Source organism: Lysinibacillus sp. GJ-1 (genome assembly GCF_021166035.1).
GTDB classification, from domain to species: domain Bacteria; phylum Bacillota; class Bacilli; order Bacillales_A; family Planococcaceae; genus Lysinibacillus; species Lysinibacillus sphaericus.
Genome location: NZ_CP088912.1, coordinates 2,419,558 through 2,534,900, shown reverse-complemented (window position 1 = coordinate 2,534,900; position 115,343 = coordinate 2,419,558). Strand labels below are relative to the sequence as shown.

Here is a 115,343-nt window from a genome sequence, read left to right as displayed (position 1 = left end):
GCGAAAGAAGCGAATGATATCGCAGGAAATGGTGCAGAAATTTTGCATGTTGCGAAAAACCAGATGGAGTTTATTTCATCGTCAACAGATAAAACGAGTACCTTAATAAAACACTTATCAAATAAAATGACAGATATTAAAAAAATGACAGAAATGATTACAACGATTACAGATCAAACGAATTTACTTGCTCTAAATGCTGCGATTGAAGCGGCACGTGCTGGAGAACATGGGAAAGGTTTTGCGGTCGTTGCGGAAGAAGTTCGTCATTTAGCAGAGCAATCCAAGCATTCTGCTATTCAAATTGTGGACCTTGTAGTAGGTATTGAAAATGATACGAAACAAGTTGCTGTGGCTGTGGAAGAAGACTTGAAAAATGTTCAACAGGGGGTCTATGTCATTGATGAAGCAACAAAATCTTTTGGCAATATTTCGCAGCACGTGAGCCAAATGACTGACCAACTCGAAGGCATTTCGACAACTGTAAATTACTTGTCAAATCGTGCAAATGAGGTAGCTAATCTCGTGTCAACAATTGCAGGGGGTATGGATCAATTGTCCAGCTATACAGAAGCTGTGCTACAGTCAATGGATGAGCAAACGGCTTCCATGCAAGCAGTCAATCAAGTTTCACAGGAATTAACGATACAGGCTGATGATTTACAAAAGATTACAAATCAAATTCATGTATAAATTAACAACGGATAGTTATTTAGGTGATAGATAGTCATTTTAGCAAGTGCACATACATTTAGGCTGCTGTTTGACTTTAAAATACCACTACTTTACAATATAATGTAATAGTTTAGTAGGAATTTTCCAATAAATTCCTTAACAACTGAATAGCGTGTAGTAAGAGGTGTAAATTGCATGCAATTTACTTAAAAGGGAAGTCGGTGCAAATCCGACGCTGTCCCGCAACTGTGAATGTGAGCGTCTTTTCAAATTATGACCACTGTCAAACGACGGGAAGGTGAAAAGAAGCGATGACCATAAGTCAGGAGACCTGCCTGTTACGAGTACACACCATAAACCTACGAGGAATAGGAGGTGGCATGTTGACAAAACAGAATAATCTGTTCGTCACAGTACGTCAAACGACCAACACCAAAGGATGTAAAGGGATACGGCATCAAGCCAAATCGCTTCCATTGGTGCACTGTTTGATGTTATCGGATGAATGATATTTTTTAAGTACGATAGCCATAATCACGGATTTCCTCTACATTTGTAGGAAATCCGTATTTTTTATGTAATCGATACCTTTGTTTTGAAAATATGTACGAGAAGAGGTGCAAGTATGACAAAAATTCAGGTATGTTCAACACGAGAAAAGAAAAATGTTGATATGAAGATTTGTAAGCAACCGCGCATGGAAGTTGCCAAGCAACGAAAAACGAGAATGGTCATTGAGGCGCTAGTTGATCAGTTTTTAGCTACAGGGCTTATTCCGCACGATCGATTGTTTGACTGCATTTTTTATAATAAAGACATTATTTGGATTCAAAATGATGTCTATGAAGGATACCTATTTGCAAAAGCAAGTGTGGCTGATGAATTGAAAACAAAAAAGAATGGTTTTATGATGTATATGCCGACCAATCCGATTGTTTATGAAGTAAATGAGGAGGCCTATAATTTAATTACACGCATCGATTCAATTCGAGCTAAACCCAATCTGGATCGCCTGAATGTAGAGCCAAAACCTATTTTAAGTGCTGCAAGAGTCAATGATTTACTATGTTCGATGGTAATGCGTTTTTATCAGACGTATTTGCAAGACTTATCGATATTAATTCAAGAAAATCAAGATTATAGTAAAATACAACATTTAATAGACTATGTTGAGCGTGAATATGCTCAGTTTTTACAAAGTGTAAAAGAATTAAATGATTATCATTTAAATTGGCATCCGCGTGGTAATGGTCATCAATTGTTGCTGCAACGCATTGAGCAATTACAGATTTTAAAAAGTAAACCTGGGTCGGTTCTTGTGGATTTCTCAAATCATCATGGGTATGTGATTGTGGAGTCAGCGAATTCTTTGAAAAGGAAAACGAAAAAAGCGTTGTAAATTTTTATATCTGTATCGATATGCATACTATGCAATATTCGATTTTTTTCTGAAAGGCATCGAGAAATTTCGATGCCTTTTTATTTTATAGACAATGCATGGCTGCTTTTGCCTCATACCATGGAACTGCATAGCCTTTTCCTTTTGCACAAAAAATACTTGACGACGTATAGTCAGGATCAGCCTGTTTATTATAATTGATTTGTGCGATTATTGCCTCGCTATTATGACATATATCATAGCCATCGAATTGTAAAGATAAAGAGCCTTTGCCGTTTGTGTAAGTAGCAAAAGTAGTACTATAGTGCATAAATGTTGCAACTGGTACACGTCCTGTTAAAATGACTTGCTCCTCTGACAAGATCGGTGAGTCAAAAGTACCGTCTGCTTGTTGAATATCGTTCATCATTCAGTAGATAAAATCATTGGACGCTTTCATTTTGAAGCGGTAATAGGGCTCAAGTAAGATATTTTCGGCTTGTTCTAGCCCTTGTCTTAATGCACGGAAAGTAGCTTCCCGAAAATCTCCTCCTTCGGTATGCTTGATATGAGCTCGTCCTGTCAACAGTGTAAAGCGAATATCAGTAACAGGAGAACCAGTTAATAAACCGTGATGCTCGCGTTCAAATAAATGTTTTTCGATAAGGCGTTGGTGACCTACTGATAAATCATCAGCATGACAGGCATTAACAAACGTATTCCCAGTTCCGCGGATGTTCGGCTCCATGAATAAGTGTACCTCGGCATAATGCTTGAGCGGTTCGAAATGTCCGTAGCCTGTTACAGTCGTTGCAATAGTTTCCATATACAAAATTTGAGGTTTATCAAAGGTAATAACAAGTGAAAAGCGATTTTTTAATACTTCAGCAAGTACTTCAAGTTGTATGACACCCATAATATGTACATGAATTTCTTGGGATTTTTCTTGCCAAACGACTCGTAACGATGGCTCCTCGGCTTCTAGTAAACGAAAAATCTGTAAAATTTCCTTTATATGCTGTTGCCCTTCATACAGTACTTTTGCTTGTAATGTAGGCACAAGTTCATAAGGTTTTGGGAGTAGTGTACTTCCTAAAATGTCTCCTATCTTCGCCATGCTAAGCCCTTTCACTGCAAAAATGTCTCCTGCTTGTACGGCTTGGGCTGTCTGAAAACGACGCCCATTATACAGCCTAATTTCAGTTATTTTTTCGGTAACATCGCCAAATGCAAAGTCATCACGAGTATGCAATGATCCTTGTAAAGCTTTTATAAAAGTTAAGCGTTGTGTGCCATCATGGCGAATTTTAAATACTTCCCCTTGAAAGGGTGCTTGATGGTCGAAGTGTGTCTCTGTCAGGAGAGGAAGCTGTGATACAAATTCCTTGATCCCAATATCTTTTAAAGCAGCACCAACAAAGCAGGGAAATGCTCGCTCTTCGTTAATCATCTTTTGTAATTGTGACAGGCACGTTGAGGCATCGAGTGTATCTGTTAAAAAGGCCTAGAGTAGTTGTTCATCGCGCTCGGCTAGCCACTCTGCAATATAGCTTTGTATAAAATCTTTGCGTAATGGGGCATCGATTAATAGGATGTTGTCGGAACAGTCTTTTTGTAATTGGTTCATCACCGCATTGATATCTGCCCCTTCGCGGTCGATTTTATTTATAAAGAAAAAGGTTGGTATATGGTATTGACGGAGCAATTGCCAAACCGTTTCTGTATGACCTTGTACACCCTCTACTGCACTGACAATAATGATGGCATAATCCATTACACGTATAGCACGCTCCATCTCAGGTGAAAAGTCTACATGCCCGGGTGTGTCAATCAGCGTATATGTATCATTTTCTATTTGCATCCGTCCTTGTTCCGCAAAAATGGTAATTCCTCGGGCTTGTTCAATTGCATGATTATCTAAAAATGTATCTTGATGATCGACTCTTCCACGAGATTGGATACTATTTGTGTGGAATAATAATTGCTCACAAAAAGTTGTTTTTCCTGCATCGACATGTGCGAGCACACCAATCGTTTTATACATAAAAATCCTCATTTCTAATGTAGTCTCTTCTCATTGTACCAGAATGATCGCTCAAACATTTCGTGACAAATAGTTCGCATTCGTGTTTAAATAGTGATAGTTTATTAACAAGTATCATTTATGGATTTTTTTGTGTGATTGAAATCAAAAATACCTTCTGCTAGTCTATTTTTATAACTAAAAACTGCTATATATTGGTGCAAATGGCTTTAGTCATTTGCTTAAAAGGGAAATCGGTGAAATTCCGATGCTGTCCCGCAACTGTAAATGGGGAGTTTATACAATAGTCACTGTAGTTGAACTATGGGAAGACGTATAAGCGATGAACCTAAGCCAGGATACCTGCCAATATGTATTATTTACTTAACACCACGAGGATGGTGATAGTGATTGTTTAAATACCCAATGTATTTATCACTATGACACCCTCTTGGAAACAAGGGGTTTTTTTTATGTGCTAGTAGCAAGGAAATCATTGATTTCTTCCTATACAAATCCAAATACATAACTAAAGGAGAAATGGAACCATGAACAAATGGAAAGGCATGTGGCTAGTTGTTGCCATTGCGATTATAAGCATTTTAGGCGCTTGTAGTGCGAAAGACAATTCGCAAAGTGCTGCACAAAGTGAGCATATCGAGCCTGCTCAAAGCGAGACGACAGAAGTAACCATTGACAATAATGGTACTACACAAGTTTATACAGAAGCACCTAAAAAGGCGATTAGTTTAAATCAGCATGTAACGGAAATTATGTTAGCTTTAGGCTTAGAAGATTCAATGGTTGGTACAGCCTATTTGGATGATAAAATTTATGAACCTTTACAAGCTGCCTACGAAAAAGTACCAGTAATAGCAGAGCAGTATCCAACAAAAGAACAAGTGATAGATAGTGAAGCCGATTTTTTATACGCTGGATGGAAAAGTGGCTTTAGTGAAAAGGGTGTTGGTACACCAGAAGAATTAGAGACACTTGGTATCCACACATATTTACATCAATCTTCAAGTATAACGAAACCAACATTAGATGATATTTTTATGGATATTCGCAATATCGCAAAAATTTTCCGTGTTGAAGATCGAGGAGAAGCATTAGTCGATCAAATGACAAAAGAAGTTGATGCAGTACGTGCAAAATTACCGCAAGGAGAAAAGGAGCTACGTGTGCTTGTCTATGATAGTGGAGATAAGGAAGTCTTTACTGCTGCTCAAAATTTTATGAATGAGCTTGTCACTGTCGCTGGCGGTAAAAACATTTTTGGTGAAGTTGAATCTGGATGGACAACTGTCTCAAAAGAAGAAACAGTAGAACGCAATCCGGAAGTAATTGTCGTGATTGATTACGGTTCTCAAAGTGCTGAAGACAAAATACATTTCCTGAAAAATGATCCTGCATTAAAGGAAACAGATGCTGTGCACAATGAGCGTTTTGTCATATTACCACTTTCAGCTGCTTCAGAAGGGGTTCGTGCGGCAGAGGCTATCAACATTTTGGCTAGAGGATTCTATCCGGAAAATTTTTAATAACTTCAGAGAGCTAGCTAGATGTTATCTTTTTTAAGGAGAATAAAAAATGAATGCATTTCGTTCAAATATACCAGAATGTACATTTGAAAAATTAAATATAGATGGTCAATTTACTCGTCTAGCAGTAAGTCCTGGTATTATCAATAAACATTATACACCCGCGCAATTTCAAAAAATTGCAGAAGTCGTAGGGGACAGTGGGGCCTTTAAATATTCAGCATCCTATAATCTATTGTTGTCTATCCCTACGCAAACAGTTCAAGACGTTATAAGTGAACTGCAAGAAGCGGGCTTATATATGACACCATCAGGCTCCATCGTTGCGTTCAAGGCTTGTGATTTTTGTGATGGAGAGAGGATGGAAGCGGCGGAGATAACAGAACAATTATACATTGAGTTGCAGGGACAAACGGTGCCTTCCAGACTGCGTCTAAATGTCAATGGCTGTGCGTCCGCTTGCTATAATGCCGTCTATGATGATATTGGACTTGTCTATCAAAAAGATAGCTTCGATGTTTATTTAGGTGCTATTCCAATGGGGGCAAAAGCACAGGCGGGTACACTATTTGCTAAAGGCGTTTCCGTGCAAGAAATAGCCAGCCTTTTACAGCATATAATTGGGGTATATCAACAACATGCACGTCCACATGAGCCATTCTATAAATTTTATCGCAGAACGAATACTGCTGAATATTGGCAAATAATGCATAATGTAAAATAAAGTAAAGTTATCCTTTTCGTTGTTTATGTACGATGACAGTATCGTTATCCAAAATGATAGATAGACCCTATGGAGCGAAGAACGGGAAGCAACTTGTACTCAAGTGTTAGATTGACTAATGTCAATTTAACACTTTTTCTTTTTCTTAAATTGGACATATATACCGGCAGTTTAGTTGAATAAATCATATATCATGTGCTCACGCTAAGTCGATTACATTTTAAGGGGATGTAGAAATGTTTAATCGTTTATCAGCACAAAATGGTGTGTTTCGATTACCGCCAATACAGCGCAAAAATAATAAAGAGTTAGATGTTGCTATTGCAGATCTTGAAGCAAGAGGATTTCGTTTAGTAAGACGTGGGATTCAAAATGAGAAAAAGCAACCCCATTCATCGTACAATAAAGTTTGGGCTATTATGGAAAAATTGATGACTTGAAATATAGGGAAAAATAACAAAAAGCTGCTTTGATTTCTCTCAGCAGCCCTATAAGTAGTGAAACACTACGAACTTATATTTTGTCTTTTTATTGTCATTCTATACTTTAAATAATGCATAGACATAATTGAAGATTTTGACAAACTATTTTTGACTGATAGTAACTGTTACTAGAAGTATTAGATAAGGTATATATGTATACAGTTTTGTCAATCTAGTGCTATATGGGAATCCGCATAAGAAAGAATTGTATTGCTTGATGGCATGCCAAAAGTTAGCAGCATTAAAGCCTAATGTAATGATCACTGGTCATGGTGTACTAATGGTTAGTGAAGAATTGAGTGCGGCACTGCGAAAATTTTGTGAATGATTTCGTTCACATTACCCACACTAAAAATTATAAGAATGAAGTGATAGGTCCCTAAAGATTGAAGATTTTAGGGGCTTTTATTAGTGCCAATTATTAACTTCATTTGCACTATTTAATTGAAGGTGTAATCGCTGTGACATTAGGGAATAATAACACAAACTTAGAGAAAGAAGGAATGATTATAAAAACCCATGAAGAGAATAATCGTTCAATGCTAAAAAATGGACATCCTTATGCAAAGCGAAATGTATGGTCAGGGTTTCTTTTTGGTATAGGATTAGTTGCATTTATAGATGAAACCTTTTTTCATCAACTATTACGCTGGCATCATTTTTACGATAAATCGACAACTGATATTGGTTTAATATCGGATGGTTTTTTTCACGCATTTAGTTGGTTTGCGACAATTGCAGGTTTATTTTTATTTGCAGATTTACGTCGCAAAAATGGACTAAGGTTAGCAAGATGGCTAGGTGGTGTATTTTTAGGAGCAGGAGGGTTTCAATTATATGATGGTATTATTCAACATAAGTTAATGCGGATACATCAGATAAGGTATGTAGAAAATGTAATAACATACGATTTAATTTGGAATATCTTTGCTGCAACACTACTTATTATAGGGATTTATCTTACTATGCGTACTAAAAACGCTTATCACATACAAGAGGCTACATCTTATGAGCGCTAAACATAGTAATCATATTGCTCAGATGAATCAGGACGGCTTTCTACACGATTATGCACAACTATTTTTTTTATTGTTATTTAGTATTTTATTAATCATGTATATTAGTGCTACTGTTATTTCAAATCGTCATTATAAAACGTGGCCACTTTATCGCATTGTATGTTTTGTTTTAGGGATAGTATTAGCGGTTATAGCGGTTGCTGGGCCTTTAGCAAATCGTGCAACGATGGATTTTACGGCACATATGGTGAGTCATTTACTTTTAGGCATGTTAGCGCCATTGCTTATTGTGATGGCAGCGCCTATGACACTTTTACTAAGAACTTTGAGTACTTCATTAGCACGTGCACTTACCAAAATACTAAAAAGCTGGCCTCTCCATATACTTACACATCCAATAGTTGCGACTTTACTGAATATCGGAGGGCTTTGGTTATTATACACGACTAACCTATATGCACTTATGCATGACAATAGTTTCTTACATGTAGTTGTCCATTTACATGTATTTCTAGCGGGGTATGTATTTACGATCTCTATTCTTTATGTAGACCCCGTTCCTTACAGAAAATCCTTTATTTACAGAGCAATCGTTTTAATTATTGCATTAGTAGGACATGGAATTTTATCAAAATATATTTATGCGCATCCGCCTGAAGGTGTGCCAATAGCACAAGCAGAAATCGGAAGTAAGGTTATGTATTATGGTGGAGATGTAATTGATGCGATGATCATTTTCATGCTTTGCTTACAATGGTACAAAGCAGTAAGACCGCGAATAGTAGAACCGATGCAAAAAAGCGATAGTTTAGAAAATCGACAAATTGATTCTGTCTAGCACCATTTTTACTGAATATGTTTTCAGCGCATTCGCGTAAAAATTGTTGATAACGAAATGGGGAATGATTATAAATTTGGCGTCTATACGCTCAAAAAAGTGTTAGGTTGACTGAAGGAAGGTGGTCTAACACTTTTATTTTTTTATGGATTGGTAGTCATAAAAAGGGAATAAAACTTTTACTTTCACTCTCGCTTTTAGATGTTGAGTCAAAGCTTTTGCTATGTCAGATAAAGAACTTAATGGAAGCTTGATTTAAGAAAAAATAGTAGACAAAGTTGAAAAACTCGACTTTGTCTACTAGCTTTGTGAGTGACTTTACTTAAGTCACTCTTTTTAGTTTAGCTTTTGAATAAAAACAACTTTTAAGTAGTTGAATTCAGGATGCTCACGTGGCACACGGAAATCCTTTGGTAAACCGTATTCCTCCACAATTTTATAACGAGTATGCGTGTCATTAAATGCTTGCTCGATAAATCCTTTAAATTTTTTCATACCAAAGCTTGCATTATTCGTAGAAGCCACAATAATACCATTTTTTTCAGTTATTGCGATTGCATCCTTTAATAGCTTAGGATAGTCTTTAGCAGTTGAAAACGTAATTTGTTTTGTTCGAGCAAAGCTAGGAGGATCTAATACAACGAGGTCAAATTTCAACTGATGGCGTTGTGCATATTTGAAATAATGGAATACATCCATTACTTTAATATCCTGTGCTTCATAGTCAATATCATTGACACTAAATTGCTCAATTGTTTTGGCTAAACTACGTTTGGCTACATCGACACTTGTCGTTTTTATAGCTCCACCTAGAGCTGCTGCTACAGAAAACGCACCTGTATACGAAAATGTATTTAACACAGTTTTAGCTTTTGAATAGCGTTCACGAATAGCAAGTCGTACTTCACGCTGGTCGAGGAAAATGCCTGTCATAGCACCATCATTTAAATGGACAGCGTAATTCATGCCATTTTCCTTCACGATTAGTGGAAACTCACCAGGCGTGCCCATTACAAAATCGTCTTGTTCGATATATTGCCCTTTACTATCAAAACGCTTTTTCTCATATATCGCTTTATAGTTTACGGTTTCTGAAAGTGCCTCATAAATGACCTCTTTAAATGAATAAATGCCGGCACTATACCAACTCACCATATAATAGCCATCAAAGAAGTCAATTGTTATACCTCCGATGCCATCACCTTCGCCATTAAAGACACGAAAAGCAGTCGTATTAGGATTGTTAAAGAATAATTCACGATTTTGAACGGCTTTTTTAATTTTTTTTGCAAAAAAAGTCTTGTCAATTTCTTCATCGGCATCGGTTGTTAACAGCCAGCCAATGCCTTTATTTTGGATACCATAATAGCCAGTCCCAATAAACCGGTTATGAATATCTAATAGACGAAGTAAGGCACCTTCTTCAGAAGGTAGTTTACGTGTATCAACGGCATCTTTTAAAATAAGCGGATAACCCTTTTTTAATGGTCCTGCAAATTGATTGTTAATTTGTAAAGCAATAGTTTGTGTCATGTTGTCATCCTTTAAAAAACATTTTGCTCTATTATCGCATTGTTTAGTAGCATTACACAAACTTATTTCACGAATGTCGCAATTTTTTCAACTGTTTCAATTGTGGCTGCTTCAAAAAACGCCATTTTACTGAAGTAACTATGAATCAAACCAGCCATAGGGATATGTTCTACATAAACACCCGCCCTAGCTAATTTTTGAGCATATGCAAGTCCTTCATCGTAGAGTACATCTGCTTCTGCCGCAATAATCATTGTTTTGGGAAGAACGCTCAAGTTTTCAATGTGCAAAGGGGAGACAAGTGGATTCGTAAAGTAGTTTGTCTCCGTATATTGCCCTGCAAACCATTGCATCCCTTGTTTATCTAAACCAAAGTGTTCGCCATAAGCATTATAAGAAGCCGTCGTAAAATCAAGATTTACAACAGGGTAAATCAATGCTTGCGCAGTGATTTTAGGGCCATTAAATGTAGCAGCTAAATAGCTAACAACAGTTGCTAAGTTTCCTCCTGCACTATCACCAGCTACTGATAATTGGCTATTATCACCACCAAAAGTTGCAATGTTATCAAAAACCCACAGTAAACCATCATAGGCATCGTGTAAAGGTATTGGGAATGGGTATTCTGGTGCTAAGCGATAATCAATGGATACGACAATGGCACGGGCTTTGTCTGCAAGTAGCCGACAACCTGCATCAGCGGATTCTAAATTGCCGAATACCCAGCCACCACCGTGATAATAAATAATTACGGGTAATTTTTCTGCCTGTTCCGGAATGTAAATACGAATATTTATTTCTTGGCCATCACGCACGCTAATTTTTTTATTTTCTATAGAAGCAAGTTGTGGTGAATGGCTAGATTGCCATGGTGGAACTGTACGTGAGTTTCTTGCTTCCTGTGGTGTCATTTCATAATAATGGGGTATTCTAGCTGTTTCTTGAATATAGCGAATAGCCTCTTTTGTTAAACGTGTCATGATCATCATCCTTTAATCGTTTAAGTAATAACTCTTATTATAAACTATTCTTATAATTTTACTAGGTTTTAGTATCAATTAAGAAAATTTTTTTAATAATGAGCAGAAATATTCCGATAGTAAAGTAAAAATATGTTTATAATAGAATGAAGGATATAACTTGGAGGGTAAGCATGATTTCATTAATAGTAGCACATGATCATAACCATGTTATTGGCTATGAAAACGGTATGCCGTGGCATTTACCGGGAGATTTACAATATTTTAAGGAAAAAACGATGGGCAAGCCTATGATTATGGGACGTAAAACATTTGAATCGATTGGACGACCGCTACCAGGACGACGAAATATTGTCGTTACACGTGATGCAAATTATCGTGCGGATGGAATAGAAACGGCGACAAGTATTGAGGAAGCTCTTGCGTTAGCAGGGGACGTGCCGGAAATCATGATTATTGGCGGTGAACAAATTTTTAGACTATCTATGGAGCTAACTGATCGCATATACATTACAAAAATTAATCATGCTTTTAAAGGGGATACTTTTTTTCCAGCATATGAAGAAGAGTTTGTTTTAGTTGCGTCACAAGAACCAGAAACAGCACCTGAAGGATACACATTTCAATATCAAATTTTTGAACGCAGACAATGACAGTTAGTAGGATTTAGCAGCAAATAATAGTTGTCCTACTTGCAAAAAACGCACGGTGTGAGCTTTTTTATTAGAAGTCAAGTTATAAGCTGAAACTATTATTAATAGTGAATTCTAATTTAATATCACACATTATATATAGAAATTAAAGGGATAGAAGAGCTTACATAAATTGGCTCTATCTATCCTCTTTTTTAACACAGATGCCCCAATTTACTACAACATTAAATCAATCTAATGTTGCAGGTTAGTTGAATAGTGTTGTTAACTCTCAACAAATTGTCTATATTTTTCCATTATTGGTATTATTGTTGGTTTCGCAAATACGATGAAGTACAATTAAATATGTGGGAAATTCAAACCGCATTTAAAGAAAATCATACGCAGGGAGGATATAATGATTAAGAATAAATTTCTAGAGATGATTGAACAGTCAAATATTGCAAATCATAAAGAGTATTTATCTCAAGTATTGAGGCCAGCAATTGATATACTTAGGCATACAGATGCCGAACCACAATTGGGCTGTAGTCGTTTTGGAGGAGCACCTGATTTACCAGTTGGTAGCGAATGGTCAACGTATGAGAAGAAGCCTTATCGCTTCCTTGGTAAGATCAATTTCGCAGAAATCGCTTCAACTGAAAGAGGTCTGCCATCGAAAGGACTCCTAAGTCTCTTTGTAGCAGATGATTATAATAATGAAGATGGTGGTTATCTAGAGGCGTTTGAGGACGGATATATTCATGGTATCTTTATTCCCGAAACAACGAATCTTGAGACGATGATGCCACCCAATTCAGATATTTGCAAGACCACAGTGATTGAGTTTCTCCCGACTATTGATATTCCTTATGACGAATACCAGTTGAATGACTGACCTTTCGATGATGCACAGAGCGACATATACACCGAAATCCGGGATTCTCTACATAAAAGTTCGGACTATCTTCTAGGTTACCCTTCGCATTCTACACTAGCATATGATCCAACGCCTGGAGCAGAATGGATCTCACTTTTAACCGTTGATTCGGATGAGAGTCTTGAGTGGTGTTGGCATGACGGCGATAAATTAATGATATTTATTGAAATAGAACGACTGAAAAACTTGGACTTTAGTAAGCTAAAGTCAGATGCAGGCTAAAGAGCAATTGGGAAAAAGGAATTTGTGAAACATTTCACTTAAAGTAACGGGGTGCTTTAGTTGAAGAAGAGACAGCAATCGCTGTCTCTTTTTACTCCTTAAATGATTCAAAATAAGCTTTAACCCATTTATTTTCGTTTTCTGAAATATACTGTTCAGCAAGAATTAGTCTTTGTGCAAGTTCTTGCTTTGATAGTTTCATGTGGATGCATTAATTTATAAATACAGATACACACAAGCATACATTGAACCACACCCTGCTAACACAAACAGATGCCAAATTGTATGATTATAAGGAAGTGAGCGCCACGCGTAAAAGATAGCACCAATTGTATAGAACAAACCACCAGCTAATAAATAAGCAAAGCCATCACTCCCTAAGAACAGATAGATTGGCTTTATGGCAAAAATAATTAGCCAACCCATAACAATGTAGAAAACAAGAGATAGGATATTAAAACGATGAATAAAAAAGCATTTAAATAACACCCCAAGTAAGGCTAGCGACCATATGATACATAATAGTGTTATGCCCAATGTATCTCCAAGTGCGATTAATAAAAATGGTGTGTAGGTCCCAGCAATTAAAATATAAATAGCGGAATGGTCGAGGATAGCAAAAAAATATTTATATTTTTCAGGCAGACTATGGAGTAAGGTTGACATCATAAACAAGATAATGACAGACGCACCGAAAATACTAAAAGTTGTAATATACAGTGATCGCCCGTTGTGAACAGCCGTTAATAGTAACATTACAAGTGCTGGAATACTTGCGAGCAACCCTACCCCGTGAGTAATGGCATTCCACAATTCTTCCTTCCGTGTTTTATAGTCAAATGAATTCATCATTGTACACCCTTCCTTCGTTCTATATTTACAATAGCCTATTCAGTGGACTATTCCTATGTATGTTTGTCATATATTTACTTATCTAAAATGTCATGTCGATTTATAGAGGAAAATGTTAGACAAATTTAATGAAAAAAGGCTATAGTATCCAAGGTAGCGTAAATGAAAAGACTTGAAATAGACAAGTCAGATGACAAATGTCATGTTTACATATGGAAACATTAGTCTATATAATAATTTCAATGAAGTAAAAGGATGTGTCGAAGTGGGACGAATTCATATTGTAACGGACTCAACTTGTGATTTAACAAAAGAAGAAGTAATGCAACACGGTATACATATTGTGCCGTTAACCATTCAAATTGATGGGAAAACGTATATAGATGGAGTGGATTTAGAGCCACAAACTTTTTTAGGTTTAATGAAAAATGCGAAAGATTTGCCGAAAAGTTCTCAACCTGCACCAGGGAAATTTAAAGAATTGTACGACGAGCTTGGAAAAGATGGAGATCAAATACTTTCCATTCATATGACAGGTGGCATGAGTGGAACAGTCGAATCAGCTCGACAGGCGGCACAAATGACAGATGCAAATGTAACTGTCATTGATTCTCGCTTTATTGCAATTGGGCTTGCGATACAATTACGAGAGGCCATTAAAATGCGCGATGCAGGAGCGACTGTGCAAGAAATCGTCGCACGTTTAGACAAAGTACGTGAAAATACACATTTATATGTGATTGTTGATACACTTGAAAATTTAATTAAGGGCGGTCGAATTGGTAAAGGAACAGGCTTTATCGGTTCTTTGCTCAACATAAAAGTAATTGCGAACTTAGAAGGTGGCGCATATAATCCTGTGTCAAAAGTTCGTAGTCACAAACAGGTTGTCAATTACTTATTTAAGCAATTCCAAGCTGATACTGCTGGTAAATCAGTAAAAGCTGTGGGAATTTCACATGCTGACGGTTTAACAACAATGGGTGGTCCCTTAAAAGAATTAGTAGAAGGAACAGGCTTTGATGAGGTAGAAATTGCCTTTACCTCTCCCATTATTTCTACACATACCGGTCCAGGTGCAATTGGTTTTATTTATTTTGCCGAATAATTGATAAGAGCTGCTACATAAGTAATTGTAGTAGCTTTTTACTGTTCTTAGTCAGCTTGGAAGATGGTTAACAAGTATTGAGATGAATATGCTTAGATTTTTCTTGATAAATTGGAGCATCGTCACTTTTCTTTGTCGTGACAACTATCTATAATAGAACTAACAGCAAATGATGGAAGGTGGTCAAATGGGCATCTGGCGAATTATTTTGTCATGTTTGACCGTCTTAATACTAAGTGGTTGTGCAATATCAATAGATGAACCGAGTCCGCAGGCTGACGATGAACATGAACAGTCAGGGACGGAGCAAGATATGAGACAGGATGAGCAACAAGCAGAGGAAGAGACAAAGCACTCTAGTAATGTATTGACGCAAATTTTTGAACATTTTTTTGAGCCTACACCAGAGGATTTACGGCAAATTGATGATGACAACGCAAAACAACTACATTACTTGGCACTTGGAGATTCATTAACAGACGGTGTCGGGGATGAGTATAGTCAAGACGGTTATGTTGGAAGATTAGCAGATTCAATGTTAGCTTGGACTTCGATATCAGAAGTTAAGGTTGAGAATCGGGGAAAAAGAGGAAGACGTAGCGATCAGCTATTAAAATTATTAAAAAAAGGGCATTATGATGAAGAGTTACAACAAGCACAGCTTATTTCATTAACAATGGGTGGCAATGATGTAATGAAAGTCGTCAAAAAGGACTTGTTTAACTTAAAAAGAGATGCCTTTGATAAGGAATTATTAACCTATGAGAATCGTTACAGTAAAATAATTGACAATATACGTGCAAAAAATCCAACTGTACCGTTATTACTTATCGGGTTTTATAATCCCTTTTCAATTGTCACCAATGATAATGAATTTGATACGATTATTACAGAATGGAATAGCGTTATCAAAGAAATAGCAAGTAAGGATTCAAACGCTTGTTATGTCTCTGTAGAAGACTTGTTTGATTCAAATGAAGAACTGGTCTATCACACGGATTTTTTCACCCCAATGCAAAGGGGTATGATAAAATGACGGAGCGAATTTTAGCAGCAATGGAGCAATGTAAAATGGAACAAAAAATTAATAAGGAAATAGGCTTCGGGGAGTGAAAAAATGAATAAATGGAAATTCGCATTTTTTGCGTTAGCAGGTATGGTTATTTTTTCAATTCTCCTCGTCGTTTATTTAGCAACGAAGCCAGTTGAAGGATTTGAATTAGCGAAGAGTGCAGACAGTGAAGAAAACGTAACAGGTAATGTTCTTGTAGTACAAACGACTACGAAAGAGTTGGAGTCAATTACCAAAAAATATTTAAAGGACACAGCTAAAGGCTCACCATTGCCATTGGATTTTACCATTGGAGATGATATTGAATTACGAAGTAAATTAACTGTTTTTTATACAGAAATTCCGATTTCAATGAATTTTGACCCGATCGTTGATGAAAAAGGCAATATTATTTTAAAGCAAACAGGGATGAATGTAGGGCTTTTAAACATTCCGCCGGAGACGACCATGAAAATTATGCGAGATTCGGTGGATTTCCCTTCATGGATTACGGTCAATCCAAATAAAGCTGAAATTTATATTGATTTATCGCGAGTAAATATTGCTTCAGGTTCGAGGGTTCGTGCGAAGGAATTAGACTTACCGAACGATAAGATTTTATTGGAAATTATCGTCCCAGGAAAATAAGGAGTGAAAATAAATGGCAATACAATATGCGACATTTGCAGGCGGCTGTTTTTGGTGTATGGTCAAGCCATTCGATGAAACACCGGGCATTAAAGCTGTCGTTTCTGGTTACACTGGTGGACATGTTGAAAATCCAAGCTATGAACAAGTCTGTTCGGAAACAACAGGTCATGTAGAAGCGGTTCAAATTACATTTGATGATGACATCTATTCATACGAGCAATTATTAGCTACATTTTGGACATTAATTGACCCAACGGATGCTGGTGGGCAATTTTTTGATCGTGGACAATCCTATACAACGGTCATTTTTTACCATGATGAAGAGCAGCGTGAATTAGCTGAACGTTCAAAGGCAGATTTAGAAGCTTCTCGTAAGTTTGATAAGCCGATTGCTGTAAAAATTTTACCTGCAAGCACATTTTATGCTGCGGAGGACTACCATCAATATTATTATAAAAAAATCCAATGCACTACGAACGTTATGCAGTAGGTTCTGGTCGCAAGGCATTTCAGGAACAACATTGGGGGCATAAAAAATGAATAAAGAGCAACGTTTAAAAGAACTGACAGATATGCAATACTATGTAACGCAGGAAAATGGGACTGAGCCACCGTTTCGTAATGAATATGATCAACATTTTGAAGAAGGAATTTATGTAGATATTGTTTCAGGAAAGCCACTCTTTAGCTCCCATGATAAATTCAATTCTGGTTGTGGATGGCCAGCATTCGCAAAACCAATTGCACAAGAGCATGTGACGGAGCATTTTGATACTTCTCACGGAATGCGTCGTGTAGAGGTAAGAAGTAAGGAAGCTGATTCTCATCTAGGACATGTCTTCCCAGACGGTCCTCAAGAGTTAGGTGGTTTGCGTTATTGTATCAATTCTGCATCACTTCGTTTTATTCCAAAAGCGGATTTAGAACAAGAAGGCTACGCTGAATATAGCGCCTTATTTAAGTAATAAGCAAAACGCCTAGTACGCTTCTCGTGCAGGCGTTTTTTTTGGGAAAACAAAAAGAGGGTGGGTATAACTAGAACGATATAGCAAAAAAGTGTTAGATTGAACTGCAATCAATCTAACACTTTTTCACTTTGCCTGCGCCTCTTGTTTTAAATTTTAAACGTACCTACAACACTACGTAAACTATCTGCTTGATGCGCCAGTTCAGTTGCCGCTGCATTAATTTCTTGCATGGACGCAGAACCTTGGGTAGCAGCAGCAGCAGACATCACCGTATTGGAAGCTGTTTGTTCAGCATAGGCATTTATATGCACAAAATCACTTGCTACAGCATTACTATAATCAAGCGTATGGGCTATTTTATCAACCATTGTAGTAATAATCGCAGTCGTTTCTTTCGTTTGCGTTAAAATATTGGACAATGACTGGTTAGTTTCATTTGTCACCTCAACGCCTCGAATAACCGTTGTAACACCTTCTTGATTTTGTGTAATAATTGATGCCACTTCCTCTTGTATGGAATTTACAATAACAGTGACTTCTTTAGCCGCAGTTTGTGATTGCTCAGCAAGCTTGCGTACTTCATCTGCTACAACAGCAAAGCCACGACCATGCTCTCCAGCACGGGCTGCTTCAATCGCCGCATTTAATGCAAGTAAATTTGTTTGCTCAGAGATTGCAGTAATCGTACTGATTATAGAGGTTATATCGGCAGATTTGCGGCCAAGTGCCTCAACGGTTGTAGAGGTAGAAGCAATTGTTTCTTCAATTGACTGCATGACTAAGGTAGATTGTAGGACAGAACGACTTCCTTCATCTGCTGCTTGTTGCATGGCGATTGAAGCTCGTTGTACAGCATTAGCTTGTTCATTCAACTGATGCATAGAATGGTCTAAATCACTCATTTTTTGTTGAGCACTATTCATGCTATTGATTGTATTCTCACTATCACTTGCGATATCTGCACTTGCATCTGCAATATTTTGAATTGTGCGTGCATTTTCATCAGCTAGCGTCATGAGCTCTCGGCTACTATTAGATACATGATCTGCAAGTTCACTGACGCGTTTAATAAGGTTTGAAATAGACAAAATAAGTGTATTCGTCGAGTTAGCAATTGTTGAAAATTCATCATGGTTACGTACACGGACACGCCTTGTTAAATCACCACCCGCTTGAGCAATATCTAAAATGGAATGGTTAATCGCACGCGTATTATTTTTTAATGAATTAAATAACATATAACCAAAAATGATAATGGCAATAAGACTGATAATCGAAAAAATAAAGAAATAAGTATTGGATACAGTTACCTGTTTGTTCAATTTATTAAGTTTTGTTTTGTTCGATTCATCCATTACTATATTGATGGCGTCAATATTATTATCAATATGTAATTTCATTGTTTCGCCAGTGCCTTCAATCATGAGCTTCCTTGCTTGTTCAAGACCAAGATCATCTCGCATTGTCATGACCTTTTTTGAGTATTCAAGGTAGTTTTTATAATACTGGCTAATTGCTTGTATATGCCCAAGTTCCACTTCGCGGTCTGCAAATTTTTCTTGTAAGGCAGCTATTTTTTTATTAATAGAATCAATTTTCATTTTGTAAGAAGTGGAATAACTACCATTACCGGTAATTAGGTAAGCTTGTTCGAGGTTGGTTAATCTAGCAATTTCATAGGCAAGCTGATTTACTGTAAGCTGTTCTTGTACATTCTTCTCAGTAAAATCCTCCATTTGTTGTTGAAGATTTGTAATATTGATATAAGATAATATACCCATTGTTGCATTAATGAAAATAAGCAAAGTAAAAATGATAAGTACTTTTCCTCGAATTAAATGATAAAAACGTTGTCGTTTTTCTGTAGTAGGAGGGAGATTGTGCCTACTAGCTTTAGAATCTATAACTTTCTTTTTTCTAAAAAAGTTAGAATCTAAGAGAGACGGGCGGTTTCTCATAGGTTTACTAGCCTGACTCTTGTTTTTCATCGCCATCACCTTCCTAATTTTTGCATTTATTGACTTCAATTCTATCGTATTATACTAAAAAATTCTATCCTAATTTCACAAAATTTTCATTTTTCAGATAAAAAGGCGTAATATTTTTGCATGACAAAAGTCTATAAGGTGAAAAGGCTATTCGGTTTTTCTTTACTAGTAAAAAATACTTAAAGAAAAAAATGATACATTTTATGACGAAATGTATTTTTTTTGATAAACTAGCGGAAAGTAAAAATGAAAAGGGGAGGCATTTTTCAATAATGAAAAAGAGCTTTTATTTATATGTATTAACATTCAGAGGGGGAGAGTGGTCAGATGCAAAAGTTCGATTTGCTGAAGAAGTTTTTCATGAACATAACTTTCCTAAACAAAGCATGGATTTTGATGAGTTATCTACATATATCGAAACGTTTGCAACAGAAAATTTAACAACTGAAGTGTTTGATGAGTTATGGGATTTATACAGTGAACAAGGACGATAATGATTCGCAATACTTTCATTATTCGTACTTTTATAGTTGCTAGACGTCTAGCATTGCGTAAATACGTGAAACAAAGTATTATTTATAGTGATAACTGACAGAAAAGAGGGATTGCAGTATGAGTATTCATATTAATGCAAAAAAAGGCGAAATCGCTGACACTATTTTACTTCCGGGAGACCCACTACGTGCAAAATACATTGCTGAAACGTTTTTAGAAGATGTTACATGCTATAACGAAGTCCGCAATATGTTTGGTTATACTGGTACGTATAAAGGTAAACGTATTTCTGTACAAGGTACTGGTATGGGCGTGCCTTCCATTTCCATTTATGTAACAGAATTAATGCAAGAATATGATGTACAAAAGTTAATTCGTGTAGGTACTTGTGGTGCAATTCAAAAAGATGTTAAAGTTCGTGATGTTATTTTAGCACAAGGAGCAACAACGGATTCACGTATGAATCAAATTATTTGGGGCAACAACATTGACTTTGCACCAATCGCTAATTTTGACTTATTATTAAAAGCATACAATGCAGGTAAAGATGCAGGCTTAAGTCTGCAAGTAGGTAATATTTTCACAGCAGATCTATTTTACTCAGACGAGCACCAAAATGAAAAGCTAGCTAAATACGGTGTACTAGCTGTAGAAATGGAATCAGCAGCACTTTACACATTAGCAGCGAAATTTGGCCGCCAAGCACTTTCTATTTTAACAGTAAGTGACCACATTATTACTGGTGAAGTCACAACATCAGAAGAGCGCCAAACTACATTCAACGACATGATCGTTGTTGCGTTAGAGGCTGCTATTCAAGAATAGTTGATATAGCAAGGTTTTAAAGGCTTTCATTTTTTATGAATAGTGAGCAAGTGACCAGAGGCGACGAAAAGGCGACCATTTACAGGATTTCGTCAAACAGGTCACTTGCTTTTATTTTTTCCTGTTCTGTTAAATGACTGTAGGTATTGAGGGTTTGTTTTATATCCGTATGCCCCAGTTGTTCTTGAATGATTTTGAAATTAACATTCTTACTAATCATATACGAAGCGTAAGTGTGACGTAATCCATGAAAAGTGAGAAGCGGTAAGTTAAATCGTTTCACAATTTCTTTCCATCTATTAGACATACTATCAGGGTGTGAAGGAAACCCATTACTTTTCACAAATAATAGGTTTATTGGACTGTTATCTTTATCGAGCATGGGTGTCCACAATTTACCTGATTTTAATTTTAATTTTTTTAAATCCTTTTCGTATTCTTTTATTTCTTTCATCAGAGATTTAGGGATAAATACGATTCTTGCTCTCTTGGTTTTGGTGTTACCAAGAAAAAAATGTTTAGTTTCTTTATCATATTGAAGTGTTTTATCGATTAATATTGAATTATTCGTGTAATCTAAGCATTCTAATCGTATACCTGCTATTTCAGTTATTCGTAATCCCCCGAAAACCGCAAGTTTGATTTGTAGTTTGTGTTTTGGATATACTTGATCGAGAATGGAGAGTAGTTGTTTTAACTGATTTGCATTATAAAATTGTATTTCACGATGTCTTTTTTCAACGTATGGACGTTTTACTCCTTTCATTGGATTTTCCTGAATGACTCCCCAATCAATAGCTTTGGAAAAAATACTTTTCAATACCATGTATTTTCCGTTTAAATTACGCTTACCTTGTTCTTTTTCTTCTTTGAAATAATTTACAATATGAAAAGTTTTTATTTTTGACAGTTTCATATTCTTAAAATATTTAAGAATGCCTCCTTGTAAACACGATTCATAACTATTCCGAGATTTAACCGTTAAATCTACACGTACATAAACATCCATCCACCGTCTTACAAATTGATCAAAATTAATATTTTCTATCTCTTTTTCAATCTCCATATTAGCTACTTCGATTTCGAATTCGGTAATAGCTTTTTTGATAGATCGTTCTGATAGACTATTAAGTGTAACATTTTTGTATTTTCTTATACGTTTACCTTTTTCTTCATCATATCCGAGTTCAACTGTGATTTTGATACGTGGTTTTCCGTTTTTCGTAGGTTTTAATACTTTATAACTTGCCATAATTATTCTCCTCTCTTATAAATGATGTAAAGCTGAAATTATTTCATCACCACCTTTAAGGGAAGGTATGTTCTGTTTTAAGGTAAAAAAATTTTAGGTTTTTGTATTTTTGAGTTTCAATTCAATCGAAGTATCATAATGATCCGAATCAAATTGTAAAGTGGATAGGGAAAAGAGCCTGTTTTCCATTTTAAAGTGCAATTCAAAAAACTCTAAATCTATATGCATAAAAATAGTTGACTTAATTAATGACATTATTTTAAACTATTCCCATAAAATCAGCCAATATTTTCAGCTTATTTAGCTTGAATTTTTCCGATTTCTTTATAAGTACTCATATCGAGCCTATGGCGGAATAATTTGATTTCTTTGTGATGCTTTTTTAAAAAGGCTAAGGGTTGCTTGGTATTAAGAGAGCTTATTTTCGGACATTATTCAAAGGCGTTAAGGTCATAATTGCGCAGAGACTCAGTAACATTCTGATTTAGAAGAACAATACTAAACGAAAAATAGTAAATATTTTATTAATATACAAGAGAAGGTAACATTCGAGATGTTAAAATGTCTTTTTAGTTTATTATTAAATCATTTACACTATATCAAATGGGTGATAATAAATTTTAGTAATTAATACAAATTTTAGTAACAAAGACACTATGAATAAATTGTCGGAAAATATAGAATAGAGTTATAAAAAAGGAGTAATTAGTATGAAAATGAAAAAAATGTTAGCTCCATTCTTGATTGCAGGTTTTGTTTTATCAGCGGGAGGTAATGCTACAGTTAAAGCAAGTGAAGTAGATAATGAAGTTGATTGGGAAAAGGCTTGGGAGTCATTGGAAACAGAAAATTATCCAAGTCATATTATTCTTGGTGAAGAGTACTCTTTATATAGCGATATTTGGAAATATACTGATGGAAATACAAGTCTTTCAAAAAGTAATGGAAAAGTTACGAGCACGGGGTATACAAAAGGCGGGGGCTTGGCTGATGTCATAACTGTACAAACATCAATCTCTATGAATGGATTGAGTTCTCTTCAAGGGAATTCTGACTCTTCTACTGTATTAAATACAACCAAAACAACAGTTACTTCTACAATTTCGAGCACTGATCCGGCAGGTAGTAATAATTGGACTGGTTTAACATACCATTCGATAAACAGAGCGGCTTCAAATATAACATTCTCAGGATATACTTCTGCTAATGGAGAATATTAAAATTAAAATAATTTAATACCGATTATTTTCTAAAAAAGATTTAATCACTTCATTGATTAAATCTTTTTCTTTATCAAGGAGTAAATAAAATGAAAAAAAAATATTTATCTTTTTCTATACCAATTTTAATACTTTTATTAGGTATAATAGTGTATTCGACAATAGAAAACTCAAATAAAATAGAGACAAAAGTTTATGAAGAGGCTTCTAGTGATTCTCCTGATGTGAAAATTTCAAATGAATATCAATTTTTAGATTCCGCTTCGGATATTCCTTCATCTTTAACACGTGTAACAGGATTTCTTCCAAATGAAGAATACTTAGAATATATAAAAGTTAAGGATACTCAATTTTCTTATATAAAACTAAATAAGAATCAACGCCATATAATAGGTACAATTGTATTTGAAAATAAATTAAAAGAAAACATGAAAGTTCAGAGTTTTTTTATGCAAGGTAATAAAGTAGCGAGAGTGAAAGTTAATAGCTCTAGTGAATGGTCTAATTCCATATTATATGATTTACAACCCGAGTCCTCAGTAGAAATATCCGTTAAGATTGAATGGGACAAAGAAGGAATGAATGAATTATTATTTTTCCCACTAGAACACACAGGATTTAGAGGCATGTATAGTGGTCATACATCATCCATTCATCGTAATTTTGTTATGGATAGTGAAACTAAAATAGATAAGAATAATTTAGATAATCAAGCTTTTGAATTGGCACCGCAAAACTATGAAAATTTAAATTTAAACCTCAAACCTACATGGATAGAAAAAAATAAACAAGATGTTGAACTTATGGTGAACAACGGAACATTGGTTACTAAAACTCCTATAGAAGGAATGAAACTTGATCCTGTTCCCTATAGTACTGAAGTTGATATAGTTCTATTAGACGAAAAGGGGGATTCTTCTATTTTAATGGAGAAAGTTAAAGTGGAAAAAAACAAACCTACATATATATATTTTGATTCTCCAATATTGAAAGAGTTGCGCACATCCACAGAAAGAAATTTTTTAATAATTCTTAATAATAGGGAAGAACAATTACTTTTAGATTTAAAAGCTTTTGATTTAGGATTAAAACCTTTTCCTACTTCAGTTAAATCAGTAATAGAGTTCTACAAAGAGAGTAATTAGTTTGTAAACAATTGATACAGTAATCATCTAAATTTACTAACAACTGTTTTATATTTCTAATTTAGGTATCATTTACTAGTTTCACTTGTTGTATAATAAGATAAATAATTTAAAGGGAGGAGAAAAAATGAAGCTAATGAAAGTATTTATGAAATTTTTGTTCTTTTTTATAATGATATTTTTATCTCTTATAATCTCTAGGCGTGTACTAATATATAGTATAATATCTTCATCGGAACCAGGACTGTTAAGACCAGCTAATCCCGACCCACTATCTACAGTTTCACCATTTGTTGTCTATGCTATAGAAGCTTTTTTTGTTATGGTATTTTTATGGATTGCAAATAAAATAATGCAAGGTTTCTCTTTCCTTAAATCGAAAATGATTCATAATTCTGCTCAATAGGTTAATAGGAATTATAATGAGAGTGTGGTTTTATCCTGTAAATAATTGCTACGTTTGCATACGATATTTAGATAAAATAATAACCGCGCGTTTTTGAAAAAAACAGAGCATCTGCTGAACTATTACAATTGGGGTAGTCCACAATGGATATTCTGTTTTTTAATGGAAAATAAAACAGCTTTGTCAATACAAACTATAAAAATGGAGGGAATATTACTCATTTATATAAATAATATAAGTGATCATGTATCTCTTTAAAAGCGCGTATTATCAATTTCATATATACGGTATTTTAATTTTATGATAGTATGAAACTATAACTTGTTATTTTTCTTTTTATGTAGACATATTTATTAACAGCGTTTGCTGATAAAACAATATTGTTGTACGGTACTTTAACTACTCAAGTCTATGGACTTTTTAAACAGCATTTTTTAGTGCTACCATTAAATAGTTCATGGGCTTTTTTTATGCCTATGACAGCATGTGTACATCATTTAAAGAAATTTACTAGAATAAATATAAGAATATAGATTAAACCGGCTTTTGAAGGCTATAAACGACTAATTTAGCAGAACAACTTTAATAGTTTTGCATAGTTAATCGATATGTCTACATACGCTTTTTTGTCGTAATAGGAGGATGTTTTTTATGAAGAGAACAGGTAGAGGGTTGTTTTTAGACCTTTTGCTGGAGGTTGCGGTTTTTCAACGGGAAACAGCGGAAGCTATTCATAGTTAGGGAAGGCATGGAGGTAGTCGTAAACCACGATGAAAGTGCAATTGTATTATATCAAGCTAACCATCCAAAAATGCAACCTCCCACAAGCGAAAAATAAAAACGTCTCCTACCAGTTCAGGTTCATGATAATGAAAAGTTAAAGGTATTTCACAATTAGTTGATTTAGCTTGTTTACATGCCTTTAAAATGCTTGTCGAATTCGATTTAGCTGATCCAACGAAAATGAGCTTCTGTTTGAATTTGAGGTAATAAAGGTAAAATTGAATCCGTTTCGTTCTTACGAGTATCTTGTGCTTGTTTTATTGCTGATTGTTTAAATGAAAAATCTTTTGAATCGTAACTTGGATGAAGAAGTAGATATTGTTTAAAATAAGATTTTTGCTCATTGTTTATTTTGATGTAATCCATTTCAGTATTTGATAAAAAGCATTACACCATCTTAAAAGTTTATCTCTCATATTATCCGAGTGACTTTGATAGATAGAGCCTTTTAAATATTTATATGTGTTTCTACATTAAATTCTGTTATGTTTAGTAAATAAAAATAAAAACTTTTAAATATATCATTTAATCTTGGTTGATTTGTAACTTAGCGTTCCAACATCTACATTTTTATCAGAAAAACTTAAAAACTAAGAAACAAGTGCTTATTCCATGGTCTTCTGCTAAATTACGAATATAGTAATTAAAATTCTGTTAATGAATTTTATCTAAGTAAAATATTCCTCTTGCATCTTGCAAATGAAGTAATCGCTCATCTACTTTACCCAATAATTGCTCATAAAATGGAGATTAAGGCTTATTTATTAATATAGTCAGTGTAATTACTTCCAACCATCTAATCTCAGTAAAATTATATCCTACATCTGTTTATTTAGATTTATTTTTCGTTTGTTTTTCTTTTGTTCCAATTACTCCATTTCCCTTTCAGCCATATTCTCCAACGTACTATCATCTTTAATGGCTTTCTTCTTCAAAGTAATGCTCATAAATCTTAATGGTTTTTTCATCTTTCCACTTGATATATTTTAATTAGCTCATTCTTTTTTTGTTTGAGTCCTGCTTCTATTTTGAAGATGCCTTAAATCACAGCGATACAGAGATCAGCAAAACGTTCACCCACTGTAAATGTTCTAGCAATTAGTTTAATTGTCTGTTGTTCATCAGCGGAAAATGTTAATTTCTTTAACATAAAGTCCGGAATGCAAAAATTATATGCAAATGGACTAATTTCTCTTATTACTTCTACAGGAGTTTCTAATTTAATTTTGTCTAACTTTTCAATTGATTGAAAGTAAATACCTAATAATACCCCGAAATCCTCCCAAATTCGGAGTTTGCCGTGGTTCTCATTTAAGAAAATTCTCCAATTACCATCTAAGTTATTTATTTCAGAAGAAAATGGAATATAATATGTTTTTAAATTAAAATGATTCGAGATATTATCAATTTTATTAAAAATATTTTCCTCATTCTCTAAGTTTAAATTAGTATAAATTTGTTGAATAAAATTTTTCATTGATAAAAACTCCCTTCTTACATTTTGAAAACGATATAACTATCTCCCTAAAAACTTCTTCTTTTTTTCATAAAATATTCAATTTATTGTAAAATTCGCTAATATAATAACACTAATAATGTATTTTTGACAACGGAATATACAAACTTTTCAAAAAATTGAATTAAGAACTGATGTTCGATTCTGGTTTAAAAAAATTCCTAGCTTCATTATTCATTATCAAAAATCGATTATTGATATGAGAAGATAGGGAATTTTGTTTAACATATTTATTTATAGTTAATTTCTATTTTTCGTCTTTGATAATTTTCCACATTAATCGTAGTTTTTCTAAATCTTCCTCGGGAGATTTAGGTAAATCTAAAATCCATCTTTTTAATTCTAAATTTTCAATGGCTTATAAAAATCCTTTTTCTTCTTCGTTTCTTTCCACTGTATTAGGATTATCGGTTCTGCCTAATTGAAACGCAGAATGGGCAAACAGTGAAGAATAAGGCGAACGACTTCTCTATAGAGATTGAAAAAGCTACTAGTTCTTCACAACAAAACATCACAATTACTGATGAAACGAGTAAAATCGATTTTGGTCTAGTTTCAGCCCACCATAAGAAATCAAATAAAACCGAACCAGTTCAAAATACTGAAGGTCTTGTGCAAAATAATACAATAAAATACCCGAACATTTTAGAGGATGCTGATGTTATTTACACAGTAGGTTCTGATCGAGTAAAAGAAGATATTGTTTATCGTGAAAAGCCTACAGGTGGTTTTCCACAAAAACTTACTTATAAAGTAAATGTGACAGGATTAACAGTCGAACAAGTTAACCAAACCATCTATTTAAAGGATGCCACTACCAATGCTCCTTTATATTTAATTGAAGCACCGTACATGTATGATAGCTATAAACCTGAAGGATACCAAAGTGTTGATGAAATACAATCAGTTCCTGAAGAAGCAAAATCATATTTATTAAAATTAAGTTATGAAGTAATTGGTCAAGATTTATTTGTTTACTTAGCACCAGATGTTACCTGGTTAAATAGTGAGGATCGTGTATACCCAATTACGATTGATCCAACAATTGTTCGCCTACAAACTTCAGCAAACATGGAAGATACGACAATACGTAGCGCTGCACCTACACAAACTGGGGGAAATGACTTTGAACTCGGCGTAGGGACTGCGGTAGGTGGTAATACGGTTAGGAGCTTATTAAAATTTGATTTAAGTGTTGTACCTTCGAGTACAACAATCGTATCTGCTGATTTAAATTTATGGTTTTCATCGACAAATAATAATTCTCCTATTTCCATTAATTTGCACAATGTAACTAGCCCGTGGGAGGAAAATCAAGCTTCTTGGACCTATGCCAAAACTATTCCTTATACAACATGGAAAACTGCAGGTGGGGATTTCTCAACAAATACTATTGGTTCGGTAAAAAATATCGGAACACCGCCAACAAATATAGCAGACGCAATGGTTAACTGGAAGGTTCCACTTAATGTTGTACAAGGATGGATTAATAACCCATCTACTAACTATGGTTTTCTATTAAAGGGTGATAATGAAGCTACACAAATTTATAAAAAGTTTGCTAGTAGTGAACAATCTACTTTAAATCAATACAAACCACAACTAGTTGTCACGTATAAAACAACTGCAAGACTAGGATTAGAGGATTATTGGGATTATGATTCACCATTGGTGAATGGTACAAATTATGTAAACCTCACAACAAATAATAATATTTTACAATATGAAGATATGTTTATTTTAGGTCGTGCTGATGCTAGCTTAACTTTTACTAGAACTTACAATAATAAGGACTATGAAAAATCAGCTTTTGGTTATGGCTGGAGCTTTACTGGTGATGAGAAGATTTTCATTAATACAGGAAGTCAAGGTAATCAACTACAGTATAAGGATGCCGATGGTACAATTCATGTTTTTACTTATGATACACTAACAAACCAGTATAAAGGTGAATACGGTAATTACGACAAAATAAAGAAAAATACAGAAGATACATTTACTCTTTACGATTTATATGGCAACCAAACAATTTTTAAAGTTCGTGAGTCTACAAATGATACAGATGTAAAGGTTGCTTATATTACAACTCAAATAGATCGTAATAATAATAAAATTAATTATTCTTATGATACTAGTAATAAATTGACAGAGATTGCAACGGATTTAGGTAAGGAAGTTTTAAATAAAAAACTTCAGTTTGGTTATGATAAAGATGGCTTAATTAGCACAATGACTTATGGTGATCAACAAATTACGTATCGATATACTACAGATGGCTATTTACAATATGTAGATGTGTTGAAAGACCGCAAGGATAACAAAGTAACAATAACTACAACACAATTTATGTACACGAATAAGTTTCTAACGACAATTGTAGATGCGAATGATAAACGAACAAAATTTGAATATAATGGTGCAGATTTAAAATATGTGTACGAACCATCTAAAGATACTGTAAATCAACCTAAAACAGAATACTCATTGGATCGAGCAACAGGCGTTGCAACAATTACGGACCCTGAACGAAGTGTTACAAAATATTTTGTTAACAATAATTATGTTATTGAAAAAATCATTTCTCCTGCTGGGGAGGAGAGAACGTACAAACTTGATGAAAACTATAATCTTCTACAAGAAATAGAAACTATAGATGGTGTATCGAAGGTTTTGCAAACCAACGAGTATGACGGTAACGGCAATCTATTAAAAACAAAGGATGCGGAAAATAATATACAATCGTATTCGTATACTACATTCCAAGATGTTGACACGTTTACAGATTCAAAAGGTAAAGTAAGTAGATTATGGTATGATAACGGTAATTTGATAAAATCCGAAATACCTTCATCAACCAGTCTAGCTACGACCACTTATGGATATGACAAATACGGTGATTTAGAATGGATGGAAACATCTGATGGTATTAAAGAATCTTATACAACAAATTACAATGATTCCCAAAAAGTCATTACCCATACTGATGCGTTTAATAACACGACAACTACTGTGCAGGATTTGTCTGGTAATGTTTTATCATCTAAAGACGGAAAGCAAAATGAAACAAAGTATCAATATAATTTAAAAAATGAACTAGAGACCGTCATCGACGCTAATCAGAAGAAAACTGCCTACGAATATGATGGGAATGGAAATTTAAATAAAATAATTAATGCAAAAGGTTTTACCACTGAATTTAAATATAATGAGAAAAATCAACTAGAAAAAGAAATAAATCCTAAAGGTGATATAACTTCTTATCAATATGATGAGAATGGGGAGTTAACATTACTTAATACACCTAAGGGTGATCGTATTGAGTATAAAATTAATCAAGAAGCGCCTAGTTCAACAGTAGTTGTTAATGGAAAAGTAGTATGGCGTTTTACAAAAGATGGGGACGATCAGCTAATTTATGGAGAAAATGAATCAACTCTAAAGCGGATTAGCTACTATGATAATGGATTATTAAAATCGATTGATAAAGGGGATATTGATGGTGATATTAACTATGAATATTTAGGTGATGAATATTTATCAGTACTGTCTTTCCCAGGATTTAAACAATATAATACTCTATCATATGAACCTGACAATGCTTATAATACAAAGGTAATAAAGTTAAACGGAAATCCACTCGCGTCCTTTACTTATGACAATGTGACCGGACAATTAAAAGATACTAATTTCACCAACGGTAGCAAATTATCGAAAGTTTATCAATCAGGCCGTTTACAAGAAGAAACAATATTGCTTGATAGTTCATCAGAATGGAATAAGTTCACTTATCAGTACGATGCGAATAACAATATTAAAAACATTATCCAAAATAACACTGATAAAGTAAATTACAGCTATGATGCTTTGAATCAATTAATACAAGAAGCATATATTGATGGTCCTCAAATGAACTATACGTATGACGAGGTAGGTAATCGTCTTACCAAAAGTGTGATAAATTCAGGGAAAACTGAATCTACTACTTATAAATATAATCAAGCGAATCAATTATCGTTTGTAAATAATCAGGAATACTTTTACGATGCAGATGGAAATTTAACAAATGATGGAACGTATACGTATGAATGGAATGCATTTGATCAGCTAACGAAAGTAAAGAGTAATTCTGGCACTATTATTGCCGAATATAGCTATGATGAAAAAGGTAGAAGAATCTAAAGTAAAGATAGTAATGGTCCTATCTACTACACTTATGATGGAGATAGCAACCGCGTTCTTTATGAAAAGGATAGTAGTACTTTCGCTGTAAAAAGTTATGTCTACGATGATAATGGATTCCCTCTCATGATGATTTACAAAGGTGTACCTTATCATTACCTAACAAATTATCGTGGTGATGTATTAGGAATGACCGATGAAAGTGGAAAGCTTGTAGCTTCATATACCTATGACGCATGGGGTAACATTTTAACGCAAAGTGGTACAGATGATATGGACTCTATTAATCCTTATCGCTATGCAGGTTATCGTTATGATGAGGATACAAAACATTATTACTTGATGGCTCGTTATTATAATCCAGATACAGGTAGCTTCCTTTCATTAGATCCTGTAGGTGGAGATAGTGAGAATCCTTCATTAATGAATGGTTATAGTTATGCAAATAATAATCCAATGATGAATGTGGATCCTGATGGGGATATAGCTTTCCTATTACCATTGTTAGTGAGTGCACTTGAAACCGGATTAGTAGTACTTACTAGTTGGGTTGCCAAAAATGTTATAAAACAGGCAATAAAGAAATTAACACCCATTATTACTAATGCTGTTTTAAAATATGGAAAGAATCTTACATTTACTGGCCCGAAAAGAAGTAAAGACAATAAATACAATTATACATTGTTTAAACTTTCCTATAAGAAAAAGCAACTTTTACGTGTTGATTTGAGGATAGATGACTTAAGATTTAAGGGGCAGGGATACGTAGGGAATGTACATTATCATATTCCTCCTGATTTAGATAAACATTACCCATTATTTAATGTGAAATTCGGTAATAATTACCCGAAACTGCCGTGGAAATAATAGAAAGAAGGATAATAATATGGGCATAGAATTAGAATTTTGCGTAATTCTAGATAAAAAAGAAAATAACTACAGTGCTTTGAAAACTTATATTAAAGATTTTCTTAAGAAGCAAAAAATATTTGACTATCTCGAACAAAATGATAGAGAAGTGTTCTTTTTCAATTTTTTTACTACTAAAGAAAACTTCTCCATACTGGAAAATGAGATAAATGAATTATATAGCATTTTTCTTTCTGACATTACTAATATTATGTATCCACACTACCATCTTACAAGATATAGAGATATTTCTGATACAGAAGAATATGAAATAGTTCATGAATCTATTGCAGTTAATCTAGAGCAGGGATATTGGGAAATTTATTATCAAGATGGTAATCTCGAAGGATTTAGTGGTAAAAGCGGTAGTTTAAAAAACTATGGAATATTCCTTTTTGATATAACGATAAAAGAAGATGATGACTTCAAAACAGCCGTAGAAAATGCTTTTGATACATGGTTACAAAATAATAGTTAATTTAAGTATCTTTCTAACTGATAATTTTGTATTAAAATGAAAATGATATTTTGCAAAGCATAACTTCTTAAACTAAAAATAAGGATGCTAACTGTTTACTATTAATTTTTAAGGAGAGAGGAAAATTTCAGAACAAGATCAACAGGTAATTATTTTAAATATTGAGTTAAGTTCTTCGTTGCAAGAGGGGGCTTTAAATGCTGTAACAATTCCGTTTATACATCGGATTAATGATATAGATAAATTTAATGAAATATATAACTTACTAGATCAAACATGTAATAAACAAGAAAAAACTTTTTATACAATGCTTGAAGGAACATGTTGTTTTAACTTAGAAGGCTTATTTAATGAATTCGCTTTAAAGCTAAAATTTCCAGATTATTTTGGGGGAAATTGGGATGCATTTGATGAGTGTCTAAATGATTTAGATTGGTTAGACTGTCATCACTATATTTTGTTTATTAAAGATTTTGACCATATATTGGCTGATGAAAAAAATGAGTTTGGAACATTTATTGATATTCTAAAACTTACAGTGGATGAATGGACGTCTGGAAGAATGAATAATATAGTGTCTTCAGCCACATTTCATATTGTAATTCACAGTGAAAGAAATTTATTAAAGTAGATTATATCTTTTTTAAACAAAAAAATGACAAACTAGGTTTGGTTTGTCATTTTTTATAGTAAATAATTAGATTTCACTGCCGAGTTGACCATACTCTTTGAGCATATCTATTCTCCTTAAGCAGCTTGCAATGTCCAAGTAGCAAGCTTTTTTCAAGCTCATGGCAACAAAAGTAAGCATCGCCTGCATGGACAATTTTTTAAGACTTCTTAAGGTTGTCCATGGGACTGACCCCGATATATAAGACACTAAACAAAAAAGCATTACCCAACCAGTTGTCGGTATTGAACCGGCGACTGGTTGTTTAGTTTCGTTTGAATTCGGTTATTGTTATAATAGTTTATATAGTCTTTGACAGTTTGTTCTACGATGGCCGTCGTAGTACTGTTCAAATTGTCTAAGTAGAATGTTTCAGACTTTAACACTGAATGAAACGATTCGATTGGGGCATTATCAGCGGGCGTACCTTTACGGGACATGCTCATGGTAATGCCTTTTGCTTTACGGTATGTTGATAATCATACGATGTGTATACCGCCCCTTGGTCACTGTGCAACGTACACCCTTCGGGCAAATGATGAAGTTGAGCTAATGTATCCAGCACAAAATCAGTATCTTGGCAGTCTCCAATCGAATAGGCAATCATTTCACCATTATATAAATCTTGAATACTTGAAAGATACAACTGTTTTTGACCAAATGGCAAGTAAGTAATATCAGTTACGAGCTTCTGTAACGGTGCGGTGGCTTCAAAATCGCGATTTAATAAATTTGCTGCGATTGCATAAGGTTGTCCTGTTCGTTTCCGTTTTTTCACTTTCACGCGACATTGCCAACCATATTTTTGCATGATACGTTGAACCACTTTATGATTGACGCACATTTCTTGACGTAAAAGTGCTGTAATTTTTCTGTAGCCATAGCGAAATTTATTTGCACGACAGAGTTCACCGATACGTCTCTCTATTGCTTGACGAGACCTTGCATCGGTTGATGCCTGTTTCCAACGATAGTAGGTAGATCGTGCAATCCCAAAGTGTTTACAAATGTCCTTTACAGACATTATGCTTCTTAGTGACGCAACTAACTGTACAGCTACTTCTCCAACCACTTCCTCTCCAACTCTGCGTACTTTTTTAGCACCTCAATTTGTTGCTTTAAATAACGGTTTTCCAATGCTAATTTCGTTTGTTCATTGTCCGGTTCAGGACCCTTATTAAAGATATATTGTTTGCCTACAGGTTGTTTCAAACGATTGACTTCACCATTTCTATACCAACGCACCCATGTTTCGACCTGTGTTTTATGGCGTATATTTAATTCCAATAGAATCTGTTTGACAGGTACACCCGCTAATCGCATCTTAATCGCTTTCATTTTTACTTCATATGGATAACTCACTCTTGTTCCCATAGAAAAAACACCTCCAAATTGAAATTTAAGTACCTATACCCGAATTTCAATCGAAGATGCTTTTTTTATTTGTCTATACCTATTGGGGTCAGTTCCAGGTTCAAGTAAGTGCTTTTTTAGTGGTAGCTTTTGAAAAGAGCTACGAATTAATTTGTAATATAGTAGAATGAGAGTAAGTAAATATTCCACAATAAAGGAGAATGACAATGCCTGTTTACAATAAGTTGGTAAGAGATAAGATTTTAGAGATTATTGAATCAGATGGATTAAAGTATAATGCAAGAGTTTTAGAACCGCAGGAGCTTCTAATAGAAGTAAAAGCAAAAATGATTGAAGAAGCCAAAGAGTTTCATGGGGCAGCAAACGTTCAGGAGAGTGTTGAAGAATTAGCAGATATTTTAGAGCTAGTACATACAGCTATAAATGCTTTAGGTGTAAGTTATGAAGAACTAGAAGCGATTCGTGCGCAGAAGAAAGCCAAACGTGGTGGATTTGAAAAGGCAATTTATTTAATTGATGTAGAGGATAAGTAACCTATCTTCAATGGAGTGTTTAGATGAATAATTACTTAGAAAATGATAATACCTTAGAATCGAATTTTCGCTCGATTTACTTGTTTGGTAGGAATGTTGCAACTTATAAATTTGCTTTCGCTAAAACATTACTTGAATTAGGCGAGAGTAACAAAAGTTTTGTGAGCTTAGAAGAATTATCCCCTATATTTGCAAAGTATATGTTAGAGCATATTAGAAATGGGAAAAGACAAATAACAAGTCAGTCATCTAAGTTTATTAGTGCTTTGGATTTGTTTTATCAAAACCAAATTACGTGGGAACAGTTACTTGAAGTTACTGAAAAAGTAGGGTTTAACAATGTAATAGATGCCTTTCATAATATTCCTAATGGTGAGCTTGATAAAAGATTTTATGAGAAGTCCATCCAAGGAAAGACTTTAGGAATTACGTTGACCGATAGCATCTATTTGTTGAATGAAAGCTCCCAAAAAGAAAATATATTCAGTGAAATTGAAGGTAGATGGAATTTAGTTGAAAACGCATGGACTGAACGAAATCCAAAACTAGAAGTTCAGTTTGATACAGACCTTGAGCAGTTTTTCTTTATAAAGCCTATGACACCACAGCAGTTCATGTCGTCTCATGAAAGAATCAATCTAACTTCTGCTAGAAAGCCGTTAAACGGGTATCAAAAGGGAAAATGCTTCTATTGCTATAGACCGATTTCAATTGAAAGTAACCAATTGAATACTTGTGACATAGACCATTTCGTGCCACTCTCAACACAGTTCAACAGTACCCATGATTTAGATCTAAATGGTGTTTGGAATCTAGTTCTAAGCTGTCAGGATTGCAATAGAGGCGAAGCTAATGGGAAGTTTGCTAGACTACCTGAAGACCAACTTTTACAACGATTGTACAAGCGTAATGAGTATCTTATCGAAAGTAATCATCCGCTAAAAGAAACGATAATAATGCGAACAGGGAAAAATCCGCAGCAAAGAGCAAACTTTTTAAATACTATATATGGTTTTGCGAAGTCTCTAAGTAGAGCTAAGTGGCAACCTAAATTTGAATATGATGTTGGATTTTAAACATATAATTTTTTATGCGGTGATTGTATTAACGACAGGGGCATAGTTTCTGAGATTGAGATAAGGTATCTTATTATTAGGCTAATCAATCAGCAGAACCACATTATTTTTCAAATGCAAAGGATGCAAGGATTATAGAGAACTAAGGCATTGAGAAAGAGCTTGAGCAGATTAGCGTAGGTGGGCTAGGTGAGTAATTGAAAGAAATTGTTCAGTAAAGTTATTTATCTTTTAGAGGTTTTACAAAGAATGAAATGAACATAACAGAACCCCCTATAGCAATGAATAGTAGTGCTATAGATTTATTTGAAATAAATCTATTGTATTCTAGGGCACCAGTTAATCTCGCTAATCCGATTGAAAGCGATAAGATGCCTAAAACAAATATGATATGTCCAATTTTAGAATGTGTTTTCATTTCATAACAACTCCTGATATTTAGGTTAATAACTTACAAGATGATAACATTATTAAGTAATATTTGAAAATATGGTTCGGTTTGATTACTGCGAAAAATGAGGAACATGCCTGAAAGATATTTATTGGTAAAACTATTAACCTTTTTCTTTTTTGGGTTTAACAAAGTAAGAAATGAACATTACAAAAAAGCCCATCGAAATGTATATTAGTGCAACAGATTTATTTGGAATAACTGAATCATAATCAAAGAAACCAGATAATCTTCCCACTCCACTTATAAGCAAACTAATGCCAAAAATAAATATGATCCATCCAAGTGTAGAAATTGTTTTCATTGCATATCAACTCCTGATATATAGTTAATTACCTATATAAGGATAACATAATTGGTTAATATACTAAAATATAGAATTATACATTTACTGCACAATATGAGTATTAAATGAAAATAGAGCGACAAAAACTCGCTCTATAAATCTATTATGTATTAAAGAAATTACTTGTTATTTTCAAGCTCTTCTATACGTTTTTCTAACTTTTTAATCCTAGCATCAGCTGATGCAGCAAAAGCAAACGCAGCTGCCGCTAATGCAAGAGCTCCAAAAACAAAAGTATTCATTGGAAACCTCCTAACTTAATGATAAAGGAAAACTGTTGAAATTAATTTACAAATGGAAATGGAAAAAGTTTCGAATAGGATATACCTTTGAAAGTGAAAAAGCCGCAGCGTTGTCACACGCTACAGCTTCAGTACGAAACTATTTGAACTTTTGAGGCTTTGCAGCCTTAATTGAAGCTACTTCTCCGCAATCACTCGCCCTCTTATTTCATATTCGTATCAGCATGATAACACATAGTAGGGCGGAACTATGTTAAAAGAACGAACACAACTAAATCGCTACCAGCTAGACAAGGCAATTAAAAATTATCACGTCAATATGCGTAGATATATGAGAATGAAGGACGAGCTTGAATCATTAAAGGCAACTGCATCTACAAGAAAGTATAGTATTGAGGCAACTATGCCAAAAGCAATTGGGAAGACACGTGATCCTGTTTATGCACATGTTCAAATCAGAGCATCAAGAGAGGTCCGTATTAACAAAATCAAAAATGAACTACTATTGGTTCAAAATTTATCGGACAAGGTAACTGGCGACATTGAACAAGAAGTACTTTTCTGGTTGCTTGAGGGCATGCCTTTCCGTTGGATTAATGCAAAGCTTAATATGAGCCATACAAGCGTACAACGAGAGCGAGTTATTGATTTGATGATGAAGTGACCTTTGGGTCGCTTCTTTTTTACGCTTAAAGATATAAGACTTACATTTTTGGAAGATTTATTTAGTAAAATTATGTATCGTTTAGAAAACTGTGAAAATTTTGAGGTGTCAAATGGATTTAAAATTAATATAGCAGTATAGTTAAATTACAATATGGGTTTTTGTGGTAAAGTAGTAGACGGTAGGTGCATCTTAATCTTTACAGGAAAGTGGGATGTGCTATCGTTTAGTTAGGAGGTAGAGGCTTTGATTTATTGGATGTTTTGGGGTACTTGTCTTATTTTGATTTTGTTAGTTGCAGGATTTTCATTTTGGTCGACTGGATTACCGAAGATTAAAAGTAAAAAATTATCATTTGTTATGTTTAGTCTGGGATTCAATATAATCTCAATCCCAATGTCCTTTTGGGTAGGTGGAATGGGAACAGATTCTCCGACCAGTACTATGAACGATTTTTGGATAGGGTTTCTCATAGCCCAGGCAACACCACTTTTAGTACTAATAATTGCAATCTTAAAATGGTTTATCATTGACATAAGAAAAATAAAGAAGCGTGTGAACAGTAATAATTAATTTTAAAAATACAAGTTTGTGAAGAAATCTATTTAAACTCTAGGGCGCTTTAGTTGAAAGAGATAGTCAAACTAGAAGTAACATTCTTTGAGAAAACAGCCCTAAACTAGGAGGTCCGATGCAGTTGAATTTATGAAATGTTACAAATGTGCCAAACGTATCATTTTAGGTAGGTTGCAATGTAAACTAAAGGGGAGGTCGGACAGGTAAATGTTTCTTCACTTGGTATTATATTAGGCAAAGACAGACCGACGACCGACCCATGCTCCAAAATATGTTCGGACCATGTTTTTTAGAGTTAAAGGTTATAGCAAATAGTAGGCATGCACCTATGTTAAATATCCTGTCACAATACCTGATACTATTACTCCCGAAGTCGTAATTAGTAGAAGTTGTGGTTTTACTGACCCCTATTTCAACAGGGGTGATTGCTTTTGTACCAGGATCAAATATTGCTGCAAATCCAAACTGTTGTGGTTCAGCAACAGCTAATTATGCTGTGAGGATTGTAACAGGTGATGGGGCATGTCAACATGCTCACAGAAAAGCGTACAAAACTTTCTTATAATAAGTGTGTTTCCTTGTCTATTAATATCTTAATTACTTTTATGGTACAGTATAATTTAATATTCAAAAGAGGGAGACTGAACGATGACAGAAAAAATAATTGTTCGAAAAGTTAAAGAAGCACTATCAGGAATAGCTATTGGATATTTTGACATCGCCATAAATCGTAGTTTTGATGAATATTATAAATATTTTAATGTTGATGATAAAGAGACTCGAAAATATGCGATATTACTTTTTACATCTATGTTAGGTAACTGGTATAGTAAATCGTCTTTTGCTTTTAAACCACAGAAGGAGCGCTTAAAATATGATAATAGAATAGATACTGATTTTTACAATTTAGAGTCTTATTTATCTTCACTATTAGATTGTTATCAACATATTGAAAAAGACTTTCCTTATATGTATGAATATATTGTAGTATATTTAATCTTAATTGAAAAAGATAAAGGTATAAGCTATGAAGAATGGTTTCCTGAAATCAATTCAGATATTTTTAAAAAACTTCGGGAGAAGATTTTAATTCCTAACAGCAATTTGGCTCATGGTGGACATCCAATAAAATTTTTATTTAGAGAAGTTGGAATTGAACCATTTTTTTTAACAGATTTTTTTGAAGAATAATTTTTTTAGTAAGTCATATTTAATTGTGGACAAGGAGCCGGTGAACATTTGGATTTAACAAACGATGCCGGTGGGGAAAGAACTCCATAAGATGGAGCTAAATCTGAAACAATCTATGAAATGGGAAGCTTTTTCGCTCGACAAACGATGCCTATACCTTTTCAAGATTTCGATTCTATAAGTAAACAAGAGCTATTAGAACTTTAAAAAGAACTTGCATTAACCTATCCTTTAAGAACAGGTTTTCTTTATTTTAGAATATCTCTGATGTTTTAGTTATTTTTTCATTATGAAGGTTTATAAATAAAAAAATAACAATCAAAAATCAGACGCATAACTATTCAGACTCAATGAAATAAATGGTCCCAAATGTAAGCTTGGTAACACTTAAAACAGTACTAGACACTGTGAGAAATTATTTTAAAGAAGGACTGTTCGCTTCACTTGTTCTGAATGGCTGTAACATATAAATAGACTTTCAATGAGATGTACCTAAAGAATGTTTATGGAACCATATAATTACAATTTATGTCTGTATTAATAAACAGAAGTATAATGGAGGCATCGTTATGTGGCTAATATTAGGTCTTATAGCTATAGTAACAACTTTTATAAATCTTTATATGCATACAACAGGTAAAGATTACAAACTTGCGATGGCAATGGGGTTATCGTTTACAGCATTGACACTCTATGCAGAATACAGTGTTGTAACGAAGTGGGTAAAAGTAGAAAACTAGCCAGCTTTATGGGAAGTACCTAATTTTGAAAGAGTATTTTGGTTTATGACGATTGTTTCTATCTTACTAAATATAGCACCTCTACTTTTAGAATTGAAAATAAAAAATAAGTTCTTATTGTATTCATACAGCTTTACAATACTAAGTGCATTACTATAGTTTTCTATTTTTTTATATATAATATATAATTTGGAATTAAAGTGTTTAAATCTGATTATTTCTAAAGAATTATTTTAGGAGGGGGAAATTTGTTATATTCAGCTTTATTTATTGGTGTCGTTTTAATTGTAATTACGAATAAGATTACTCAAGCTTTTAAATTATCAAGCACTTTGGGGTTGCTTGGTCAAATCAGTGCGTCACTAGTAATCATAATGATCGGAATCCTCGAAGTTAGTCATATTAGTCTAGGTAATCACTTTGAATTGGGATATTTGACGGTTCCATTTACTTTATTACTTCTTGTGAGTTTTACGAATGTAATGAATATAGAAAAAGGTCAAAATTCTTCAATATTGCTGCTGCCATTCGTTTCTTTAGTTTTTTCTCAATAGCAGCTTTATTCATAGGTCATCCATTTGTTTTAATAACGGGGATTTGTTCCAGTTTAACGCTTATGTTTATTCTGCTATACGGCTATTTTACTGGGAAAGTATTTGTGGGGAGAACACTTACTACGTCAATAGGTTTCATAGTAGCCGTGCTTTCAATATCTCTCATTGAAACATCTATTGTAACAATTTATATTCCATTATTTACTTTTGCATTACCATTCACTTTATATAATTTAATTCAAGATAAAATTACGAATGTACAATCAATTACAGTTAGCTTTTTAACAGCAATTTTATTTGGTGTATTAATGTATATAGTTCCTTTTAATACAATATGGTATTTCATTGCTGGGTTAACGAGTATTTTGGTTATCACGCAATTTTCAAGTAAATATCGCTTTATTTAGAAATTAAATTTCTATTCAAGTAACGGGGCTTTAGTAAAAAAGTAGTTATAAAGTATACAAAATAAATTTATAATCGTTCACAAATTAAAGTTTGGAGTGAGGCCGAATTTGAGAAATGCTGTCAAACCAACATTTATTGGGCTTTCTTTTGATATTGTTTATACAGCTTTGATATGTAAATATTTAAACAGGGCTACGATAGTACAAGATTATGCAGAATGTGTTACCTGATAAAAACCAGTATATTGATGTTTTGAAACTGTAATTTTTATCGTTCCTATACTTCAATTATTGGGATTTTAATTAGAAAATGACAATTAGGCGCGATTCTGTAATAAAGATTAGCGCTCGTTTTCATTAAAGGCCATTTAATAGAGTAACACCATTAAAGAAAACGGATATTTATGTTATGGTAAATATGAGATTGTGAAAAAGTGAATTTCAGCTAATTAGCAGTTGAGTAACACGAATTTACCTTTAATGAAATAGGGATGTGATTGGACGTTTCAAGATGGATTTCCAAAATACTTGAGGGATGATGTGACTAATGTGATTGGAATGATTCCTAAGCAGACTTATAATAATGTCACTCATGATGAATCTAAAGAGACTATTGAATATCTTCAAGATGAAACCGTGATTAAATTTCCTTATCGTATATATAACATTGATAGCTCAGATAAATTTATAGATAATTTAAGTGTACAACAAAAAATGATTTTGCATTGCTTGTATTCAAGAAGTTGTGATGGGTTTGTTCGTCAAAAACATCTGAATTCATTGCTTTTAATGGATTATGAAGATTGGTCTATTCCTTATATCGTAAAAATATGTGATGAATATGTCGTAGAAATACTAGAAATGACTTATGATATCTTAAAAAAACAAGATACAGAACAAATTAAGAGATTTTGCTTAGAAAATATGGATTTGTTTTGTAAAAGTTATAGCAGAATGATTAGCTATTGGAATGAATATTACAGAAATAAATACAATAATTTTCATCAATATATTGGTAGAAAGTTATTTAGAGAATGTTTTGGTTACTCTAGACCAATGGAAAGTGGGAATAATAGGAATCTATGAAACAAAACATATCAATGCATAGGTGCAAGAATTTAATAACTATATTTCATAATCGGGCGCAACTCTAGAGTAGGGAAGTAGTGATCAATTAAAGTTAGAGTTTTTATTATGCAGCTAATTGGCTGGCGTGTTTTCGGTAATTTACCGGACTCATGCTCGCCAGTTTTTTTTTAATACGAACATTATTATAATAATAGATATACTCTTTTATTCTCTTTTGTAATGCTTCATAAGAGATTAATTGTTCCCTATGATACATTTCCTGTTTTAGTAAGCTAAATAAGTTCTCCATGCCCGCATTGTCTGCGCAGTTGCTTTTTCTGTATCTTTCATGGTTAAGTAGATATAGGTATTAACAGTTTCTTGAATATTTACATGTCCAAAATGTGCTTGGATAAATTTAAAAGTGATTTTAAAGAATTGCATTATCATTGCTAACAGAATTCATTAACTTAGTAATTGAACTAGTTAACTTGCAGACTATGAAAGTAAACAGTAAGAAAAGTCAATAAAATGGAAAATAAACTATAGGAAAGGGGTTTTCGCCCAAAAAAGAAGGTTAAGGCTCACACCCTTTGCCTTAATGGCAACTGATATACAATATGTAACTACACCGAATGCTATAGAAAGCTCGTTAGAAGTTCGGTGTTAATTCATGCGTTGAATATGCCGTGTTAATTCGGTAAAAAGATTAGCATTCCTTCGGGCGTGTTTTTTTTTTTTTTTGCAAAAAAATCCAGCAATACACTGAGAGCAGTGCTATTTTTATTTGTAAGTGTTGATATGGAACAGCGAATTGAAACAATAGAAACCAATATAAACGAAGTGAAAACGCGTCTAGCTATTGTTGAATCGAATATTAGGGAAATTCACGAGGAAATTGTAGTAATCAAGAATTACATAACTTAGAAATTTTGATTAGTTGTTGGTTGACTAGAGGGAGCAATTTTGACCTTTATTATAAAAGGAGGATTAGTATGGTAACTAACTGGAAAGCACGTCTGCAACAACAAAAAATTGTGGGTGCTATTAATCGTATTACTACTTGTGCTTGCTAATCAAATTACAGTCATTTTTTATGTCAATATTAAGAATTACAATGCACAAATTACAGCACTTTCTAAAACAGTTCTAAGCATCTTAGGATTGCTTGGTATTATTACAAACAAGGCGTTTCTGACAGTATGAGAGCAATAAAATCTAAAAACCAAAGGATGATGCAAATGACAAGTGTCACAACTACATGCCGAGACTTAGCCGAGCTAATACCTGCCGCACAAACAGCTTGCAGATTACTCTTTCAACAGTGCTATAAAGCAGGCATTAAGAACATCTTCATCACTGAAACATATCGCTCACAAGCACGGCAACATTACCTGTATGCACAGGGTAGGTCGCGCCCAGGGAAAGTTGTTACATGGACACTAAACAGTAATCATAAATCACGTCTAGCATGGGACATCGCAGTTGGTCCTCCACAATCATTGTATGATGTCACTACATTAAGTCGAGTAGGAGCCATTGCGAAAAAGCTAGGTATTGAATGGGGCGGAACATGGACAAAAGCAATTGACCGCCCACACTTTGAAGTGAAAGCAAATTGGAAGATGCCTAAAGGCTATAAATTAGAAGGACAAGTAATTGTACCAAGTAACAGCAAATTGAAAGTTCATTTAATCGTGAAAGACAAAAAGGAGGAAATTACAGTGGCTAATGCAAATTGGAATCCAGGTTCACCAGCTATGAGAACGGAAACGGAGGACTTTATTGCACAAGCAGTTAAGGATGGTATTATTCAAGCTTCGCACTTGAAGGATTTACAGAATGGTACAATGACAACTGATCGCTTGATTGGTTTATGCATTACAATTCAACAACGGAGAAAGGATAAAAAGTAATCTAAATCATTCCGGTGTTTGTTAGATTAAATCATAAAAATACTAATGACCAAGATGCAATTAATTTCCGTCTTGGTCATTTTCTAGTTCATGATTAAAATGTTACATAACATTTATCGGAGTCAAAATATTGGAACTCTCTTATTCCGTGTTTTTCTTGAAAATATTTCTTTACATTTTCTAAATCTTTTCCAAAGATGGTAAAAGGGCAAAAGAAAAAAGAAATTTGATTGTTTGAATCATCATATATTCTAGCATTTAATAATTCTTCTTTTTCACAATGAAGTTCAATATATTTACCTCTGTAAATAACGTCATAGGTTCCGTCTTCATTTAGCCCACATTTGTCTTCAAATGGAATGAAATTAATTTTATAAGTTCGCTTATTCGCTATTAGTGTTTCCATGTTGCTATCCCCTTTTATAAAATTGTATACATATTTCATTTTAATGGAAAAATTTATTAAGTATATATTAATTTAAATACTTACCAAAAAAAGAACGATTGTTCTAGTCCTAAGACGAACAAACATTCCTGTTGAAAGAGTGCACTGTGATGAAAGAACAACTAGTAAAAGCTATGAAACGCAATCAAATATTAAGCATGATTTTATATGTCAAAGGGCGGCGGATTACAAAGAGGAGGGTAAAGCTTGTAAAGATTATGTGTGATTGATTGGAAGTGTATTGTTTTCAAAGATATGTATTTTACGATATGACAGTACTGACATTAGACCGTGATTATTAGGTGATTGAAAAACTTAAAATGTATATTTACCAACACTCGATAATCTATTAGATGACATTTTATAAGAGTGTTACAACTTTAAAAGACTGTTGACTGAAGTTAGAAAAATTTGTAAAGTGGGAAATGACAAATGAATACTTTAATAATTTAACTATTTCTATAGCCGGAGGAACTTAGTGTTAGGAAGATACTCTTTATAAAGAGCGCCCAGTACTTTTCTATAATTGCTTAGATGAAAAGGGCAAATAACCACAATCTGTGGGTAGTAGACCTAATTTGGCTTGAATGATTATGGATAAAATAAGTTAGGTAAAAACACGCAACTTTTGTTGGGCTATTAACATCCGTTGGTAGATATTAGATTACTGGTATACAATAATGAGATATTATATTTGTTTGAAATAAAATAGTTAGGGGAGAATGATGAAAAAAATATTTATTTTGTTACTAGTAGCATTTGTATTTGTGATAGTAAATCCTACAAAATCAGAAGCAAAAGTGATGTATGATGGAGCAGAAGTTGTAAAAGGGCAAACAGGAAAAATGACCTTTAAAAAAGACATAAAAGTATATAAGAAAAATCCAAATGGTACGTTTGATTCTTTATTGGTTAAGCGAAATAACTTTTTTAAAACGTATGATATTGAAAAATATGATGGCAAAACATTTTATCAAATGGGGCAATATCGGGTACAAGCAACGGATTTGGTAGTTTTCAAAGAAGTACCGATCGATATACGTTCATCATTCTATAATAATCCAGCTTATGTAATGATTAATCATCAGGGTGTGAAAACGAATGGTATGGATACTTTCATTGAATATGGCACACTTTTTAGAGTTGGAAATCGAGAAGAGGTTTGTAGACCACAAGTATCATTAGTATCTATTGAGAATGGTAAATTCAATTACCATTATTGTATTGGAGACATTGAAGGTGGAGATGTAAGCAGTACAGGTATTCTCGATAGCACTGATATTCGAATTTTTGAAAAGAAAACAAGAAATAAAGGCTCGTATATATTAACAGAAGATACAGAACAATATAATGGTCCGATGATAACAAGATACTATGGTAAAGAGTTGAAGGGAACAGTCTTTTATTCACCAGGAATTGAGATCAATGGTTATTTGATGGTGGGAGATGTGAATTTTGGTTTTATTCCAGCCAATCTATTGAAGCCAGTTGAAGAATAGACTAGAAAAAAGACACTCAATGGGAATTTACTCGAAAATAGGGATAGACAAAAAAGCATTTTCAATTGAAATTTGGGTGTAACTATCTTAATTTCAATTTGGAGGTGTTTTTTTCTAGGGAAAAAGAGTAAATTTTCCTTGAGTTAAAATAAAAACCATCGGGGTGCACTACTTTCTTAAATTGAAATTGTATCTACTGTAATAAAATGAATATTGTAATATGCTATTATAAATAGGTTAACAATGTTAATAGAGTTCTAGAATGTTCAGAAAAAACAATTGTAAGGAGTCCCATAATGAAAAAGAGAATAAACTATTTAATCTTACTTGTAACTGCCATTTTTATTGTTGGTTGTACGAACGTAGAAGATGCATCCGTTACAGTGAAAGAAACAGATTCACAAGAATTAACAACAACTACGGTAACAGAAAAAACAGCATCAGAAAATACAGCAACTCAAACAAAAGATGAACTGTTCAAAGGGTACAAACTGATTGAAGTGGATGGTGGCGATTTGTCAGGACATCGCGAACCTAACGTCGTCGTTGACATTGGCTTTGGGGACCGCCATTACTATGCATTTACGAATGAGGCAGGGCAATTGGTTCGTGTCATTGCTGACGAAATCGTTCTACAAGATGACCGTACCGAACCCGTAACATCAGCTGGCAGATACTACGCGGATGAAGCAAAAGTTCCTGGTGTAGAAAGAGCAGATTTAGATGAAGGACATATTATTGCAGATTCCCTTGGTGGGGTATCAAACGCTTATAATATTACGCCACAAAATAGCACCCTTAATCGACATGGTGATCAAGCATATATGGAAGACGCTATTCGTAAAGCTGGTGGAGCTACTAATTTTGAAGCTATTATTACATATCCTAATAAGGAAACGCAGATTCCTTCTCATTACAAGTACACTTACACTTTAAAAGGGAATAAAATTGTAGATGAGTTTGCTAACGGTAACCCTGATGAAATAAATAAATCTCTCGGATTAACTGAAAGTAAATCAACTAAATCTACTAACTCAACAAGTTCGAATAAGTCCAATGCTTCGAGTGGCACTGAAGATATTTCGAGCGTTGATACAGATGGAAATGGACAAGTGACGATTAAAGAAGCAAAAGCAGCAGGTTATAGCATGCCAATAACTCGTGAACACTGGTTGTACAAATATATGCAAGACCGTGATAACGACGGTTTGGTAGGTGAATAAGCTTCTTGAACTTGAGGATAAAAAACATGCTTGTCCTTGGACGATTTATAAAAATAGTGCTCAATAATGAGCGCTAATCAGGCTATAGACAAACTCAATGATTTTTGAGTTTGTCTAGCTGCATGTTGAAGTTGTCAAAGCGACTATGTAGGTAGTGTATGAATAGATTGAAGATGTCTGGTTCTAAAATACCTCTGTATTTTTTTAGGAACCAGACATCTTGTATTTTATATTGATTTACTTCCAGTATTAGTGTTTTCCAAAAATTGAAATATAAAAGGGTTCACTGTAACCTATTTAAATGATGTTTTTAATATCATCTTTAACAAGGTTTCTATACGTTTTAATAGTAAATACGGTTAAGATTCTTCTCTTATTAGTAGAGCAGAGAAGGAAACCGGTAAATCGACATATACCTTTCCAACATCTGTGATTTCATAAGGTCTATAAACAAAACCACTTCTATCAACAAAAGGCAGATCAATCCCTTGACTATATACTTCGCCAGTACTAGAAGAAGAGCGACATGTGCATTTACGGTTACACGAACAGTTATTCGCACAACATCCAGGTGATTGAACTTGCAAATCTATAATGCTAATTTCAATCCCACCTCTAAGCAGCGTCCTTACTTGTAACTCAGGTTTGAACCTAACTCTATAAAAGCCTGGTTGACAATCATTTTTTTCTACTGTAAACGCATACTCTTGACTACATTCAAGTGTTGTTCCATCCAAAATAGCCCCTTCACTGCTGATTATTCCTGAAATAACATCTGTAACACCTTCTCCTGTCCCAAATCCAGGCCTACCTACTTGTACGTTTACTGGATCAGGTATTATTTCTAAAGTAGGTTCTTGATCAGGAGAGACGATGGAAAAAGGTTTAGTGAAAATAACTCTGTATGTCCCCGTATTTGGGGCGTGAGAGACAGTGAAACCGACTGATCCTGAGGGAATAGTTCCATCTCTTCTGACTATTCCAGAAATTGTACGAGGGTGCGGAAGTATCCCGTCAGAGTTGAAATCAATCCCAAAGACACTAAATGATACAGCACGTTCTATACTTTTTCCGCCTTGGCTAAGGACATAGGTAAAACCAGACGTATTAAATCCGAAAATATTTATTTCTATAGGACCTCCTCCGCCCACATTTCCGCAACATGAACATTGACAAGGCTGGCATTGGTGACAGCATTTTTTTGAACAACGGTTAGAGCAGTTAGAATGATTCTGACAATTGCAATGTTTAAGCGAGTTGTTAAAATTTTGATTGCCATTATCTTTGTTTAAATATCCCATTTTTTTACCTCCCTTCATATCAGATTCACCTGGTAAGTTAAGTTTATTTGCCAGGATACTATAGGATATGAAATAAGAAGAGTAACGTGTAGTTAGTAGTCTATTATTTGTTTAATTAGTTAGTAATGGTAGTTTTGTCTATATGCTAATCACCTGAAACAATTGAAAAATCAAAGCTAGTAAACGTTCAACTTAGTAGTTGGAGGATGTATAACTATAGAAAGACAGAAGATTGTAAAATAAGTCTAAGATGAAATTCAAAGCATTTGCGGCATTTGGTTGAAGAATGGTGGGGCGAGGAGCGATAAAAGCTCGTGGGCGACTTACTGGGCGCCCCGAGAAGGGGGGATTAGAAAATATTGAGATGATGAAGGCTTTAATTGAAAGAGGGATATCATTAAAAAACGGGCTTGTCTATAAATGTTTTTTACTATTTGTATACTAAGGTAGTGAACATCCCACCTGTTCCATCCGTAAAGTTATTAGAAACATGATGTGCGATATGGCAGTGAAATACCATATACCTGGATTATTGGCTTTAAATATCACATCCCAAGTTTCACCAGTAGCCACTAAAATAGTGTTTTTAAATATTCTATTATTAACTATAGAGTTACCATCAGATTTTTCGATTAAAAATTGATACTATGAATATGCATAGGATGATGATTAATCTGTATGGCTCCTAACCTTAAACGAACAATATCACCATATTCTATTGCCATAGGTGTGGTAGATGGAAAACTCTTTCCGTTAATCGTAAACATGTTAAATTCCATCGCAAATGGATTAAGATGATATTGACCAGTTTTGACTTTTTCCCCTTTTGCAATCCACTAAGACTCCACTCCTGCATAAGTAATAGATAGTCCTTATTCACATTTATTTCATGTGGATCCAGAATAACGAACCCCCCTAGTAATCCCAGCATATCTTGCTTTGCAACATTCACATGAGAATGATACATATGGGTTCCAGGAGGGTTATTTATGTGAAAGTGATAATCAAAATAATGCCCTGGTTCAATTCTAGGAGAAGGTTCTACCTCTGGGACACCATCCATGACGTTAGGAACGTTCAACCCGTGCCAATGAATACTGGTAGCTTCAGGGAGTTGGTTTATTACTCTTATACTGATATAGTCCCCTGGATAAACTTGAATGGTCGGTCCTGGAATACTACCGTTGTATCCCCAACCTTTAATAAAAACACCCGGCAGTATTTCTTGATTTACAGGTTCTGCCACTAATTCGAAATATTTAATACCATTTTTCATCGTATATTCTAGAGTAGAAATATCCGGTGTTATGACCATAAAAACACCTCTTTAAATTTTTGATTTGTAAACAATAAAGAACGCTACATTATATTCAAAAATATATTGATTTAATACAACCTGTTACTCCTAAAAATACGGTAGTCAAATTTAAAGAAAAATGAACCATTCTTTGATTCCAACAAATAAATATAATTTTCCGTCACATTACTTTGTTGTAATGAAATATAAATTTATTGATTTACGATATATTTTTGTTGCAATGTAATTTGTTTTATATTACGATAAAAAACATCAAAAGGAGTGGTTGACAGATGGGGAAAACCGTATTGAAATTAACCGACGTGCAAAAAAGCATCGGCGATAAAAAAATTGTCCATGGCTTAACTTTCGAGGTAAAAGAGGGCGAGATTTATGGCTTTTTAGGACCGAATGGCAGTGGAAAAACAACGACAATCAGAATGATTACAGGGCTAATTAGTATGACGCGAGGAGATATTCAAATTTGTGGCCATAGCATTGCTACAGAGCGAGAAAAAGCGCTCATGAATATTGGTGCAATTGTAGAGAACCCTGAATTATATGGATATATGACAGGTAGACAAAACCTAATGCACTTTGCCAATATGGCGAATCATAAAGTTTCGAAGGCGCGCATTGATGAAATAGTTCAGCTCGTAGATTTAGGAGAATCTATACACGCGCTTGTGAAAAACTACTCGCTTGGTATGAAGCAGCGCTTAGGGATTGCACAAGCCTTGTTACATCAACCAAAAGTTTTAATTTTAGATGAGCCAACAAATGGCTTAGATCCTGCCGGTATTCGCAAAATTCGGGAGTATTTACGCGAGCTTGCACAGAAGGAAAAAATAGCGGTCATTGTATCAAGCCACCTATTAAGTGAGATTGAGCTAATGTGTGACCGTGTGCTCATTATTAATAAGGGCACCTTTATTAAAGAGCACAATTTACATGAAAAACAGGCGGGCGAGCATCGTGTGCAGATTAAAACGACACAAACAGAGGGCATTGATGAGCTAATAGACTGCCGCATTATAAGTGACACATCATTTGAGGTAACAGCAGATGAAGTAGAGGTTGCCGCCATTATTGCAAAGCTCGTGTCACACAATATTGCGATTTATGAGGTTATTCCCAAGCAAAAAACACTCGAAGATGAATTTTTAGAAATTACCAAGGGGGCAACTTCATGATTAATTTAATCAAAAATGAGTTAATGAAAATTTTCGTAAAAAAGAATGTGAGCGTGTTTTTAACGGTACTTCTTACGTTGCAGGTAGCGACTGCCTTTATTATTAAAAATTGGCTACCACCAGCGGAGAGGTTTTCAAGCTATGTAACATTTTCTCATTTCAACTTTACGATTACAGCGATGCTTGTCACGATATTTAGCATTTCGTTAATGGTAAAGTCGATTGCTGATGAGTTTCAGCAAGGTACGATTAAGCAATTATTAATTCGTCCAAAGACGCGGGTAGCTATTTTGCTATCCAAGTATTTTGCAATCCTGATTACCGTTGTTCTGTTAATTGTCACGGCACTACTGGTTTCGATGCTTGTAGGAGGCTTACGTTTCGGTTGGATGGCAGATGATTTTACACTTGCCATACTGCTTAAAATTATCATGTACGAGTTAGTGCCCATCGTCTTCTATATTACGTTAGCACTTATGCTTGCGAGTTTGTTTACCACAACAATACTACCTGTAACAATTACAATGCTGATATTTTTATTACAGGGTAATATCGTTAACATTATGACAATTGTGTTGAAGAAATATTCGGATGTTGTTGTGTTTAAGCATTTAAGTTTAAGAGATTTGGATGCTAACCCGCTAATTGGAAACGGAACGAATATGCTATCAGAGCACTTTACGTTAACAACGTCCTTTCTTTATGTAGTTATACATCTGCTTGTCATGTTAGTCATAGCAAGTGTGGTGTTTAAAAAGCGCGACATACTGTAAAAGGAGTTGGCAATATGAAGAAGTTAGCAATGTGGTTAAAGTTTCTGATTATAATGGTTGCATTTTCGGGTATATTATTTTGTTTCTTAGTTGTGCCCCAAATGGCAATTAAAATTGAAGGTATGCCGATTATGCTATTTATGTGGGTAACTGCCATCCCTTTTTATCTAGCGTTATTGTTTGCTTGGAAAATTTGCTCAGGAATTACTAAAAAGCTCTTTAGTGAACAGTATGTTAAACATTTTACATACATGAGTTATTTAGCAATGAGTGAGATTGTGCTGTATGCAATTGGCATTGTTTACATCATTATTAGTGAGCAAGCTACGACAATTATCTTCTCATTTTGTTTGTTATTTTTTGGAATGGCAGTAACATTAACCGTATTTTTACGTGTATTAGCGAATGTATTTCAACAGGCGATACAGCTAGAGGAAGAAGCGAAATTAACGATTTGAGGTGGGAGTTATAGCAATCATCGTCAATCTCGATGTCATGTTAGCAAAACGAAAAATGTCGGTGACAGCATTATCAGAAGCACTTGACATTACGATGGCTAATGTGTCGATTTTAAAAACGGGAAAAGCAAAAGCAGTAAAATTTTCAACGTTAAATAAAATTTGTGAAGTGTTAGATTGTCAGCCTGGTGATCTTTTAGCTTATGAAAAAGGGGAGGAATGATGTCATATGAAAAAAATAATCGTCGCATCTGTTCCACTAATACTAGGCGTAATATTGATGATTGCGTCAGCGTTCGCACCTTCCAGTGTACAGGAAGATGGCATGCTGTATGAGCCGTACTTCTTCTTAGTGCCAGTAAGTGTGCTATTCATCTTTATCGGTGTCATTGCATTGATGATTATGGCTATTACAACGATTAAGAAAAACATAAAAAACCGATAAAAGTAGAGGAGAAAGTATTTATGAAAAAAATGATTTTTGCTGTTGTACCCCTTGTGTTAGGGATTATATTATTAATCGCATCAAAGTTTGCGCCTGTCACAGTACAAGAAAATGGCATGATAGACGAGCCATACTTCTTCTTAACGCCAGTAGGTGCGTTGCTGATTTTCGTGGGTGTCGTGGCATTAATTATTACGATTATTTCAAACGCTAAAAAAGCATCACAATAAAATAAATGCTAATAGACAAGCTGATATTTCATCATGCTTGTCTATTTTTTATTCACACAAAAGCTAAGTTTGTTTAACTATATAGTTTATTAGTAAAGTCACGAAGCGTTCATTTAAAAACATTCGTGACTTTTTGATATGTGCCCAAATTTAGTTTATTGACTGTTTAAATTCAAAAAATCATCAAAAGTTTATAAGAATTATATTTTTTTACTTTAACCTTGTATCTATAATTGAAAGGGGCAACTAGAAAATGAAAAAAATTATGAAGTGGTTTTCAGTAGGTTTCTGTATGTTATTGCTTGTGCTTAGCGTCTCTGTCTTTAGCTTCCATAAGTTCAAAGAAAATAAAGAAAGTTTGTTATTAGAGAATAATACGGGCAAACTAATCGATTTTAACGGAAAGAAGATGAATGTTTATTCTGAAGGTCAGGACAATGATACATTTGTATTTATGGCTGGCTCAGCAGTAGCAGCACCGATGTATGAATTAAAAAGCTTGTATCGTCATTTTTCAAAAGAAGATAAAATTGCCGTTGTGGAAAGAGCGGGATATGGGTATAGTGATGTATTTAACGACAATCGGGATATAGATGTAATACTAGAACAAACGAGGGAGGCACTAATGAAAAGTGGGAATAAGCCCCCTTATATTTTAGTACCACACTCTATTTCAGGAATCGAAGCCATCTATTGGGCGCAGAAATATCCGAAAGAAGTAAAAGCCATTGTGGCGTTAGATATTGGTTTACCATCTCAATATATAAAACATCCCGTAGGTTTCGCAGAAAAGACTTTTATGAAAATAGGGAATGCTTTAAGTGAATTAGGATTCCAAAGAGTGTTTCCGAATTTAGCATATAACGATGCCGTCTTAGAGAAAGATTTTCTGACTTCAAAAGAAAAAGAAATATTTAAGGCGATTTCAAATAAACAGGGCATCAACAACGATATGGAACAAGAAATGCTACATGTCGTAAATAATAGTAAAAAGTCTGCCGCATTACCTATTCCCAAAACAACCCCAATTTTATTTATTGATGCTTACCTTGATAAAAATTCTAAAGCTGCTAAAGCATCACTAAAAGACTATCAGGATTTTGCAAAGCAGTTAGACGTTTCAACTGTAATTCAAATAAAAAGCAAGCACAGTATTTACTTGTACCATTCTACTGAAATCTATGAAGAAACCCAAAAATTCTTGCAGGAGATGGTTGAACAATAGTGAGGAAAGGACGAAAATGTTGTTTACAATTTTACTGGTAGAAGATGATAAAATGATTGGAAGTTTATTAGAGAATATATTACAAAAAGAAGGGTATAACGTAATCTGGATAGAAAATGGAGCTTCATTATATACCGTTATTAAGCAAGTCGACATTGTCATTATGGATATTATGCTACCGGGGGAGGATGGGTATCAAATTTCCATGCGAATTAATCAGCTAGGGCATAATATCCCTATCATATTTTTAACTGCTAGAAGTGATATTGAGAGTAAATTAAGAGGGCTTGAAATTGGCGAAGATTATATGGTAAAGCCATTTGATCCGAGGGAATTATTAATACGAATAAAAAATAAATTAGTTGCTACTTACGGTATTCACAAACAAATACAACATTTATCAATTGATGTTACGCATATGCGTGTTGTTAATCATCAACATCATAAAGAAGTCGAATTGACAGCGATTGAAAAGAAAATATTCTTTTATCTCTACGAAAACGCAAATTTTATTTTATCTAAAGAACAATTCATGGAATACCTTTGGCCGCTAGAGGATCGCAATTTAAATTTAATTAACGTATATATCAAAAAGTTACGCAGCAAAATTGACGATCGAGATGGTGTTATTATTCAAAATGTATATGGAGAAGGGTATCGTATGAATACTCATATGAAACAATGAAACTAAAAAAGAAATATCAACTATTGCTATTGACGGTTATAGGCAGTGTTCCACTTTCTGTTGTCGTGATTAGTGTTATCGTAACGATCATTTACAATCATTTTTCAAATGATGCACAAACCCAGTTTTATGAGTCAAAAGCTTACCCAATTATGCTAGGATTATTTATCGTCAGTTTCTTTGCTTTGGCTATTCTATTCTCTAAATCCATTAATACATTGATTAAACGGATCAATGTATTAAACAAAACAATTATGGAGTTGGCAAGTGACGACAAGAAGAGGCTTCAAAAGATTCCTTACGCTAGAAATGATGAATTAGGGGATTTAACCAATGCAGTAAACCTTCTTATTGACCGGACGATATCAAAAGAAATTGAAATACAGCAACAGGAGCGAATGAAACAAGAACTTTTAACTCAGTTGCGCCATGATATTAATACGCCTTTAACAGCGATGCGCTTACAACTGTACACAATCGAACATGATTTTTCACAACATCAGGATATTTTCAATTCTTTAAACGAACAAATAAACTATATTTCAAAGTTATCCAATGAATATGACTTTGAACGCTTATCTCGTGTTGATAATTCGTATGTAATCATGGAAAAAGTAGATGTTCCAAAACTTCTAAATACAATTATTTTAAAGTGGAATTTTTTATTTAAAGTCAACCAAATCTCTATTGTGTTAAACAATTGCGCAACTAACTGCCAATGGCGCAGTAATGAAATTTGGTTGCACCGATTATTTGATAATATCTTCCAAAATATAGTGCGTCATGCAGCGTGTGATACATTTGAAATCACTTTGCAAAAAAACGCAATTAACTTTAAGGATAATGGGATTGGGTTTAATGTGGAGGAAAAGGGTACTGGTTTACGTATCATCGAAGATATTTGTCGAGTGCTTGAACTACAGAGTACAATCCAATCCAATGAAAACGGTACTCAAGTGACCATATGCTATGCGCAATATTAATACTTTCAGTAAAGGCAACGGTTCGAAATTAAAAGCTGGTCAAAATCGTATTAAAACAGCTTATTACGTTCAACATGTATAACTGCTGTCACCCATATACAACAATCGGAAGCTATTCATACAAGAATTGTGCCTTCTTTTGCTAAAGGTCATATTATAGAATAATAATTTATTAAGCTTCTTTTGACCTAAACGACGCTTTAAGAATTTTAGGTTGCAACAGTAACGCACTTGCATTAACACAAGGTTGCTTATTATCTTTGTTTACGCTACATTGCAGTGAAATCCATTTATATAAAGGGGTGTAAAGGTGGACCTATTACTCTGGATAACGATTGCTTTCATCATAATTGGAATTGTTGTTCTCACTTCTATGAAAAAAGAAATGGAAAGTAAGGTCGAGTATATAAAAGCAAATATGGACGACGCAGAAAATTCATCAAAAGCTAAATCTGTAATTTGGTGGATATGGAGCACTGCTGCTTGGGGGATAGTGAGTATATTTCTTATTGTTTGGTGTTTTCATAATCGCTTCGGATAATTGTTGGCTTCAAATGTGCTACAAAACAGGTACTTATGTAAACACGGAATAAGTATTACTGAAATGTCTATTTTTGAATAATATCGTACCTAATATTTATTATCTGCATCGAAATGAAGGTCAATCTGCCACGATTCTGTTTTTAAAAAAGGAATTATTCTTGTAGTTTTTCAACGCTATCTATTCAGGATAAATTAATAAGAGAGATATAAAGTTTAAGTCCTATAAAGCTAGTCTATTATAGTTATTCATAATTTTCGCTATACAATTAATTAAGGAGTGGAATGATGTTTTTCTTAACACGTGAACGACAGGAAGTATTCAACGCAGCACAGACATATCCATTTGAGGAAGAGATCGATGCTGAATTTGAAAATCATTTGTATGAGCATTTAAGCGAGTATGTAGGGATCTTACCAAAAAAGTTTCAGCAGGAAATTATTGAACAAACTTTATTTCGAAAGGATACGCTAATGGAAGAATTTGAAGAATGGTGCAATGTGACAATTGAGCAGTTCACAGCTAAGAGCCATGCTATTTATGAAAAGCGTGAAGCACTTGTTGAACATTTTAATCCGTCCGCACAAACCGTTTTTTCACAGTCATTTCATGATGGTAAAATTTTGAATGCTGAGCAACAAGGAACTAATTTTACACTTCTCCTAGATATGAGTGGCGGGTTTACAGTCGAATCAATTGTACAGTTAGAGTTTCAACATGCACAAACAGAAGGTCAACTTGAAGGATATTACGTATATGACGAATTAATAAAACAAGAGGATAGATTTGCATTACGAGTGTTATCTAGTTTTGGTAGCCCTTATGCTGAATGGACAATTTTCTTTAAAGATGTGACAGCAAACTACTTGTATCGTCCTGCAGTTTATATTGAACCAGGAGAAATCGCTACATGGGACGATTATGTGCTGGCGCTAAATGAAGATGACAAATACTATATTGTAAAAGATATGCACTTTGTAGAAATTGATTTAGCTAATCTTTCGCAAAAAGATAATGCGATTTATGCTGAAGGGGTATTACTAGGGCATACCTTTGAGGAAGCAAGAGAGCGAATTTATTGTGCTACTTACGAAAATCCTTATGCTCATTTTAGTGAGCCTATTCCGACTGATGAGTTGTCATTGGCTATGTTTGATTTAGACCAAAATATACGCGTTCGTGCTTTCAACACAATTTATGCACTAGGAGAGGATGCTGCATATATCGTTAATGATACGCTACGTAAAGTCGATGTAAATACAGATGAAAATATGTATTTTGGCATTATAGCAAGTCATTTCGATCAACTCGGTTGTTTAGAGGATGATGTAAAACTGAAATGGCTTAAGGAATAACAAGAGTAAAGTTTATGGAACGATGGCGTAATCATCTAATTTATAGGCTATATATAAACCTACCTTAAAGTTGTTTCAACATATTATCAATATGTATTATAGGGAAATACCCTAGGATGATTTAAGAGATTTGTTAAAAGCGGATTGTTTTATGAAGTTTATAAAAAGATATAAATCACAGTGTGCAAAATATATGAAGACATAATACCAGCGTAGCAACATCTAGTACGGTAAGAGGTTCGGGTCAAAATGATATTGATCGTAAAAGGAGATTTATAAATAAAAAACCGACTTATAGTCGGTAAGAGCATTGTCAATATTGGTTTATAAAGAATAAAAACCAAACTGCGTGATTTTGTTCGTCTGAAGCATTTGAACTAAATTGGTTGCTAATATAAGGTATTGTATATTGTCGAGCCACACGATGATAAAATTCGACCGCTTCTTGTTCGTCTTTAAATGCAGTTAAAATTCCGCTTTTAAAATTTAATGGCAATGGCTCTGTTATTTGTGGAGAAGGGTGTTGACCAGTAAGGGAGGTATACATATAAGCAAAACCTTGGTAATGTCGCATTTCATCTTTTCTTATCTCTAGAATACGTTTTTTAACATCCTCATTTGGAGCAAGCTGAGCCAAGTGCTCATAAAATCGTATAGCATTATATTCGCCATTAATGGCTTTAACAAGATCGACAAGAAATTGATTATTTGAAGTTGGTTGTACGCCGTATTGCAATCGTTCACACTCCTTTTTAATAAGCTTTAAAAGTAACTGGCAGTAACATGTAATTATTGCATCATTTTTTTTACTTGTTTTAGTTCAATGATTATTTGGTCTATCTGTTTTTGCAAATTATCTACTTCTTTCGATTTATCACTATTTTGGTTTTGAGGATCCTGATTATTTGATTTTTCTAAAGCATTTAGTGCTAGACCTGCTGCAACTGCAGAAAGACCGTCACCCAATGTTGCGATGGATGCTCCGATATATGCTAATCTTGCTATTTCAATTTCCGTCGTTTCTAGATTTTGTTGTGGATTTTTTTTATGTCTATTCATTACTATATCCCCCTTTACTTTTATAGTGGAAAATAATCTTAACCGTATCCTATGTATTAAGGAAAAGAAAGGTGACGACCTAAATTTTTTGCAGGAACATTGTTGTAAAGAATAAGTCAAATGAATGTACTTTGGAAACGGATTTAGAGCGTCCATACGACAATGGTTGCTAATTATGATAATTTAGGAATGCCAAGAGCTAGTGGCATAGTGACACAACTGGTAAACGGAGAAGCACGCTGCCCTGATGGCTAGTTAAGAATTGTGTACTCCCCTGAGGCCTATTTAATTCAGAAAATTCAATTAAATAGATAAAGATTTCATTCATCATAATAACAGTTCAATTTTTGTTTCATTATATTAATATTTTCAGTTAAATTTCATTGATAGTGGATAGACTATTTTATAACAAGTGAAATAAACGTTGAATAAATTTTCTTGATGTTTGTTTTGATCTATTGTGTAAATTTTTTTAAAGAAGGAGGCAATTACGTGCCACTACACCCGTCCATTGTGCATTTTCCAATTGCATTATTATTAACAGCAACAGTAATTGAAGTCATCAATTTGTTTTTAAAGAAAGAGTATTTATTTAAGACAAGTACAATTTTGTTTGTAACAGGTTTTGTAACCGGTTTGGTTTCTTTTATGACAGGTGATGCAGCAGAAGAATTTGCGGAACAAAAATGGGGAGAAGTTATCGAATCGACAGTTGAATTACATGAAAATATGGCTTTATTATCTTTAATATTGTTTGGTGCAATTTCAATATTAAAATTATTTGGGCAGAAACTGAAAATTAATACAAAATGGATTGTAATTTTAGTAGTGATTTTAGGTATCATAGGTTCTTCTACATTAGCATATACCGGTCATCTGGGAGGTAAGATGGTGTATGAAAGTGAAAAATTAAGTAATACAAACAATTACGAATTGCCAGATCATGATTAAAAAATTAGCGTGTATTCCCTATCTGTAAATGCTAGTTTTGCCAATTTCTTATAGCAAGTAATGTTATTTTGTGAATATTTGTTAGATCGTTAAAGTTGAGTAACATTTCTCAAATGATCATAATAAAAGCATTGATACTTGAATTTTCTACTTTTTTCACCTTCACCTACTTAGGGTATTGAAAGTTGTGCAAGTTCATAGCTCCTTGTGCCTTAAATGTTCATTACTACCTCTAAATAATACATGCTCTACAATGAAACACTTGAAAATAATCCCTCTCTTAGCGGAGAGAGGGATGCCCTTATTTTTCTATTTTAACGTGTTATTTTCAAGTGAATTCTGACGGTGGCGTGTGACATTAATCATTTTTATTTTCCCATTACATAGTAATATGTAGAACAAAAGATTAAAAGAAATGGTTTTACATCATTTCTCAACATACATTAAATGAAAAAACAATCATCCTCTTTTATTTTTTCTACAATACGATATATTAAAATAGAATAATTGAAAATATTCTAACCAAAGAGTAGGTGTTAATTAGATGGAGAATCACCCTTTAAATCAGGCAGAAATAGAGATGAAGCAATTAAAATATGCCCAGCAACATTTGGCAAATGAAAGAACATATTTAGCATGGATTCGAAAGGCCATTTCCATTTTAGGGGTTGCTTTCTTGGCAACGAGTTTGCACTTTGCTATAGGAACGGTTCGGAATTTTTGGGTAGATTTTTTATCAGCAATAATTGGCTTGTTAGCTTGTTTATTTGGGATTTTAATTATCTTTACAGCTACATTTAATTATTCTGCAAAAAGAAAACAGATAGTGAATGAAGAATTTGTTCCATCAAATAGACATATCATGTGGATTTCTTATTTTTTAATTATCTTAATATTATTGGTGATTATTTACTTTTTGATGATTAGTTTATCATAGACTAAAATGTGAATGTTTGAGGCAAAAACAACATGGATAGTAAAAAGTAATGACAATTTGAGGTGACACAAAAGCAGTTGATGGCTTGTATCATAGAAACTTATTTGGATTTTGCGTTAAAAGTCTGTAGTAGACGCATATGGCGGGAAAGAAAAAGGTACGATGTAGGTTGGCTGTTATGGTTTAGGTGGTACGACAGGCGTTTCTCTAGAAAAAAGCTGTGGTTCTAGCTTATTTACCAAATAGCCTTTTCTAATTTTACCGTTGATATAGCTCTCTGGGGCGAGCTGCTCATAAGCGGTTAATGTAGTATTTCTACTAACGTGTAAGCACTCCGCAAGCTGGCGAATAGATGGCAATTGTTCATTTACGCGCAGCTCGCCTTGCTCAATGAGGGATTTAAAACGTTCATAAATATTTAGTTTATTCAAGAAAAATGGTGCCATTATATTTAGGACACAACTAGCTTTCATTAGCTATTAGTTTATTGAATATGTAAAGTTGATGAAAGACAAGTGTCCAACAATACTTGCTATAAAAGAGTTTCAGTTTCTAGCTTGAAGCTAGTCAAGTACCTATTGTTTTTCAGAGCAGTTGAAAATCAAAAATCACGTAATGAATAGTATATACCATTAACACTTGTTGATTTTCTTTTTAATGGTGTTAATAATTTTCGAATCCGAAAAAATCAGAGAGATACCAATGATAAGTACACCAATCAGATGCTTTGTTGTTAAATCTTCATGCAGGATGAAGTATCCTAACATAATGCCGATTGCTGGAACAATATAATTCGTTAGCGATGTAAATATAGCGCCTTGCTGATGAATTAGTAGGTTCATTAAGAGATAAACAACACCTGCATGGAAAGTACCTAAAATCATTAAATAGATATATTGTGATAGATCAATATTTAATCTTAAAGGCTGCTCAAAAATAAATGCAATTGGAATAAGTATGATGCTTGCAATGAATAACACATTCCTCATATGTACAATTGATGAGCCAGTAGTTAGTTGCTCCATCAAGATTAGAGAGAAGGCGAAGCTCATTGCAGCTATTATTAATAGAAGGTTTCCTTGAATACTATAGAGAAAGTCACTGGCATTATTTGTAGGCCACGATAAGATTAAAATACCTAAAAAGCCCAAGAGAATACTGAACCCTTGAATCTTTTGGAATTTCTTTTTGAAAAGAACCATTAAAAAGATGAGTGTGAATAAAGGAACCATGCCAATCAACATCGAGGCAATACTACTTGGAACTGTTTTTTGCCCCTGGGCAATCAATATGAAGGGTAAAACTACCTCAAATAGTGCAATCAAAATATACCATTTACGATAGCCTTTCTGAATTTTTCTTGCCTCTTTTGATAAAAATAAGCTAATTATGAGTAAGCAAATTGCGCCTACGAACGCTTTAATAGCTGATAATGTGATTGCACCGACAGCTTCTATTAATAAAGCAACAAAGAAGAACTGAGAACCCCAAATTAAACTAATTAGTAATAACATTAAATACTTATTCACGATTAAACACGCCCCTTGTTACCAAAGTAATTAACCCCGATTACTCCAGCAAGTATGATGACAGCACCAATCAAATGATAAAACTGTAGCGTTTCATTGAGGAAAATAACACCCGCAATGATTGTTATTAATGTCGCTAAGTTACTAAATACACTCATTTTGGATGCCTCTATGACGGATAGGGCATAGTTAGATAAAAATGATGTGCACAATGAAGAAAGAGAGCCTAAATAGAGAATGGCTACTAGAAAGGATGGCGTAAACAATGGTGTAAAAAAGCTCGCTACGGATTGTTCCACTACGTGATGTGTGAGTGCAAGCCCATTGAATGTAACAAATCCAAATAGCGTCATGACATAGGTCAACGTAAATAAGGAATACTGTCGCGTTAATTTTCTAGCAAGTACGTTGTAGAAAGCAGCAGCCATGGCAGATAACAGGATTAGTCCAGCCCCCTTTAAGCTATATGCTTCTACATGGGTACTGTTCATGATGAATAAGAAAATGATCCCTGCTACAGATAGTAGAATAGAGGCCAGTTGCCAGTTATTTGACCGTTCTTTGATAAAAAATGTCGCAAATAGTAAGGTGAAAATCGGTATAGTCGCCTGAATGATTCCTGCTTCTGAGGAAGAACTATAAACAAGGCCTAACGCTTGGAATAGAAAGAAAAGCCCAGGATAAAGCAACGCTAGTGGCACGATTGTCCATAAATCTTTCAACGGCATTTTTATAGATGTTTTCTTGAATAAAATGATAACAGTCGCAATTAGTAAGGCGACTGTAAATCGGTGGGCAAGTATATCCATTACGCTTGCTTCTGTCAGCGCAATTTTTATAAAGATGAACGAAAATCCAATAATACACGCATACAAAATCGCAGCGCTATATGCTTTTTGATGGTTTGTCATGTGTTGTAAAACCTCCTATTGATATGCTGAATTACAAAATATAGCGTATAAAAATAGGTGTTCGTGTACAATGGAAATAAAATCAATCTGTACCGGTACAAAAGGTGGGAATGTATGTATAAATATTTAGCAATCATCAATTTTATTGAATCGCAAATTGAATCGGGAGCGCTTCAGGAGGGCGCAAAACTTCCTTCGATACGGGAATTAGCCAATCAGTTTATATGTAATAAGAGCACCATCATAAAGGCACTTCAGGAAGTAGAAAAAAAACATATAATTTATTCGGTTTCTAAGAGTGGTTATTATGTTATAAAGAAAAATTTCAAGCAAAAAAGTTCGATGACAGATGCGATTGATTTTGCTACATCTGCTCCAAACTGGACTCAATTTCCTTATATTGATTTTCAACATTGTATAAACAAAGCAATCGATACGTACCAACAGGATTTGTTTATTTATGGAACACCAAAGGGCTTGCCTTCATTAATTGATGTTGTTCAAAAGCAATTAACCATGTACCAAGTTTTCGCTAAAAACGAACAAATCTTTATTACATCGGGTGTTCAACAAGCATTATTCATTTTAACGATGCTTCCATTTCCAAACGGCAGAAATAAGATTGTGATAGAACAGCCGAGCTATCACTTATTTATTGAATATTTGAATGTAAAAGGAGTGCCTGTTGTTCCGATTAAAAGAACTGCACAGGGCATTGATTTAGCAGAATTGGAACAGATTTTTAGTGGCAAGGATGTGAAATTCTTTTATACTATGCCGAGGTTCCACAATCCTTTAGGAACTTCTTATACACAAAAGGAGAAGGCGGACATTGCCAAGCTTGCGGAGAAGTATGAGGTGTACATTGTGGAAGATGATTATTTAGCTGATTTCGAGCAAAATTTGAAGGCAGATCCGATTTTTTCATATGATGTATCGGATCGAGTTATTTATTTGAAAAGTTATTCTAAAATTATGTTTCCTGGATTACGAATAGGTGTCGCTGTTCTTCCTGAAAAACTCATTGAAGGCTTCCAGCAATATAAAAAAATAACGGATATCGATAGCTCTATGATTTCGCAGGCAGCTTTAGAAATATACATAAAAAGTGGCATGTTTGAACGGCACCAAACTAAAGTGAAACAATCCTATTTCACACGTGCTGAGCAGCTTTATCAATCCTTAGAAAAGCATCTCCAAGCAGACAGTGTATTTAAGCCGGTTGTTCGACCTTCGTCGATTAGTGTGAATGCACATATCGCATTGCCGAAAAATGTGAATGCGAACCAAGTAATAAAGCATCTTGCCGAACAAAATGTTTATTTGCAATCACTTAACTGCAATTACTTGCCCAATGTAAAGCAGGAAAGGTTATTGAAATTTAACGTATCAAATGTCGAGGAATCGAAAATTGACGAGGGTATTCAGTTAGTTGTAAAAGAGCTGATTCATAGGAGAAACTGGTTTGTGTAACTACGCATAAGTTGACTGTAAAGAAAATCCTAGAGGAAAGGTGATTTATTAGCTTTTCTCTAGGATTTTGTATTGAGATAGGAAGAATCAAAGTTGAGTTGTAAGTCAAAACACCTTCTCTAGATTTAATGGAAATGATGAATTTCATTTGAGCTTACAACTTACATTTAAAATAGGAAATTAAATGATACTTTACATATTATCGTTATTTATAATGGCTATCGCCAAAACGTAGGGTAGTTTCGGTGCTTTTATAATTTCAGGTCCAGTTAAAATCATATTTTCATTCCAATAATTTATTAGCATTTACCAATCTATCAGTACCTAATGCAGTTAAAATAAAAAGTAAAGTTAAAGCTCCCCATCCTAAAAGTCCTGCAGGTAAAGCTAGTGAAGTGAAAATTAGAGGGGATACTAATAAGCTAGCATCTTTTCCAGCGTTAACTACGAAGAGCTATCTCTCAATTATCTGGTACAAATGTACAATCCGAACCATTAAAAATTTAAAGAACAATATTGTATAGTAATAGAAAGATAAATTAATGAATATTACAAAAAAAGGGTGAAAAATAGTGCGACTGCTTCATGACGTTGCAACAAAATGAACAGCATCATCCGTGACTAAGAAAGCTTATTGCTGGTAGCTTAGTCTTTTTTATTTCCACTATTCTCTTTTTATGAAAATACATATGTTTGAATAAAAATACTGTCTTTTAATTGTCGAGGAACAAAGGGTGGTCGCTATTCGTGTTATAATAAAAACATCTTGTTTGACGAAGTATCCATTGAAAGTAAATGGGTTGTCGGTGTGTTTTTTCTTTGGTAACACCACAACCATCCATCATGAAGCTGTCACGTAATAATGCATGCGGTCTAATAAACGAAAATAAGGGAACTTTTTTTCTCGTCTGGAGTGATAATATGTTTATTACAATAAGTGATGTTTTGAACATGGAGGGATTTGAAGATGTAGAAGTCCTTGCAGGAGAGGCTGGATTGAGCCGCAGAGTTGAAAATGTCTATTTTATGGAAGTTCCGGATATTTACGCATATATCGATCAAAACGGATTGCTACTCACTACCTTGTATCCTGTTGCTGATAAACCAGAGCATATTGAAACACTAATTCCAAAATTAGCTGAATTGAATCTTGCAGGAATTGCCATTAAGCCAGGAAGATATGTCGCTGAAATTCCAACCATTATGGTGGAGCAAGCAAATGAACTTGGTATTCCGCTAATGAAGCTACCAGATGGTGCAAACTTATCTACACTGACTAACCAAGTACTGACAAAGTTTTTAGACGTAAAGACATCGCTGTTGGAATTTCGAAATAAGATGCATCAGCAATTACTGGAGTTATTATTGGAGGGCACAGATGTCAACAAGTTCGTTCATTCGATTGCTAGTCTTGTTCATGCCCCAGTCTTGCTTCTTAACAATGATTTTGAATATGTCGGGTCTTCACTTCACAACGAACATAAAATTTCAATCCAACACAAGGCGTACAATTCAGATGCGAGCAAAAGCACATTTTCTGTGCAAGTCGATGATACCGTTTTTGACAAAAATGATTTGTTTATTCAGTGCATTTTTGCAGGAGGCAATGACTATGGCTTTTTGGTCATATTGTTAGAAAAAGAAAAAAATCTAACAGAGGATTTAATTATTGCTATTGAACAAGCCTCCTTTATAATCGCTTTTTTATTTCAAACAGAGCAAACATTGCTTCAAAAAGAAAGAAATCATTTAAGCAGTTTTGTCCGAGACATTTTTCATAATCAATATACTTCCCAAACGGAAATGATTGAAAAAGCGAAAGTGTTTAGATGGAACTTGCAATTTCCGCTTGTTCTAGTAAGCATCAAAACAAATGAGAAAGATAGCGAAAAGAAATTGGCGATATTTCACAAAATGCTTGATTCAGGTCTAATTGAGGGCTCGGCTTCTAAAATGGTGGATGTTCCGATAGAAAATTGCAAAGTTCTTTATATTAATGACTCTTTAGTATGTTTTATTAGTCTGGTGTCTGAAAAGAATGTTCGGAAAAAACTCCAAAATCTAGGGGATACGATAGTCACGTTGTTTGAGAAAAATGGACATCTTGGGGTTAGTATATCCGATACAGTCCATCATTTTAACCAAATGAAAGAGTACTATGACAATTCAACATTAGTGTTTCAAGTTTATAAAGAACATTTACAAAAACAGTCCTACGTTCATTTTTATGGCGATATCGGCTTGTTCCGACTGTTTCATTATGTTGATAATCTTTACATGCTGGAAGATTTCGTAACCGAAAAATTAGGAAAAGTGTTCGAATATGATAAAAAGAAAAATACAAATCTTTTAGAAACGCTTAAGTACTACATTAAAAATAATACAAATGTGCAAAAAACGGCAGAGGATATGTTTGTTCATTATAATACGATGCGTTACCGAATCAATAAGCTGAAAGAACTTGGCATCGACGGTGAGGACGGCTTCGAATTAACAGAAATTTCATTAGCCTACCAATTGCATCAATACTTACAACTGAAAAAAGGGTGAGGGTGAAGAACCCTAGCGACGACTTTACGTTGGACATTGTCTTCTCGACAATGTCTTTTTTTTGTAAAAAAGGCGTTATGCTTTGTAGAAAGTTGCCAATTAAAAGAGAAATAAATATCAACTTCTTACAATGATTAAAACGCTTTCAAATGCTATCATGTAGGTATTGAAGGAGGGAGGTTTCAATAAACAGCAGTCATCATAGACGATTTAGGTATTTAGTTTCTGAATTACACTTTGGAATACAAGGAGTGTTGGAAATGCGTGACTATCTTTTGTCTTTAGCCGGTGGTTTGATTGTAGGGATATTATTTTCTTTAGTTAAGTTACCGTTACCTGCCCCTCCTTTGGTAGGTATATTTGGAATGGTAGGTATATTTTTAGGAGGTGTACTAATGGATTCTCTTTTCAATTCTCTCAAAGAAAAGAGAAATGTGAGTACGTAAACGAGCCACCAGAAAATGTTTGGTTATGCGGTTTTTAATGAATACATCCCACTAAAAAAGGAGAATGTAAGATGTTGCAGATTATCTTGTCATTCATAGGAGGTTTACTTGTAGGCATTTTATTCAAATTCATCAAGCTGCCAGTGCCGGCTCCCCCTCTTATTGGTATTGTTGGGGTAGTAGGAATCTTTCTAGGTGCTGAGCTAGTAAACGCTGTCCTGCGTCTTTTCTAAAAAGACATAAAATCTTCTTCCTTCATTAGGCTAACTTATAACGTCGGATTATAAACGTTTGAGTTTAGTTGCCTATCTCCATATAATGGACTCAAGTTTTTCCTGTATTATTTTCCGTTTCATCAAAAAAATCATTGCGGTCAGTTTTCTAAAGCTAGATGTTTTGAATACCATTCGAGAGGGAGATCTACATGAATCAAGTATATACAATAGAAGCGAAACCTTATAGTTTTGAATTTGAGTTAGAAACAACAGCGTTAATCATTATTGATATGCAGCGTGACTTTTGTGCACCGGGTGGCTTTGGTGAAAAGCTAGGGAATGATATTACGCTAACACGCTCTATTATTCCTACTATTAAGACGGTTTTGGAAGTTGCACGTGAAAAGGGCATGATGGTTATTTACACTCGTGAAGGGCATCGCCTAGATTTATCAGATTGCCCGCCAAGTAAATTAAAACGCGGCAGCAAGCAAGGAGCAGGCATTGGTGATGAAGGTCCAATGGGAAGAATTCTTATCCGCGGTGAGTATGGTCATGATATTGTGGACGAGCTAAAGCCTGTTGAAGGCGAAGTTATTATTGATAAACCTGGAAAAGGTTCTTTTTATCAAACAGATCTTGAAGTGATTTTAAACAATAAAGGTATTACACATTTGCTTGTTGCAGGGGTAACGACTCATGTCTGTGTTCAAACGACGATTCGTGAAGCGAATGACCGTGGATTTGACTGTTTACTACTTGAAGATTGCTCAGCAGCATTTGATCCAAAAGACCATGAAGACTCCATTCACATGATTAACCAGCAAGGTGGCATCTTTGGGTGGACAGCTCCATCGAAAAATTTGCTTGTTGCACTTGAAGATTAACGAAGAAAGCATTTGCACGAAGTATTTACTAAAGCGTTTTCATTTAAGAGAATAAACAGTTGAGGGCATGCTACATTCACATGTCCAATGCATGCCCGTATCCGTAATTCTACTAGCTATCATGAGAATATGGTGATATCTATGGTTCCAACATATACAGGTAAAATCAATCAGATGGACGGTCGTCTACTTGAATGGATGCGCCAACAATCAATTGGTGAACCAATTGGAGTAGTCCACAGTGTTTTCGATAATGTAGTAAATTTCACAACTGATGACGGTACAATGCTCTTTTCTTTGGCAAAGAATGGGGTGATTCAATCACCTAGCATGATGAAAACCTGTCAGAATGACTATTTTTCTAAGATGTGTTCGACCATAATGTTGACTAAATCTATTTGTTTAATTGATTATAATTTATTGAAAATCAACGATTGGCAATGGGATTTTTCCAATGCGGCCATTTGGAATAGGAATATTAAGCCGCACTGTCAAGCAAAGCTAAAGCCAACTGTATCCCGCTTGCGGCTATTAAACAATTTTATCCTACAACACGGAGCAACAGGAGGAATCTACGCGGCGTGGAAAAGCTTCACGTATCCAGACTGGGAAGTTCCTATGGCTACACGAAAAAATATCTATTTCTCTCCGTTTCTTGAAGGGTTAGAGCAGCTAAAAGATGATATGAAGGCAGATAAGTTTGACAGGTTTTTTGATAACTTTGCGGGACTTGGCATGGGGTTAACACCGTCTGGCGATGATTTTCTAACAGGGTTATTAGCTACCTGGCAGTATTTTGAATCCCCACTATATAAAAAAATGGAAAGCTGTAGCGCAAAATGGTTGCAGAGATTGAAAGGTAGAACGACTACGGTAAGCTATTTTATGCTAAAGCAATGCCTGGAGGGACAGGTCAACGAAGCTTTACTTAATGTATTGGACAACATAGATGGTAATCCAATCCCTCATTTACAGCGTATTTTAGAAATGGGATCGACCTCTGGGACAGATATGCTGACTGGTGTTAGCGTAGCATATCAACAGCTTATCGACCTAAAGGAGGAAAAATAATTATGACATCTAAAGTATTGATAGAAAGTAACGCCTATCATGACTCGGTAACATTAATGTCACTATCAAGCAAAATAAATCGTATGGATGGCGTCGAGCAGGCTGTTGTTTCGATGGCAACCGAAATGAACAAAGCGTTGCTAGAAAACATTGGTCTGCTAACGGATGAGGCGAAAGTAGCTACGGGAAATGATTTAATTATTGCCTTGATTACAGATACAGATGAGCGAGCAGAGGAAGTGATAACACTTATCCACACAGAATTAACTTCCAAAAAGGTAAAGAAAGGAAAAGACAATTATCATACAGCGAAAACGCTGACTTCTGCATTGCATCTCTTACCGGATGCTAATATGGCGATTATCTCCGTTCCAGGAAAATATGCAGCGCGCGAAGCGAGTCAAGCCTTAAAAAAAGGCATGCACGTTATGCTGTTCAGTGACAATGTAAGTATGGAAGATGAAAAAGTTTTGAAGGAAATAGGGAGAGACAACGGTTTATTCGTTATGGGGTCAGACTGCGGGACAGCAATTATCAATCGCAGTGGACTGTGCTTTGCCAATAAAGTAAGCGAAGGAGGCATTGGACTAGTGGCAGCCTCCGGAACAGGGCTACAGGAAGTGACGGTACAAATTGATCGACTTGGTTACGGTATTACACAGGCGATTGGAACGGGAGGTCGCGATCTCCATGAATCAATTGGTGGAATTATGATGCTTCAAGGGCTTCAAGCATTGGAGAACGATGACAATACGAAGGTCATCACATTAATTTCTAAACCTCCAGCGCGAAATGTTCAGGACAAAATTCTTGCAGAAGTGAAAAAATGCCGAAAACCCGTTGTAGTCTGCTTTTTAGATGGTGATGCAAAAGCAGTTGAGGCAGCAGGAGCCAACTTTTCTCCTACATTAATTGATGCTGCCCGCAAATCTGTTCAATTACTTGATACGCAAGCCGTAATCGAAACGGACATTGCAAAGAGCGTTCAACGATGGATTGCTGAAGAAAAAGCAAAATTAGCAGATGTTCAGCAAGACATTCGTGGATTATTCTGCGGTGGTACGCTGACAGCAGAAGCATTATCCATTCTCCGCTCTTCAGGAATAAGCGTCAAAAGTAATGTCGCTAAAAAAGAGGAAGAGAAACTTAACGACATTACCTATAGTGTAGGTCATACGTTGCTTGATATGGGCGATGATGAATTTACAAAAGGTAAACCACATCCGATGATAGAGCCTTCACTTAGAAATGAGCGGATTCTTCAAGAAGCACGAGACCCTCAAACTGCTGTTCTGTTATTAGACTTTGAATTGGGATATGGTGCCCATGAAGATCCGGTAGGTGTAACACTAGAGACGCTTCAATTAGCAAGAGACGAGGCTACACAGGCAGGAAGGCACTTGCCAATCGTTACTTATATTTGCGGCACTTCTAAAGATAAACAAGATTATCAGCAGCAACTAAAGAAACTTCAATCTATAGGCGCTTTTGTTGCCGATAGCAATGAAATGGCAACAAGAATTGCCGCGATGCTTGTACAAAAGGAGGTCAATTAAATTGAGTACAGCGAATGAGCTTTTTAATCAGCCATTACAAGTAATTAATATCGGCACATCCAAATTTAAAGAAGATTTGGAGCTGCAAGGCGTTGAAACCATCCAAGTGGACTGGCAACCGCCTGCAGGGGGCAATCTACAATTGCTCGAAGCATTAGATTTCTTTCAGGAAAATGAAAAAGTGGAAAAGGCGAATCAAGAATCGATACAACGCATAAAAGATGCACACCCTTTCTTAATTGATATTGGACTAGCTATTGATGTCATACCTGGAATGCACAGCAAAAAAATACTGCATGCTGGCTCTCCTATTGCATGGGAAAACATGGCGGGTCCGATGCAGGGGGCAGTGATTGGCGCACTTATTTTTGAAGGGATGGCAGCGGATGAGGAACAAGCAAGAGCATTGATTGAGGCTGGAGCAATTGAATTTGGCTCATGCAATGAGCATTCAACAGTGGGACCAATGGCGGGCATCGTCTCTCCTTCCATGCCAGTGCATATCATCGAAAATCGAACACATGGAAACCGTGCTTATTGTACGATTAATGAAGGTCTAGGCAAAGTGCTACGTTTTGGAGCTTTTTCTAGCGATGTAATTGATCGGCTAAAGTGGCTGCGCGATGTTTTTGCTCCGGCTTTGAAAAAGGCACTTGTCCTAACAGATGGCATAGATTTAAAAGCCATCATCGCGCAGGCTCTTCATATGGGAGATGAGTGCCACAACCGCAATAAGGCAGCAACAAGCCTTTTCTATAGGGAAATGACTGACTATTTTATGCAAACAGATTGCAAGACGGACACATTGCGAGAGGTCTTGCGCTTTATTCAAAACAATGAACACTATTTCTTGAACCTGTCCATGCCAGCATGTAAAGCTTCACTTGATGCAGGACACGGCGTTCCATATTCCACGGTTGTTACGACAATGGCGAGGAATGGGGTTGAATTTGGTATTCGCATTAGCGGGCTAGGTGACAAGGAATGGTTTACCGCACCTGCAAACTTTATTAAAGGCTTATATTTCCCAGGCTATTCAGAGCAGGATGCAACTAGGGATTTAGGGGATAGTGCCATTACGGAAACAATGGGAATTGGTGGGTTTGCGATGGGCGGTTCGCCTGCAATTGTTCAATTTGTTGGAGGAGAGGTAGAAGATGCTATTCAATATAGCGAACAAATGTATGACATTACAGTAAGTGAAAATAGCAATTATGCTATACCAACGCTAAATTTCCGCGGAGCTGCCTTTGGAATTGATGTTCGAAAAGTGATTGAAACAAGCATTCTTCCTGTTATTAATACCGGCATGGCACATAAAGTAGCAGGAATCGGGCAGATTGGCGCAGGCATTGTCCATCCTCCAAAGGAATGCTTCGAAAAAGGATTGCTTCGTTTCTATAAACTATATGGAGAGGAAGAGGCAAATGAGTAGAATATTAATAGCGCTTGGAGGAAATGCACTCGGTTCTACTCCTGAAGAGCAACTACAATTAGTACACGATTCAGCCAAGCCAATTGTTGATTTAATTGAACAAGGTCATGAAGTAGTGATTGCCCATGGTAACGGGCCGCAAGTCGGTTCTATCAATTTGGCATTCGAAAAGGGCTCAAAGGAACATGCAAATATTCCTAGTATGCCATTTGCTGAATGTGGGGCAATGAGCCAAGGGTATATTGGCTACCATTTGCAAAATGCACTCCATGAGGAACTGTTAAAACGTTCAATTAACAAATCAGTTGCAACAGTTGTCAGTCAGGTAGTAGTTGATAAGAACGATCACGCCTTTCAAAATCCAACAAAGCCAATTGGTTCTTTTTATTCAAAAGAAGAGGCTGAAAGATTAATGGCTGAAACGGGTGACCATTATATAGAAGATTCAGGACGTGGCTACCGTCGGGTTATTCCATCGCCTGCTCCGGTTAAAGTCGTTGAAAAAGATATTATCCAGGACTTAGTTAATGCAGGGCGTATTGTCATCGCTGTTGGTGGTGGGGGTATACCTGTAGTGGAGGAAAAGAATCATGCTTTAATCGGCGTAGAAGCGGTTATTGACAAAGATTTAGCAAGTAAATGTTTAGCGGATGAGTTGAATGTAGATTTTCTGTTCATATTGACAGCTGTCGAAAAAGTCGCAATTAACTTTGGGAAACCAAATCAGCAAAACCTGAATCAGTTATCGATCGAAGAGGCAGAAAGGTTGATGAAAGAAGGGCATTTTGCACCAGGCAGTATGCTTCCAAAAATTCAGGCAGCCATATCATTCGTCAAGGGGAAGCAAGGTCGCAAATCAATCATCACTTCGCTAGAGAAAGCAAAGGATGCCATTCTTGGTAAGACAGGCACCGTTATTTTCAACTGAATCAGCTATTACAAGTAAATGAAAATGTATAGTAAGGAGAATTGGAAATGAACGAAAACAAAACGAAAGTAAAAATTGGCGAAGCATTAAAGTGGAATGTATTTACAGAGCACCGTAAAGTCTATCACCGCGAACTTCTAAGTGCCAAAGAGGCAAATGAACTCGGCGTCAGTGTTAGTTCGGTCTTAAGAGAACGCATAGAAGTAGGTGGAGCCGTATTGCCCCATTATCACGACGTGGCAGAAGTAATTCATATTACAAAAGGAAAAGTAAAACTTCTGCAAAATGGGGAGTGGAAATCCTATCAAGAAGGGGACACTTTCCTTGTACCAAAAGGGGTCGTTCACTCGGTTGCCAATGACGATGTCGAACCTACCGAGCAGGTTAGTATCTTCATCCCTGTTCATGAAGAAATCCATAACGAAAACTTCGCATCACATATGGTGGACGCAGATTAGCATGTGAATAATTACGAAAGAGCAATCCGAAATATGAACGGATTGCTCTTTGCGTTTTATTTAGATTTTGTAATCTAGTTATTTCATTATGTTTATAGTTTTATGTGAATATAAATTCCAAGGTGTCCTTGAACCTTGATTATGAGTATAAATAGTCTTATATCCTGAACCATCACTTCTAAAAATACCTAGTGACGGAAATAATGTGTGGTACCCTCTGATTTTTGTAGTCCCATCTTTATAAATTTCTGTACGGAACTCGTATTCTACATTTGGTGCTAATGTGTAATAAGGGTGAGCTGCTTTGTGAATGAAATTAATATCAATCATTGAACTAGTTTTTTTAGTTGCTCCTAAATAAACATTATTACCAGATGCTTGTTTTCGGTCAACAAATGTATATATTTCATTGGAGTTTTTTGTGTAACGATTTGTCCAACCGATTGATTTTGTTTCCCTAACTGCCAATGTTGACCAATTGATTGATGCTTCTAGTGATGAGCGTGTACTTCCTTGGGAAGTTATTGTAGTACGATTATCTGTTCCGTAATAGTAGCTACCAATTGGTGCTGGTATATATCCAGGATATTTAGAAGTATTTAAAATCATAGTATTAATTTTTATCCATGTATTTGTTGATATAGCTAAAGGCATTATTTGTGGCTTTACTCTATAATTTTGCAGAGAAATTTTTTGGACATTTTCTTCTAAAGTTTTAACTGGAGTGGAAAATTCTATTAAGTCGAAAGGATTTTCTTCTAATTCTTTATATACTTGTGAGTATAAACTGTTAGCAGATTTAGTCTCATCATCTGTTAGCAAATAATTTAGGAAATCTAGTTTTACTTGTTTGATTATTTGCTCAAATCGGGTAGTAGTAAAAGGTACTTCACCAGTAATTGTATATTGATATTCGGTATTTGCAGATGGAGTATTATCTATGAAATGGCTTTCTTTTGTGACTCCAATGAATTGATTATCTCTATAAATAGAATATTCAATAATATTATCTACATCAGGCCAGTCTAAAATGATACTCGATGTTGTAGAGAATGTGTCTATTCCTATTTCTTCATTATTTGATAATGTAGTATATATTTTTATATGTGAGTTTGAGAGTACTTGGTCGTTATTATCAATAGCTGCTATTTCATATTCATTAAGGCTACCTTCAGAAAGATTTTTACTCTCGAATTGTGCTTCAGTTCCTTCGTACAATATTTCGTGGTTGTGTTTAACTATATATTTTTTTGCGACAGGTATGGAGTTCCATTTTACAATAATCTCATTTGTATTTTTATTTACTTGGAAATCTGAAAAATATTGATTGAAGGATTCATCTTCATAAGCAAAGACAGTAATAGATGGTATTAACAAAAATGATAAACAAATAGTAAATAGGTATCTAAAAAGTTTTTTGTTTTCCATATATATTCCTCCTTATTTTTTAGATTAATTAAATATTAACTAAATTCCGTATTAGAAATCAAGGAACCAAGAAATAAACAAATAAATTTTATAGATGAGTTAATTTCATAATTCCAATCGCTTTAGTATCAGGGGTTTCGATTAAATAAAAATGAGCACCTCCCCAAATTCGGTATAATGGTAGCGACTAAACCAACCTTATACGAACGGAGTGTATGCCTCATGACTATTGTAAAACAAATTAGCCTTTTTGACATCCAGCAATTATTCGAAATGGAAAGTTCGCGCCGTTTTGATGCGATTTACGGTAAAAATACGTTCTGGTCGCTTTAAGGGACATCTGGCTGTTTCAACGAAAAGTCAATATACTGTAGGTCGCCTCATGTCTTCAGGTAATTTATCTGACAGTAAAGCGGTCATCCCCCTACTCAAAAAAATAGTTTCTATTATGCCTAAACATTTTACGACAACGATATTTGATGCAGGTTATGATTATGAACCGATTTATAAACAAGCATTAGCCCAAACGATGCGTGTAGTCATTACGTACAATATTCGAAATGAAAGTGAATATCTAGGATTCGATGAATATTTTAGACCAATTTGTGTAAGCGAACATAGTTACTGTTACGATAGCTTTGATGATAAATACAATAGGTTAAAATACACACGACCGAAAGAATGTGCAAGCTGTCCGTTACGTGATGATTCACTTTGCCAAAAGGTGTTTAAAATCAAATTTGCGACGGATATTAGAAAGTATACGTACCCAGCACGTGGCTCAGAATTTTGGGAGAAATTTCATAAAGAACGTACAGCGGTAGAACGGGTCAATGCCTATTTAAAACAATAATTTTAATTAAACAACGTCCGTCACCGTACAGGTAAAAAAGCAAAACTCCACTTCAACCTGGTGACGTTTATTTATAATCCCTGTAAATTAGCAGTTGATCGAATGAATGTGTTATTACAAACACAACAATCAGTAGCATAATTTTAAAAAACGTAAGTTTTGATATAGGAGCAGTCTAAGAACTTATAACTTAAAATATTTGATTGAGCGTAGTGTATCAGTTAATCTTTATATAAGAAGAAACACTTTGCGTTCTTGTGTATTTTCAGTAGAGGACAACTGAATGAAAACATAAAACATTATCGCTTATTACGAGTTGTGAGTGAAGGAGTGAAAATATGTTTAACAGAAAATTGTTAGCAGCTTTTGTAACAGCGATCATATGTTACTTTATCGTACCTTTTTTCTTTAACGATTTTACGAACTCTTATTTCGCAATCGGGCTTGGTGTAAGTATAATTTCAGTTCCAATACTATTTACTATTGGAATTTTAGCATCCATCGTGATTGAATTACGAACTAAACATATTTTACTTTCTTATATGAAACATTTTGCCTGTGGATTAATTTGTGTTTGTGTGCTTTTACTGTTAACAGAATGGGATATAGAATTATTTTCCATTTACACAGGAGTGGCATTTGTTTATGTTACCGTTTTTTTTATTAGTGATCATATGATTAAAAGTAAGTTTGTCAACTGAACATAGTGTTTGTTGGTATGGTAGATGGTCGTAAACAGAAAGTCTCTGAAGATATTTATAAAGTATTAGAGGAATTAGCGATGCGACAGTCTATTGTTATTGATGGTGGTTATGGAGCGCAATAGTATCCCAAATAAAAATTATATTTTAATAAAGAATCCATTTTGATTAAACTCTAAATGGATTTTTTTGATACTTTTTGGGGTAGTTCTCCTAATTTAAATGGACTTAAACTAATGAGGAAGTTTAGTTAGAGAACGATGTTACGATATCGTCACAATTGTTACAAAAAATATAAATTACCAAAATTACAACACCCTGTAATTGCTATAGAAGCGCATTCAACATTTTTATTTCTGTGTAGTATATTGGTATTAAAAAGATGATTAACGTTCTAAATCAAGTAAAACATGCTATTTAAATGCTATTTAGCAGTTGGTATTCCCTATTAAATTCTACAATTTAAATGCAATTTAACGTGTTGTAACAAGATCTATGTAAGGTATTGGTAAAATATAGGTAGGGCTATTTAAGGAGGTAATCAGGGTGGAGAGGAGAATATTAGATTATGAAAATTTATTAGAAATGTTAGATGATTTATTAAGAGAACGAAAGGAATTTTGGGAAAATTTTTATAAAGATAGAAAAAAGATATTCCGCTTTTTAAGGTTAAAGGACTTGATGATAACTTGGAAGAATATTTTAGTAAAGGACTTTCTCCTAAAAGGGTTTTAGAATTAGGTTGTGGCCTAGGTAGAAATTCCATTTATATGGCTAAGCAAGGCTGTAGTGTAAGTGCATTAGATATATCTGAAAAAGCGATTATTAGGGTAAAAGAAAGGGAGAAGGACTAAATATAAATTTTCATTGTGTTTCTCTTTTTGATTTTGAAATAATGTAAATAAATCAGTCGCCAAATTTTTGGAGTGGCTTTCACTTTTAACACATAAAGTACAGCTCGATTCTATAGGGTAAGGATTTCAACGAACATCACGAGTCAAATATATGATTAATGAAGCGGCAACAATAGAAAATGCAAAATATCATGCCGAACAAGCAGGGATCCAAAAAGGAATACAAGTAAGTATGGAAGCCATTGCGAAGAAGATGATTGGAGTTAACAAACTTAACGGTGGAAGAAATTCAATTGTTGCAACAAGATGTAAAGTGAATATAAAAAGCTCAAATAACTAGTAAGTTATTTGAGCTTTTTATATTCAGTGAAAACCTTCCTGAGAGAAGATGAACTTGCGCAATAATACTAGTGATCGTTCTTACTCACTTTATAGGATATAATTTTAGCAGTAAAACATGTTTTTATGCAGAATCATTATTTTTTATGAAAAAATAACTATAATTTTTTTCACTATTACTCTATTATTTGTAATAGTATTTCTCTTTTTAAAAAAACTTGACTAAACAAATAGGAATTAAGATAATAACTAAGTAGTTTTAATTATTATATAAATAAAATTAATCTGATAAAGTGAGGAACATAATGTTTGCAGCGATTAATGGAACGAAAATTTATTTTGATGTAGAAGGTTCAGGGTATATTCCACTAGGACCAAAAATGGTGAAAAAACCAATACTTTTTGCAGTACATGGTGGTCCAGGTAGTGATCACTCCGATTTTAAGCCGTGGTTAACGCCATTAGCCGAATACTACCAGATTGTTTATTTAGATCAACGATGCAACGGTCAATCAGAGCGTATCGATGTGACGACAGCAACATTTGAACAGTTAGCGGATGATATTGAAGCGTTACGTAATTATCTAGGCTTAGATAAAATTGCTGTACTAGGTCATTCTTTTGGTGGAATGATTGCCCAAGTATATGCTACGCGCTACCCACAATCGGTAAGTAAGTTATTACTAGTTAACACTGCACCAAGCTATGATTTCTATAAAGAAGCTAAAGCGTTTGCGCAACGTATTGGAACGGAACAACAAGTTCAAACTATTCCAGAGTTATTTGAAGGAAACATTCGTGATGACAATCATTTAATCCAATGGTGGGATATTTGCTGGGATTTATATTGGTACGATTATCAAGAGGAACTAGGTGGTGATACAGGAAGCCGTCCAATTGGATCTTTAGAAATTACAAATTATACATTCAAATATTTAATGCCACAATACGATGTGCGCGCACAAATTGCCAATCTTGAAATACCTACTTTGATTGTAGCAGGTCGTCACGATTGGATTACGCCATTAACACAGTCAGAAGTAATGCATTCATTAATTAAAAATTCACAGTTGGCTGTATTTGAAAAGAGTGGTCATATGCCATTTATCGAAGAGCATAAAGACTTCTTAAACGTTGTACGTGAATTTTTATTAAAGGACTGATGCAAATATGTATACCGAACAATTACAAGCCTGGCATAAGCAACGCCATATAGACGTGACGGGTGCACAAGGTGATTTAACTTTAATCGCAATGCATGAGTTAACGCGTGAAACAACAGTGAAACAAATTGCTGGAAGCTGGAAGCCGACAAATCCATCCGAACTAGGGCTTACATTAACGGCAACTGCTGAAGACCAATTATTCATTAACGGCGTGCTAGTGGAAGGTGAGGTGCATATAATTGCGGATGAAACAATCGTGCAAACGCGGAATGGCATCTCTGCAATGGCAACTAGTCAGCCTGGCTCTATGCATTTATTAGCCATTTGGGATGAAAACAGCCCTGCACTCCAAACGTTTAGCCATATTGGTGCATACGAAATGAACAAACAAGCAATTTATAACGGAAAGCTTATAAAAGATGATGCGATGATTGAATTTTCTCATACGGGTGATGCTCATCGTGCAGCGCGTAGCCATGCTTCAATAGGGGTCATTGAAGTGGAAATTGGCGGAGTACATTATAGGCTTCGACCATTTCAATCTGGGCGATATTCAATTATTATTTTCCGAGATGCAACAAGCGGTAACGAAACATATAGTATGGGTCGTATGTTAGTCATCGAACAATTAGACGATGAAACGGTACTTCTTGATTTTAATAAAGCCTTTTTACCGCCATGCGCATTTTCATCTTCTTTTAACTGTCCGATGCCTCCTTTAAGTAATCGTATACAAAGTAAGATTGAAGCGGGCGAAAAGCAAATCATTTCATTACATTCATAATGAAGCACCTAATTTAGAGAAATAGGAGAAATAACAATGTTCAAAAACTCGAAAAATTTTATGTTAGCGTTATTAACAATGGCAGTACTAGTGGTTTTAGCAGCATGTGGTAACGATGAACCTTCTTCTAAGGGAAAAAGCAGTGATAAAAATGTTGTCAATATCGGTGTTACGTACCCAGCTAGTAACATTAATCCATTACAACCAAGTGGATTAGTTTCTACTTATGTTTCAAATCTATTATTTTTACCATTAGTTGATTTAGATTCAAAATTAAACTATCAGCCAATGTTAGCTGATTCTATTACAACACAAGATAATCAAACATTTACAATTAACTTAAACAAAGAAGCAAAATGGACAGATGGTACAGATATTACAACAGATGACGTAATTTACACATTGCAATTAATGGCAAATCCTGTCGTAGCGTCAAATTATGCGTACATGTTTGCTATTGTGGAAGGTTTAGATGATAGCGGTTATTTACCACAAGGTTCTAGTTCTATTTCTGGCGTGACAAAAGTAGATGGAGATACAATTCAAATTAAAACAAAAAAACCAACAACGTTATCGATTTTCCAAGATACAGTAGGGCGTTATTTATTAACATTACCAAAGGCACAACTTGAAAAAATTGCAGTGGAAGAGCTAAATGCAAGTGATTTTATGCAAAATCCAACCGTTACATCTGGTCCATTCATCATTTCAAAAATGGATCGTTCACATTATGTAGAAATGGTACCCAATAAAAATTACTTCAAAGGTGCTTCTTCTTTAGATCAATTAAACTTTAAGGTATTACAAGGAAATCAAATTGCTGCTCAATTAAAAAGCGGTGAAATTGATATGAACATACCGTCTGCAGGTGTTATTCCGGTATCAGATTATGCAAATGTGCAAGGTTTAAATACATTAACAACGGCTTATGGTGAACCATTAGCTACACAATATATGTATATTAATGAAAATGTTGTAGCGGATGCCAAGCAACGTCAAGCCATTTCATATGCGATGAACCGTCAATTAATTATTGATAATCTATTAAAAGGTGCGGGTGAAGTAACAGATGGCTTCTTCCCAAGCAACAGCCCATACTTAAATGAAGAAGTTAAACCCGTTAAGTATGATTTAGAAAAAGCCAAACAATTATTAGCGGAGTCTGGATGGGATTCAAGCAAAAAGTTGAAATTAGCTGTGTTATCAGGTGATGCAACATTAGAGCAGGCTGCAAACATCATCGTAGAAAACTTACGTGAAGCAGGTATTACAGCTGAAATCCAAATGATGGATTTCGGAACGATTATTGATGAAATTGTAAGTCAGAAATATGATTTAGCGATTTTAACAGTATCTATTACACCGATTAATCCACTTCCTGATATTTCTTACTTCTTAGGGGAAGGCAATCCAAACGCTTATCACAATGCACGTGTGAATGAAATTTTAGCTGCATTAGCGACTGAAGTAGATGAAGTGAAAATAAAAGCGTTGTATGGTGAATTACAAGAAATAACACAACAAGAAGTACCAATGCCTTCCATTTATGCAACAACAGCATTAGGAGCAGTAAATAAACGTGTTCAAGGCGCTACACCAAGCGACTTCGGTATGTTTATTAACGTACATGAGTGGACTGTTAAATAGAGAGATAGGACGTGTTTATATGGAGAGTTTGCTGAGCGTAAAACAGCTGAAAACGGCTTTCGAAACTGAATATGGAAAAGTAGTCAGTGTCGACGATGTAAGCTTTGATGTGAAAAAAGGCGAAACATTGGCGATTGTAGGAGAGTCGGGAAGCGGGAAGAGCGTAACGGCACTTTCTATTATGCGTCTATTAGGGAAGCGCGGTTCAATTGTGCAAGGTGAGATTAATTTAGAAGGTAAAAACTTAACAGCACTTTCTGATAAAGAGTTTCAACCGTTACGTGGGAATGAAGTTTCAATGATTTTCCAAGAGCCAATGACCGCCTTAAATCCTGTTTTTACAATTGGTCATCAGCTAGTAGAGACCATTTTACTCCATACAGATGTCGATAAAAAGGAAGCAAAAGCAATTGCGCAAAATATGTTAGATAAAGTGGGTATTCCTAATGCTACACGTGTGATGAAGCAATTCCCATTTTCATTATCAGGTGGAATGCGTCAACGTGTCATGATTGCCATCGCCTTAGTATGTAAACCAAAACTATTAATTGCGGATGAACCAACAACAGCACTTGATGTCACGGTACAAGCGCAAATTATGCGCGTAATGAATGATTTATGTACGGAGTTACAAACAGCTGTCTTACTTATTACCCATGATTTAGGTGTTGTTGCAGAAATGGCAGATCGTGTCATCGTTATGTATGCAGGGCAAGTTGTCGAAGAAGCTGATGTTTTTACATTATTTGAGCGACCATTACACCCGTATACACTAGGCCTAATGGATTCTATTCCATCCATGGATTTTGACGGTAAACAATTGAAGGCAATACCAGGGACGATACCGGGACGGTACCAAAATATTGTAGGTTGTCGTTTTGCAAATCGTTGCACTTTTGCAACAGCGCAATGTAAAAAACAACAACCACCATTAATTGAAGTCGATAGTGGCCATAAAACGAGATGCTTCGAATGGCAAAAGGTATTGCACAAGGAGGAGAGTAGTCATGACAATCAAAGCTGAACGAAATAACTCTCCGTTACTTGTATTAGAAGATGTTAAAACTTACTATCCATATAAAACGGGGTTTATGAATTTAAAAACCGATTATGTAAAAGCAGTAGATGGTGTTTCATTCGAAATCTATGAAGGTGAAACAGTTGGGCTTGTAGGAGAATCAGGCTGTGGAAAATCAACATTAGGGCGAACAATTATCGGTCTAGAACCGAAAACAGGTGGCAGTATTTTATTTGATGGTCAACAAATGGATTATCGAACAGGTCGCGTAAGTCTAAGTCAACAAATTCAGATTGTTTTCCAAGATCCCTATTCTTCACTAAATCCAAGACAAACAATCGGATCATTACTTGCAGAACCACTACGCGTACATAAAATTGTCCCCACGCATGAAATACAACAGGAAGTAGAGCGATTACTTGCGTTAGTGGGGCTTCCAGCGACGGCCAAGGGACGGTACCCACATGAGTTTTCTGGTGGTCAACGCCAACGTGTAGGCATTGCTCGGGCATTAGCTGTAAGACCTAGATTATTAATTTGTGATGAACCTGTATCTGCATTAGATGTATCGATTCAAGCGCAAATTTTAAATTTGTTTAAACAGCTTCAAGATGAATTGGGCTTAACGTATTTATTTATTGCGCACGGTTTAGGTGCAATGAAATATATTAGTGATCGAATAGCTGTAATGTATGCAGGCAAAATTGTGGAGATGGGTACGACAGAGCAAATTTTCTTAAACCCTCAACATGACTATACAAAAAAATTATTAAGTGCTTATCCAAAGCCAGATCCGACGAAACGAAGTATTATTCAGCGTGAAAAGGGGATAGATGCATGATAGGCTATATTTTAAGACGATTATTAATCGCCATCCCCGTGCTATTTGGTGTATCGGTTATTAACTTCATTATTATGCGAATGGCACCAGGTAATCCTGTTGATATGCTTGTAAGCCCCAAGCTACCAGATGCGGCTAGAGAGGCTAAAATGATAGAATTAGGGCTTAATGACCCAGCCTACATTCAATATTGGCATTGGTTAAAAAACTTAGTGTTAAATGGCGATTTAGGCTATTCGATGATTACGTATGAGCCCGTAACAGAGTTAATTGCCAGCCGCATGGGTCCGACCGTTATTTTAATGGGAACAGCTTTAGTATTAGGGTTAATGATTGCGATTCCAATTGGCATTTATAGTGCGACGAAGCAATATTCAAAACTTGATTATACATTTGTAACGGGTTCATTTTTAGGGATTTCCATACCAAATTTCTTTTTCGCTTTATTATTAGTTTATATTTTCTCGATTCAATTAAACTGGTTGCCTTCAGGCGGTATGAAAGAATTAGGTTCTGAAGGAAGCCTTGGCTCACTTATATGGCATATGATTTTACCAGTGACGGTGCTTGTCGCAAACGTTGCTGGGCGGAACATTCGTTATGTGCGCTCGGGTATGCTTGAAATTATGGGACAAGACTTTTTGCGTACGGCTCGTGCAAAAGGTGTGAAGGAATTTTTTGTCGTGAATAAACATGCGTTGCGAAATGCTTTAATTCCAATTGTCACAATTGTCGGTTTAGAGGTTTCGATTTTATTTGGTGGGGCAGTTGTCATCGAACAAATTTTCTCTTGGCCGGGAATCGGTCAGCTTACACTTTCATCCATTATGAGTCGAGATTACTCAACGATTATGGGATTAAACCTCGTTGCAGCTTTCGTCGTAATAGCTGCCAATATTTTAACGGATATTGTATACGCATTTGTCGACCCACGTATTCGTAAAAGCTATGTTGGGGGTGGCAAACGATGAGTATATTTAAGCGATATTTTAATAAAAAACAATATGATACAGAGCAAACGGTCACTTGGCGTGAAGATTCTGCTATATGGAATACGAAGGGCATGTTTTGGAAACGATTCAAACGGCACAAATTAGCTGTAATGGGACTTTGGTTTTTAGCGATTGTAACGATGGTAGCCATTCTTGCGCCGATTTTTGCTCCATTTGACCCTGCTGAAATTACTGGTGAATTTAGTGCACCACCTTCTTTGCAGCACTTACTAGGAACTGATCAAGTGGGACGAGACGTGTTGAGTCGAGTTATTTATGCAGCACGTGTTTCGCTAGCTGTAGGTATCGGAGCTGTGGCAATTTCTGCGATTATCGGTACGGTGTTAGGTTTAATTTCTGGGTATTTTGGTGGCATGATAGATGGCATTGTAATGCGTATTACAGATATGTTTATGTCATTTCCATATATTTTGTTTATTTTAGTTGTAGCAAGTATTGTAGGGCATGGGTTAACGAATATCATTTTAATTTTAGGGGTATTAGGTTGGCATGGTATTGCTCGACTTGTGCGCGGAAATGTCTTAGCGATTAAGCAATCAGACTATGTGAAAGCGAGTATTGCATTAGGATATAGTACGCCACGTATTTTGTTTAAGCATATTTTACCGAATACAGTTGCACCAATTTTGATTTATGCAACATCTGGCGTTGCAGGGGCAATATTAGATGAAGCAGCATTAAGCTTTCTAGGCTTAGGTGTACAGCCACCAGATGCAAGCTGGGGAAATATGCTGTCTAATGCCCAGTCGATTTCGATTTTAACGGATCAACCGTGGCTTTGGATTCCACCAGGTATTTTCATATTATTGACAGTGTTAGCCATTAACTATATCGGGGATGCATTGCGAGATGCACTGGACCCACATAATTCAAAGTAGTAAAAGGACAAATCCGTAAAAGTCATTAGTTTTCGGATTTGTCCCTTTTTGCAATTTAGCATTTTCCGCTTACATTTTTCCCCTCTGCAAACGAAAAAACGGATTTGAAAATTTAATTCTTCAAATCCGTTTCATTTTTTATTCGACTTTACCGTAATAATCAACAATTTTTAAAAATATTGTCGCGATATTTAACAATGCCCGTTCATCAAAATCAAATTTCGGATGGTGGTGAGGGAATTGTGTAGTTGCCTGTTCATTCGCAGAGCCGACGTGAATAAAGTTTCCAGGTACATGTTGTAAGTAATAGGCGAAGTCTTCCGCGCCTAATACGGGCGTTTTCATATCAAACGCTTCTGCTGTAAAGTGCTCTTTTATTAATTGTTCCACTACTACAGATTCTTCTTCTGTATTAATTAACACTGGATAGCCTTTTAAATAATCGATTTCATAGTCTACATAATTTGAAACTTTTAAGCCTTCTAAAATAGCGAAAATCTCTTTTTCAATCTGGTCACGTACATTTTGATTTAATGTACGAACAGTACCTTCTAAGGTAGCAGTATCTGCAATAACATTAAATGCATTTCCTGCGTGTAAACTACCAACAGTGACAACTGCAGCCTCAGTTGGATTTACTCGGCGGCTAACAATTTGCTGGAAGTTTTGAATAAGCTGAGTCGCTGCGATGATTGAGTCCTTCGTTGTATGTGGATAGGCTCCATGTCCACCTTTCCCGAATAATTTAATCGTAAATGCGTCAACAGAGGCCATAATTGGACCAGCGGCAGTTGAAAGTTTTCCTAAAGGTAAGTCCGACGCTAAATGAGCGCCAAATACATAATCCACACCATCAAGTGCGCCATCTTCTATCATAAATTTTGCGCCACCTGGTGGTTTTTCTTCCGCAGGTTGGAAAATTAAACGAATAGAGCCCTTTAATTGCTCTTTATTTTGTTGCACGATTTTAGCGAATGCAAGTAGTGCAGCGGTGTGTCCATCATGTCCACATGCGTGCATAACGCCAGGTACAGTGGATTTATAGGGCACGTCCTTTTCATCATTGATTGGAAGAGCATCGAAATCGGCACGGAACGCGATTGTTTTTCCTGGTAATGCGCCATCAATGCTAGCGACGATTCCTTTTTTACCAACTCGTTCGCGGAATGAGATACCATATGCTTTTAAAGTCTCAGCAATAAAAATGGCTGTATTGTCTTCTTCAAATGATAATTCAGGATGCATATGCATATAACGACGATTTGCTACAATTTCATCGAAAAGTGTATGTAATTGTGCTACTTGATTTTGAAAATTCACCAGATCACCTCTAACTAATATATGAAGTTGATAATACGGTTATTAAACCAAGTTGTCAAGTATGATATAAAGGTTTAACCTGGGAAACTGGGAGTGACAGGCACAGAAAAAATTCTGAAAATTAAATGCATTTATCTGGTGTGTGTAAATGACCATTAGTGCAATCCTTTTGAGTTATTTATTGCTTTCCCATTTTTGCGAAGTTTTTGAGATATAAAATACCAACAATCATCATGAAAAAGCCAAAACCTTTATAAGTCATTGTTTTCATTGTTTCATTATAGACGGTTATATTTATGAAAATAGACCCAATAAATATTATCAATATTCCAATAATAAAGTTCAGCATTTTCAAAATCACTTATATACCTCCAATCACTATTCTACTGTTTTGATGCTTAAACAAAAGGACTTAGCCGATTACACTTAATGTAAATGGCATAAGTCCTAATTCATAGAATCATAATTAAAGTGTTTCGCTCTTTAAACTTGCATCCTGACTAATTTGCTTCTTCTGAATACATACAATAACAAAGGCTTGTACCGTCATTGCTATAATGATGAATAATAAATGGGTACTTTGATAAAACCATTGTGACATAAAATAAAATATAGGTGCCGATGCTAAATAGGAAATATATTTGTTTTTCGTGGTGAAGAAAATAATTGTGGAAATGCAAGTAGTAACTAAAATAAGTTCTAATAACAAACCAATAGAACTACTATTTATATAGTGACAATATCTTTTTATAAAAAACGGTTATCAAAGTAAAGTAAAACTTTGAATAGCTACAAAAAAAGAAAAAAGACATATGATGATTAATAACCAACCTGTAAATTTCTTTTGGTGTTGAAATTCTTGTATACCCATTATTAACATCATTAAGCCTAAAAATAGTATCATATATGCTTGAAACTTATAGTCTTTTGTAATGAAGCCATACAATGCCAAACATATGCCCACTATTGAAAATAATATACGTAATATTTTTAACAATGTCATTCCCTCCAAATCATTTCTTTTTCACTTTTTCAAACTTTAGCTAAATCTATTAGTGTGATTTTATGTGATAGTGTCCATATGATGGCATTGGACTTTACGTTTCCCCATGTCAGATAGACCAAGTCTCCACTTTGTCCTCCTCCAATCCATTTTGTTGTATATACGTTATGTAAATTGTTTTAAATATTTCACGCGTCTCCACTAAATACTAATATCAGTTTTTTGAATTGGATTGCCAATGTGGATGCTGTCCTTGTCCTTTGCATTCTTTGGCAACCGAAAATAAAATCCGCTATTTTAAGCTTTCTCCACAATCTACTAATATTCTTATTGAAGCACGTAATCACTACAATTAGCATAACGAAAGTCTTGTAGTTTTGTAAATGAGAGTATATAAAAACACAAACAAAATGAGTGCGAACACATACTATAAAAGAAAGCACGATAGTCTATACACTCTATTTAAGGAAAGTAACACTACAATAAATACGTCATTTTAGAAAGCGAAAACGAATCTACTTTTGGAAGGGGGGAATCGCGTGGTATCAATACGTCAAAAATTAGTCGCTGCGACTCAAGCTGCAAAAATTACAAATGGCAAAAACAATGCAAAAAAATATATTGTTGTTCATGAAACAGACAATACAAGCGTTGGTGCAGATGCAGATGCCCATGCTCGACTCCAAATAAACGGTAATAGTAGAAATGCTAGTTGGCATTGGCAAGTCGATGATCAAGTATACAATCTTTTGAACATTATTGGGAATGCTGGGGAGCTGGAACGTATATAGGCAATACACAAGGCATTCAAGTTGAAATATGTGTTAATAGCGATGGAGATTATAATAAGGCAGTAAAAAATGCGGCGAGTTTAATAGCAAAAATAATGAATGATGAAAATATAGCTATCGAAAATGTCGTGCAACACCATTATTTTAGTGGCAAAAACTGTCCTAGAAATATGCGTGCAGGGAAAATCTCATGGACTAATTTTTTGCAAATGGTAACAAGCAATGATACGCCAAAGCCCGAAAAACCACCTACCGAGTTATCGAAGTATCGAATTATTACAGGAACATATAGTACACGAAACGCAGCAATAAGTGTGTTAGATGTGATGAGAAAACGTTTTGGCTGGGTTGCTTATATTGAACAGGAGGGGTCTAAGTTTCGAGTGAAAACAGGGACTTTTACAGGCATTAGTGCTGCTAAAAGTGCAGAAAATAAAATAAAGGCTGCTAAATTAGCGCAACTGACATACATTATCGATGCATAATGGCTCATCAGCTAATTATATGAGTATTTTAGTTGACTGCTTTTAGGAAATGAGTAAAATAGAAAGGCAGTACTATTATATACTTGAAACTTAGCAGCTAAGGGCAGTGCCTCAGAAGGTATCTGAGGCACATTTTCATGAAAAATTGTAAAATAGGAAGTTTTTTAGACCATTGTGCTATTAATAGCAAGCGTATGGAATCTAAAAAAGTAGCTTATTAATGTACAATTTTATGAAGTTAGTAGGGGGACAAGAGCTGTCATGAAATTTTGACACTCTTTTTCTTTTCGTCTCCTCTATAACCTGTTAAGATGGTAATAGTGTGACAACAAGTTAGTGTATATGAGAGTGGTGACAATCAAGATGGATGAACAGAAAAAAGATGGTTTGGAACAACAGCAAGAGCAAATACAACAAGTAGAGGTAAAACCTGCAGGTCAATTTATTCAGATGAAGCCGTTTAAGTTTATTATGCTGATGTTCTTTACAATCTTAATTACCGCGGGCTTAACCATTTTTGCGTTAACTTTCGGTGAAAAGAAAGTGGTAGAAGTAAAAGTCCCAATTGAACGTGCGGAATTTACAAAACTATACGAAGCATTTGATATGCTTAAAGGCAAGTATTACAAAGATATCGATGATGAAAAAGTAGTGGATGGCGCCATTAACGGCATGTTTGATGCATTAGGAGATCCTTATTCTGATTTTATGGTAAGGGATGAAGCAGAAAAATTTAACTCGGGATTATCTTCAAGCTTCCAGGGTATCGGTGCTGAAATTCAAGAACGTAATGGTTTTATTACTGTTGTGTCACCTATTAAAAATTCACCCGCTGAAAAAGCAGGGTTATTACCAAAAGATATTATTTTAACAGTAGATGGTAAAAGCATTCAAGGTTTTAGCGCTTCAGAAGCAGTAGCACTTATTCGTGGCGAAAAGGGTACACCTGTAAAGCTTACAGTGAAACGTGGCGAAAATGCTGAACCTATTCAAATGACGATTATTCGCGATGAAATTCCTGTTGAAACGGTTTATGGTGAAATGCTAGATGGAGATATTGCACATATCCAAATTACATCATTTAATGAAGAAACAGCAAAAGAGCTAGAGAAAATCCTTGTTGAGTACGAAGGAAAAGGCATGAAAGGGATTGTCCTTGATTTACGCCAAAATCCAGGTGGATACTTAGATGCTGCGGTTGAAATTTCAAATTTATTTGTACCAGAAGGTAAAGCGATTGTACAAGTGCAGCAAAAAGACGAGGAGCCAGTTATTACAAAAGCTGTCGCAGGGAAAAAATATAATGTACCTGTAACCGTTCTAGTGGATAATGGCAGTGCATCGGCATCGGAAATTTTAGCAGGTGCTTTAAAAGAATCTGTAGGTGCTAAAATTGTTGGTGAAACATCGTTCGGTAAAGGAACTGTACAAAATGTTACACCTTTAAAGGATGGTTCTAATTTAAAATTCACAACTGGTAAATGGTTAACACCAAATGGTAACTGGATTAATGAAAAAGGCATTGAACCGGATGTAAAAGTAGCGTATCCAGCTTATGCTTCTTTACCAATTTTAGACCCGACGATTGAAATGAAAGAGGGCTTGCAGTCAGACTCTGTCAAAGTGGCTGAAGAAATGTTAGAAGTGCTAGGTTATGAACCTGGAAAAGCTGACGGTATCTTTGACCAATATACAGAACGAGCTGTGAAAAAATTGCAAGCTGATAATAAGCTTGAAGAAACAGGCATTATAACGAACGAAACAACTTACGCATTGATGGATGCGTTACGTGAAAAAATGAAATCAGAAGATCCGCAACTGTTAAAAGCAAAAGAGCTTGTCTCTGGTGTAAAAGAACAAACAGAGGGAACAACAAACTAACACTGTAGCTGTCGCAGAAGTCGTCTCGTACGGCAATGCGACAGCTTTTTCTTTAGGAGGAATGAATTGTGAAGGATGTATATTTATTTAGTGGATTTCTTGGAAGTGGTAAGACATCTATGCTGACTGATGTTATACGACAACTAAAAGAAAAAGGGTTAAAGCCGGCTGTAATTATGAATGAACTTGGCAAGCTACCATTTGATTCTCAAGCTGTAGAAGAGGACGTGCCGCTCAAAGAGATGCTAGAAGGCTGTATTTGTTGTTCAGGAGCTGAAAAAACAGAGGCTCAAATTCAGTCTCTTCTATTAGATAGTGAATTTGACGTTCTAATTATTGAAACAACTGGAGCGGCTCACCCTGTAGAAGCATTGGATGCTGTCTATTCCCCTATCTTTGCTGAGCAGTTAAATGTCAAGGGGATTGTTACAGTTGCGGACTCGAAGCTTTGGTTACATCGTGATACATTAACACCGCAAGTGCGTACATTGTTTATGGAACAAATTCGTCACGCGCATTTATTACTAGCCAATAAAACCGATTTATTAACAGAGGCGGAGCAAGCGCAAGTCGTTTATGAGCTACAAGGTTTTAATCCTCTGGCATTTATTTTGCAAACAACAAATGGGCGTGTACCGTACCATTTACTAGAAAATTTATCTGCCACTGTTAAAATCGATAAGCAACATATTGTGAAAGCCCCGATAGCCTCCATGCATTTAGGCTCTCGTTTAGTTGAATTTGAAGGTGTTCAATTTACACAAGAGCAAATTGAAGAGTGGGTACGTGGTTTACCAGATACGGTGTACCGAATGAAAGGCTACGTTCCAATAGAAGGCGTTAAAAATCCAATGCTGTTTCAGTATGCCTATGGAATGGTACAATGGTTGCCAGAATTCATTAAAATGCCTGCAAAGCTTGTTTTAATAGGTGAAAACATTGGTCATGTTCATGTCATAGGTATTGATTAAATAATTAGTGTACCATGCTTTACTTTAGAGAATAAACTTCATCTGCCCGTGTTCTTTCTGAAGATTTAAGTCATTCAGTGGAGCCGAGCAGATTTTTTTATAGGCATAGCCAAAAAATGATTTTGCTCACTTTTTATTTTCGACAGGCAATTTTAGTGATTGGCCAGTGTGCTATTCTATTAAAATCGTAGTCAAAATACGAACAAAAATTGAATACTGTCAACCCTATTTAAAACGTAAGTATTTCATAGGTTGGTGAAACTTGCTAAAAAATATAACAAAAAAACCCCTGTTTAACGGAAACTACTTTTCTATTGGACATGCTAGCAGATGTTGGGAAGATTTTTTATAGAATCATACTTTACGATAGGTTGCAGATAGGAGGAATTGCAAAATGAAAAAAACACTTACTGCAATTTGTGCATCATTTCTTTTAGCAGCTCCAATTCAATTGGCTTCTGCTGCTTCTAATACTACAGAAGGGAACACAGCAAATCAGACAACGAACTGTAAAGTTTACTATTATAATAATTGGTCAAATCACAAGTGGGTTGTAACTAAACCAAATACAACTGCACCGTCAAAAGATACGCAAACAAATCAACAAACAAATAAACCAACAAATCAACAAAATACGACAACGACAACACCACCAACTACATCTAATCCGACTACAACAACATCGGATGTGAATGCTTTTGAACAAGAGGTAGTGAAATTAACGAATGCTGAGCGTACGAAAGCAGGATTAAAGGCTCTACAAACAGATGATAAACTGATGGCTGCAGCACGAGAAAAATCTCAAGACATGCAATCAAAGAAATATTTTTCACATACGAGCCCAACATTTGGTTCACCATTTGATCGTATGAAAGCGCTAGGCATCACTTATAAGAGTGCGGGTGAAAATATCGCCCAAGGTCAACGTTCTCCACAAGAAGTTGTACAAGCTTGGATGGATTCACCGGGTCACCGTGCCAATATTTTAAATGCTAATTATACACATATTGGTGTAGGGTATGTGAAGTCAGGTAACTACTGGACGCAACAGTTTATCCAAAAGTAATATTGTGAAAATTTAATAGAAACAACGTATTTAAATAGGATGTCCAATAAGTCTTCAAGGCTTATTTGGATGTCTTTTTATTTTTTAAGGTAAAAAAATTATAAACAATGAAGAAAACAGGATAATCCAAAGGCATTGCCGTTTGAAATAAGCCATTTTTGCCTATACTTCCAAGTATAGGAGGCGTTTTATGAATAAAGTGGAATTAATGATGAAAAGCTTACAAAAAGCATTTAATCAATCATCCGATTTTACAGTAAGACAAGTAGACTGGCGAGAAGGAACGTCTGCTATTTTATGCTTTTATTCCTCGCTTGTAGATGCAAAAGAAGCGCAAAAATTACTCGATACAATTTATGCACGTTTAGATACAAACAAGCCGTTCTGGAGTGAAACGATAATGACGACTCTGAAGCCATTTTCGTTACCACAAGCCATCGAACATATTTGTAATGGTGAAACGCTAATCATTATTCCTGATACAGGTGAAATGCTTTCACTTACGATTGTCAATCAAGTACACCGCAATCCTGATGAGCCGAATAATGAACATGTTCTGCGCGGATCACATGAAGGACTAGTAGAAAGCGTTGAAACCAATTTAGCCTTATTACGCAAACGAATTCATAATCCTTCGCTGGTCGTAAAATCCTTTTCAATTGGCAAAGAGACAAATACAAAAGCTTATTATCTTTACATTGACGGAGTCATTAAAGCAGAAACGTTAGCTGAAATTGAAAAGCGTATCGATGGCATTAACATAGATTATTTTTATAGTGTTGGTCAACTAAGTGATGAGTTAGAAGATTCCGTATGGTCGCCTTTTCCTCAATTGCTTAATACGGAGCGTCCTGACCGGGTTGTTGCTAATTTAGTTGAAGGTAAAGTGGTGTTGATAACGAATATCTCTCCAACAGCATTGATTGCACCTGTTACGTTTTTTTCTTTTTATCAATCGCCTGACGATTATAATGGTCGAGTATTGGTAGGCTCTTTTTATCGCATGGTGCGGTTATTTTCATTTTTTGCTGCTGTTTTTTTGCCGGCATTTTACATTGCAATTATCAGTTTTCATTTTGAAGTATTGCCATTAGAATTGAGTAATCAGGTGAAAAATGATGTGAATGAAATCCCTTATCAGTAATTAATAGAGGCGCTAATATTAGAAATTATAATGGAGCTTATACGGGAATCTAGTATTCGATTGCCTCAATCAGTGGGGCAGACCATAGGGATTGTCGGAGGATTAGTTATAGGTGATGCCATTGTAAGTGCTGGATTAGTGTCGAACTTAATGGTAATTGTCGTCGCTTTAACTGCAATTTCTAGCTATGTTGTACCGTCAGTAGAGCTGAACACCTCTATCCGTATATTACGATTTCCATTTATGGTACTAGCCTCACTATTTGGCTTTTTCGGCATTGTTATTGGTGTAGTGGTATTGTTAATTCACCTTATTAATTTAAGCTCTTTAAAACAGCCATACTTTGCTCCAATTGTGCCGTTCCAACCAAAAGAAATCTATAAAGTGTTCGTGCGAGGACCGTTCTTTAAACCTACTGTCCAAGTGACATCTTTTAGTTCACCGAAAGATGACAGTGTAAAGAATGGTGATACACCTTGAATTTTTCGTTATCCAAAGGGCAATTTTTTTTACTAATGTTTTTCATTGAAACAGGGATTATTTATATTTCCTTTCAGACGCCTTTAATAAGCGAAAGTAAAAATAAGGCCTGGGTGCTATTTATCGTAGCAACCACATTACATTATTTAGTATTACTATTTTTTGAGCGGTATTATCGATATTTTTACTTGAATACATTTTTTCAATGGGTGTATAAGGTGTATTGGTTTTTAATGATAGCGACATTTTTAGCCTATATGGTGTATGTTTTAGCATCATGGGTTTTGCCTCAAACGCCCGAGTGGATAATCATCGTTTTCATTGTAGCACTGTCGTTATACGGTAATGTAAGTCGACCAGAAACCGTTATTAATATTGGTGTTATGTTTATTCCGCTTATATTTATTTTTATCATTTTTTTAATGCTTGCGGTTCCAGATCTTACATGGACAAACTTATTACCGCTCGAATTTAATAATTATAAGGAAATAATTCAAGGCATTATTCATAGTGTTTTTGCATTTATGGGAGCGGAAATGTATCTGATTTATCGTCCTTTTTTACAAAAGGAATTGACTTTAAAAAGCAAGCAAATATTGATGTATCAGCTCATCATTTTTGTCTTTTATTTGATTTCCGTTATGTTTTCCCAAATGTTTTTTACTATCGAAGAGATTAAGTTAGTGCCAGAGCCAATTATCTATATTTTAAAATCTCAAGAAGTTACATTTGTAAAGCGACTAGATATTTTCTTTGTATATATTTGGTTATCCTGGTCCATCATCACAGTATTAATTTTTAATTTAACGATAAGGGTCGTCCATTTTGGAATAGGTAAGAAAGGAACTAAAAAGACAACCGTTTTTTATCATCTATTGCTTGCGATTGTGCCAATTTTTTTAGTTAAGTTTAAGGTGATTGAATTAATGAAAAATTCCTTCCATTATATAATATTAATTTTCACTTTTCTCTTACCGATTCTCATCATTTTATGGAATAAATGGAGGGGGAAAACGTGTATCGAAAAGCAATAATCGTTCTGTCAGTTGTACTACTTGCGGGTTGTTGGGACGAACGCTTATATAAAAATTCATCAGTCGTATCCCTTGCTGGTATAGAAGGGACAATGGGCGAATATAAAGGATATTATGCTTATCCGAAAACAATTAATAAGCAAAGTCAGATTATGTTAATTGAAGCAAAAGGTATTTCTCCACGTGATGTACGAAATAATGCCGATTTGAAGGTTGAACAAACACTTGACTTGTCTGAACTTTCAACATTGCTTATTTCAATTGAAACGGTAAAAGAACCTTTATATGACCTATTAGATATTTATTTTCGTGATCCTCAAAATCCAATTTCTATTAAAGTGGCATTGACTGAGGGGAGTGTAAAACCTTTTGTTGAGTTAACAAAAGAAGTAACGGATAATGCAGGAGGTTATTATCAACGCTTTATTGAAAGTACAGAAAAAAATACAATTTACCCTAAACTGAATTTACAAATGATCGGATCGACATTGTTTGATAATGCCAAAGATATTGCCATCCCTTATATTAAAATGGATGAAGAAGAACATAGCGCGGAAGCTGCAGGAGTGGCATTGTTTTCTGGGCAAGTGTTTACTGGGAAAATTTTGGATCCTAAGCAATCCTTTTATATGCTTTTATTAATGGATAAAGCGAGTCAACATGCACGTATACAATATATGCTCAAGCTCAATAACGAGGATGTACCTGTCACTGGGGAGGTAATCCATTTAAAAAGAAAATGGATCATCAATGAAGAAATGAAAAAAATAACAATGGATTTTAAAATTGACGTAGAAATAGAAGAGTTTTCAAAAGATCATTTGTATAAAGAGGAGACGTTTAAAACGATAGAGGAGATGTTCCAACAAAGAATACAAGCTGATTTTGAGGAAGTAATAAAAATACTGCAAGAACAGAAGTCCGACACGTTAGGGATAGGACGTTATATTCGCGCTTATCATCCCAAATTCTTCGAGGAAGACTGGCGCGAGCAATTTGCTTCACTTACGATTGAACCAAAAGTGAAAGTAACGATTATTCGTACAGGCATACTCCGTTAATAAGGAGCTTGCATCTATTGTTTAACTAACAAAACGCAAAAATGTTGATGTTGAATCACCATTTTTGCGCTTTTTTCATTATAGGGCAAATTTTCTTTGTACGCGTAATAAACGGATTAATAAGGTAATAGCGCCTGCAGATAGACCAGCTACAAGCCCTAACCAATAACCAACTGGACCCAAATCAGTATAGTTAGCTAGTACATAACCTGTAGGCAATCCAATAATCCAATACGAGATAATAGCCATGATAAATGTGATGGTCACATCCTTGTATCCTCGTAATGCGCCTTGCACAGGTGCTTGAATAGAATCAGATAGTTGGAAAATGGCAGCATACACTAAAAAGACTTGCGCATTTTTTAAAACTAGCTCATCGCTTGAATACATTGTAGCGATTTGTTCGCGAAGTAAGTAGAGAATGCAAGCTGAGAAAAAACTAAATAGTATTGCTGTACCTACGCATAAATAGCTATAGATTTTTGCATCACGTAAACGTCCCGCACCAATTTCAAAACCTACTAAAATCGTTACACCCATTGAAATACTTAGAGGAACCATATATAACAACGACGTAAAGTTAATGGCGATTTGATGGGCAGCGATGATTTCTGTGCTAAAGCTACTCATCATCATTGTGACGGCAGAAAAAATACTCGTTTCCGCAAATAAGGAAATACCGATTGGCACACCAATAACTAAGATTTCTTTCCAGCTAAGCCATTGTAACTTTGGTCATTCACGGAAAATAGTAAAGTGTTCAAAAGGCACGCGTTTAGCAATAATCCAAACCGTAATAAAGAAAATTAGCCAATACGTAATGGCTGTTGCAACACCTGCACCAACACCACCAAGCTCAGGTGCACCGAACTTTCCGAAAATGAAAATATAATTTAAAAAATATTAATAGGTGTTCCTAGCAGTGTAATAATCATGGTTACTCGTGTTTGACCTAACGCATCGATAAAACAACGTAGAACAAAAAATAAAAAGAGTGGAATAAGACCAGCGCACATTGCATGAATATAAGATTTAGCAATGTTATGTACAGCAGCGTCTAATTGCATATTTCCCAGTATCCAATCGAGCCCGATAAATAATATGATAAAAATACATGCAGAAAGTACAAGTGCGACATATAAGCCTTGCTGCACTGCTTGTTTTGCTAATTGTTCTTTCTTTGCGCCAACAAGCTGGGAGACAATCGGTGTTATTGCTAATAATATACCTGAAAGCCCAGTATAGATAGGCATCCAAATGGACGACCCAATGGAGACTCCTGCCAAATCAGAAGTACCGTAGCGGCTAGACATTAAAATGTCGAAAAAAGAAATGAGATAAATGGCTACTTGGGTAATTAGAATAGGTACAATGATTTTTAAAATGAGTGAATACTTTTGTTTTAACGTTGTCGTTTTATACATAGTGAGTAACTTCCTTTTATAAGCATGATGAATTAGTATAGCATATAGTAAACATCATATGATGAAAAATTAAAGCTTCATCTATATCTTTTCTTTCGCATATAGTAAAATAAAAGACTGTAAACAAAAGTGGCGTTTGCTACAATGGCTTTTAAGGAATAGGAGAATTTACGTGAAACAACAAACAATCATTTTAACCGGTGGTGGGACAGCAGGCCATGTATCACTTAATCAAGCGATATTACCTTCTTTACTTGAACTAGGTTACGATGTCCACTATATTGGTTCAGAGCAAGGTATTGAAAAAGAATTAATTGGCGAGGCATTTCCTGACGTCCCATTCTATGGGATTGCTAGCGGGAAATTGCGTCGTTATTTCTCTATGAAAAACTTTACAGATCCTTTTAAAGTACTTGCTGGCATTATGCAAGCATTTCGCATTATAAAGAAAGTAAAGCCAGAGGTTATTTTTTCAAAAGGTGGTTTTGTCTCTGTACCTGTCGTGATGGCAGCTAAAGTGGCAGGCGTACCGGTTGTCATACATGAATCCGATGTAACGCCCGGATTAGCTAATAAAATTGCACTTCCATTTGCTTCGCATATCTTCACTATTTTTGAAGAGACGCTTCAGCACTTGCCAAAGGAAAAGGCTACTTGTACAGGTTCCATTATTCGTCAAGAATTATTTAATGGGAATAAAGCAAAAGGCCTTGCTTTCTGTGGCTTTACGGCGTCAAAACCTGTTCTTTTAGTGATGGGGGGAAGTCTTGGTTCGGTTGTGTTAAATGATGCATTACGCCATAATTTACCTGAACTACTTCAAACATTTCAAGTAATACATCTATGTGGAAAAGGAAATAAAGACGACAGCTTAGAGTCAATGAAAGGCTATAAACAGTTTGACTATGTTACGACGGAATTACCGGATTTACTGCATGCAGCAGATTTTGTTGTTTCTCGTGCAGGGTCTAACTCTATATTTGAATTTTTAGCCCTGCATAAGCCAATGCTATTAATTCCTCTATCTGCACAAAAAAGTCGTGGCGATCAAATTTTAAATGCAAAGTTATTTAAAAAGCAAGGGTACGCTGAAGTTTTACAAGAGGAAGAACTAACAAAAGAAACATTTATGAAATCAGTTTATACGTTAACAGCGCGTAAATCAGAAATCATACCAGCAATGGAAAAGACGCAAAGACCTAAAACGCCAAACGAAATGGCGAAGTTAATATTGCAATATAAAAAATAAAAAGCTATGTGTACTGTTATAATAAACAGTGCACATAGCTTTTTTTGTTGGTTATTACATTGCTTGTTCTTCGCCTTCTTGCGTTTGATTGGCAGTTGTTAGATAGAACAAGTCACGTGGTATTTTATATAGATTAAATTGTGCTTCTCCGCTGTTAACTTGTGCTAGTAATGTTGGGTGACTATCATTTGCACTTACAACATAAGGCAACTTTAAAGCGGCACGCTGTGATTTACTATTTTCTACTCGTATACGGAGGAAAACCGTATGGAAATTATAATCAAAAAATAATTCATTTAAGAAGAGCATTTTTGCTTTTTGGTTGTAACCTTGCCCTTGATAGGGGAGTCCTATCCACGTTCCGAGGAAGCCAGCACCGTCTTCCACATCATGAATGCTAATGGTGCCAATCGGTTGACCCCAATCATCAGTTATTGTCCTGGAGATAGCGAGCCCTCTCGCTTCTTCTTCGATTAGTTGCTTGGTCATAAACCAGTATTCGTCCGCAGATTGTGCCTTTTGGCGAACGAAGGGAAAAACAGATGGATGCGATAATAGCTCATAAAGCTCTGTACATTCATGTAGGTCTCGATGTTTAAGCATACGAAACGCCTCCTTTGCAAGGGTAGTTAAAACAATTCCGTTAAAGCATAAAGAATAAAACTAAAATTCGTACTGGAATTAAAAACCCAAAGAACTAGACGTTATAACTATGAAATCCATAATCTCCCGCTGTCTTACTGATTTTGCGACCATACCGAAAAATGGCTAGTTTTATTAATATAATATAACAAGTCTACTGCTTGGTGCAATCATTTTGCTCTTTTAAACGAAAATTAAGTTTAATTGTCAGTTAATTCAGAAAAAAGGTGAAAGATATCATTTCCCTACTTTTGTTATATATGATTTAAAGTCTATTAAAGTTATATGTTTCATAAAAATGACGAAAAAAAGTATTTCCTTAGTATCGTTTTGCCTTGTGAAAAGTGAAATATTATCAAATTTTACTCGAAAAAGGATAGAATCTTTCGTAATTCAACAAAGTTAAATGATTGTAAATATGTTATAATACTAGTGTAATTTTTATTTTATAAATAAATACATTTATAACGAATTTATATATATATGTGACTTTATAATGGGGAGTGACATCATGGAATATCTTTTAAGCGAAAAACTATTCAATCAACTATTTATTGGAGAAGATTTCGTCTATTTAATGAAAAGAGTTGGAGACGATTATCAATATATTCGCTTAAATCAAGCTGCCCAAGCACTGTTATCCAATAACGCCATTGGAAAAATGCTATCTGCTGTTACTTCTAGTCGGAATTTTGTCATTATTCAAGAAAATTATCATCGAGCAATCGCTCAACATCAGCAGGTCGATTACGTCGATTATGCCTATGTTGAATCGGAAGTGCGAAAATATGAGACATCTGTCCGCCCGATTAAAGACGGAAATGAATACTATATTTTAGCTATTACAAAAGAAATCTTATATGACAGAAGTGTTGAAGATAAGTTTTTATTTATGCGGTCTATTTTTGACCACGCTTTTTTTTCAACCGTTATTTTATCTGCTGAAGGTACTATATTTGAAGTAAATACAAGCTTCATGGAAGATTTTGATTTGGATAACGATATGGTGAAACATCAGCCATTTATCGATTTGCCCATCATTCCAAAAGAGGAAATAGAAAAAATACAAGACTATTTACAAAGAGCAGCAATGGGGGAAAATATTGCAGAGAAGCTTATTAAATTACATACGTTGGATCAACAGGAGCGCATGTATTTAGTATCAATGTCACCAGTAATGCAAGGAGACAATTCCTTTGCTATTTTCTTAATCATGCAAGATTTTACGCAATTCACAGAACAACATACGCATTGCGTTCGACATCCCATACTTTGAAGTGTACAAGGCAGCTTTAAATTCTGCCACTTCCATTGCTATTTTAGATATCGAAGGAAAAATCGTGGAAGTAAATGATTTATTTTTAAATGCTTCGGGATTTACAGCCAGTGAATTGCTAGGTCATCCTTATGACCTTATTGAACCCCGTAATAATAAAAAAAGCGTGTTTCAAGCAATCAATGAAACCCTGGCATTAGGAGAGGTGTGGCGAGGTGAGCTGTGCTACCGCACTAAATATCATGCAGACTATTGGGTAGAGGCTGCTATTGTGCCCTTGAAAAATGAATTTGGCCAAGTGGAGCAATATTTATCCATTAACTATGATATTACGGACAAGAAAAGAATGTTAACGGAATTAAAAAATATTGAACGGACATTCCGATTAATTACTGAAAATACAAATGATTTAATTGTCATCTTAAATGAAGATGGTATCATTATTTATGCCTCACCGTCTTACAGAATGTATTTAGGTTACGCAATTGTTGAATTACAAGGCCAGTTTTACAGTGATATTATTGATGAGCAAAGTAAACCAGCGTGGCAAGCGTTTCTAAATGATTTTACAGAGAAGACTGATACACAATTTGAGCTATTGCTTCAAGGGAAAGATGGTACACCAGTTTGGACAGAAGGAAATGTAACGGTCGTTCATGATACAGAACGCGAAACAATCTCACAAATTATTATGGTTTCACGTGAAATTACCCATCGTAAAGAACGAGAAAATGATTTACTTTATCTTGCTTATCATGATAGTTTAACGCAGCTACCGAATCGAAGGTATCTAACAAAGGAATTTCCCAAAATACTGATGGACGCACATGCCAAAAACGCTTGTATTGCCATGTTATATATTGATGGAGATGACTTTAAAGATGTAAATGATCAATTCGGACATGATATGGGGGATGATTTTATCCGCAAATTTGGTAATGTGTTAATTACCTCTGTGCGTAGTCACGATCTTGTTATTCGAATGGGTGGGGACGAATTTATCATTATTTTAACAGGTTTAACGCGTAAACCTGAAGCAAGGCAAGGTCAAATGATGCATATCATTAACCGTATTCGCAATGAATTAAAAAAAGGTTGGACAATCGAAAATCATTTCTTTGCACCTACTGCCTCTATAGGAATTGCCTATTATCCAGACCATGCAACTACATTAGAGGAGCTAATGGATTTAGCAGACCAAGCATTATATAAAGCAAAGGAAAGTGGGAAAAACAATTTATTTATAACTAACCACTTTAAAATAAGTCTGTACAAACGAGTATTTACTTGTGGTACAGGCTTTTTAAATGATGTTATGCTAGAAAAGAAGTTATTAGATTGAAATAGAAGGTGATTAGATGCCTAAAAAAATACTATTGGTAGAAGATGAAAAACATATCGCTCGTTTTGTTGAACTGGAGTTACAGCATGAAAGCTATGATGTGACCGTAGCCTTTGATGGGCGGGAAGGTCTTGCACTTGCTACAACAGAAAACTATGATGTTCTATTATTAGATGTCATGCTGCCGGGGATTAATGGAATTGAGATTTGTCGCCGCGTTCGTACGCAGTCTCAAGTACCCATTATTTTACTTACTGCGAGAGATGCAGTGATGGATCGAGTTGCAGGTTTAGACGCAGGAGCCGATGATTACATCGTGAAGCCTTTTGCCATTGAAGAATTACTGGCACGTATACGTACCATTTTACGCCGTGTGGAGCCTAATGAAAAAATGGTGGGTCATACATTACGTTTTCGAGATATTGAAATCGATATTGATGCATATGAGGTATTGGTGCAAGGGCAAAGACTTGATCTTACAAAAACCGAATATGATTTGTTGAAGTTATTAATAGAACATAAAAACCGCGTATGTACAAGAGAGCTTATATTAACTTCTGTCTGGGGGTATGATGCAGATATTGAGACAAATGTGGTGGATGTATACATCCGTCATCTAAGGACAAAACTACCTGGTGATTTAAATGCCTATATCGAAACCGTACGTGGGGTAGGATACGTGATGCGTGAATGAATAAAATAAAAGCCTATTTCAGCAATCTTTCTTTGCAAAGAAAGTGGATGTTGACATCGAGTGCGGTCATTTTTATTAGCTACGCTATAATTTGTATCGTCGTCTATGTTTCACTGCATACTTGGCTACTAAATGATGAAGTTAGTAAAGTGAAACGAACTAGAGATGATGTCGCTTCATTTTTAGAATCACAAGGACCCAATATATCTATCCAACAAATCCAGCAAAATACAGGATTATTAAAATCGATAGTTGATCGCGATCAAACGGTTAGACTATATAATAATGATGGTATTGAAATTTTGCGAATTAATAATGCCTCCAAAGCTGCACCTCTTTCTCCCATGCAGAAAATTGTGCAAATGACCATTGATAAAAAAGAGGCATATGTCGTCAATGAGCCAATAAAGCTTGGTTTTTTTCAAGTATATATTCAAGTGATTCATCCGTTAACACGTTTTGAATCCTTAATGCGTTATTTATTGACCGCCATGCTTATAGCAGGAGTCGGCGCATTGTTCCTTTCAGGTTCCATTGGGTATTATTTAGCGAATTATTTAACGAAGCCACTTCATGCATTGCGTGCATCAATGAAAACTGTAATGGACCAAGGTTTTAATGAACCAATACAGCTATCCTACTCATCACAAGATGAAATTGGTGACTTATTGAAAATGTACAATGCAATGATGAATGAGCTACAAATATCATTTGCTCAACAGCAGCAATTTGTTGCGGATGCTTCTCACGAACTGCGGACACCTATTCAAGCAATTGAAGGCCATCTCTCACTACTCAAGCGGTGGGGTAAGGATGATCCAGTGATTCTAGAAGAATCGATAGATACGTCATTAACGGAAATTACTAGGATGCGAAAAATGATTGAAGAGTTGCTTGAACTCGCACGACGTGAAGAGAAAGATGACACCAGTGAAGCAAATCCGGTCGCGGTCATTGAAGGTGTCATAAGTGAAATGGCGAAATTGTACCCGAATGCAACTATTACGCTGTCGAAAAATGACGAAATAGGGGCTGTCTTTATAACACCGAATGCTCTTGCTCAAGTAATTCGCAATATAGTAGAAAATGCCATTCGTTATTGTGAAAAAGTTCCGGAAGTAAATATTTCCCTTTTTGTGAAGGGTGAAAAAGTAGAATTTCAAATAACAGATAATGGGATTGGAATAGCTGAAAAAAACCTTCCCTATATTTTTGATCGTTTTTACCGTGTAGATGAAGCAAGAAATCGTCAAATTGGCGGTACAGGCTTAGGGCTAAGTATTTCTAAAATGTTACTTGAAAAATATAATGCTTCAATAGAAGTCAAGAGTGAAGTAAATGTTGGAACCGTTTTCTTGTTGAAGATACCGCTAAAATATTAAGAAAAATACACGCTTTATTTAAGAATTTTAGCCTTCGAGAAAAAAATTGCTTAATTTGCTAAAAAGAGTTGTATTTTCTGTGAAGAGTAGTAAGATTGAGATGGAAAAAACGTTCTTTAAATTATGGATAAGTTGTGTCAAACATCCTTTTAATGAGCGGGAAAATATTATATAATTAATTGTAATTTAATTAATGGAACTGCCGATAGGCAAAATTTGGAGGTCATTTTTCATGTCGAACAACGTTACAACTGTAAGTTCTCCATGGTCAGCTTTCTCTGGTCCTAACTTAGGATATGTGATGGAGCAATACGACTTATTCTTACAGTCTCCTGAAGAAGTAGAACCGGAGTTAGTATCATTATTCCAACAATTTGGTGCACCAGTCGTAGTAGAAGGTGATGTAGCTGTAGTAAGTGGTTCAGCAGCTCCTGCTGGCGATTATAAAAAGGTATTGGCAGCTGTTAAATTAGCTGATGCAATTCGTTCACAAGGACATTTAGCAGCAGATATTTATCCTTTGAAAAATCGTGCACTTCAAACAGCGCAAATTGAAGAAAGTGCGTTCAACTTAAGTCCTGCGGATTTAGCAGAAATTCCTGCTGCTATCTTCTTCAAAGATGTGCCAGCGGGCGTGAAAAATGGTAAGGATGCAATTGATTATTTAAAATCTGTTTATACAGATAAAATAGCTTTTGAATATGGGCATGTTGTCGTAACTGAAGAACGTGATTGGATTCAAACTCAAATTGAATCTGGTTCTTTAAAACAAGCACTATCTTCAGATGAGAAAAAAGCGTTATTAGACCGTTTAACACGTGTTGAGAACTTTGAGAAATTTATTCACAAAACATTTGTTGGTCAAAAACGTTTCTCAGGTGAAGGTTTAGATACTCAAATCGTCCTTTTTGATGAAATTTTAAAAACAGTAGAAGCGAACAAAGTAGAAAATGTTCGTATTGGTATGGCACACCGTGGTCGTCTAAATGTGCTAACACATATTTTAAATAAGCCATATGACATGATGTTCTCTGACTTTGCACATGTTTCAAACGATTTATTTATGCCAGAGCACGGTCGACTTGAAATTACAAAAGGTTGGACTGGTGATGTGAAATACCACATGGGTGCTTCTTATACACGTGAATCAGGTATGAATGTCAAACTAGCGTATAACCCTTCACACTTAGAAGTTGGAAATCCGGTAGTATTAGGTTCTACTCGTGCAACACAAGATGAGACATCTAAGCCAGGGCAAGCTGTGCATAACCCAGCAAAAGGACTAGGTATTCTTGTGCATGGTGACGCTGCATTCCCAGGTCAAGGTATTGTAACAGAAGTGTTAAACTATTCTAAAACTGAAGGTTTCTCAACTGGTGGTACAATTCATATCATTGCGAACAATATGATTGGTTTCACTACGGAACTACAAGACTCACGTTCATCTGTTTATTCTTCTGACCCAGCAAAAGGTTACGAAGTACCAGTTGTACATGTTAATGCAGATAGCCCAGAAGCTGTAGCACAAGTAGGTCGTTTTGCTGCTAACTATCGCCAAAAATTCGGTAAAGATATTATTGTTGACTTAATTGGTTACCGTCGACATGGTCACAATGAAACAGATGACCCAACTGTAACAAATCCAGAAACATATAAACTTGTTGCAAAACATGATACAATTCGTACATTGTATGGTGCGCAATTAGTGTCTGAAGGCCTAGTTACTGCTGATGAAGTAGCAGCACTTGATGCAGCAATCTATGCTGAAATGCAAGTGGCTTACGATCATGTAAAAGAAATGGCAGCTAAAGATGAACATAAACAGATAGAGATGCCAGAAGAATTAAAAATTGAATTCCCACAAATTGATACAGCAGTAGGTGCTGAACGTTTACAAACAATAAACGAAGAACTTTTAGTGTTTGAACAAAACTTCGAGCCACAAAAGAAATTAGGTAAAATTTTAGAAAAACGTCGCGATGCATTTACTTCTGCTAAAATTGACTGGGGTCATGCTGAAACATTAGCATATGCAACAATTATTCAAGATGGCACACCTGTTCGTTTTACTGGTCAAGATGCGCAACGTGGTACATTCTCACAACGTCATTTAGTATTACATGACAAAAATAACGGCAATGTATTTACACCACTTCACCATATCTCAGGTGCAAATGCTTCATTTACAGTTCACAACTCTCCATTAACTGAAGCTGGAGTTGTAGGCTTTGAATACGGTTACAATCTAGAAAAAGGCAATGTTTTATCTGTTTGGGAAGCACAATTTGGTGACTTTGCAAACATGGCACAGGTGATGTTTGATAACTTCATTTCAGGTGCACGTTCTAAATGGGGTCAAAAATCAGGCTTTGTCATCCTTTTACCACATGGTTATGAAGGTCAAGGTCCTGAACACTCTTCAAGTCGTATGGAACGTTATTTACAAATGTCAGCAGAAAATAACTGGTTTGTTGCGAACTGCTCGAATGCAGGTAACTACTACCACTTATTACGCCGTCAAGCAGCAATGTTAGAAACAGAGGGTGTACGCCCATTAGTTGTTGTATCACCAAAATCTTTACTTCGTCATCCATTGGCAGCAGCAAGTGCTGAGCAATTAGCAGATGGTTCATTCCAAGAAGTAATTGAGCAACCAGGATTAGGTACAAAAACGGAATCTGTTGAGCGTATTGTATTAGGTACTGGTAAAGTAATGATCGATTTAGCAGACCGCGTAAAAGATGGAGAAGGCTTCGATCACTTACACATTGTGCGTGTAGAACAACTTTACCCATTCCCAACAGCGCAAGTAGCTGATATTATTGCTAAGTATCCAAATGTAAAAGAAATTGCATGGGTGCAAGAAGAACCTAAAAACCAAGGTGCTTGGAATTACGCATTAGAAACATTATATGAGCTATCTGAAGGTAAAAAGCTTCGTTATGTAGGTCGTCCTGCAATGAGCTCAACTTCAGAAGGCGATGCAGATTCTCATAAAGCAGCTCAGTCTGCTGTCATTGAAGAAGCAGTGGCTGAAACGGTTAAAGTTAAATAAACATATCAACATTACTGGAAGCTGGGCTACTTGCCTAAGGCGGTAGCCCTTTTATGTGCATTATGCACGTTAATCAAAGGAGGAAATGAAAGTGGCTGAAATTAAAGTCCCTGAATTAGCAGAATCGATTACAGAAGGTAGTATTGCACAGTGGGTTAAAAAAGTGGGCGACCGCGTGGAAAAAGGTGAATTTATCGTTGAACTTGAAACAGATAAAGTAAACGCTGAAATCATCTCTGAAGAAGCTGGCGTACTAACACAAATTTTAGCTGAAGAAGGCGATACTGTTCTTGTAGGTCAAGTAATCGCAGTTGTAGAAGCTGGCGAAGGTGCAGCACCAGCACCAGTTGCAGCAGCACCAGTTGCAGCAGCTCCAACACCAGCAGCGCCACAAGCAGCAGCTCCAACACCAGCACCAGTTGTAGAAGAAACTTCAGGTGAGCGTGTCATTGCGTCTCCTGCAGCACGTAAACTTGCTCGTGAAAAAGGTATTGACCTTGCAGCTGTATCTCCAGTAGATCCACAAGGCCGTGTACGTGTTCAAGACGTTGCAGCTCATGGTACAGCACCAGTAGTAGCGCCACAAGCAGCGCCAGCAGCACCAAAAGCAGTAGTAGCTGTTGACGAATCTCGTGTTACAATTGAAAAAATGAGCCGTCGTCGTCAAACAATTGCTAAACGTCTATTAGAAGTGAAGCAATCAACTGCTATGCTTACAACATTCAATGAAGTAGATATGACAAACGTAATGGCATTACGTTCACGTAAAAAAGAACAATTCTTTGAGTCAACTGGCTCTAAGCTTGGTTTCATGTCATTCTTCACAAAAGCAGTAGTAGCTGCACTTAAAAAATACCCATATGTGAATGCTCAAATCGTTGGCGATGAAATTCACTTAAATAACTTCTTTGATATTGGTGTAGCTGTATCAACTGAAGAAGGTTTAGTAGTACCAGTTGTTCGCGATGCTGACCGTAAAAACTTTGCTGAAATTGAAGATTCAATTGCAGATTTAGCTAAAAAAGCTCGCGATAAAAAATTAGGTATCGCTGATCTTCAAGGCGGTTCATTCACGATTACAAATGGTGGTGTATTCGGTTCATTAATGTCAACACCTATTATGAACGGTACTCAAGCTGCTATTTTAGGTATGCACTCAATTAAAAAACGTCCAGTAGAAGTGAACGGTGAAGTAGAAATTCGTCCTATGATGTACTTAGCACTATCTTATGACCACCGCATTATCGATGGTAAAGATTCTGTAGGCTTCCTTAAAACAGTTAAAGAATTACTTGAAAATCCAGAAGATTTATTATTAAATTCTTAATACAGAAAAATATGTGTTCAAGCCCTGCAAATTTAACGGTTTGCAGGGCTTTTTGTTGTCCCTGTATAGGGAAGCTTCGGTTCTCAAGGAATAGACGAAATTTCGCCTTATACAATTGGTCTAAAGGCTTTTAAATGTAGAGAAATACTGAATCTTTTGTATTGTCGGTAGTATTGAACATGATAATATTTTATGGAAAAATATTAAATAATAATTACAACACTTCTACTTTCTTAGATGTAATTTATGGATTTAAGAAGGATAATAACCTAATTTTGTAATTAGTCAGAAAAATGATAAAACTATCTTGACGAATAGACTAGCTTTATAGTAATATCTAAATATCAATTAAATAAACAAACCTCACTGTTATCTATGTGAGGTAGAGGCGCGGTATTTATTAGTCCATTGCTGAGTTAAAGCAAGCGAAGACGTAATGGAGAAGGAAATATCGCCGAAGTATAAAAGGAGCTCGTACTTTTATGCTGGGTCTGCAGTGAATAAGTGCAGGACTGTCCTAGTAAATCTAATTCCAGTTTACTAGGTTGTGCTATCTCAGAATGATGGAAATTATAGTGAGGATTTGGGCAACTGTCAATAAAAGGTAAGACCTAAGTTCAAAACTTAGGTCTTTTTTTGTACAGTTGCTTTATTTTTTTTACAGAAAAGGGGAGTTTTAGATGAAAAGAAAATGGTTGCTATTTATGTTAACGGCAATGACAGCGATTTTGTTAGCAGCTTGTGGTGCTGGAGACAAATCGGAAGACAAAGCATCAGGTGATGCGGCGAAAGAAGAAACAGGTGGAGAATTCCGCATAGGTATGGAAGCAGGTTATCCTCCATTTAACTGGACACAGCAAGATGATTCAAATGGTGCAGTAAAAATTGCTGATAATGCAGAATATGCAGGCGGCTATGATGTACAAATGGCGAAAAAGATTGCTGAAGGTTTAGGAAAAGAATTAGTTATTGTCAAAATGGAATGGGATGGTTTAGTTCCAGCACTACAATCCAAAAAAATTGATGCGATTGTAGCGGGGATGTCTCCAACTAAAGAACGTAAACAAACAATTGATTTTACAGAAAACTACTATACTTCTGATTTCGTCATGGTAATTAAAAAAGGTAGTAAATACGAAGATGCAAAATCTATTCAAGATTTCTCAGGTGCAAAAGTTACTTCACAGTTAAATACGTCTAACTACAATGTAATTGATCAAATTAAAGGCGTAGAAAAACAAACAGCAATGGAGAATTTCTCTGCAATGCGTGTCGCTTTAGAAGCAGGCAAAATTGATGGTTATGTAGCAGAGCGTCCAGAAGGTATTTCTGCTGCAGCAGCGAATGACAAATTTACATTTGTATCATTCGAAGAAGGCTTTGATACAGATATTTCAAATACTTCAATTGCAGTTGGTTTACGTAAAGGTGATGCAAGTCTAGATAAAATCAATGAAATCCTAAAAGGTATTTCAGAAGATGATCGCCAAAAAATTATGGAAGAAGCAATTCTTCAACAACCTGCAGCACAGTAATTTCGTTGAGGTTGCGCCAAAATGGAAAATAGTATACTGGAAGTATTTCTAGTATGCTATTTTTTGATATAAAAGTATGAATCCTTGGAAATAAAAAGGATTTTTATTAAGCGGTGCAGCCTCAATCATTTTCGTTTATATAGAAGGGTAGCACCTTCTGATAAATGCTCATGTCTATGGTGTGTATCACATAATTTGAATAAAGCAACATCATTCAAATGAAGAGATGATTTCGCTAAGGCATATTTGATATCAAGCAACAACGCGTTGTTAGGAGGAACATCATGAGTTTAGATTGGATCATTTCTATAATAGAAAACAACTGGCAAATGTTTTTACGAGGTGCGTATTATACATTACTTATTTCAATTATCAGTACAGTCATTGGTGCATTTATCGGATTTTTTATTGGGATTATGCATACCATTCCAGTACGTAAAAAGGGTATAAAATATTATGTATTAAAATGTGTTAATTTTATACTGACATGCTATGTAGAATTTTTCCGTGGTACACCAATGATTGTACAAGCAATGGTAGTATTTTACGGACTAGATATTGCTTTTGGGATTGATATGCACTTTATTACGGCAGGTATTTTAGTCGTTTCGCTTAATACAGGTGCTTATATGGCAGAAATTGTTCGTGGAGGGATTGTTTCCATTGATAAAGGACAGTACGAAGCTGCTTCTGCTATTGGGATGGGACATGTACAAATAATGATGTATGTCGTATTACCACAAGTTGCGCGTAATATTTTACCGGCGACAGGCAACCAATTAATTATGAATATTAAAGATACGGCTGTTTTAAGTGTGATTGGCGTAACGGAACTATTTTTCCAAACGAAATCAATATCAGGTAATAACTTCCGCTATTTCGAATCATTCTTTGTTGCATGTGTGCTGTACTTTATCATGACATTTACGGCATCAAGAATATTATTATACGTTGAAAAACGCCTTGATGGACCGGATGCTTATCAAAAAGAATTAAAGGAAATTGACTAAGGGGGACGAACAAATGGCAATCATTCAAATAGAGCATTTAAGTAAATCATTTGGACGTAACCAAGTGTTGAAAGATGTGAATTTTAAAGTAGAAAAAGGAGAGGTTGTATGCTTAATCGGTTCATCAGGTTCCGGTAAATCAACACTCTTACGTTGCATTAATTTACTTGAAACGCCAAATGGTGGCGAAATTATTTATAAAGGGGAAAATATTTTAAACGAAAAGCATAATATTAAAGCTTATCGTACCCATTTAGGAATGGTTTTCCAACAGTTTAATTTATTTAACAATCATAATGTGTTAAAAAATTGTACAGTAGGGCAAGTAAAGGTGCTCAAACGTTCAAAAGATGAAGCAGAGAAAACAGCCTTGAAATATCTGAAAATCGTCGGTATGGATCAATACGTCAATGCTAAGCCACGTCAACTTTCTGGTGGTCAAAAGCAACGTGTAGCGATTGCGCGGGCATTATCGATGAATCCAGATGTAATGCTATTTGATGAACCAACATCTGCGCTAGACCCAGAAATGGTCGGGGAAGTCTTAAAAGTTATGCGAGAGTTGGCGGATTCAGGAAATACGATGTTAATCGTAACACATGAAATGGAGTTTGCGAAGGAAGTTGCAGATCGTGTTGTATTTATGGATAAAGGGGTAATTGTGGAAGAGGGGCCACCATCGAAGGTGCTAGTAAACCCAGAACATGAACGTACAAAAGAGTTTTTAAAACGAACGCTGAAGTAAGTGTAGCGTTCGTTTATCTTCAGCATCAATGGATTTCAGTCCGTGCTGACACTTGATAATGCTTCAGTCACATCTGTAATAGGAAAGCACTCCGTATCGGAAATCTACATGTAAAATGTAATAGCACTAGGCAAGCCCCACCATGAAAAGTCGTGGTAGGGCTTACGAGTGCTAGGAAAGTATTTTTAAAGTAAAAACAAGTTTCGACAGTCTTAAGGGAGTTCCATAACATATGGACTCATTTATTTTCTAGAATTCCATTCTGCATATAAAATAAAACAAATGGCAAATGCAACAGCGATGATAAAAAACCATTGCGGAACACCACCAAAACTCATAACAACACCTCTAGTATCATTTTATTAGGGTAAATGTGTAAATAAAACGTCATTAAGTACAAAATATAGACTTCTATAGTTTTTTCTCCACAAAAGAGCTAAAATCGTATAAAATAAACAATAGACGTTAGCTAAGTGCTAGTAAAGAGAGGTAGAGAAATTATGTTACATTTAAAATGGAAAGATGCGCCAACACTTCGTACGGTTACTTGCAAACATACGAATGCATCAAAATATTTAGTATCCAACGTATTAACAGTAGGAAAAGAGTATGAAGTGAAAAATGAAACAGAAGAGTTCATTTTCATTATTGACAACACGGGTAATATCGGTGGTTACTACAAAGAGTATTTCGCATAAAATGAGTAGGGGTGTCACAGAGAACTTCTGAGACACCCCTTTATATATTTAGCGACCCAGTATATTATTCCTTCGTTGTTTTTTTCATCCCAGCAACATCTAGTTGTAAATGTTGTCTATCCTGTTCTGTCGCAGTATGCAAAGCAAAAACATCTTGAATGGCCTTTTTAAGCTCCTGCTGTGTTTCTTTAAATTTCATTACTTGCTGTTCAAAAGTAGGACTAGTAAAGCGCTCGTTTGTTCGTGCCAGTCTTTCTTCCAATTGATTGTAATGATGATCCATATTCATGGATAACATCATAGCCAATTGATTTTTCCAAAGAGGAATGAGTGTCACAATTGAAAACTCTATTTTCTCAGCAAGCGTTTGATTAGCTTGTTGAATCATGCGTATTTGAGGGCAGTTTGTAATGCAACCTGCTGGGACACTTGTAAATCATAAATACGTTGGTCGAGTCTTTCCAGTTGTGCTGTGAAATCATTGAGCTGTTGAATAGCTAGCGGTTGTTTAGTTGTTTGTACAATATCCACTTTTGTAGGTAACTCTACTTCAATGGCTTGCTGTTTTTTCATCAGTCCAGCTGCAATGGCAGTTGCAAGCTCTTCAAAAATCCTCTATTGTGTGCATATAGCTGTTCTAACATTTCTACGTCTTTTAACAGTTGTAGTTGAGCACGTTCGAGTTGAACACCAATTCGTTCGACTTGAATACTAATGCGTTCAAATTCCGTTAATGTTTGTTTGACGCTAGGACTCGTTTTACCGAACATTTTTTTAAAGAAGGAAGGTTTTTTTGGCTCTAGTGCCGCAGGGTCTACACGGTCTAATGTTTGCATTAAGGAATCTAGCATTTGACCAATTTTTGTGACATCTTTATCCTTCACTTGGGCAAGCATACGATCTGCAAATTGAGAGACTGCACGTTGAGAGTCTTGACCTAATGATAATACGGATTCAAAACTACTTAGGTCAATTTGACTTGCATATAAAAGTGCACGACTTTGGGCAAGAGGTGACAATGTCTCATAGGTCTCCATCGCTTCTTGATTTGACGATGCTAAATAGCTTTGTACAAGAGGTGAGATTCCTTGCAATGAATCTAAATGGACGAAAGCATCTCTGTTAGCTGTCATTTTTCCTCGCCTCGCCATTCCAATTGTTCTTTCCGTTTTAAATTGGAACGGTTTGCGAATTCAATTTCCATTTGAAGATGATCGATATCATTAGAGAGAGCATCCTTTAAGTCAATTTGAAACGTGGAATTTAAATCCGCTAATGTTTCACGCGTTTTTGATAATGTAATTTGGATTTCTTTATCTTTGACAGGCTGTTTTGACAACATAGTATACTTTTCAGTCAATTCAACAGCAGAAGGAAGATGCGCATAGAAAAATGGCTCCACATTGTAAAACTTTCTTGGATCAGTTTTGACAATTTTGATAATGTTTTTTGAAATACGTGTCATTTCGAGTAATTGCTTAAAGGCTGACACGGAACGTACTCGTAAATAGTTTTGGCTTAAT

The 115,343-nt window shown here is 35.2% G+C and carries 107 protein-coding genes, 11 pseudogenes and 3 riboswitches (2 of these 121 only partly in view); of the genes and pseudogenes, 89 read left to right on the top strand and 29 right to left on the bottom strand.

Annotated elements, in window-relative coordinates; genetic code table 11:
- Together LO754_RS12225 and LO754_RS12220 are read left to right on the top strand one after the other, a co-directional pair.
- A protein-coding gene (locus LO754_RS12225) for a methyl-accepting chemotaxis protein (RefSeq protein WP_024364104.1) crosses the window boundary here: on the top strand, positions 1-693 show its 3' portion. Its footprint begins 552 nt before the window's first position; the window shows 693 of its 1,245 coding nt (coding positions 553-1,245); the start codon falls outside the window, past its left edge; the stop codon is at positions 691-693.
- Positions 694-840: 147 nt separating this feature from the next.
- Positions 841-1,028: riboswitch (cobalamin riboswitch) on the top strand.
- Positions 1,029-1,300: 272 nt separating this feature from the next.
- Complete coding sequence (locus LO754_RS12220; protein WP_231784426.1) at positions 1,301-2,074, top strand: hypothetical protein; 774 nt, start codon at positions 1,301-1,303, stop codon at positions 2,072-2,074.
- Positions 2,075-2,159: 85 nt separating this feature from the next.
- On the opposite strand, the pseudogene LO754_RS12215 reads toward LO754_RS12220, so the two are convergent.
- Positions 2,160-4,097, bottom strand: a pseudogene (locus LO754_RS12215) (GTP-binding protein).
- A 178-nt stretch (positions 4,098-4,275) separates the two neighbouring features.
- Positions 4,276-4,461, top strand: a riboswitch (cobalamin riboswitch).
- A gap of 163 nt (positions 4,462-4,624) precedes the next feature.
- Here LO754_RS12215 and LO754_RS12210 point away from each other — a divergent pair.
- From LO754_RS12210 to LO754_RS12190, 5 genes are all read left to right on the top strand, one after another.
- The gene (locus tag LO754_RS12210) at positions 4,625-5,620 is read left to right on the top strand and encodes an ABC transporter substrate-binding protein (protein WP_229386801.1); all 996 of its coding nucleotides are present in this window, start codon (positions 4,625-4,627) and stop codon (positions 5,618-5,620) included.
- A gap of 49 nt (positions 5,621-5,669) precedes the next feature.
- Positions 5,670-6,344 (top strand): precorrin-3B methylase, encoded by a 675-nt coding sequence (locus tag LO754_RS12205; RefSeq protein WP_231784425.1) that lies wholly within the window; start codon positions 5,670-5,672, stop codon positions 6,342-6,344.
- 236 nt (positions 6,345-6,580) lie between these two features.
- Positions 6,581-6,784 (top strand): hypothetical protein, encoded by a 204-nt coding sequence (locus LO754_RS12200; protein WP_024364109.1) that lies wholly within the window; start codon positions 6,581-6,583, stop codon positions 6,782-6,784.
- A gap of 545 nt (positions 6,785-7,329) precedes the next feature.
- Positions 7,330-7,845, top strand: coding sequence for a DUF2243 domain-containing protein (locus LO754_RS12195; RefSeq protein ID WP_231786320.1), 516 nt, complete (start codon positions 7,330-7,332; stop codon positions 7,843-7,845).
- 22 nt (positions 7,846-7,867) lie between these two features.
- A complete protein-coding gene (locus LO754_RS12190; protein ID WP_231786319.1) occupies positions 7,868-8,683 on the top strand; it encodes a cytochrome c oxidase assembly protein in 816 nt (271 codons plus the stop codon).
- Positions 8,684-9,019: 336 nt separating this feature from the next.
- On the opposite strand, the gene LO754_RS12185 is transcribed toward LO754_RS12190, so the two are convergent.
- Together LO754_RS12185 and LO754_RS12180 are read right to left on the bottom strand one after the other, a co-directional pair.
- Entirely contained in the window at positions 9,020-10,216 is a 1,197-nt protein-coding gene (locus LO754_RS12185) for a class I SAM-dependent rRNA methyltransferase (RefSeq protein ID WP_108030284.1), read from the bottom strand.
- Between the two features lie 62 nt (positions 10,217-10,278).
- The gene (locus tag LO754_RS12180) at positions 10,279-11,196 is read right to left on the bottom strand and encodes an alpha/beta hydrolase (RefSeq protein ID WP_231784424.1); all 918 of its coding nucleotides are present in this window, start codon (positions 11,194-11,196) and stop codon (positions 10,279-10,281) included.
- Positions 11,197-11,369: 173 nt separating this feature from the next.
- Here LO754_RS12180 and LO754_RS12175 point away from each other — a divergent pair, with 173 nt between their 5' ends.
- Positions 11,370-11,849: a dihydrofolate reductase gene (locus LO754_RS12175; RefSeq protein WP_024364114.1), complete on the top strand. Its 480-nt coding sequence runs from the start codon at positions 11,370-11,372 to the stop codon at positions 11,847-11,849.
- Positions 11,850-12,246: 397 nt separating this feature from the next.
- A pseudogene (locus tag LO754_RS23875) lies at positions 12,247-12,990 on the top strand (YwqG family protein).
- Positions 12,991-13,206: 216 nt separating this feature from the next.
- Here LO754_RS23875 and trhA read toward each other — a convergent pair.
- Entirely contained in the window at positions 13,207-13,842 is a 636-nt protein-coding gene (gene trhA, locus LO754_RS12165; protein ID WP_231784422.1) for a PAQR family membrane homeostasis protein TrhA, read from the bottom strand.
- Between the two features lie 265 nt (positions 13,843-14,107).
- Between trhA and LO754_RS12160 the strand changes: the two genes are divergently transcribed.
- The 5 genes and pseudogenes from LO754_RS12160 (at position 14,108) to msrB (ending at position 17,617) form a co-directional block, all read left to right on the top strand.
- A complete protein-coding gene (locus LO754_RS12160; RefSeq protein WP_025219595.1) occupies positions 14,108-14,950 on the top strand; it encodes a DegV family protein in 843 nt (280 codons plus the stop codon).
- A 187-nt stretch (positions 14,951-15,137) separates the two neighbouring features.
- Positions 15,138-15,986 carry a GDSL-type esterase/lipase family protein gene (locus LO754_RS12155; RefSeq protein WP_231784421.1) on the top strand — a complete coding sequence of 283 codons (849 nt, stop codon included), beginning with the start codon at positions 15,138-15,140 and terminating at the stop codon, positions 15,984-15,986.
- Between the two features lie 81 nt (positions 15,987-16,067).
- On the top strand, positions 16,068-16,649 hold the full coding sequence (locus LO754_RS12150; RefSeq protein WP_024364120.1) for a YpmS family protein: 582 nt from the start codon (positions 16,068-16,070) through the stop codon (positions 16,647-16,649).
- A 13-nt stretch (positions 16,650-16,662) separates the two neighbouring features.
- Positions 16,663-17,192 (top strand): annotated as a pseudogene (msrA, locus tag LO754_RS12145) (peptide-methionine (S)-S-oxide reductase MsrA).
- Positions 17,189-17,617 carry a peptide-methionine (R)-S-oxide reductase MsrB gene (gene msrB, locus LO754_RS12140; protein WP_025219593.1) on the top strand — a complete coding sequence of 143 codons (429 nt, stop codon included), beginning with the start codon at positions 17,189-17,191 and terminating at the stop codon, positions 17,615-17,617. Before msrA ends, msrB begins: the two are co-directional and overlap by 4 nt.
- 149 nt (positions 17,618-17,766) lie before the next feature.
- Here the strand turns inward: msrB and LO754_RS12135 are convergent, their stop codons facing one another.
- The gene (locus LO754_RS12135) at positions 17,767-19,614 is read right to left on the bottom strand and encodes a methyl-accepting chemotaxis protein (protein ID WP_370510645.1); all 1,848 of its coding nucleotides are present in this window, start codon (positions 19,612-19,614) and stop codon (positions 17,767-17,769) included.
- A 266-nt stretch (positions 19,615-19,880) separates the two neighbouring features.
- On the opposite strand from LO754_RS12135, the gene LO754_RS12130 reads away from it, so the two are divergent.
- Positions 19,881-20,102: a YozE family protein gene (locus tag LO754_RS12130; protein WP_024364124.1), complete on the top strand. Its 222-nt coding sequence runs from the start codon at positions 19,881-19,883 to the stop codon at positions 20,100-20,102.
- A gap of 118 nt (positions 20,103-20,220) precedes the next feature.
- Positions 20,221-20,928 (top strand): purine-nucleoside phosphorylase, encoded by a 708-nt coding sequence (deoD, locus tag LO754_RS12125; RefSeq protein ID WP_024364125.1) that lies wholly within the window; start codon positions 20,221-20,223, stop codon positions 20,926-20,928.
- A 79-nt stretch (positions 20,929-21,007) separates the two neighbouring features.
- Here the strand turns inward: deoD and LO754_RS12120 are convergent, their stop codons facing one another.
- On the bottom strand, positions 21,008-22,180 hold the full coding sequence (locus LO754_RS12120) for a site-specific integrase (protein WP_231784420.1): 1,173 nt from the start codon (positions 22,178-22,180) through the stop codon (positions 21,008-21,010).
- A gap of 710 nt (positions 22,181-22,890) precedes the next feature.
- Here LO754_RS12120 and LO754_RS12115 point away from each other — a divergent pair.
- From LO754_RS12115 to LO754_RS12105, 3 genes are all read left to right on the top strand, one after another.
- A complete protein-coding gene (locus LO754_RS12115; protein ID WP_231784419.1) occupies positions 22,891-23,400 on the top strand; it encodes a hypothetical protein in 510 nt (169 codons plus the stop codon).
- Positions 23,401-23,489: 89 nt separating this feature from the next.
- A complete protein-coding gene (locus tag LO754_RS12110; RefSeq protein ID WP_231784418.1) occupies positions 23,490-24,545 on the top strand; it encodes a hypothetical protein in 1,056 nt (351 codons plus the stop codon).
- Between the two features lie 127 nt (positions 24,546-24,672).
- A complete protein-coding gene (locus LO754_RS12105; protein WP_231784417.1) occupies positions 24,673-24,951 on the top strand; it encodes a hypothetical protein in 279 nt (92 codons plus the stop codon).
- A 1,822-nt stretch (positions 24,952-26,773) separates the two neighbouring features.
- Here LO754_RS12105 and LO754_RS12100 read toward each other — a convergent pair.
- Positions 26,774-27,211: a hypothetical protein gene (locus tag LO754_RS12100; RefSeq protein ID WP_231784416.1), complete on the bottom strand. Its 438-nt coding sequence runs from the start codon at positions 27,209-27,211 to the stop codon at positions 26,774-26,776.
- 891 nt (positions 27,212-28,102) lie between these two features.
- On the opposite strand from LO754_RS12100, the pseudogene LO754_RS12095 reads away from it, so the two are divergent.
- The 3 genes and pseudogenes from LO754_RS12095 (at position 28,103) to LO754_RS12080 (ending at position 33,447) form a co-directional block, all read left to right on the top strand.
- Positions 28,103-32,296, top strand: a pseudogene (locus tag LO754_RS12095) (DNRLRE domain-containing protein).
- A gap of 19 nt (positions 32,297-32,315) precedes the next feature.
- The gene (locus tag LO754_RS12085) at positions 32,316-32,816 is read left to right on the top strand and encodes a hypothetical protein (protein WP_069512448.1); all 501 of its coding nucleotides are present in this window, start codon (positions 32,316-32,318) and stop codon (positions 32,814-32,816) included.
- A 178-nt stretch (positions 32,817-32,994) separates the two neighbouring features.
- Positions 32,995-33,447 (top strand): barstar family protein, encoded by a 453-nt coding sequence (locus LO754_RS12080; protein WP_231784413.1) that lies wholly within the window; start codon positions 32,995-32,997, stop codon positions 33,445-33,447.
- A gap of 263 nt (positions 33,448-33,710) precedes the next feature.
- Here the strand turns inward: LO754_RS12080 and LO754_RS12075 are convergent.
- Positions 33,711-34,860, bottom strand: a pseudogene (locus LO754_RS12075) (IS3 family transposase).
- A gap of 206 nt (positions 34,861-35,066) precedes the next feature.
- Here LO754_RS12075 and LO754_RS12070 point away from each other — a divergent pair.
- Both LO754_RS12070 and LO754_RS12065 read left to right on the top strand, forming a co-directional pair.
- Entirely contained in the window at positions 35,067-35,393 is a 327-nt protein-coding gene (locus LO754_RS12070; RefSeq protein ID WP_231784412.1) for a nucleoside triphosphate pyrophosphohydrolase, read from the top strand.
- Positions 35,394-35,416: 23 nt separating this feature from the next.
- On the top strand, positions 35,417-36,469 hold the full coding sequence (locus LO754_RS12065) for an HNH endonuclease domain-containing protein (protein WP_231784411.1): 1,053 nt from the start codon (positions 35,417-35,419) through the stop codon (positions 36,467-36,469).
- Positions 36,470-36,689: 220 nt separating this feature from the next.
- Here the strand turns inward: LO754_RS12065 and LO754_RS12060 are convergent, their stop codons facing one another.
- From LO754_RS12060 to LO754_RS23460, 3 genes are all read right to left on the bottom strand, one after another.
- Positions 36,690-36,887: a hypothetical protein gene (locus LO754_RS12060; RefSeq protein WP_231784410.1), complete on the bottom strand. Its 198-nt coding sequence runs from the start codon at positions 36,885-36,887 to the stop codon at positions 36,690-36,692.
- A gap of 136 nt (positions 36,888-37,023) precedes the next feature.
- Positions 37,024-37,224 carry a hypothetical protein gene (locus LO754_RS12055; RefSeq protein WP_231784409.1) on the bottom strand — a complete coding sequence of 67 codons (201 nt, stop codon included), beginning with the start codon at positions 37,222-37,224 and terminating at the stop codon, positions 37,024-37,026.
- 161 nt (positions 37,225-37,385) lie between these two features.
- Positions 37,386-37,508 carry a hypothetical protein gene (locus LO754_RS23460; protein WP_255702564.1) on the bottom strand — a complete coding sequence of 41 codons (123 nt, stop codon included), beginning with the start codon at positions 37,506-37,508 and terminating at the stop codon, positions 37,386-37,388.
- A gap of 250 nt (positions 37,509-37,758) precedes the next feature.
- Between LO754_RS23460 and LO754_RS12050 the strand changes: the two genes are divergently transcribed.
- The 7 genes and pseudogenes from LO754_RS12050 to LO754_RS12020 all read left to right on the top strand — a co-directional run bounded on the left by LO754_RS12050 (position 37,759) and on the right by LO754_RS12020 (position 42,726).
- Positions 37,759-38,172 carry a hypothetical protein gene (locus tag LO754_RS12050; protein ID WP_231784408.1) on the top strand — a complete coding sequence of 138 codons (414 nt, stop codon included), beginning with the start codon at positions 37,759-37,761 and terminating at the stop codon, positions 38,170-38,172.
- A 246-nt stretch (positions 38,173-38,418) separates the two neighbouring features.
- Positions 38,419-38,745, top strand: a complete 327-nt coding sequence (locus LO754_RS12045; protein WP_435892031.1) for a hypothetical protein — start codon at positions 38,419-38,421, stop codon at positions 38,743-38,745.
- Positions 38,746-39,396: 651 nt separating this feature from the next.
- Positions 39,397-39,939, top strand: a complete 543-nt coding sequence (locus LO754_RS12040) for a hypothetical protein (protein WP_231784407.1) — start codon at positions 39,397-39,399, stop codon at positions 39,937-39,939.
- Between the two features lie 569 nt (positions 39,940-40,508).
- A pseudogene (locus LO754_RS12035) lies at positions 40,509-40,838 on the top strand (hypothetical protein).
- An 89-nt stretch (positions 40,839-40,927) separates the two neighbouring features.
- Complete coding sequence (locus LO754_RS12030; protein WP_231784406.1) at positions 40,928-41,233, top strand: MraY family glycosyltransferase; 306 nt, start codon at positions 40,928-40,930, stop codon at positions 41,231-41,233.
- A gap of 146 nt (positions 41,234-41,379) precedes the next feature.
- A complete protein-coding gene (locus LO754_RS12025) occupies positions 41,380-41,640 on the top strand; it encodes a hypothetical protein (protein WP_231784405.1) in 261 nt (86 codons plus the stop codon).
- 540 nt (positions 41,641-42,180) lie between these two features.
- Positions 42,181-42,726: a hypothetical protein gene (locus LO754_RS12020; RefSeq protein ID WP_231784404.1), complete on the top strand. Its 546-nt coding sequence runs from the start codon at positions 42,181-42,183 to the stop codon at positions 42,724-42,726.
- Positions 42,727-42,832: 106 nt separating this feature from the next.
- Here LO754_RS12020 and LO754_RS12015 read toward each other — a convergent pair whose 3' ends face one another.
- The gene (locus LO754_RS12015; protein ID WP_435892030.1) at positions 42,833-43,018 is read right to left on the bottom strand and encodes an IS3 family transposase; all 186 of its coding nucleotides are present in this window, start codon (positions 43,016-43,018) and stop codon (positions 42,833-42,835) included.
- A gap of 731 nt (positions 43,019-43,749) precedes the next feature.
- Between LO754_RS12015 and LO754_RS12010 the strand changes: the two genes are divergently transcribed.
- Both LO754_RS12010 and LO754_RS12005 read left to right on the top strand, forming a co-directional pair.
- Positions 43,750-43,914 (top strand): hypothetical protein, encoded by a 165-nt coding sequence (locus tag LO754_RS12010; protein ID WP_435892029.1) that lies wholly within the window; start codon positions 43,750-43,752, stop codon positions 43,912-43,914.
- A 35-nt stretch (positions 43,915-43,949) separates the two neighbouring features.
- Positions 43,950-44,624 (top strand): M15 family metallopeptidase, encoded by a 675-nt coding sequence (locus LO754_RS12005; protein WP_231784403.1) that lies wholly within the window; start codon positions 43,950-43,952, stop codon positions 44,622-44,624.
- Positions 44,625-44,718: 94 nt separating this feature from the next.
- On the opposite strand, the gene LO754_RS12000 is transcribed toward LO754_RS12005, so the two are convergent.
- Positions 44,719-45,030, bottom strand: coding sequence for a hypothetical protein (locus tag LO754_RS12000; RefSeq protein ID WP_231784402.1), 312 nt, complete (start codon positions 45,028-45,030; stop codon positions 44,719-44,721).
- A 761-nt stretch (positions 45,031-45,791) separates the two neighbouring features.
- On the opposite strand from LO754_RS12000, the gene LO754_RS11995 reads away from it, so the two are divergent.
- Both LO754_RS11995 and LO754_RS11990 read left to right on the top strand, forming a co-directional pair.
- Positions 45,792-46,568, top strand: a complete 777-nt coding sequence (locus tag LO754_RS11995) for a hypothetical protein (protein ID WP_231784401.1) — start codon at positions 45,792-45,794, stop codon at positions 46,566-46,568.
- 296 nt (positions 46,569-46,864) lie between these two features.
- Entirely contained in the window at positions 46,865-47,791 is a 927-nt protein-coding gene (locus LO754_RS11990; RefSeq protein WP_024364138.1) for a DNA/RNA non-specific endonuclease, read from the top strand.
- A 359-nt stretch (positions 47,792-48,150) separates the two neighbouring features.
- Here LO754_RS11990 and LO754_RS11985 read toward each other — a convergent pair whose 3' ends face one another.
- From LO754_RS11985 to LO754_RS11975, 4 genes are all read right to left on the bottom strand, one after another.
- Complete coding sequence (locus LO754_RS11985; protein WP_231784400.1) at positions 48,151-49,110, bottom strand: hypothetical protein; 960 nt, start codon at positions 49,108-49,110, stop codon at positions 48,151-48,153.
- Between the two features lie 423 nt (positions 49,111-49,533).
- Positions 49,534-49,665: a hypothetical protein gene (locus LO754_RS23870; protein ID WP_488209307.1), complete on the bottom strand. Its 132-nt coding sequence runs from the start codon at positions 49,663-49,665 to the stop codon at positions 49,534-49,536.
- 59 nt (positions 49,666-49,724) lie between these two features.
- Positions 49,725-49,817, bottom strand: coding sequence for a cupredoxin domain-containing protein (locus LO754_RS11980; RefSeq protein ID WP_231784399.1), 93 nt, complete (start codon positions 49,815-49,817; stop codon positions 49,725-49,727).
- The gene (locus LO754_RS11975) at positions 49,808-50,407 is read right to left on the bottom strand and encodes a multicopper oxidase domain-containing protein (RefSeq protein ID WP_231784398.1); all 600 of its coding nucleotides are present in this window, start codon (positions 50,405-50,407) and stop codon (positions 49,808-49,810) included. Before LO754_RS11975 ends, LO754_RS11980 begins: the two co-directional genes overlap by 10 nt.
- A 275-nt stretch (positions 50,408-50,682) precedes the next feature.
- Here LO754_RS11975 and LO754_RS11970 point away from each other — a divergent pair, with 275 nt between their 5' ends.
- From LO754_RS11970 to LO754_RS11920, 11 genes are all read left to right on the top strand, one after another.
- Positions 50,683-51,582 carry an ABC transporter ATP-binding protein gene (locus tag LO754_RS11970; protein WP_025219588.1) on the top strand — a complete coding sequence of 300 codons (900 nt, stop codon included), beginning with the start codon at positions 50,683-50,685 and terminating at the stop codon, positions 51,580-51,582.
- A complete protein-coding gene (locus tag LO754_RS11965) occupies positions 51,579-52,355 on the top strand; it encodes a DUF2705 family protein (protein ID WP_231784397.1) in 777 nt (258 codons plus the stop codon). Before LO754_RS11970 ends, LO754_RS11965 begins: the two co-directional genes overlap by 4 nt.
- Positions 52,356-52,369: 14 nt before the next feature.
- Positions 52,370-52,813 carry a DUF2975 domain-containing protein gene (locus tag LO754_RS11960; protein ID WP_024364143.1) on the top strand — a complete coding sequence of 148 codons (444 nt, stop codon included), beginning with the start codon at positions 52,370-52,372 and terminating at the stop codon, positions 52,811-52,813.
- A gap of 10 nt (positions 52,814-52,823) precedes the next feature.
- Positions 52,824-53,036 carry a helix-turn-helix domain-containing protein gene (locus LO754_RS11955; RefSeq protein WP_024364144.1) on the top strand — a complete coding sequence of 71 codons (213 nt, stop codon included), beginning with the start codon at positions 52,824-52,826 and terminating at the stop codon, positions 53,034-53,036.
- 6 nt (positions 53,037-53,042) lie between these two features.
- Positions 53,043-53,258, top strand: a complete 216-nt coding sequence (locus LO754_RS11950; protein ID WP_025219586.1) for a DUF3955 domain-containing protein — start codon at positions 53,043-53,045, stop codon at positions 53,256-53,258.
- Positions 53,259-53,278: 20 nt separating this feature from the next.
- A complete protein-coding gene (locus LO754_RS11945; protein WP_024364146.1) occupies positions 53,279-53,488 on the top strand; it encodes a DUF3955 domain-containing protein in 210 nt (69 codons plus the stop codon).
- Positions 53,489-53,741: 253 nt separating this feature from the next.
- A complete protein-coding gene (locus LO754_RS11940; RefSeq protein WP_229386732.1) occupies positions 53,742-54,713 on the top strand; it encodes an alpha/beta fold hydrolase in 972 nt (323 codons plus the stop codon).
- Positions 54,714-54,729: 16 nt separating this feature from the next.
- Positions 54,730-55,398, top strand: a complete 669-nt coding sequence (locus LO754_RS11935; protein ID WP_231786316.1) for a response regulator transcription factor — start codon at positions 54,730-54,732, stop codon at positions 55,396-55,398.
- Positions 55,395-56,381: a sensor histidine kinase gene (locus LO754_RS11930; RefSeq protein ID WP_231784396.1), complete on the top strand. Its 987-nt coding sequence runs from the start codon at positions 55,395-55,397 to the stop codon at positions 56,379-56,381. Before LO754_RS11935 ends, LO754_RS11930 begins: the two co-directional genes overlap by 4 nt.
- Positions 56,382-56,691: 310 nt before the next feature.
- Complete coding sequence (locus LO754_RS11925) at positions 56,692-56,922, top strand: hypothetical protein (protein ID WP_229386730.1); 231 nt, start codon at positions 56,692-56,694, stop codon at positions 56,920-56,922.
- A gap of 284 nt (positions 56,923-57,206) precedes the next feature.
- Positions 57,207-58,277, top strand: coding sequence for a DUF4085 family protein (locus LO754_RS11920; RefSeq protein WP_231784395.1), 1,071 nt, complete (start codon positions 57,207-57,209; stop codon positions 58,275-58,277).
- Between the two features lie 313 nt (positions 58,278-58,590).
- Here LO754_RS11920 and LO754_RS11915 read toward each other — a convergent pair whose 3' ends face one another.
- Positions 58,591-59,013: a ferritin family protein gene (locus LO754_RS11915; protein ID WP_024364152.1), complete on the bottom strand. Its 423-nt coding sequence runs from the start codon at positions 59,011-59,013 to the stop codon at positions 58,591-58,593.
- Positions 59,014-59,066: 53 nt separating this feature from the next.
- Positions 59,067-59,336 carry a hypothetical protein gene (locus LO754_RS11910; RefSeq protein WP_024364153.1) on the bottom strand — a complete coding sequence of 90 codons (270 nt, stop codon included), beginning with the start codon at positions 59,334-59,336 and terminating at the stop codon, positions 59,067-59,069.
- Positions 59,337-59,828: 492 nt separating this feature from the next.
- Here LO754_RS11910 and LO754_RS11905 point away from each other — a divergent pair, with 492 nt between their 5' ends.
- Positions 59,829-60,287 (top strand): DUF2231 domain-containing protein, encoded by a 459-nt coding sequence (locus LO754_RS11905; protein ID WP_231784394.1) that lies wholly within the window; start codon positions 59,829-59,831, stop codon positions 60,285-60,287.
- 544 nt (positions 60,288-60,831) lie between these two features.
- Positions 60,832-61,224 carry a DUF202 domain-containing protein gene (locus LO754_RS11900; protein WP_231784393.1) on the top strand — a complete coding sequence of 131 codons (393 nt, stop codon included), beginning with the start codon at positions 60,832-60,834 and terminating at the stop codon, positions 61,222-61,224.
- Between the two features lie 200 nt (positions 61,225-61,424).
- Here the strand turns inward: LO754_RS11900 and LO754_RS11895 are convergent.
- From LO754_RS11895 to LO754_RS11885, 3 genes and pseudogenes are all read right to left on the bottom strand, one after another.
- Positions 61,425-61,670 (bottom strand): annotated as a pseudogene (locus LO754_RS11895) (GntR family transcriptional regulator); the annotation flags it as partial.
- A 186-nt stretch (positions 61,671-61,856) separates the two neighbouring features.
- On the bottom strand, positions 61,857-62,753 hold the full coding sequence (locus tag LO754_RS11890; RefSeq protein WP_229386728.1) for a DMT family transporter: 897 nt from the start codon (positions 62,751-62,753) through the stop codon (positions 61,857-61,859).
- A gap of 2 nt (positions 62,754-62,755) precedes the next feature.
- Positions 62,756-63,664 carry a DMT family transporter gene (locus LO754_RS11885; protein WP_231784392.1) on the bottom strand — a complete coding sequence of 303 codons (909 nt, stop codon included), beginning with the start codon at positions 63,662-63,664 and terminating at the stop codon, positions 62,756-62,758.
- Positions 63,665-63,778: 114 nt separating this feature from the next.
- Here LO754_RS11885 and LO754_RS11880 point away from each other — a divergent pair, with 114 nt between their 5' ends.
- From LO754_RS11880 to LO754_RS11835, 10 genes are all read left to right on the top strand, one after another.
- A complete protein-coding gene (locus LO754_RS11880) occupies positions 63,779-65,137 on the top strand; it encodes an aminotransferase-like domain-containing protein (protein WP_231784391.1) in 1,359 nt (452 codons plus the stop codon).
- 921 nt (positions 65,138-66,058) lie between these two features.
- Positions 66,059-67,687 carry a PucR family transcriptional regulator gene (locus LO754_RS11875; RefSeq protein ID WP_231784390.1) on the top strand — a complete coding sequence of 543 codons (1,629 nt, stop codon included), beginning with the start codon at positions 66,059-66,061 and terminating at the stop codon, positions 67,685-67,687.
- A 260-nt stretch (positions 67,688-67,947) separates the two neighbouring features.
- Entirely contained in the window at positions 67,948-68,133 is a 186-nt protein-coding gene (locus LO754_RS11870; RefSeq protein ID WP_024364802.1) for a XapX domain-containing protein, read from the top strand.
- A gap of 71 nt (positions 68,134-68,204) precedes the next feature.
- Complete coding sequence (locus tag LO754_RS11865) at positions 68,205-68,366, top strand: XapX domain-containing protein (RefSeq protein WP_024364803.1); 162 nt, start codon at positions 68,205-68,207, stop codon at positions 68,364-68,366.
- Between the two features lie 191 nt (positions 68,367-68,557).
- On the top strand, positions 68,558-69,235 hold the full coding sequence (locus tag LO754_RS11860) for a cysteine hydrolase family protein (RefSeq protein ID WP_025219576.1): 678 nt from the start codon (positions 68,558-68,560) through the stop codon (positions 69,233-69,235).
- A gap of 141 nt (positions 69,236-69,376) precedes the next feature.
- Entirely contained in the window at positions 69,377-70,306 is a 930-nt protein-coding gene (locus LO754_RS11855; protein ID WP_231784389.1) for an oxamate carbamoyltransferase subunit AllH family protein, read from the top strand.
- Positions 70,307-70,308: 2 nt separating this feature from the next.
- Positions 70,309-71,862, top strand: coding sequence for an acyl-CoA synthetase FdrA (gene fdrA / locus LO754_RS11850; RefSeq protein WP_231784388.1), 1,554 nt, complete (start codon positions 70,309-70,311; stop codon positions 71,860-71,862).
- A gap of 1 nt (position 71,863) precedes the next feature.
- Positions 71,864-73,297, top strand: a complete 1,434-nt coding sequence (locus tag LO754_RS11845; RefSeq protein ID WP_231784387.1) for a YlbE family protein — start codon at positions 71,864-71,866, stop codon at positions 73,295-73,297.
- On the top strand, positions 73,290-74,225 hold the full coding sequence (arcC, locus tag LO754_RS11840; RefSeq protein ID WP_231784386.1) for a carbamate kinase: 936 nt from the start codon (positions 73,290-73,292) through the stop codon (positions 74,223-74,225). The genes LO754_RS11845 and arcC overlap by 8 nt, the downstream gene beginning before the upstream one ends.
- A gap of 47 nt (positions 74,226-74,272) precedes the next feature.
- Positions 74,273-74,683 (top strand): cupin domain-containing protein, encoded by a 411-nt coding sequence (locus LO754_RS11835; RefSeq protein WP_024364809.1) that lies wholly within the window; start codon positions 74,273-74,275, stop codon positions 74,681-74,683.
- 78 nt (positions 74,684-74,761) lie between these two features.
- Here the strand turns inward: LO754_RS11835 and LO754_RS11830 are convergent, their stop codons facing one another.
- The gene (locus LO754_RS11830; RefSeq protein WP_024364810.1) at positions 74,762-76,111 is read right to left on the bottom strand and encodes a DUF3238 domain-containing protein; all 1,350 of its coding nucleotides are present in this window, start codon (positions 76,109-76,111) and stop codon (positions 74,762-74,764) included.
- A gap of 306 nt (positions 76,112-76,417) precedes the next feature.
- On the opposite strand from LO754_RS11830, the pseudogene LO754_RS11825 reads away from it, so the two are divergent.
- The 12 genes and pseudogenes from LO754_RS11825 to opp4C form a co-directional block, all read left to right on the top strand.
- Positions 76,418-77,105, top strand: a pseudogene (locus LO754_RS11825) (transposase); the annotation flags it as partial.
- A 197-nt stretch (positions 77,106-77,302) separates the two neighbouring features.
- Positions 77,303-77,665: a hypothetical protein gene (locus LO754_RS11820; protein WP_231784385.1), complete on the top strand. Its 363-nt coding sequence runs from the start codon at positions 77,303-77,305 to the stop codon at positions 77,663-77,665.
- Between the two features lie 546 nt (positions 77,666-78,211).
- Positions 78,212-78,400, top strand: coding sequence for a hypothetical protein (locus LO754_RS11815; RefSeq protein WP_024364813.1), 189 nt, complete (start codon positions 78,212-78,214; stop codon positions 78,398-78,400).
- Positions 78,355-78,519 carry a methyltransferase domain-containing protein gene (locus LO754_RS23765; protein ID WP_435892027.1) on the top strand — a complete coding sequence of 55 codons (165 nt, stop codon included), beginning with the start codon at positions 78,355-78,357 and terminating at the stop codon, positions 78,517-78,519. Before LO754_RS11815 ends, LO754_RS23765 begins: the two co-directional genes overlap by 46 nt.
- Before the next feature lie 151 nt (positions 78,520-78,670).
- Positions 78,671-78,859 carry a hypothetical protein gene (locus LO754_RS11810; protein ID WP_024364814.1) on the top strand — a complete coding sequence of 63 codons (189 nt, stop codon included), beginning with the start codon at positions 78,671-78,673 and terminating at the stop codon, positions 78,857-78,859.
- Positions 78,860-79,163: 304 nt separating this feature from the next.
- The gene (locus LO754_RS11805; protein ID WP_024361610.1) at positions 79,164-80,021 is read left to right on the top strand and encodes an alpha/beta fold hydrolase; all 858 of its coding nucleotides are present in this window, start codon (positions 79,164-79,166) and stop codon (positions 80,019-80,021) included.
- A 7-nt stretch (positions 80,022-80,028) separates the two neighbouring features.
- Complete coding sequence (locus tag LO754_RS11800) at positions 80,029-80,808, top strand: DUF1684 domain-containing protein (protein ID WP_231784384.1); 780 nt, start codon at positions 80,029-80,031, stop codon at positions 80,806-80,808.
- A gap of 36 nt (positions 80,809-80,844) precedes the next feature.
- Positions 80,845-82,455, top strand: a complete 1,611-nt coding sequence (locus LO754_RS11795) for an ABC transporter substrate-binding protein (protein WP_231784383.1) — start codon at positions 80,845-80,847, stop codon at positions 82,453-82,455.
- A 19-nt stretch (positions 82,456-82,474) separates the two neighbouring features.
- Positions 82,475-83,479 carry an ABC transporter ATP-binding protein gene (locus LO754_RS11790; RefSeq protein ID WP_229386718.1) on the top strand — a complete coding sequence of 335 codons (1,005 nt, stop codon included), beginning with the start codon at positions 82,475-82,477 and terminating at the stop codon, positions 83,477-83,479.
- Positions 83,463-84,314, top strand: a complete 852-nt coding sequence (locus LO754_RS11785; protein WP_305068866.1) for an ATP-binding cassette domain-containing protein — start codon at positions 83,463-83,465, stop codon at positions 84,312-84,314. The genes LO754_RS11790 and LO754_RS11785 overlap by 17 nt, the downstream gene beginning before the upstream one ends.
- Complete coding sequence (locus LO754_RS11780; RefSeq protein ID WP_229386717.1) at positions 84,311-85,285, top strand: ABC transporter permease; 975 nt, start codon at positions 84,311-84,313, stop codon at positions 85,283-85,285. Before LO754_RS11785 ends, LO754_RS11780 begins: the two co-directional genes overlap by 4 nt.
- Positions 85,282-86,205 (top strand): oligopeptide ABC transporter permease, encoded by a 924-nt coding sequence (opp4C, locus tag LO754_RS11775; RefSeq protein WP_231784382.1) that lies wholly within the window; start codon positions 85,282-85,284, stop codon positions 86,203-86,205. Before LO754_RS11780 ends, opp4C begins: the two co-directional genes overlap by 4 nt.
- Positions 86,206-86,343: 138 nt before the next feature.
- Here opp4C and LO754_RS11770 read toward each other — a convergent pair whose 3' ends face one another.
- Positions 86,344-87,525, bottom strand: a complete 1,182-nt coding sequence (locus tag LO754_RS11770; RefSeq protein WP_024361617.1) for a M20 metallopeptidase family protein — start codon at positions 87,523-87,525, stop codon at positions 86,344-86,346.
- Between the two features lie 763 nt (positions 87,526-88,288).
- Entirely contained in the window at positions 88,289-88,429 is a 141-nt protein-coding gene (locus tag LO754_RS11765; protein WP_227665460.1) for a DUF3953 domain-containing protein, read from the bottom strand.
- A gap of 638 nt (positions 88,430-89,067) precedes the next feature.
- On the opposite strand from LO754_RS11765, the gene LO754_RS11760 reads away from it, so the two are divergent.
- The 8 genes and pseudogenes from LO754_RS11760 to LO754_RS11725 all read left to right on the top strand — a co-directional run bounded on the left by LO754_RS11760 (position 89,068) and on the right by LO754_RS11725 (position 97,441).
- A complete protein-coding gene (locus tag LO754_RS11760) occupies positions 89,068-89,319 on the top strand; it encodes a hypothetical protein (RefSeq protein ID WP_231784381.1) in 252 nt (83 codons plus the stop codon).
- Positions 89,268-89,804, top strand: coding sequence for an N-acetylmuramoyl-L-alanine amidase (locus LO754_RS11755; protein ID WP_435892069.1), 537 nt, complete (start codon positions 89,268-89,270; stop codon positions 89,802-89,804). The genes LO754_RS11760 and LO754_RS11755 overlap by 52 nt, the downstream gene beginning before the upstream one ends.
- A 363-nt stretch (positions 89,805-90,167) precedes the next feature.
- A complete protein-coding gene (locus LO754_RS11750; RefSeq protein WP_024361623.1) occupies positions 90,168-91,685 on the top strand; it encodes a lmo1851 family serine protease in 1,518 nt (505 codons plus the stop codon).
- A gap of 68 nt (positions 91,686-91,753) precedes the next feature.
- Entirely contained in the window at positions 91,754-92,656 is a 903-nt protein-coding gene (locus tag LO754_RS11745) for a CobW family GTP-binding protein (protein ID WP_231784380.1), read from the top strand.
- Between the two features lie 394 nt (positions 92,657-93,050).
- Positions 93,051-93,722 (top strand): CAP domain-containing protein, encoded by a 672-nt coding sequence (locus tag LO754_RS11740; protein ID WP_231784379.1) that lies wholly within the window; start codon positions 93,051-93,053, stop codon positions 93,720-93,722.
- Between the two features lie 190 nt (positions 93,723-93,912).
- Positions 93,913-95,346 (top strand): annotated as a pseudogene (locus LO754_RS11735) (spore germination protein).
- Positions 95,343-96,380: a GerAB/ArcD/ProY family transporter gene (locus LO754_RS11730; protein WP_024361627.1), complete on the top strand. Its 1,038-nt coding sequence runs from the start codon at positions 95,343-95,345 to the stop codon at positions 96,378-96,380. Before LO754_RS11735 ends, LO754_RS11730 begins: the two are co-directional and overlap by 4 nt.
- Positions 96,362-97,441 (top strand): Ger(x)C family spore germination protein, encoded by a 1,080-nt coding sequence (locus LO754_RS11725; RefSeq protein WP_024361628.1) that lies wholly within the window; start codon positions 96,362-96,364, stop codon positions 97,439-97,441. Before LO754_RS11730 ends, LO754_RS11725 begins: the two co-directional genes overlap by 19 nt.
- Before the next feature lie 78 nt (positions 97,442-97,519).
- Here LO754_RS11725 and LO754_RS11720 read toward each other — a convergent pair.
- Positions 97,520-98,865, bottom strand: a pseudogene (locus LO754_RS11720) (MATE family efflux transporter).
- A 172-nt stretch (positions 98,866-99,037) separates the two neighbouring features.
- Here LO754_RS11720 and murG point away from each other — a divergent pair.
- Complete coding sequence (murG, locus tag LO754_RS11715; protein WP_108030304.1) at positions 99,038-100,114, top strand: undecaprenyldiphospho-muramoylpentapeptide beta-N-acetylglucosaminyltransferase; 1,077 nt, start codon at positions 99,038-99,040, stop codon at positions 100,112-100,114.
- Between the two features lie 54 nt (positions 100,115-100,168).
- Here murG and LO754_RS11710 read toward each other — a convergent pair whose 3' ends face one another.
- Positions 100,169-100,717 carry a GNAT family N-acetyltransferase gene (locus LO754_RS11710; RefSeq protein ID WP_024361631.1) on the bottom strand — a complete coding sequence of 183 codons (549 nt, stop codon included), beginning with the start codon at positions 100,715-100,717 and terminating at the stop codon, positions 100,169-100,171.
- 550 nt (positions 100,718-101,267) lie between these two features.
- On the opposite strand from LO754_RS11710, the gene LO754_RS11705 reads away from it, so the two are divergent.
- The 10 genes from LO754_RS11705 to LO754_RS11660 all read left to right on the top strand — a co-directional run bounded on the left by LO754_RS11705 (position 101,268) and on the right by LO754_RS11660 (position 113,820).
- Complete coding sequence (locus LO754_RS11705) at positions 101,268-102,032, top strand: PAS domain-containing protein (RefSeq protein WP_231784377.1); 765 nt, start codon at positions 101,268-101,270, stop codon at positions 102,030-102,032.
- 1 nt (position 102,033) lies between these two features.
- Positions 102,034-103,374, top strand: a complete 1,341-nt coding sequence (locus LO754_RS11700) for a diguanylate cyclase domain-containing protein (RefSeq protein ID WP_231784376.1) — start codon at positions 102,034-102,036, stop codon at positions 103,372-103,374.
- A gap of 16 nt (positions 103,375-103,390) precedes the next feature.
- Positions 103,391-104,068, top strand: a complete 678-nt coding sequence (locus LO754_RS11695) for a response regulator transcription factor (RefSeq protein WP_024361633.1) — start codon at positions 103,391-103,393, stop codon at positions 104,066-104,068.
- Positions 104,065-105,450 carry a sensor histidine kinase gene (locus LO754_RS11690; protein ID WP_025219557.1) on the top strand — a complete coding sequence of 462 codons (1,386 nt, stop codon included), beginning with the start codon at positions 104,065-104,067 and terminating at the stop codon, positions 105,448-105,450. The genes LO754_RS11695 and LO754_RS11690 overlap by 4 nt, the downstream gene beginning before the upstream one ends.
- Positions 105,451-105,682: 232 nt before the next feature.
- Positions 105,683-108,505: a 2-oxoglutarate dehydrogenase E1 component gene (locus LO754_RS11685; protein WP_025219556.1), complete on the top strand. Its 2,823-nt coding sequence runs from the start codon at positions 105,683-105,685 to the stop codon at positions 108,503-108,505.
- A gap of 91 nt (positions 108,506-108,596) precedes the next feature.
- Entirely contained in the window at positions 108,597-109,832 is a 1,236-nt protein-coding gene (odhB, locus tag LO754_RS11680) for a 2-oxoglutarate dehydrogenase complex dihydrolipoyllysine-residue succinyltransferase (protein WP_108030306.1), read from the top strand.
- A 375-nt stretch (positions 109,833-110,207) separates the two neighbouring features.
- Positions 110,208-110,393: riboswitch (Lysine riboswitch) on the top strand.
- A 119-nt stretch (positions 110,394-110,512) separates the two neighbouring features.
- Positions 110,513-111,367 (top strand): transporter substrate-binding domain-containing protein, encoded by an 855-nt coding sequence (locus tag LO754_RS11675; RefSeq protein ID WP_108030307.1) that lies wholly within the window; start codon positions 110,513-110,515, stop codon positions 111,365-111,367.
- Positions 111,368-111,651: 284 nt separating this feature from the next.
- A complete protein-coding gene (locus tag LO754_RS11670) occupies positions 111,652-112,377 on the top strand; it encodes an amino acid ABC transporter permease (RefSeq protein WP_024361638.1) in 726 nt (241 codons plus the stop codon).
- Between the two features lie 13 nt (positions 112,378-112,390).
- Positions 112,391-113,122 (top strand): amino acid ABC transporter ATP-binding protein, encoded by a 732-nt coding sequence (locus tag LO754_RS11665; protein WP_024361639.1) that lies wholly within the window; start codon positions 112,391-112,393, stop codon positions 113,120-113,122.
- 500 nt (positions 113,123-113,622) lie between these two features.
- Positions 113,623-113,820: a DUF6501 family protein gene (locus tag LO754_RS11660; RefSeq protein WP_025219552.1), complete on the top strand. Its 198-nt coding sequence runs from the start codon at positions 113,623-113,625 to the stop codon at positions 113,818-113,820.
- A gap of 64 nt (positions 113,821-113,884) precedes the next feature.
- Here LO754_RS11660 and LO754_RS11655 read toward each other — a convergent pair.
- Positions 113,885-114,857, bottom strand: a pseudogene (locus LO754_RS11655) (toxic anion resistance protein).
- Between the two features lie 92 nt (positions 114,858-114,949).
- On the bottom strand, positions 114,950-115,343 hold the 3' portion of the coding sequence (locus tag LO754_RS11650) for a 5-bromo-4-chloroindolyl phosphate hydrolysis family protein (protein WP_024361642.1). 257 nt of this gene lie beyond the right edge of the window; only the last 394 of its 651 coding nucleotides appear in the window; the start codon falls outside the window, past its right edge; the stop codon is at positions 114,950-114,952.

What these genes read in the sequence shown, in the direction of transcription:
- LO754_RS11695 (WP_024361633.1), top strand. Translation starts at nt 103,391, where the DNA reads ATGCCTAAAAAAATACTATTGGTAGAAGATGAAAAACATATCGCTCGT.
- LO754_RS11785 (WP_305068866.1), top strand. Translation starts at nt 83,463, where the DNA reads ATGACAATCAAAGCTGAACGAAATAACTCTCCGTTACTTGTATTAGAA.
- LO754_RS12065 (WP_231784411.1), top strand. Translation starts at nt 35,417, where the DNA reads ATGAATAATTACTTAGAAAATGATAATACCTTAGAATCGAATTTTCGC.
- LO754_RS11830 (WP_024364810.1), bottom strand. Translation starts at nt 76,111, where the DNA reads ATGGAAAACAAAAAACTTTTTAGATACCTATTTACTATTTGTTTATCA.
- opp4C (WP_231784382.1), top strand. Translation starts at nt 85,282, where the DNA reads ATGAGTATATTTAAGCGATATTTTAATAAAAAACAATATGATACAGAG.
- LO754_RS12190 (WP_231786319.1), top strand. Translation starts at nt 7,868, where the DNA reads ATGAATCAGGACGGCTTTCTACACGATTATGCACAACTATTTTTTTTA.
- LO754_RS12150 (WP_024364120.1), top strand. Translation starts at nt 16,068, where the DNA reads ATGAATAAATGGAAATTCGCATTTTTTGCGTTAGCAGGTATGGTTATT.
- LO754_RS11900 (WP_231784393.1), top strand. Translation starts at nt 60,832, where the DNA reads ATGGAGAATCACCCTTTAAATCAGGCAGAAATAGAGATGAAGCAATTA.
- LO754_RS11935 (WP_231786316.1), top strand. Translation starts at nt 54,730, where the DNA reads ATGTTGTTTACAATTTTACTGGTAGAAGATGATAAAATGATTGGAAGT.
- LO754_RS11765 (WP_227665460.1), bottom strand. Translation starts at nt 88,429, where the DNA reads ATGATACTATTTTTAGGCTTAATGATGTTAATAATGGGTATACAAGAA.
- LO754_RS12055 (WP_231784409.1), bottom strand. Translation starts at nt 37,224, where the DNA reads ATGAAAACAATTTCTACACTTGGATGGATCATATTTATTTTTGGCATT.
- LO754_RS11805 (WP_024361610.1), top strand. Translation starts at nt 79,164, where the DNA reads ATGTTTGCAGCGATTAATGGAACGAAAATTTATTTTGATGTAGAAGGT.
- arcC (WP_231784386.1), top strand. Translation starts at nt 73,290, where the DNA reads ATGAGTAGAATATTAATAGCGCTTGGAGGAAATGCACTCGGTTCTACT.
- LO754_RS12115 (WP_231784419.1), top strand. Translation starts at nt 22,891, where the DNA reads ATGAAAATGAAAAAAATGTTAGCTCCATTCTTGATTGCAGGTTTTGTT.
- LO754_RS23460 (WP_255702564.1), bottom strand. Translation starts at nt 37,508, where the DNA reads ATGAATACTTTTGTTTTTGGAGCTCTTGCATTAGCGGCAGCTGCGTTT.
- LO754_RS11855 (WP_231784389.1), top strand. Translation starts at nt 69,377, where the DNA reads ATGGTTCCAACATATACAGGTAAAATCAATCAGATGGACGGTCGTCTA.
- LO754_RS12155 (WP_231784421.1), top strand. Translation starts at nt 15,138, where the DNA reads ATGGGCATCTGGCGAATTATTTTGTCATGTTTGACCGTCTTAATACTA.
- LO754_RS12180 (WP_231784424.1), bottom strand. Translation starts at nt 11,196, where the DNA reads ATGACACGTTTAACAAAAGAGGCTATTCGCTATATTCAAGAAACAGCT.
- trhA (WP_231784422.1), bottom strand. Translation starts at nt 13,842, where the DNA reads ATGATGAATTCATTTGACTATAAAACACGGAAGGAAGAATTGTGGAAT.
- LO754_RS12200 (WP_024364109.1), top strand. Translation starts at nt 6,581, where the DNA reads ATGTTTAATCGTTTATCAGCACAAAATGGTGTGTTTCGATTACCGCCA.
- LO754_RS11885 (WP_231784392.1), bottom strand. Translation starts at nt 63,664, where the DNA reads ATGACAAACCATCAAAAAGCATATAGCGCTGCGATTTTGTATGCGTGT.
- LO754_RS11790 (WP_229386718.1), top strand. Translation starts at nt 82,475, where the DNA reads ATGGAGAGTTTGCTGAGCGTAAAACAGCTGAAAACGGCTTTCGAAACT.
- LO754_RS11705 (WP_231784377.1), top strand. Translation starts at nt 101,268, where the DNA reads ATGGAATATCTTTTAAGCGAAAAACTATTCAATCAACTATTTATTGGA.
- LO754_RS12100 (WP_231784416.1), bottom strand. Translation starts at nt 27,211, where the DNA reads ATGAAAAATTTTATTCAACAAATTTATACTAATTTAAACTTAGAGAAT.
- LO754_RS11940 (WP_229386732.1), top strand. Translation starts at nt 53,742, where the DNA reads ATGAAAAAAATTATGAAGTGGTTTTCAGTAGGTTTCTGTATGTTATTG.
- LO754_RS12005 (WP_231784403.1), top strand. Translation starts at nt 43,950, where the DNA reads ATGACAAGTGTCACAACTACATGCCGAGACTTAGCCGAGCTAATACCT.
- LO754_RS12185 (WP_108030284.1), bottom strand. Translation starts at nt 10,216, where the DNA reads ATGACACAAACTATTGCTTTACAAATTAACAATCAATTTGCAGGACCA.
- LO754_RS11800 (WP_231784384.1), top strand. Translation starts at nt 80,029, where the DNA reads ATGTATACCGAACAATTACAAGCCTGGCATAAGCAACGCCATATAGAC.
- LO754_RS12070 (WP_231784412.1), top strand. Translation starts at nt 35,067, where the DNA reads ATGCCTGTTTACAATAAGTTGGTAAGAGATAAGATTTTAGAGATTATT.
- LO754_RS11795 (WP_231784383.1), top strand. Translation starts at nt 80,845, where the DNA reads ATGTTCAAAAACTCGAAAAATTTTATGTTAGCGTTATTAACAATGGCA.
- LO754_RS12105 (WP_231784417.1), top strand. Translation starts at nt 24,673, where the DNA reads ATGAAGCTAATGAAAGTATTTATGAAATTTTTGTTCTTTTTTATAATG.
- LO754_RS11860 (WP_025219576.1), top strand. Translation starts at nt 68,558, where the DNA reads ATGAATCAAGTATATACAATAGAAGCGAAACCTTATAGTTTTGAATTT.
- LO754_RS11780 (WP_229386717.1), top strand. Translation starts at nt 84,311, where the DNA reads ATGATAGGCTATATTTTAAGACGATTATTAATCGCCATCCCCGTGCTA.
- LO754_RS11835 (WP_024364809.1), top strand. Translation starts at nt 74,273, where the DNA reads ATGAACGAAAACAAAACGAAAGTAAAAATTGGCGAAGCATTAAAGTGG.
- LO754_RS12060 (WP_231784410.1), bottom strand. Translation starts at nt 36,887, where the DNA reads ATGAAAACACATTCTAAAATTGGACATATCATATTTGTTTTAGGCATC.
- LO754_RS11910 (WP_024364153.1), bottom strand. Translation starts at nt 59,336, where the DNA reads ATGAATAGACATAAAAAAAATCCACAACAAAATCTAGAAACGACGGAA.
- msrB (WP_025219593.1), top strand. Translation starts at nt 17,189, where the DNA reads ATGAATAAAGAGCAACGTTTAAAAGAACTGACAGATATGCAATACTAT.
- LO754_RS11740 (WP_231784379.1), top strand. Translation starts at nt 93,051, where the DNA reads ATGAAAAAAACACTTACTGCAATTTGTGCATCATTTCTTTTAGCAGCT.
- LO754_RS11690 (WP_025219557.1), top strand. Translation starts at nt 104,065, where the DNA reads ATGAATAAAATAAAAGCCTATTTCAGCAATCTTTCTTTGCAAAGAAAG.
- LO754_RS12120 (WP_231784420.1), bottom strand. Translation starts at nt 22,180, where the DNA reads ATGGCAAGTTATAAAGTATTAAAACCTACGAAAAACGGAAAACCACGT.
- LO754_RS11960 (WP_024364143.1), top strand. Translation starts at nt 52,370, where the DNA reads ATGAAGAAGTTAGCAATGTGGTTAAAGTTTCTGATTATAATGGTTGCA.
- deoD (WP_024364125.1), top strand. Translation starts at nt 20,221, where the DNA reads ATGAGTATTCATATTAATGCAAAAAAAGGCGAAATCGCTGACACTATT.
- LO754_RS12220 (WP_231784426.1), top strand. Translation starts at nt 1,301, where the DNA reads ATGACAAAAATTCAGGTATGTTCAACACGAGAAAAGAAAAATGTTGAT.
- LO754_RS11990 (WP_024364138.1), top strand. Translation starts at nt 46,865, where the DNA reads ATGAAAAAGAGAATAAACTATTTAATCTTACTTGTAACTGCCATTTTT.
- LO754_RS12040 (WP_231784407.1), top strand. Translation starts at nt 39,397, where the DNA reads ATGACAGAAAAAATAATTGTTCGAAAAGTTAAAGAAGCACTATCAGGA.
- LO754_RS11870 (WP_024364802.1), top strand. Translation starts at nt 67,948, where the DNA reads ATGCGTGACTATCTTTTGTCTTTAGCCGGTGGTTTGATTGTAGGGATA.
- LO754_RS11875 (WP_231784390.1), top strand. Translation starts at nt 66,059, where the DNA reads ATGTTTATTACAATAAGTGATGTTTTGAACATGGAGGGATTTGAAGAT.
- LO754_RS11820 (WP_231784385.1), top strand. Translation starts at nt 77,303, where the DNA reads ATGTTTAACAGAAAATTGTTAGCAGCTTTTGTAACAGCGATCATATGT.
- LO754_RS12015 (WP_435892030.1), bottom strand. Translation starts at nt 43,018, where the DNA reads ATGGAGAACTTATTTAGCTTACTAAAACAGGAAATGTATCATAGGGAA.
- LO754_RS11980 (WP_231784399.1), bottom strand. Translation starts at nt 49,817, where the DNA reads ATGGCAATAGAATATGGTGATATTGTTCGTTTAAGGTTAGGAGCCATA.
- fdrA (WP_231784388.1), top strand. Translation starts at nt 70,309, where the DNA reads ATGACATCTAAAGTATTGATAGAAAGTAACGCCTATCATGACTCGGTA.
- LO754_RS11945 (WP_024364146.1), top strand. Translation starts at nt 53,279, where the DNA reads ATGAAAAAAATGATTTTTGCTGTTGTACCCCTTGTGTTAGGGATTATA.
- LO754_RS11750 (WP_024361623.1), top strand. Translation starts at nt 90,168, where the DNA reads ATGGATGAACAGAAAAAAGATGGTTTGGAACAACAGCAAGAGCAAATA.
- LO754_RS11810 (WP_024364814.1), top strand. Translation starts at nt 78,671, where the DNA reads ATGATTAATGAAGCGGCAACAATAGAAAATGCAAAATATCATGCCGAA.
- LO754_RS11920 (WP_231784395.1), top strand. Translation starts at nt 57,207, where the DNA reads ATGATGTTTTTCTTAACACGTGAACGACAGGAAGTATTCAACGCAGCA.
- LO754_RS11975 (WP_231784398.1), bottom strand. Translation starts at nt 50,407, where the DNA reads ATGGTCATAACACCGGATATTTCTACTCTAGAATATACGATGAAAAAT.
- LO754_RS11710 (WP_024361631.1), bottom strand. Translation starts at nt 100,717, where the DNA reads ATGCTTAAACATCGAGACCTACATGAATGTACAGAGCTTTATGAGCTA.
- LO754_RS11685 (WP_025219556.1), top strand. Translation starts at nt 105,683, where the DNA reads ATGTCGAACAACGTTACAACTGTAAGTTCTCCATGGTCAGCTTTCTCT.
- LO754_RS11950 (WP_025219586.1), top strand. Translation starts at nt 53,043, where the DNA reads ATGAAAAAAATAATCGTCGCATCTGTTCCACTAATACTAGGCGTAATA.
- LO754_RS12195 (WP_231786320.1), top strand. Translation starts at nt 7,330, where the DNA reads ATGATTATAAAAACCCATGAAGAGAATAATCGTTCAATGCTAAAAAAT.
- LO754_RS12210 (WP_229386801.1), top strand. Translation starts at nt 4,625, where the DNA reads ATGAACAAATGGAAAGGCATGTGGCTAGTTGTTGCCATTGCGATTATA.
- LO754_RS11865 (WP_024364803.1), top strand. Translation starts at nt 68,205, where the DNA reads ATGTTGCAGATTATCTTGTCATTCATAGGAGGTTTACTTGTAGGCATT.
- LO754_RS11985 (WP_231784400.1), bottom strand. Translation starts at nt 49,110, where the DNA reads ATGAAGGGAGGTAAAAAAATGGGATATTTAAACAAAGATAATGGCAAT.
- LO754_RS12130 (WP_024364124.1), top strand. Translation starts at nt 19,881, where the DNA reads ATGAAAAAGAGCTTTTATTTATATGTATTAACATTCAGAGGGGGAGAG.
- LO754_RS12205 (WP_231784425.1), top strand. Translation starts at nt 5,670, where the DNA reads ATGAATGCATTTCGTTCAAATATACCAGAATGTACATTTGAAAAATTA.
- LO754_RS11965 (WP_231784397.1), top strand. Translation starts at nt 51,579, where the DNA reads ATGATTAATTTAATCAAAAATGAGTTAATGAAAATTTTCGTAAAAAAG.
- LO754_RS11660 (WP_025219552.1), top strand. Translation starts at nt 113,623, where the DNA reads ATGTTACATTTAAAATGGAAAGATGCGCCAACACTTCGTACGGTTACT.
- LO754_RS12110 (WP_231784418.1), top strand. Translation starts at nt 23,490, where the DNA reads ATGAAAAAAAAATATTTATCTTTTTCTATACCAATTTTAATACTTTTA.
- LO754_RS11665 (WP_024361639.1), top strand. Translation starts at nt 112,391, where the DNA reads ATGGCAATCATTCAAATAGAGCATTTAAGTAAATCATTTGGACGTAAC.
- LO754_RS11675 (WP_108030307.1), top strand. Translation starts at nt 110,513, where the DNA reads ATGAAAAGAAAATGGTTGCTATTTATGTTAACGGCAATGACAGCGATT.
- LO754_RS12175 (WP_024364114.1), top strand. Translation starts at nt 11,370, where the DNA reads ATGATTTCATTAATAGTAGCACATGATCATAACCATGTTATTGGCTAT.
- LO754_RS12135 (WP_370510645.1), bottom strand. Translation starts at nt 19,614, where the DNA reads ATGGCGATGAAAAACAAGAGTCAGGCTAGTAAACCTATGAGAAACCGC.
- LO754_RS11880 (WP_231784391.1), top strand. Translation starts at nt 63,779, where the DNA reads ATGTATAAATATTTAGCAATCATCAATTTTATTGAATCGCAAATTGAA.
- LO754_RS12085 (WP_069512448.1), top strand. Translation starts at nt 32,316, where the DNA reads ATGGGCATAGAATTAGAATTTTGCGTAATTCTAGATAAAAAAGAAAAT.
- LO754_RS12000 (WP_231784402.1), bottom strand. Translation starts at nt 45,030, where the DNA reads ATGGAAACACTAATAGCGAATAAGCGAACTTATAAAATTAATTTCATT.
- LO754_RS11930 (WP_231784396.1), top strand. Translation starts at nt 55,395, where the DNA reads ATGAAACTAAAAAAGAAATATCAACTATTGCTATTGACGGTTATAGGC.
- LO754_RS11995 (WP_231784401.1), top strand. Translation starts at nt 45,792, where the DNA reads ATGATGAAAAAAATATTTATTTTGTTACTAGTAGCATTTGTATTTGTG.
- LO754_RS11670 (WP_024361638.1), top strand. Translation starts at nt 111,652, where the DNA reads ATGAGTTTAGATTGGATCATTTCTATAATAGAAAACAACTGGCAAATG.
- LO754_RS11970 (WP_025219588.1), top strand. Translation starts at nt 50,683, where the DNA reads ATGGGGAAAACCGTATTGAAATTAACCGACGTGCAAAAAAGCATCGGC.
- LO754_RS12050 (WP_231784408.1), top strand. Translation starts at nt 37,759, where the DNA reads ATGTTAAAAGAACGAACACAACTAAATCGCTACCAGCTAGACAAGGCA.